Raw genomic sequence first — 115,343 nt, 5'->3', positions numbered from 1 at the left:
GCCGTCGCGGGTGGTTTCGCGGTGGTGGTGCAGACGGCGGTCGCCTTCACGGCCTCGCTCTCCCCACCCGGCGAGCGCGGGCGCAACCTCGGTGTGGTGACCTCCGGTGTGGTGGTGGGGATTCTCGGCTCCCGGGTCGTCACCGGGGGCTTGGCGGAGGTGTGGGGCTGGCGCGGCAGCTACCTCGCGCTGGCGATCTTCACCGCCGTCCTCGGGGTGCTCAGCCTCTGCGTGCTGCCGTCGGAGCTCCGCGCGGGCGGCACGCGGTACCACCAGGTACTGCGTTCCTTCGCGGAGCTGTTCGTCCAGCCGGTGTTCCTCAGCCGGGGGTTGATCGCGTTCTTCCTCTTCGCCTCGTTCGGCGCGCTGTGGAGCGGAATGGCGCTGCCCCTGGCCGCCGAGCCGTGGCGGCTGAGCGAAGCGGAGATCGGCCTGTTCGGCCTCGCCGGGCTCGCCGGAGCACTGGGTGCCGCCCGATCCGGCCGGTGGGGCGACGCCGGGCATGCGCGGCGGGTCACCGGCATCGCGCTCACGCTCCTGCTGGCGTCCTGGCTCGCGATCGGCCAGCTGGAGTGGTCCCTGACGTTGCTCGTCGTCGGGGTGGTCGTGCTCGACTTCGCCGTCCAGGCCGTGCACGTGAGCAACCAGCACGTGCTGACCAGCGCCTACGCCGATCGCGCCAGCAGCACGATCGGCGGGTACATGGTGTTCTACTCGCTCGGCTCCGCGTCCGGGGCCGCTGCGACGACCGTGCTGGTCGACTCCGTGGGCTGGACGGGCTCCTCGGTCCTCGGCGCGGCGCTCGCGATGTGCGCGCTGGTTGTCTGGTCGTGCTCGCGGTAGTGCCTGAGCCGCAGGCGCTTGATCATCGGCGTCTCCTTCGTCCGGTCTCCTCGGGGACGAAGCCGCGCCAGGGTTCTCGACGTCGCTCACGAAGAAAGGGCCGAGCCGGGAAACCCCGGCTCGGCCCTCGTGTGACGCGATGACGCGTCAGTAGTTCTTGTAGCCCGCGACGTACCAACCGAGGTGCGGGAAGGGGTTGAGGCAGGCCCAGCCCGGGTCGACCTGCAGCTGCGCCTCCCGGAACCTGCCTTCGCCGATGCAGTTGCTGTAGGTCGGGTAGGGACCCCACTGCTTGAACTCCGCTGCCTGGGCGGTTCCCGCGCTCGCCAGGGAGAACGAGGCCAGGGCGGCCGTGGCCACCCCGAGGGCGCTGGCGCGCCGGATGATGTTACGCATGTATCCCCCGAGTCCTTACTGTAGTGATCTTGATCAGGGCGCGGGCGAGGATAGTGGGCGGCGCGGCTTCGTGCTCAACCGCCTCACTCTCGGGTGAATGTCTACTGTGGAGGAACGGAAGTCCTTGGTGGAGCAGGATCTGGTGCGGGCGCTGGTGCGGGAGCAGCACCCGGACCTCGCGGAGCTGGAACTCCGGGAGGTCGAGGGTGGCTGGGACAACCAGCAGTGGCGCCTCGGCGCGGAGCTGGCGGTTCGCCTGCCGCGCACCGAACGCGCCCCGGCGCTGCTGCGCACCGAGCAGAAGTGGTTGCCGGTGCTGGCCGAACGCCTGCCGTTGCCGACCCCCGTCCCGGTGCGCGTCGGTGAGCCGTCGGCGTTGTTCGGGCACACCTGGACGATCGCGCGCTGGGTCGAGGGCGAGCCAGCGGACCGCGAGCCGATCGCGCGCGCCGACGACGCCGAGGTCCTCGCGGCGTTTCTCAGGGCGTTGCACCGGAATGCCCCTGCGGACGCGCCGATCAATCCCACGCGCAGCGCGCCGCTGGCGGAGATGCGGAGCGCGCCGACCAAGCCGCTGGAGATCATCGCTGACGAGCCGCACGCCGAAGCCGCGCGGGAGGTCCTGGACGAGGCCGTCGCGGCGCCCGCGTGGCACGGGCCGCCGACGTGGTTGCACGGTGATCTGCACCCCGCCAACGTGATCGTGCGCGCGGGCTCGCTCGCCGGGGTGATCGACTTCGGTGAGATGTGCGCGGGCGATCCCGCGACGGACCTGTCAGCCGCGTGGATTCTCCTCCCGGAGGGCTCGGCGCTGCGCTTCTTCGACGCCTACGGCGACGTTGACGAGGCCACCCTCGCGCGTGCTCGCGGCTGGGCGGTCCTGCGAGCACTGGGCCTGATCAGCATCGGGCGCAACGGAAGGCTAGGACTTCCCGGCGGGAAGCCGACGTGGGAACCGGCGGGACGTGTCGCACTGGAACGGGCGGTGTGTCAGTGATCATCAAAGGTGAGATGGCCGTGATGCTGGGCGTGCTCGGGCTCCGGCAGGGAGATGACCGCATCCTCGACGCCATCGCGCTGGTCGGGCCGAAGATGGAGATCGAGGAGTTCGACGACGGCTCGACGTACTACGTCTTCCCCGTGGCCGGGACGGATCTGCTCTTCGAGGACGGCGTGCTCGTCGCGGTGATCGTGGAAGCCCAGGGCTACCCGCGACCGGAAGCGCTGGTGGAAGGCGTTCCCATGACCGCGACGAGGGCCGAAGTCCTTGCCCGCCTGGGAAAACCGGAGCGCACGGGGCCGACCTTCGAGAGGTTCGAGGCGAACGGCCACTACCTGCACTTCGAGTTCGACGGCGGCGGGGGCATCACCAAGGTCTCGGCGCTGCTCGAAGCGGTCTGACGGCCCAGCGCTGCGAGGAGCAGCGTCACGGTGATCGACGCGGCGGCCATCAGCGTGATCGCGGCGGCGGGCGAGGTCAGCTGCGCGAGCGTGCCCGCGAGGACGGCGCCGATGCCCTGGAAGGCGGTCATGCCGGTGGCGTGCAGGCCCAGCGCCTGGCCGGTCAGCTCGTCGGTGGTGAGCGACATCAGGCGCTCCTGGAGCAGGAGGCTCGCGGCGAAGCCGACCGAGGCGACGGTGACGGCGACGACGGACAGCACCACTCCGGGCTGGAGCACGAAGAACAGGTACGGCGCGGCGAGCAGCAGCCGCAGCGGGGTCGCGAGCCGGGGCCGCGTCGCGGGCGGTACCAGGCGGCCCACGGCCATGTCGCCGAGGAACATGCCGAGCGCTCCGAACGCGTACAGGGTGCCCGCCGCCTCGGGAGCGTAGGCGACGTAGAGCGAGTCGCCGCCGACGATCAAACCGTTGGGAACCCACAAACCCAGGTATGCCAACCGGCGCGGGCGCGAGGACCACAGGACGGCGTTGGTGCGCCAGGTCGCCGAGACCGACGGACGGCCGGACGAGCGCGGAGGGCGGGCAGTGAGGCCCAGCCGGGTGGCGAGCGCCGAGAGGACGTACAGCGCGGCCGCGAGGAGCAGGCAGGCGCGCGGGGACAACAGCGTCAGGAGCGCGCCTCCGGCCGCGAAGCCGACCATCTGCGTGACACCCCACAGCATGTTGTAGACCGAGCGCCCCAGGACGTAGCCGTCCCTGGACAGGATCTCGTTGAGCAGGCCGCCGCGCACTCCGCCGCCGAGCGCGGAGACCAAGCCCTGCGCGAGCAGCACAGCGAAGATCGCCCAGACCGGCAGGCCGGGCAGCGCGAGCACCGCCATGGCGACCGCGAAGGCCAGGGAGAGACCGCAGAGCAGCGCTCGCGGGGCGAGGCGGTCTGCGCCCGAGAGCAGGAACGCGCCGCCCAGCACCTGCGCCAGCTGCGGCCCGAACATGCTCACCGCCGACAGCAGCGGGGAACCGGTGGTCCGGAAGACGAGCGTGCCGAGGGCCAGGCCGCCGATCGTCTGGGCCGCCGCGACCGCGGCGAAGGAGAGCAGGAACGGGGTGAACTCCGGCGTGCGGAACAGGGAGCGGTAACTGCGCATGCGTCGGATTCTCGAAGCGACTCCCGGCCGTGTTTACTCTTTCGCGGACGTGCGAAAGGTTGGGGTGGCGTGGGCCTGTGGCAGATCGACATCGACACCCTCGCGCGCAGCCGTTTCGTGCTCTCGCCGTTCGCTGAGGCCTTCGCGAGCCTGCGGCTGCTGTACGCGGGGACCGGCGCTCATCCGGGTGAGGACAGCTGGTTGCGGGCGCACCTGCCCGGCTACCGCGCGCGCCTGGCCGCCGATCCGGTCATCGAGCCGCTCGTGCGCGCAGCGATCGGCACGTCTTGGATCGCGGACTTCTTCTGCCCCACCTCGTGCGAGGGCGAGAGCTTCGAGGGGACCGTGGCGCGCGTGCGCTCGACCGGGTCCGAGCGGGCGCGGGCCAACCTCCGCGTGTCCCTGCGCGGCCCGCTGCCCGCCGTGCTGGACCGGGATGATCTTCCGGAGCGCGCGACCTCGCTGTTGACCTTCGTGTGGGAGCGGACGGTGCGGCCGGACTGGGAACGCCGGCGGCGTGTCATGGAGGCGGACATCGTGTCGCGGACCGCGCGGGTGAACCGGGGCGGCTGGGCGGCCGTGCTCGACTCGCTGAAGCCGGGAACTCGGTGGCTCGGCGAGAGCCAGTTCCAGGTCAACCTCAACGACTACCCGCCACGCGAGGTCGCCGCCGGTGCCGAGCTGTTGTTCATGCCGGTCACGCCGAAGACCAGTTGGGTGTCGTGGGAGGGGCCGGAGCGCTACGCCGTGGTCTACCCGTGCCTCGGAGTGCTCGCCGAGGCGCAGCGGCCCGCACCCGCCGGACTCGGCGCGCTGATCGGCGGCACGCGGGCAGAACTGCTGGTGCTGTTGGGAAATCCGATGAGCACCACACAGCTGGTCGCCGTGACCGGGCAGGCGCTGGGATCGGTCGGGCGGCATCTCCGAGTGCTGCGCGAGGCAGGACTGGTGGAGCGGCGGCGGGCCGGGCAGTCGGTCCTGTACACGCGGACCGCCGCTGGGGAAGTCGTGGTGAACGCCTCTGACAACCCCTAGCCGAGCAGGTGGCGGGATTCCGTTGTGGCGCAGTCGTAGTAGGGATCGTGGCGGCCGATCACCGCGGACGTGTGGCCAGCCGGTGCGGCAGCAGGACGGCCTTGTGGCGTCGCTTCTGTCCATTGAGGACGGACGTTCGGTGGAACACGCGCACAGTGGAGCTGAGTCGTGATGCCGTCCGCATGGGGCGCAAGTGGCATGATCAGCGGCATGGACGCGACAGCCCGGATGTCGGCGCACATCGCCGTCGGGACGAGCTTGTCCCTGCTCAGTGATCGCCGACTCGCGGAGGTCGTGGCCAGCGCGCCGAGCTTGGGCTCCGGCGTCGGGGGCAGATCAGCCGAGATCGACGTCAGCGGGAGGCGCGTCTTCGTCAAGCGGGTCCCGCTGACCGAAGTCGAGCTGCGGCCGGAGCACGCGCGCTCGACGGCCAACCTGTTCCAGCTGCCGCTGTGCTACCAGTACGGGATCGGGTCGGCGGGCTTCGGAGCGTGGCGCGAGCTGGCGGCGCACATCATGACCACCGCGTGGGTGCTCAGTGGCGAGCACGCGGGTTTCCCGTTGCTGCACCACTGGCGCGTCCTGCCCGACAGCGCGCCAACCGGCTTCGCCGACGCGTTCGGTGGCGTTGACGGGACCGTCGCGCACTGGGAGGGCTCAGCGGCTGTGCGTCGTCGGCTGGAGGCGATCGGCCGGTCCAGCTCCAGCCTCGTGCTCTTCCTGGAGCACGTGCCGCAGACCCTCGCCGAGTGGCTGGACGAGCACGAGGACCACGAGCGGGTCGAGCGGGAGCTGCTGGGCACCGCGAACTTCCTGAGCGCGCACGGATTCGTGCACTTCGACGCGCACTTCAGCAACCTGCTCACCGACGGCCGGACCGTGTACTTCGCCGACTTCGGCCTGGCGCTGAGCCGCGAGTTCGAACTCTCCGCCGAGGAGAACGCGTTCCTCACCGATCACCTCGTGTACGACCGCTGCTACGTGACCGCCCACCTGCTGCGCCACCACCTGCCCGACGGCGTCGCTCCTGGTGTTCGTGACCGGCACGCTCGGAGCGCTCTCGTGCTCGACGACTTCCACCACCGGCTGCTCACGCGGAGCAAGCGCACTCCGTTCCCCTCGGCCGAGATCGCGCGGGCGCTCGCCTGGCCGGGGCCACTCTGACCTGTGCGCGGGCTCCGGCAAAGCCGCCCGGCGAGTGCAACGCGTTCGAGGAGCGAACACCGGCCCTTCGGCTGAGCCCGCCTCTGGGCGCTGGTTGTCCCAGCTCGTGGAACGGAGGTCTTCGGCCCTGCCTGAAACACCTTGGTAGTGAGCGCGGTCACTGAAAACTGATGTCGTGCTCGACCGGCCCAAGTGGACGGGCGTCGTGCGGCGGATCTGGCTTCTCCGGACAGGAGAGTGGGCATGACCAGAATGATCACGACGGCGCTCAGCGCTGTGGATGTTGCCCGGCTCAGCGCGGTGAGGACGCTCATCGCGGCCAACGACACCGATTCCGTGCTCGCGGCGGCGATACCGACCTTGGGCAGGGCCGAGCGCGCGGCGCTGGCCAGGCACGCGCCGCTCACCCACGCGGCCGTGCTGATCTTCCCGGAGACGCTGGACGGCCTCGGCGAGGAGTTGGCGAGGCACGGCATCGACGTCGGTCCGGTGACGCCGAGCGTGGTCGTCCGGGAACGACTGAGCCGCCGCTACGCCGTGCCCGCCGAGGAGTTGCAGATCGGCATCCTGCGCGCTCCGGTGACCGACCGCGCGGGCAGGCAGTGCGAGGTGGAGATCTTCGCGATGGCGACGCCGCCGGAGCTGGCGCACATCGCCGCCGACGAGCGCCTGCACGGCAGGGAGAACCACGTCGCGCTGGCCGTGGCGGACTCCGATCCGATTGTGCTGCAAGGACTTCGGACGACGATCACCGCGCGGATGCGGCCGGACGGGGGTGGCTACAACGTCCACGAGGACGCCACGATCCTGTACTTCCGCGATGCCCACCACCCAGACCCGGCGCTGCGCCGCATCGAGCTGTACTGCCCCGGCGAGTTCCCGCGCGTGCTCGCCGAACACCGGCGCGACTCCGAGCCCGGCACCAGCCTGCTGCGCCTGCTGACCGGCGCGTGGGCGACCCAGGCGATCGCCACCGCCGCCGAGCTGCGGCTGGCGGACCACCTCGCCACGACCTCCGACTTACCCGGCCTGGCGGTCGCCACCGGCGCCGACCAGGACAGCCTGGAACGGCTGCTGCGCTATCTGAGCACGCTGGGCGTCGTGCACTCCTCGGTGACGGGTTTCGCGCTCACCGACCTCGGTTCGCTGCTGCGCTCGGACGCCGAGGGCTCGATGCGCCCGCTGGCCCTGATCTACGGCGGCCCGTTCTACCAGTCCTTCGCCGCGCTCACCGACGCCGTCCGCACCGGCGAGGAGTCCTACGCGCGGGTGTTCGGCGCGCACCACTTCGCGCACATGGCCGCCGATCCCGGGCTGGCGGAGCTGTTCCACCAGTCCATGGCGGCCAGCGGTGCCATGTTCACCGAGCTGACCCGCGTCGTCGACTTCTCGGCCGCGCGGACGGTGGTCGACGTGGCCGGGGGCAACGGGGAACTGCTGTCCCAAGTGCTCGTCGCCAACCCCGCGCTGCGCGGCGTCCTCATGGACCGGCCGCACGCGCTGGCCACCGCTCAGCCGACCCTGGCCGCCGTCGCCGACCGCTGCGCCCTGGTTCCCGGTGACTTCACCGAGTCCGTGCCCGACAACGGAGACGTCTACCTCCTGTCCCGCGTCCTGCACGACTGGGACGACACCCAGTGCCACGCGATCCTCAGTACCTGCGCGGCGAACATGCCCGAGCACGCCGAGCTGCTGGTCATCGAGCGCCTGCTCCCGGAGAACCCGGACACCGATTCGCTCGCCGTGCCGTGGGACGTCCACATGCTCTGCAACGTCGGCGGCCGTGAGCGCACCGCCTCCCAGTACCGCGCGCTGTTGACGGCGGCGGGCTTCGAGGTCGTCGGAGGTGAACCGCTCTCGCTGGACGGGCACGTGCTGCGCGCACGCCGCCGCTGAGCGGTTTCAGGTGGATTTCAGTGCTTCTGGTTACCGTCGCGCCGCCGGTCCGGAGCACACCACCGAGGAGATCGCATGCGGCGGATCACCGTCGAGAAGCCGACCGCTTCCGTGGGCGTGCTCGCCGTTGAGCACGACCTCGGCGGTTGGTCGGGCGGCACGTTCGCGCCGAGGAAGTCCCTGTTCGCCAAGCAGTGGGCGGACGCTCGCCTCTACCTCTATCAGCGCGGTGTCGTGGTCGCCGGTCCAGATGGCACCGAGTCCGCGCACGCGTGGCGGACGGCCCGAGTGCTCCAGTACCGCGTCCAGGTCGACGGTGCGCTCGTGGAGGCGCGCTACACCCTGATCGCCCCGGACGGTACCGCGATCGCGATGGGACCCGGTTCGCACAGCCTGACCAAGCGGCACCTGGGCGAACTCGGGATCACCGAGCTGACGGCAGGAGCGCCGTTCCTGCACCCGGGAGCGTGGGGCGGAGCGATCCAGCGCGGCATCACCAGGGCTCAGCTCCCCGAGGTGCTCGTGAAGGTCCAGCGTGGCGAGCCCGTGGTCTTCGGCAGGGTGATCGTTGATCGGAAAGGCTTGACGCACAAGGGCAAAGTCGCCCTGTGGCGAGACATCGCCGACTTCGGGCTGAGCAACGGCACGGTCTACTTCAACGATTCCCGTGCGCGCCAGCTGTTTCCTCCGGAGGCGGTGCACCTCATTCCCAACCTCGACCTGTTCCTCAACCTGTGCCACCGGCAGTGCCACGCGGAGGCCAGCAGAACGTCGTGACCCCCGCTGGACCACCGGCTGCCCGCACGGGCACGCACACGTGCCCTCAGGTGCGCCCCGCGAGCACCGCCCGAGCCACCCGGGCTCGCGTACCAGTTGCCGCATGAGCAGCCCGAACATCTCAAGAGACCAGCTGGTCCAGCAGTTCGCGGCGGCGTTGGCGCACAAGTGGCGGGCGCATCTCGCCGAGCTGACGCCGCAGGCGCGCGCGGAGTTCGAGGCGTTGCCACCGGAGCAGCGCAACTCGGCGCTGCTGGAACTCGTCGCGCCGCAGGGCAGCGAGTGGGGGAGCCTGCGGCAGTTCGAGCGCAAGAACGCGATCCTCCAAGCGGAGCGCGCCAAACTCGCCGACGAGGAAGTGGCGCGCAGCGAACGCGTCGCCGCCGCCCTCGCGCCTGACGAGCTGGCCGACTCGGCGGTACCCGCGGGCAGTGACACCGTCGTCCACCGCGCCGCGGGCAGCGGGCAGGAGCCGTAGGACCTGCTCGGCACCGGATTCGTGCACCGCAGCGGGGTACCGAGTGCCGAGACGGTCAGAGGGTTCCTCCGCCGGGCCCACGACCCAGCTGGCGAGGGCGCGGACAGCATCCTCAGCACCTATCGGATCGTCAACACCAACTCCCTCGGCGCCCCGCTCATCTCGACCGGGCCGGAGAAGGGGGAGCGACAGGGCTCGACCAACGCGATCTGGTCGTACAGCATCCGCGTGTCCGAGCTGGTGGAGGTCACCCGCGACATCGTCCGCGACACCTTTGAGTTCGGCACGTGGCCTTCCACGGCGGCGGGCTCGGCGAGTTCACCTGGTTGACGCCGATCCCGGCGGACTGGATCTTCGCCTGCCTCCGGCTGGAGGGCGCGGCGTGGCTGAAGAAGTGGCGCCCGTTCGAGGCGGGGGCCATCGCCAGGTACCGCACGACGGTCAGCGACGCGGGCTACGTGCCCTGATCGGGGTGCCCCCGATTCTGGGGACGACTGTCGCAAGAGGACTACTGCATATGCCAGGGTGACCCCCGCCAGCAGCCAGAACCGTTGGGGGAGAGCACCAGTGCCCGACACCGAACCCGTTGCCCTCGTCGGTGTCGGTTGCCGCTTCCCCGGTGTTCGTGGCCCGGCGCAGCTGTGGCGGGCGCTGCTGGAGCGGCGGTGCGTCACGGGAGCGCCCCCGCCGGAGCGCCTGCGACTGTGGGGAGCGGCGACGTCCCTGCCGCCCAGCGGTTTCCTACGCGGCGTCGACGAGTTCGACGCCGCGTTCTTCGGCATCTCCCCACGCGAAGCCCTGCACATGGACCCCCAGCAGCGCATGTTGCTGGAGACCGCCTGGGAAGCGTTCGAGGACGCGGGCATCCGCGCGTCCGACCTCGCCGGGAAGCCGGTCGGCGTCTACGTCGGCGCGCAGGCGGCCGAGCACTGGGAGCTGGGGGACGGGCTGCCCCGCAACATCTATTCCGTTGTGGGAAGCGGACTGCGCGCGGGTCTGTCGGGGCGGCTGTCCTACGCCTTCGACCTCCGAGGGCCCGCGTTGACGGTGGACACGGCGTGCGCCTCGTCGATGTCCTCGCTGCACCTGGCTGTGCGCGCGCTGCGCGGCGGTGAGTGCGAGGTCGCGCTGGCGTGCGGCACGAACCTCGCGCTGATCCCGCAGTCCTGGTACAGCATGCAGAACGCGGGGATGCTCAGCGCGGACGGCCTGTGCAAGTTCGGCGATGCCTCAGCTGACGGTTTCGCGCGCAGCGAGGGCGTCGCGGTGGTGGTCCTCAAGGCGCTGTCCCGCGCGCTCGCCGACGGCGACGACATCTACGCGCAGATCTTGGGCAGCGGCGTGAGCAGCGACGGCCAGGCGAGCGGTTATCTGACCGCTCCGGGCGTTGAGGGACAACGGGATGCGCTGCTGGCGGCCTACGCCGACGCCGGGGTGGACCCCGCCGACGTGGACTACGTCGAAGCGCACGGCACGGGCACGGCGATCGGCGATCCCGTGGAGCTGAGGGCGCTCGGCTCCGTGCTGGGCGTCGGGCGGGAATCGGATCGGCCGTGCCTGGTGGGCTCGGTGAAGTCGAACCTGGGCCACACCGAGGGAGCCGCTGGCCTCGCCGGAGTCATCAAGACCGCGCTGTGCTTGAAGAATCGGCACCTGCCCGCGAGCTTGCACGTGCGGCACCTGACCGAAGCCGTTGACTGGCCGGGATTGGGGCTGTCCCTGCACACCGAAGCCGGTCCCTGGCCGCGTGATCGCGAGCGCCTGATCGCCGGAGTCAGCTCGTTCGGCATCGTAGGGACGAACGCGCACGTGGTGATGGCCAGCGCCCCAGCTCCGGCTTCGGCTCCACCGGAGGTCATCGACGCTGCGGACGACACGCACCTGCTGGTGCTGTCGGCCCGCGATCCGCAGGCGCTCCGCGATGTGGCGCAGCGTTACCAGGACTTCCTCGGCGAGGCATCACCAGCCGATGTGTGCTTCAGCGCCGCCGAAAAGCGCACGCACCTCGAGCACCGCGCCGCCGTCGTGGGTTCCAGCCGCGAGGAACTGCGTTCGGGCTTGGCCTCGGTCTCCGAGACGCGGGTCAGCGGGCAGGACCGCCGAGTGGTGTTCGTGTTCCCCGGACAGGGGTCGCAGTGGGACGGCATGGGCAAGGACCTGCTTGCGCGCGAACCGGTTTTCCGGGCGGGCATCGAGGAATGCAGTCGCCTGATCGCCGCCGAGGCCGGTTGGTCGCTGCTGGAGCTGGTGGATCGCGGCGAGCTGACGAAGGCGCCGATGGGGCAGGTCCAGCCCGCCTTGTTCGCGATGCAGGTGGCCTTGGCGCGCACGTGGCAGGCCTTCGGGCTCGAACCCGACACGGTGATCGGTCACAGCATGGGCGAGGTCGCGGCAGCTCACATCGCTGGAGCCCTGTCGCTGGAGGACGCCGTCGCGGTCATCTGCCGACGCAGCGCGCTGCTGGGCCGCATTGCCGGACAGGGCGCGATGGTCCAGGTGGCGCTCGACGAGCAGGCGGCGCACGAGGAGATCGAGGGCTTCACCGACCGGGTCGCGGTGGCGGTGGTGAACGGCCCGTCGGCCACCGTGCTGTCCGGCGAGGTGGCGGCGCTGGAGGAGGTCTGCGCCCGGCTCACCGAGCGAGAGATCGCGTGCCAGTGGATCTCCGTCGAAGTGGCCTCGCACAGCCCGCAGGTCGACGCCGTCTGTGACGAGCTGCTGAAGGAACTCCAAGACCTGCGGCCGAAACCGGCCAGCGTGCCGATGTGGTCCACTGTCCTCAATGGACCGATCGAGGACGTGGACGCGGCCTACTGGGCGCGGAACCTGCGCGAGCCGGTGCGGTTCTGGTCTGCGGTGAACGCGGTCAAGTCCGCCGCCGTCACCTACGTGGAGGTCAGCCCGCATCCCGTTCTGCTCGGCTCGGTCATGGAGGCGCTGGGCGAGGATGACGCCGCGATCCCCACTCTGCGCCGCGACCAGCCCGAGCGGCGCGCTCTGCTGACGGCGGCCGGGCAGCTGTACACCAAGGGGCACAACCTGAACTGGCCCGCGCTCACCGGCTCAGGGGCGCGTTTCGTGCGGCTGCCGACCTATCCCTGGCGCGCTCAGCGACACTGGCACGCGCAGCCGCAGGCAGTCCAGCCCGCGCTCCTGGGAACCCGCCATGACACCGCTGACGGTTGGCAGGTCTGGGAAGGACCCCTCGACCTGAAGCGCAACGCCTACCTGTTCGACCACCAGGTCCAGGGCGAGGCGATCTTCCCCGGCGTCGGCTACCTGGAACTGGCGATGCAGGCCGCGCGGCAGCTGGGCCAAGATCTGCAAACCGTGCTCAGCGATGTCGTGCTGCACCGCGCCTTGTTCCTGAACCATGACGACGAACTGCTGCTGCGACTGCGAATCGGCGCTGCCGACACCGAGCGTCGGCCGTTCGAGGTCAGCAGCCGTCGCGTCGGCGAGGCCACGTGGACGGCGCACGCCAGCGGCTCGCTGTCGTCGAATCCCGGCTCGCCCCCGCCGCCGCAGGAGTTCGACGAAGTGCAGGCGCGCTTCGGCCGGCACGTGACCGGCGCGGAGGTCTACGAGCACTACAAGCAGCTCGGCAACGACTGGAGAACCACCTTCCAAGGCGTCACCGACCTGTGGCGCGGCGACGGCGAAGTGCTGACCCGGGTGTGCAGGCCCAAGGGCGTTTCCGGCGAGGGATTCGTCTGGCACCCAACGCTTCTGGACAGCGTCGGCCACAGCATCGTCGCTCTGGGGCCGAACCCGCCGGGCTCGGTCGGCGGAGACCTTGAGGCGTCGATCGTCGGCGGGGGCTTCGGACGGCTTCGGCTGTACTCCGCGCCGACCGACACGATGTGGTGCCACGCGCGCCTGACCAGCTCAGACGAGACGGGTTTCCGTGGCACGGCCGTCGTGACGGACGAGAACGGCCGAGTCCTGGCTGAGGCCGACGACGCCTACATCCGTTTCCTGACGCCCGCCGTTTCACAGCCTGCCGACGATGGCCGTCTCCAGATCGCGTGGGAGGCCGCCGCGGCTCTGCCGCAGCCCTCCGGCGGGCACTACCTGATCTTCGCCGACGGCGGCGGTGTGGCCGACGACCTCGCGGCGCACCTCGCAGCTCGAGGAGCGCGCTGCACGCTCGCGTACCCCGGCGAGGACGTCAGCGCGCTGCTCAGCGGTTCCGCGTTGCCCACCGACATCGTGCACATGTCCGTGCTGGACGCGAATTCTCTTGTGCAGAGCCGTGATCACCTGGCTCATCTCATCGACGTCCTGCGCTTCCTCTCCCGCAGCACCGCGATCACGGTGGTGACCCGTGGCGCCCAGGCCGCGGACGGGACGTGTCAGAACCCGTCGCGGGCGCTGTTGTGGGGCCTGGGCCGGACGGCGATGGCGGAGTACCCGGCGCTGCACTGCAAGCTCGTCGACCTCGACTCGGGTTCTTCCGTCGAGGCGCTGGCGGCGGAGCTGTCCCGAGCCGACGAGGAGACTCAGGTCGCGCTGCGCGGCGGTCGGCGCTTGGTGCCGCGGCTGCGGCCGCACAACGTCGTGATCCAACCCGTTCCGGACGGTGCCGCCAGGTGCTTGGTCAGCACGGGGAACGGCTTGGGAGCGCTGCATCTCGAAGCTGCGCAGCGCCGAGAGCCCGGTTACGGCGAGGTCGCCATCGACGTCTCGCACGCCGAAGTCAGTTTCCGCGCCGTGCTGCTCGCGGTCGGCCAGTACGACGACCAGCCCTATCCGCGCACGGACCTGGGCTCGGGCTTCGCGGGCCGCGTCCGCGCGGTGGGCTCAGCGGTCACCGGCTTGGCGGTCGGAGACCCGGTGATCGCCTTCGCCTCAGGCCCCATCGCTGATCACATCGTGGTTCCCCAGGTGCTGGTCCAGCGAACCCCGAACCATCTGGGCCCGGCCGAGGCCGCCACGATCCCCGGTACCTTCGCCACCGCCCACTACGCGCTCGACGAGCTGGCGCGGTTGCGGCCGGGGGAGACCGTGCTCATCCACTGCGCGGCGGGCGGCGTCGGCCTGGCGACCGTCCAGCTCGCGCGCCACATGGGCGCCACGGTCATCGCGACCGCGGGCAGCGAGTACAAGCGCTCCCTGCTGCGCCACATGGGGATCGAGTTCGTCGGGGACTCGCGTTCCACCAGCTACACCGACCTCGTCAACGAGGTCACCCGCGGTCGCGGCGTCGACGTCGTCATCAACATGCTTTCCGGAGTCACCCGCGCGGCCGGTTTCGGCGTGCTCGCTCCGCACGGGCGTTGGGTCGAGCTCACCAAGAAGATCGCCCTGGAGGCCGCGTCCGCACCCGAGGTCGCGCCCGTGAGCAGGCCGCTCTCGTTCTTCGCGCTCGACATCCTCGACCTCGCGCTGCGCCAGCCCGAGCGGCTTGAGCGCACCATGCGCGAAATCGCCGACCTCGCTTCACGCGGCAAGCTGCTTCCCCTGCCGCACCACGTCTTCCCCGCGGCTCAGGCCAGTACCGCGTTCGACCTCATCGCTCGCGCACAGCAGGTCGGCCGCCTCATCCTGTCCTTCGAGCCCACCGCGGAGCGGACGTCGGCCCATTCGGTACTCAGTTCAGTTCCTAGTGGCACCGCTTACCTCATCACCGGGGGCCTCGGCGGCATCGGCACCGTGCTCGCGCGCTGGCTGATCGAGCGCGGCGCCCGGCACCTGCTGCTCACCGGCCGCACTCCGCTCGCCGAGCACCCCAGCGCCTCCCAGCTGCGCGAACTCCAGGCGCGCGCGGACGTTCACTACGTCGCCGTCGACGCGGCCGACGAGGCAGGCATGCGCGGAGTGCTCGACCAGTGGGCGCGCGACGGCAAGCCACCCGTGCGTGGCGTCCTGCACGCCGCCGGAGCTGCCGCCTTCAACGCCATCGAGGCGATCGGCACCCCCGACCTCGCCGAAGCGCTCGACGGCAAGGCCGCTGGCGCCGACGTCCTGGACCGGCTCTTCTCGAACGGAGAGCTGGACTTCTTCGTCCTCTTCTCCTCCTTCTCCGCTCTCCTGCCGTCCCCGCTGCTCGGCGCCTACGCCGCCGCCAACGCCTACCTGGACGCTCTCGCCTGGCACCGACGCGGCCGTGGCCAGGCGGCGACGAGCGTCAACTGGGCCTTCTGGGACGAGGTCGGCATCGTCGCGCGGATGGAGGGTTCGCGCGTCCCCCAAGGAATGCGCGGCTTCTCCCCGCGCGAAGCCTTGGCCGCACTCGACTCCTACCTAGCCGCTGATGTGGTGCAGGCCGTGCTCGCCCCCACCGACTGGCCCCGTTGGGCCGTCGCCCATCCCACGACCGCGGGCAACCCGCTGCTGCGTGAACTGCTCCACTCCACGCCACCGCCCATCGCCAGTCCCGCCCCTGAGCCCACACCGCTGCGGTCGGACGCGCGCGACTACCTCCGTGCGTCCATCGGCGAGATCCTGCACCTGTCGGGACTGGATCTCGACCCGGGCGCTCCGCTGAACCGGCAGGGCATGGACTCGCTCATGGCCAGTGAACTCCGCGCCCGCATCCGCGCGGACCTCGGCAAGGACATCCCCGTCGTGAAGTTCCTCGGCAACGCCAGTATCTCCAGCCTCTCCGACATCCTCGACTTGACCTGAAGCGGAGTCGAGGTTCTACGGTCATGAGCACCGGGGAAGGGAGCTCACAGTGATCGTCACCATCGCCAGGGTCGTCGACCCCGCACGGTTCCTGGAGGTCTTCGAGACCGTTGGCGCTCGGAAGCGGCTGGAGCACGGCTGCCGCGGCGCCCGCGCCTACTTCGACCCCGACGACCCGCACCGGGTGTGGTCGGTCTTCGACTGGGACGCGAAGGACTACGAGGGCTTCCTCGCCGACCCCGAGATCCCGGACATCGCACGGGAACTGGGACTCCAGTCGCCACCCGTGCACGCCGTCGCCGCCGCCGAGCTCGACGCCTGACATGGCTCAGGTCCGCGCGTTCAGCTCGGAGCTCGGCGAGAACGCCGTCCGCTTCAACGACCACGTCCTCATCGCGCCCGCCCTCGACGCGGAGACCGGCGGGTCGATGAGCGCCTACACGGCGTTCTTCCGCGCGGGGGCGCGCGCCGACCTCCCGGCTCCCTACGCCGAGGTCTGGGTGGTGCTCAGCGGAGCACTCCGCGTGGGCGCCGCGACCGTGCGCGGAGGCGACTTCGTGCACGTTCCGGAGCAGGCACCGGGCGTTGTGGAAGCCCTTGAGGACACCACGATGGTGTGCGTCTCGGTGCCCGCGCACTGACGGGAGGCGGTCGGGCGCCCTGCTAGCCTGCGAACCCGGGGGAAGATCAAGTTCACCAGGGGGAGCGATGACGCTCGACGTTGTCAGGGCACTGATTTCCGCTTCGGGATCGGACCGGCGGTCCGTGGAAGCCGTCGTGGCCGAGGTCGGGCGCTCGACGTGCGCGGACCTCGTCGTGAGCGAGATCAGCTCCAGATTCACGACGCCGCTCAGCAGCACGGACGAGGACGTCGTCGTCGAGGTGGTTCTCTCCGGCGAGTCGCGATTCCTCCGCGTCACTTCCACCGGCGCCGAAGTCAGCGGACCGGGCGATGTGGATGCCACGATCTCCCAGGACCTGTGCGAGCTGGACGGGCGGCCGGACTTCATCCCGCCGCAGTGGGTGGACCCGGAGCAGAAACCCCTGCGCAACATCAGAGTCGACCCACGACTCTCCGGATAGGAGGAGCGTGCGCTCAGGCGAAGCCGGACTCGCGCTGGCGGTCGGCTCAGCGCGGCATGGACTCGGTCAGTCCACAGTGGACCCTCGCGATCGGCCTACACGCCAGGACCACGACGGCGACCAGCGCGACGCCGACCGCGAAGGAGAGCGGTCCGACGAGCGCGAGCTTGGCGCTGCCGCGCAGGAACGCGAACACATCGTTTTTCATGATCGAAGTCTTCCGCGCGGGCCGGCTAGCACCCCTCGCGCTCACTCGCCGAGCGCGAGGCGGATGAGGTCAGCGGCGTCCATCGTCGCGAGGGAGGTGGGCTCGGCGGGCGGAGCCGGTTCCTCCACAGGGGGAGCCAGCAGCGCTGCCAAGTGGCTGGCGAGGGCCGCCGGTGTGGGGTGGGCGAAGACCGCGGTGCTCGTCAGCCGAACACCGGTCGCGGAGTTGATGCGGTTCCGCAGCTCGACCGCCGCCAGCGAGTCGAAACCCTGATCCTGGAACGAGATGTCCGCCGCGACAGGGCGGCCGAGGGTGATCGCGGCCTGCTCGCGGACGATCTCAAGGAGCTCATCGCCGCCGCGCTGGAGGACTTCGACGACGGGCGTGGGAGGGGCGGTGCCGAGGCGGGCGGGCACGAGCGCGGGGGTGCCATCGGCGAGCGCGAGGTCGAACAGGGCCAAGCCGTGCTCGGGCGGGAACGGCAGGACACCGAGCCGCGCCAGTCGCGCCCGGTCCGCCTCGTCGAGCGCGCCGACCATGCCGGCACCGGTCGCCCACAAACCCCACGCCAGGGACTGGGCGGGCAAGCCGGCGGCGGCGCGGTGCGCGGCGAGCGCGTCCAGGAAGGCGTTGCCCGCGGCGTAGTTCGCCTGCCCCGGCACGCCGAGCACCCCGGAGATCGAGGAGAACAGCACGAACGCGGCAAGATCCCGGTCACGGGTGAGCTGGTGCAGGTGCCACGCCGCATCGATCTTCGGGCGGGTGACGGAGTCGATGCGATCAGGGGTCAGACCGGTGAGCACACCGTCGTCGAGCACGCCAGCGCTGTGGATCACGGCGGTGAGCGGGGCCTCAAGCGAGTCGAGCAGCTGGCGCAGCGCGCGCGGGTCGGCGACGTCGCAGGCGGCGGCGCGCACGTGGGCACCGAGATCCGGTGGGAGCTGGCCGCCGCGGCTGACCAGCAGCACGTTCTCGCAGCCGTGCGCGGTGACCAGGTGCCGGGCGAGGAGCTGCCCGAGCGCGCCCGTTCCGCCGGTGATCAACACCGTGCCCCGGGGATCGAGCCCGCGCGGCACGGTCAGCACGAGCTTGCCGACGTGGCGGGCCTGGCGCAGGTGCTCCAACGCCTCCCGAGCGCGGCCGAGATCCCACACCGCCAGCGGCGGCGGGGCCAACACGCCGGACTCGAAGAGCACCAACAACTCCGTGAACATCTCCCGCACGCGATCCGGGCTCACCTCGCGGAGGTCGAACGCGTGGTACTCCACGTCCAGCTCCTCCGCCGCGCGCAGATCGGTACGGCCGATCTCGACGAACCGGCCGCCGCGCCCGAGCATGCCCAACGACGCGTCGACGAACTCCCGCGCGAGCGAGTTGAGCACCACGTCCACGGTGCCGAACTTCTGCGCGAAGCCGAGATCACGCGAGCTGGCGACCTCGTCGTCGGCGAAGCCGTGCAGCGAGGAGTGCTTCGACGGACTCGCGGTGCCGAGCACGCGGGCGCCGAGGTGCCGGGCGATCTGCGTCGCGGCGACGCCGACCCCGCCCGCCGCGGAGTGCACGAGCACGGACTCGCCGCTGCGCAGCCGTGCGAGGTCGACCAGCGCGTGCCATGCGGTCAGGAAGATCACGGGCACCGACGCGGCGGTCGCGAACGACCAGCCGTCCGGGATCGGCGCGACGAGGCGGTGGTCGGTGCGTACGAGCGGCCCGAAGGCGGCCGTGCACAAGCCCATCACGCGGTCGCCGGGCCGCAGACCGGTCACTCCGGGGCCGATCTCGGTGATCACGCCCGCCGCCTCGACCCCGAGCGGGCCGCCCGCGCCCGCGAGATCGACATCGAGCGCGTTGAGCACGTCGCGGAAGTTCACCCCGGCCGCGCGGACCTCGATCCGCACCTCTCCGTCGGCAAGCACGGAAGCTGCCTCCGGACACGGGATCGGCGCCAGCTCGGCCAACCCGCCGGTGCGCGGTGACTCCAACCGCCACGGGCCGCTGGTGGGGAGCCGCAACGGCGCTGACGCCCGCTTCAGCTCGGGAACGAACGCTTCGCCGTTGCGCAGCACCAGCTCCGGGACGTCCGCCGTGACCGCGGCGCCCAGCATCCCCCGCGACTCCGGTCGGCCGTCCCAGTCGATCAGCGCGAACCGGCCGGGGTGCTCCGAGCGCGCTGACCGGATCAGCCCCCACAACGCGGCCTGCTCCAGGTCAGGCTCGTTGCTGTGCGCCGCGTTGCGCGTCAGGAGCACCAGGCGCCCCTCGGGTTCGCGCAGCCAGCGCTTCGCTAGCTCCAACGTGGAGTGCAGTCGGTGCCTGGCGAGCTCGGGAAGCACAGCATCCACTGTGGACTCAATGCGGAGCACGACGACGTGCGGTGCGGGCTGGGGGATCGTGTCGTGCACCGTCGCCTGAGCGGCTGGTGCGTCGAGCGGGAAGGGCTTCCACGCCACCACGTGCAGATCCTCGTGCGCGCCGAGGGAGTCTGCCGGGCGCAACGTCACCGCGTCGATCTGGGCGACCACGCGACCGAGCTGATCGACCGCCGTGACAGCGAACGTGTCCGCGCCCAGAGGAGTCGCTCGCACTCGCAGGAGCGAGCCGGTCGGGCTGCCCAGCGTGACGCCGGACCAAGCGAACGGCAGCCGAAGCCCGGCTTCCCCGCTGAGCACTCCCGGAGCGACGGCCGCGTGCAGCGCCGTGTCGAGCAGGGCCGGGAACGGGACGTCTTCGCTCACCCGCACCTCGGCGAAGACGTCGTCGCCGTGCCGCCACAACGCTCGCAGCCCCTGGAAAACGGGACCGTACGAGCAGCCCAGCTCCGCGAACCGCTCGTACAAGCCCGCGATGTCGACGGGTTCCGCCTCTGCTGGCCGAGCAGCGGTGGAGGGAGCGAGTTCCACGCCGGACCCGAGCACGCCGCTCGCGTGCACCTCCGACGAAGCGAACGTGAACTCGCGGTTGCCGGAGGCGTCGGCGGCGAGAACCCGCAGCCGCACGGCCGAGGTCTCCGAGAGGACGAGGGGCGTGCTCAGCGTCAGCTCGCCAAGCCGCGGCACGCCGATCCTGGCGCCCGCCGCGACGGCGAGTTCGGCGATCGCCGTGCCGGGCACCACGGTCGAGCCGAGCACCGCGTGCTCGGCGAGCCACGGGTGCGACCGCGTGCTCAGCTCTCCGATGAAGACGAACTCGTCGGTGTCCGGCAGCGCCAGCACACCGCTGATCAGCGGATGGCCTGTGGGCACCACGCCGGACGGCGGGGCGAGGCGGTGCCAGTGGCGCTCGCGCTGGAACGGATAGGTCGGCAGCTTCACGCGACGGGCGTTCAACCCGTCGAACGCCGGAGACCAGTCCACCTGACGTCCGCGCACGTACAGCTCGGCCAGGGACCGGTGGAAGCGCTCGCGCCCACCGTCCCCGCGCCGCAGCGTGCCGACGCAGACGGCATCGATCCCCGTGGCCTCAACGGTTTCCTGCATCGCGGTGGTCAGCACCGGGTGCGCACTGCACTCGATGAGGTACCGGTGCCCCGAGGCGAGCAGTCCACGAACGCCCTCTTCGAAGCGGACGGGTTCGCGCAGGTTGCGGTACCAGTACTCGGCGTCGAGACAGGAGGTGTCGAGCCAGTCGGCGGTGACGGTGGAGTAGAAGCGCACCGCGGACGCGCGAGGCCGGATCGGCGCCAGCTCGCGCAACACCCGGTCGCGAACCTGTTCCACGTGCGGGGAGTGCGAGGCATAGTCGATCAGGACCCGGCGGGCGTGCACCCCTGTCGCCGCGCACTCGGCCTCGAACTCGCGGAGCGCGCCGAGATCACCGGAGACCACAGTGGACAGTGGGCTGCTGTGCACGGCCACGCCGAGCCGCCCGCCGAACGCGGCGATCCGCTCAGCGGCGACTGCCTGCGGCAGGGCGACCGACAGCATCCCGCCTAGGTCGCTGATCTTCCGCAACGCCCGTCCACGCAGCGCCGCCACCCGTGCGGCGTCGTCGAGGTCGAGCGCGCCCGCCACGTGCGCCGCGGCCAGCTCGCCCTGGGAGTGCCCGACCACGGCGGCCGGTTCCACGCCGTGCGCGCGCCAGAGCGCGGCCAGCGAGACCATCACGGCGAACAGCATCGGCTGGACCACGTCGACCCGGTCCAGCTCCTGTGTGCCGCCCACGGCGTCCTGCCACCGCCATTCCACAAAGGGCGCGAAAGCTCCACCGCATTCATCGAAGGCATCCCGGAACACCCGTTCGGAGCAATACAGGGCATGCGCCATTTCGGCCCACTGTGAACCTTGCCCGGGAAAGACGAATGCCGACTCACCTTCAGGCCCGGTTGTTCCCGTGACGATCCCGGGAATGTCCCACGACGTCGGACCGGTGTCGTCCGCGAACACCACGGCTCGGTTCTGGAACGCCGTTCGCGTTGTCAGCAAAGAGAATCCAACGTCGGCGGCGCGTGGCTGCGACCGCTCGGTGAAGGCCGCGAGCCGCTTCACCTGAAGCTGAAGGGTTTCCGTATTCCGGCCGGAAAGAAGCCAGGGGACCGAAACGTTCGGAGAACGGGACACGCTTCTTTCTAGCCTTCCCCGCCGGAGTGTGGCAAGAATGTCCTCCCGTGAACACCGATGACTTCCGCGAAGCCTGGCGGAGCGCGGCCGGTGACGGTCTCGCCGGGCTCTGCGTGCCCAGCCGGTTCGGCGGAGGCGGCCTCGGCGCGTGGGGGACCGCCGAGCGGGTCGAGGCGTTCGGGCGCGAGCACCACGACCTCGGGCTCGTCTTCGGCGTGATGGCGCACCTGCTGGCCTGCGCCATGCCGGTGGCGGAGTTCGCCGACGACGCGCTGCGCGCCGAAGTGCTGCCGAGGCTGTGCTCAGGCGAGTGGATCGCGGGCAACGCGATCACCGAGAAGGACGCGGGCTCCGACACGAGCAAGCTCAGCACGACCGCCGTCCGCTCCGGCGAGCACTACTTGCTCAACGGCGAGAAGTCCTTTGTCAGCAACGCGACAGCGGCCGACGTGTTCGTGGTCTACGCGGTGACCGACCCCGCGCTCGGCTACCTCGGGATCAGCGCGCTGCTGGTCGAGCGGGACAGCGCGGGGGTGACCGTGGGCGAGCCGCTGCCGAAGCTCGGGCTCGCCGGCTGCCCGGCCGCCGTCGTCCGCTTCGACGACTGCCAGGTGCCCGTCACCAGCCTCATCGGCCGTGAAGGCGCTGGGGCGGCGGTGTTCCGCGCCTCAATGCGCTGGGAGCGCACGTGCCTGTTCGCCGCCTACCTCGGCGCGATGGACCGCGTGCTGGGGCGGACCGTGGAGCACGCCCGCACGCGCCGTCAGTTCGGCCGCCCCATTGGCGCGAACCAGGCGGTCTCGCACCGGCTCGCCGACCTCAAGGTCCGGGTCGAAGCCGCCCGCGCCCTGCTGTACCGGGCGTGCGCCGCGATGGACCGCGACGAGGTCAGCGACTTGGACGTGGCCATGGCGAAGCTCGCGGTCAGCGAGGCGGCGGTGGAGGTGGGCCTCGCGGCGGTGCAGATCTTCGGCGCGGCGGGCTACGCCGGGGACGGCGCTGTTGACGCCCTGCTGCGCGACGCGGTCGGCTCGACGATCTTCTCCGGGACCTCGGAGATCCAACGCGAGATCATCGCGAAGGAGCTGGGGTTGTAGTGCTGCACCACTTGGTGATCGACGCGGCGCGGCGCACTCCGGACGTGCTCGCGGTGAACTCGCGGACCTATCGGGACCTCGACCTGCTCAGCACGCAGTTCGCGCACGCCTTGCGCGCGGCCGGTGTCCGCAGGGGTGACCGCGTGGGCATCTGGGCGGAGAAGTCTCCGCGCGTTGTCGCGGTGATGCAGGCGGCGCTGCGACTCGGTGCGTGCTACGTGCCGATCGACCCGGCGGCCCCGGTAGCGCGCGCCGAGCGCATCCTGCGCGACTGCGACGCCCGGCTGGTGGTCAGCGACCGCCCCGGCGCGTCCTTCGACATCAACGCACCCGTGGCGCACCTGTCCGCGGAACCTGTGCCCGAGAACGAGAACGAGATCCACGAGGACGACCTGGCCTACCTGCTTTACACGTCGGGTTCGACTGGGGAGCCGAAGGGCGTACGGATCAGCCACCGCAACGCGCTCGCGTTCATCGACTGGGCGGCGGCGGAGCTGCGCGCGCGACCGGGGGACCGCTTCGGCAACCACGCCCCGTTCCACTTCGACCTGTCGGTGCTGGACCTCTACGTCGCCTTCCGCGCCGGAGCTTCGGTGCACCTGGTTCCACAGGGAACCGCGTACGCACCGCACCAGCTGGTGGAACTCCTCGTCCGCGAACGGCTCACCATCTGGTACTCGGTACCGTCCGCGCTGGTGCTGATGCTCACCAGTGGCGCGCTCACCGAGCGGCAACTGCCCCACCTCAGGGCCGTGCTCTTCGCTGGAGAGGTCTTCCCGCTCGCGCACCTGCGGGCGCTGCGCGCGGCGCTACCGCAGGCACGCCTGCTCAATCTCTACGGGCCGACCGAGACCAACGTCTGCACCTTCCACGAGGTCACCGAGATCCCGGCTGACCGGACCCGCCCGATGCCCATCGGCCGCCCCTGTTCCGGAGCGTCCGCGTGGCTGGACGAGAACACCGGTGAGCTGATCGTCTCCGGGCCGACGGTGATGCGCGGTTACTGGGGGCACCCCGATCAGCGCGGCCCCTACGCGACGGGTGACGTGGTCGTGCTGAACGAGGACGGCGACTACGAATTCGTTGGCAGGCGCGACAACCAGACCAAGCTCCGGGGGTTCCGCGTCGAGCTGGGCGAGGTCGAGGCGGTGCTGTCCGCGCACGAGCGCGTCGACGCCGTCGCGGTGGTGGTGGCCGGTTCGGGGATCTCCGCGCTGCTCGTCGCGTTCGTGGCGGGCGAGCCACCGTCCCTGCTGGAACTGAAGTCCCACTGCGCCGCATCGCTGCCCCGCCACATGATCGTCGACCGGGTGGTCGCGGTGGTGGAACTTCCCCTGACCAGTACAGGCAAGACCGACCGGCGCGCGCTGACCGCCCGTGCCGAACACCTGCTCGCGACGGAGTGACGAGATGGACCACGAGCCGATCATCGTGCTGCTCAAGGACTTCCTGGAGCGCGAGGTGCTGCGCACACCCGACTCCGGGCTGCGCGGCGACACCCCGTTGCTGGAGTGGGGCGTGCTCAACTCGCTGACCATGGTGAAGCTCGTCGCCTTCATCAAGGCGGAGTTCCACGTCGTGGTGCCGCCGGAGCGCATCGTCGGCGCGGACTTCAAGGACCTGGCCAGCATCACCCGGCTCGTCGTGGAGCTGGCCGGATGACGGGTGAGATCGCGATCATCGGCATCGGCTGCCGCTTCCCCGGCGCTGACGGGCCGGACGAGCTGTGGGAGTTGTTGCGGGAGAAGACCGACACGGTCACCGCGATCCCGGCCGAGCGGTGGGACCCGGCCGCCCACGACACGCCGGGGTGGGGCAGCTTCCTCCCCGACGTCGACGCCTTCGACGCGAGGTTCTTCGGCATCCGCCCCGCCGAGGCCGCGCAGATGGACCCGCAGCACCGGGTCCTGCTGGAGGTGACGTGGTCCGCGCTGGAGGACGCGGGCATCCGCCCCGATGACCTGCGCGGCAGCCTCACCGCCGCGTACTTCGGTTTCCTCGGCCAGGACTACGCGCTGGCCGAGGCCGGTGGCCGCGCTCCGATCGGCCCCGGCTACCTGATGAACGGCCTCGATCCGAGCTTCGGGCCCGGCCGCGTCGCCTACCAGCTCGGACTGGAGGGGCCGGCCGTCGCGATCGGCACGGCCTGCTCCTCCTCGCTGGTCGCGATCAGCCAGGCGTGCCACAGCCTGCGCGCCGGTGAGGCCGATCTCGCCGTTGCCGGGGGCGTCAGCCTGATCCTGTCGCCGGAGATCTCCCTGTTCCTGACCAAGGTCGGCGCGCTGGCCGCGGACGGCCGCTGCAAGACCTTCGACGCGCGGGCGGACGGGTTCGTGCGCGGCGAGGGGTGCGGCGTCGTGGTGCTGAAACGGCTCAGCGACGCGCTCGCCGACTCCGACGACGTCGTCGCGGTGATCAAGGGCAGCGGTGTCGGGCACGACGGCTCCAGCGCCGGGTTGACCGTGCCGAGCGCGCAGGCGCAGCAGCGGCTGATCGAGCGCGTCCTGTCGTGGGCGCGGGTGGACCCGGCCGAGGTCGGCTACGTGGAGGCGCACGGGACGGGCACCGCGCTCGGCGACCCGATCGAGATGGCCGCCCTGCTCGGCGCGCTCGGCCCCGGCCGCGACAGCCCGGTGCGCGTCGGCTCGCTGAAGACCAACATCGGCCACACCGACGCCGCCGCGGGGGTCGCCGGGTTGATCAAGGCCGCGCTGGCGCTGCGCAACGGTGAGATCCCGGCGAACCTGCACTTCCAGGAGCCCAACCCGCTGATCCCCTGGGACCGGGCGCCGGTGCACGTGCCCACCGAGCTGACCCCGTGGCCGCGCACGGCACGACCGCGCTACGCGGGCGTGAGCGCCTTCGGGCTCAGCGGCACCAACGCCCACGTCGTGCTGGCCGAAGCGCCCGGTCAGTCGGGTGCGAACGCGGCGACGTAGTCGGGGCCGCCCAGTGGTGAGCGCACCAGCTCCAGTGGAACGTCAAGGGCGGCAACGAGATCGGCGACCCGGGGCAGCAGCCGTGCGCACGTGGCGGTGATCTCCTCGGGCAGCGACCGCGTGCGTTCGGCGCTGAGCACTCCGGCGGAGAGGTACCAGCCGTCGTGCTCGGACAGCTCCAGCAGCTTCAGCAGCCGGTACAGGTCGTCGTCGATCTCCTCCTCCGCCAGCGCCTGGAACAGCAGCCGCGTCGCGTGCGCTTGAGCGAGCTGTTCGGCGAGGTCGAGTTCGGCGGTGAAGCTGCTCTTGGCGACCTTGGAGCGCAGCCGCGAGCGCAGCCACACCTCTCGAATCCACAGTGGACTGTCCTCGGCGGTCTCGGAGCTGTTGTCCGCCAACAGGGTTCTCGCGGCTTCCAGGGAGACCAGCTGGTTGTCCGAGCCCGCCGAGGTGAACGCCAGCGCCAATCCCTGGTAGTCCAGTAATCGGTTGACGGACAGGAAACCGAGTGCGCCGCTGGCCGCTCGGCAGCGCGATACCGCACGCTCGGCGAGCCGGTCGCACAGCACCTTCGTCAGCGACGCCGCGCGCAGCTGGGACCGGCTCGGCTGCTCCGGTCGCCAGCACGGCCCGATCGCCCGCCGCGCCAGCACGGTCGCCGCGGTCGCCTCGGCGAGCGCGGTGAACAACAGTCGCTGCTGGTTGGGGTAGCGGATCACCGGCTGCTCCGCGATCTCCCTTCCCGATGCGATCCGCCGCTGCGCGTGGCCGAGCGCGATCGCGACCGCCGAGCGCGCCACGGCGGCCAGGCCGACCGAGACCGCGCCCCAGGCGAAACGGCCGAAGCTCGTGCTGCGCCCGGTGCGCGCCACCGGGTCCAGCCGGTCGTGGAACTCCCCGGACCCGGAGATCTCCGCCCCGTCGGCCAACCACGCCGACCGAGGCAGGACGACGTCGTCGAAGCGCACCGAGGCGTAGTCCAGCGACAGCAACGATGTCGGTTCCTGCGCCTTGATCACCACGCCCGGGCGCGGGCCGGAGACCTCGCGCAGTCGCACCAGGAACAGCGCCACGCCTCGATCAACGCCCCCGACGATCAGGCGCGCACCCACCACGCCGAGCCGCGCGACCCCGCCAGCCGCCACGTTCGGCGGGAACTTCACCGCTCCAGCACCCGGGCTGCGCAGCACGAACTCGTCGGTGTCCGGTTGGTGCACAGCCTGTGTGCGGATGTTCGCGATGCTGTTGCCGTGTCCCAGTTCGGTCATCAGCACCGCTCCGATCGCCGCGCCGCCGGTCAGTTCCGCCAGGTCGGCGGGTGCAGCGCCGTGCCCGATGGCCGCGCCCATCGTCATGCAGTGGTGCAGGAATAAGACGTGGAAGACGCGGGGATCGACCATCGCCGCCAGCTCCAGCATCTCCTGGAGCCGTTCGGGTTCGTGCAGCAGGGGAGTGGCGAGGCGGAGCTGGTCGTGCACCAGCCGCACGCGGTCGTAGGTGGACGCGGTGCTGTCGAAGTCGAAGATCGGATCAGCGAAGATCTCGGAGAACTTGGGCTCTGTCACCGAAATCGTCCTTCCAGCCAGTCGTGGACGGCCTCAGCGGTGGCGTCGGCCCCGTCCTCCAGCATGGTGAAGTGATCACCGGCGACCGTCACCAGCTCGTGCGGTGACGGCCAGGCGAGCGACGGCTCGTCGGCCATCGCGCGGCCCGCCTCGACCACCAGGGTCGGGGCGGTGACCGCAGAGGGTTTCCAGTCGGCGAAGAGATCGAGGTAGCGGCCCGTGACGGTCAACCGCCAGTCCAGGTCGTCGAACTTCCCGGCCCTGGCCAGCATTTCCCGCAGCACCGCCGTCCGGAATCCCGGCGTGGTCGCGGCGAGCGCGGGACGCGTGTCCAGCAGCACGAGCCCGGCGACGTCCGTGCGAGCGGCCAGCTCGGTGGCCAGCCACCCGCCGGAGGAGTGCCCCAGCAGCACGACCGGTCCTCCCGGCACCGCACCGGCGAGTGCTTCCAGCAGGCTCTCCAGGTCCGTCGGAGGGTGTTCGGCCGGCCCGAAACCCGGGAGCGACAACACTTCCACCGCCCGATCGCCGGGCAACGCGCCGGCGAACCTCGCGTACTGGTAGCCGCTGCTCAGCGCCAGCACGGTGGGAAGGCACACCACCGTCGGTCCCGTCGAGCCCGAGCGCAGCGGAACCAGACGGGCGGCGGACGGCGACGTCTCCGGTAGACACCGCCCCGCCGCGAGCATGAGGTCGAACGCCGCGTCGGCGCTCGCCCGCGCGACGAGGGCGGCGATGCCGTGGAACCCGGCGGTCGGCTTGGCTCGTGCAAGGTGTTCGGCGAGGTGGCGCGGAGTCGGGTACTCCAACACCAGTGTCGGAGGCAGCCGCACTCCGGTCGTCTCCTGGAGTCGCTTGCGCAGATCCAGTGCTGTCAACGAATCGAAGCCCAGCGAGGCGAAGCTTTCCTCCGCGCCCACGCTGTCCGTGCCAAGCGCTGCCGCAGCGTGCTCGCGGACCAGGCGCAGCGGATCGGTGTCCCGTTCGGGCACGGCCGGAGCGGCCACGTCCACCTCGCGCGTTGTGCTGAGCCAGAAGCGTTTGCGCTGGAAGGCGTAGGTCGGCAGCTCGACCGCTTGCGGCTCGTGCGCGGCGAACACCGACGCCCAGTCCGGCCGCGCACCGCGAACGTGGGCCTCAGCGAGGGAGTGCAGGAAACGGTCCAGCCCGCCGTCCTCGCGGCGCAGCGAGCCGATCACCGCCGTGCCGCTGAACCCGGCCGCGTCGATCGTCTCCTGAAGCGACACCGCCAAACCAGGATGCGGACTCGGTTCCACGAACATCCGGAAACCATCCGCCAGCAAAGCCTCCGCTGTCCGTCCGAAGTGGACAGTCTCGCGCAGGTTCCGGTACCAGTACGCGGCGTCCAGCTCCGTCCCCTCGACGACGCGCGCGTGCACCGTGGAGTAGAACGGAACCGTGGACGCCGTCGGCTTCGTCGAAGCCAGCACGTCCAACAGCTGCTCGCGAATCGCTTCCACGGCAACGGAGTGCGAGGCGTAGTCCACCGGAACGCGCCGAGTGCGAACGCCCTGGTCGGTGAGTTCGGTGATGATCCGCTCCACCTCGCCTACGGTGCCGGCCAGCACCACCGAGCTCGGACCGTTCACCGCCGCCACTGACACCCCGCGACCGGTCAGCAATGGCTCCACGCGCTCACGCGGCAGGCCGACCGACACCATCGCGCCACCGCCCGCGATCGCGGTGATCGCCTTGGAACGCAGTGCCACCACGCGCGCAGCGTCCTCAATGGACAGTGCTCCCGCGACGCAGGCCGCCGCGATCTCGCCCTGCGAGTGCCCGACCACCGCGTCGGGCACGATTCCGCAGGAGCGCCACAGCTCGGCGAGCGCGACCATCACCGCCCACGTCAGCGGCTGCACCACATCCACCCGGTCCAGCTCCGATGCTCGCAGTGCGGTCTGCGGCGACCAGTCCACGAACGGTTCCAGCGCGGCGAAGCACTCCGCCAAGCGCTCGGCGAACACCGGTGCGGACTTCGCCAGCTCCAGGCCCATTCCGACCCATTGCGAGCCCTGCCCGGGGAAGACGAACACCGTCCGGCCCGCCACGTCGGCGACCCCGCGCGCCACCCGCGCCGACGGGCGGCCTTCCGCCAGCGCGGCCAAGCCCTCCAGCAGCTCCTCCCGCCGCGACCCGACGACGGCAGCCCGGCGGTCGAAGGCGGTTCGCGTTGTGGCCAAGGAGAGACCGACGTCGGCGGGGGAGAGATCCGGCCGCTCGCGCACCCACCGCGCCAGCCGCTGAGCCTGCTGCCGGAGCGCTTCGCCGCCGCGCCCGCTGAGCACCCACAGCGCTGGCCCGGTCGATGCTTCGCGCTCGCGGTCGAGCCGCAGCGGAGCCTCTTGGACGATCACGTGCGCGTTGGTCCCGCTGATCCCGAACGACGACACACCCGCGCGGCGCGGCCGGTCACCGCAGGTCCAGGGCTCCGCCGCGGTCAGCAACCGGATCTGCCCGGCCGACCAGTCCACGTGCGGGGTCGGCCGGTCCACGTGCAGCGTTCGCGGCAGGCGCTCGTGCTGGAGGGAGAGCACCACCTTGATCAGCCCGGCCACCCCGGCGGCGGCTTGGGCGTGGCCGAGGTTGGACTTCAGCGATCCCAGCCACAGCGGGTGCTCGCGGTCCCGCCCGTAGGTGGCCAGCAGCGCCTCTGCCTCGATCGGGTCACCGAGCCGCGTTCCCGTTCCGTGCGCCTCCACGACGTCCACATCGGACGGTCGCAGGCGCGCCTCCGCCAGTGCCCGGCGGATCACCCGCTCCTGCGCGGGCCCGCTCGGCGCGGTCAGCCCGTTCGACGCGCCGTCCTGGCCGATCGCCGAACCCCGCACCAGCGCGAGCACCCGCCTGCCGTCGCGCTCCGCATCCGAGAGGCGCTGGAGCACCAGCAGCCCCGCGCCCTCCGCCCACGCCGTGCCGTCGGCCCCGGCGGCGAAGGACTTGCACCGCCCGTCCGGCGCCAGCCCGCGCTGCCGGCTGAACTCGATGAACATGCCGGGGTGCGGCATCGCGGTCACCCCGCCGGCCAACGCCAACGAGCACTCGCCCAGCCGCAGCGCGCGGCACGCCTGGTGCACGGCCACCAGCGACGACGAGCACGCGGTGTCGATGCTGACCGCTGGCCCCTGCAACCCGAGCCGGTAGGCGATCCGCCCCGAGGCCACGCTGGTGACCGAGCCCGTCAACGCGAAGCCTTCGAGGTGTTCGGGCACCTGGTCCAGCCGCGGCCCGTACGCCCAGTCCGCGATCCCGACGTAGACCCCGGTGTCGCTGCCCCGCAACGACACCGGGTCGATCCCCGCCCGCTCGAACGCCTCCCACGCCGACTCCAGCAGCAGGCGCTGCTGCGGGTCCATCGCCAGCGCCTCGCGCTCCCCGATCCCGAAGAACCCGGCGTCGAACTCCGCGAGGCCGTCGAGAAACCCGCCGAACCGGGTCATGGAGGTCCCCGGGCGGTCCGGGTCCGGGTCGTGGAGGTGGTCCAGGTCCCAACCCCGGTCCGAGGGCAGCGGGCCGATCGCGTCGCCGTCTCCGTCCAGCAGCCGCCACAGCTCCTCCGGGCTCGCGACCCCTCCGGGCAACCTGCACGCCATCCCCACGACGGCGATCGGCTCCTCGGCGCGGTCGGCCGCCTCCCGCAGGCGCTCGTTCTCCACCAGGGAAGCGCGCAGGGCCTCGACGAGGCGTGCTGAGCTGACGTCGGTCACGGCCGTCAAACAAGCAGACGAATCGCGCCAGGACAAGGCACTTCACAGGTCCTTCGCCGTTCTCCGAACCCGAACGCCGCTCCGGTCCTCAGCTGTGCGGGGTGGGGCGGTAGAGCAGTTCCTGGGTGTGGCCGTCGAGCGTGCGGCTCTCGATCAGTTCCAGATCGAAGTCGGCCGCGCCCAAGAAGATCGGTGCCGCCCCGGTCCGGCCGCTGAGCACGGGGAAGATCGTCAGCTGCACGAAGTCCACCAGCCCGGCCGCCATCAGCGCGCGGTTCATCGAAAGGCTGCCGTGCGAGCGGAGCGGCACCGCCGACTCCTCCTTCAGCCTCGCCACGACGTCGACGGCGTTTCCGCTGATCAGGGTCGCGTCCGGCCAGTCGAGCGGGCCCGTGAGCGAGGTCGAGACCACCGTCGTCGGCATGCTCCGCATCCGGCCGTTCACCGGGTCGATGTCGGACTCGGCGATCGGGCCCAGCATCTCCTGGAACTGCCGGAAGGTGTTGGCACCGAGAACCATTCGCTGCTGCTCGCGGTACTGGGTGAGACGGCGTTCCAGGAACTCCGGGCCGTGCTTGCTCCAGTAGCCGCCCCAGTCGCCCTCCTCGTTGTAGGAGCCGAAGCCGTCGACGGTGGACAGGACGTCGAAGGTGTAGGTCGTGGTCATGGCGTGCTCCTCTGCTCGGTGTCTCTCACCCTGGCTACGAACGGGCTCGACCCGAATCGACACCGCGCCGGAAGTAGGTTCATGCATCGATTCACTACTGAATCGGTGCAGTCGTGCTTCGGCCGTGGTGAAACTGAGATCGGTGAAGGAAGTTCACCGTGGCAGACTGGCCGCCATGACCCTCGATCAGCGGTTGATCGATGTAGCGACGGAGTTGCTCGACCGCCGCTGGCCACTCGCCGACTTCGCCGTGGCCGCCGCCGTGCGCCTGGAGGACGGCGAGATCATCACCAGCGTCGGCCTCGACAACATCAACGCGGGCGCCGGGCTGTGCGCGGAGACCGGCGCGCTGTGCCAGGCGTACACGATGGACAGGCGCGTCACCGCGTCCGCGTGCGTGTGCCGCAACGACGGGGCGGTCGGAATCCTCGCGCCCTGCGGGATCTGCCAGGAACGGCTCGCGCTGTGGGGACCCGACGTCCAGGTCGCCGTCGCCGACCGGACCGCGCCCGGTGGCTGGAGCGCCCGCACGCTGGCCGAGCTCAACCCCTTCTACTGGGCCACCCACTTCACCGACGGGACCGCCTGGCCCGCCACTGCCGACCACGCCTGAGCGCTGGTGCGGTATTTCGGCTGCGCCGCAGCGGGTGGGCGTGGGGAGAATGCCGGGTGGACCTCGTCGAGATCGTTCAGGGTGACATCACCGAGCAGCACGTCGACGTCGTGGTGAACGCGGCCAACTCCTCCCTGCTGGGCGGCGGGGGAGTGGACGGCGCGATCCACCGCAAGGGCGGCCCGGCGATCCTGGAGGACTGCCGCAAGCTGCGCGCCGGGCACTACGGGCGCGGGCTCAAGACGGGGCAGGCGGTGGCGACAACGGCGGGGAGGCTGCCCGCGCGGTGGGTCGTGCACACGGTCGGGCCGGTGTGGTCGGCGACGGAGGACCGCTCGGGACTGCTGGCCGACTGCTACCGCAACTCCATGCTCGTGGCGGCGGAGCTCGGGGCGCGCAGCGTCGCGTTCCCGGCGATCTCCACAGGGATCTACCGCTGGCCCGTCGAGTCCGCCGCGAAGATCGCGCTGAGCGCGCTCGCCGAGGAAGTCCCAGGTATCGCCTCAGTGCGCTTGGTACTGTTCGACAAGAAGACGCTCGATGTGTTCGAAGCCGTGCACCGCGCGAATTCGCAGGACGAAAAATAAGATTGACGCGGCGGGCGCGCGCGGTGATGATGGTGTCAACACAAGCGATACGAGGAGCGGTCATGGCGAGCACGGGGACGCGAGAGGCGCAGTGGCCCTATCAGGCCGCCGCGACCGCCGCGCACGTGTCGCAGGCCGTGTCCTGGCAGGTCCAGGCCTCCTCCGTTGACGCGGACTCCCCGCCGTGAACCCGAACGGGTCATGACGGGGAGCCGCCCATCGGGAAACCGATCCGGGCGGCTTTCTTCATTCGCGTTCTCAAATTCCGGCCGATGAGCTTCGGAAGCGGAACGACCTCCAAAGTCGTTTCCCGGGGGTTCGACTCCCTCCATCGGTGCGCGGTTTCGCAGTTCATTGACATCTGAACACGCATTTCGATTCTTGGTGGAGATGGGGCTGTTGGAGCCCCGCCCGGCTGTAACCCGGGAGCCCGCGCGGCACAGGGGGTTCGACTCCCTCCTCCACCACGGGCCGCGGCGCGCCTCGGGCGCCGCGGCACCCCACGCTCACGCCACCCGGCGGTGACGTGAGCCGATGCTCGTTGGTCCAGTCGGCATGGACACCGCGCTCTGGACGCGGGGACCGAGGTTCGAACCCTCGACGGGCAGCGAGAACGACGATGGAGGGCTGGCCGCGCGCCCTCCGCGCACGACACCACGGCAGCACCGAGGAAGTGTTGCCGCACAAGGAGGATTGGCCGAGTCCGGGATGACAGCCGTCTCGAAAACGGTGGTCGGGCGTGCAGAGCGCCCGCGCAGGTTCGAATCCTGCGTCCTCCGCGGGGAACGCGCCGGGCGCAGACGATCCTTGCACGATCGTCCTGGAGGGTTCGACACCCTCGTTCTCCACCGAGCGCGTGTGGCTCAGCGGCGAGAGCACCCCGTTCACATCGGGGAGATCCCAGGTTCGAGTCCTGGCACGCGCACCGCACGTCCCGTGGCTCAGCCGGTAGAGCGTCCGCTCGACATGCGGAAGGTCCCAGGTTCGAACCCTGGCGGGACGACTGTGACCGAAGCCGAAGGAGTCGAGGCGCCAGATTGTGGATCTGATCCGGTCGGTCACCCCATTCCGCACCACGGTGCCGGATGGCACTGAGTACTCCTCGCAGCGGACGGGGACGAGGTCATCGAGGTGCCGGCCCCCGGGTAGCGGCGGCGAGGATGTTGCGGGCCATGCCGCCGAAGACGATTCCGTGGAAGGGCCACACGGCCCACCAGTAGAGGTGGCCGAGCAGGCCGTGCGGGAGGAAGACGGCGCGCTGCCGGTAGACGGAGCCGCCGGGAGCCTCGGCGACGGACAGCTCCAGCCACGCCTTGCCGGGGACGCGCATCTCGGCGCGCAGCCGGAGCAGGGAGCCGTGTTCGATCTCCTCCACGCGCCACCAGTCGAGCGCTTCGCCGGTGTGCAGGACGCGGGGGTCGCGGCGGCCGCGGCGCAGGCCGACTCCGCCGACGGCGCGGTCGAGCCACCCGCGCACGGCCCAGGCCAAGGGAAAGGAGTACCAGCCGTTCTCGCCGCCGATGCCCTCGATCACCCGCCACACGGCCGGTTGGGCGGCAGCGGAGCGCTGTTCGCGCACGTCGGTGTAGACGGAGCCGCCGGACCACGCGGGGTCGCTGGGCAGCGGTTCGGACGGGGCGCCTGCGGGGGAGGCGTTGGACCACCGGGTCTCCACGGCGCCGTCGCGGATCTTGGCGAGCGCCAGCTCGACGGCGCGCGCGTAGCCGGTGAGCCCGCCAGGGGGCTGGGGGAGATGGGCGTCGATGTCGTGCTCGGAGCGGACGACCTCGTGCACGAGCGAGTCGACCAGCGGCCGCGCGATCGAAGCGGGAACGGGGGTGACCCAGTTGACCCAGTGCGAGGACAGCCGGGGGCTGAGCACGGGAACGGGGATGATCACGCGCTTGGGCAGCCCGGCGATCCGCGCGTAGCGGCGCATCATCTCCACGTAGGTGAGCACGTCGGGGCCGCCGATGTCGAAGGCGCGGTTGACCTCGGCGGGCAGGTCGACGGCGCGGACGAGGTAGTGCAGCACGTCGCGCACGGCGATCGGCTGGATGCGGTTGTGCACCCACTTCGGCGTGATCATCGCGGGCAGGCGCTCGGTCAGGTAGCGCAGCATCTCGAAGCTCGCCGAGCCGGAGCCGATGACCACGGCGGCGCGCAGGACGGCCGTCGGCACGCCGGAGCGCAGGAAGATCTCACCGACCTCGGCGCGCGAGGCGAGGTGGTCCGACAGCTCGTTCCCGGCGGGCGTGATCCCGCCGAGGTAGACCAAGCGCCGCACACCGTTCGAGCGCGCGCAGTCGGCCACAGTCCGGGCAGCACGCTGGTCGATCTTGGCGAAGTCCTTGTGGTTCAACGAGTGCACCAGGTAGTGCACGACGTCGACGTCCTCGGTCGCCGCCCGCACCGAAGCTTCGTCGAGCACGTCGCCGCGCACGACCTCGACCTGCCGCGCCCACGGCACGTCGCGCAGCTTGCCGGGGTCTCGCACCAGGCACCGCACTTCGTGGCCCTCGGCGAGCAGCAGCGGCACGAGTCGTCCGCCGAGGTATCCGGTCGCTCCAGTCGCCAGGCATCGCATGGGCCCAGCCTTGTCGTTGTCGCCCGATCGTGCAGGTTCAGAACTGTTCGCGATCGAGTTCCTGCTCGACAACCGCCTCAATGTCGTCGAGCCGTCGCAGCCCGCTGAGCGCGCGGGTCATCCGGTGGTTGCCGTGCAGTTCGCGCGCGTTGCCGTGCAGCCACGCCCAGTACCCCGCGGTGAACGGGCACGCCTGCTCGCCGAGGCGCTTGCGCGGGTCGTAGGTGCAGGTCGAGCAGTGATCGCTCATGCGGTTCACGTAGGCGCCACCGGACAGGTAGGGCTTCGTGGCCATCAAGCCGCCATCGGCGTGCTGGCTCATGCCGACGACGTTCACCGGCATCACCCACGGGAACCCGTCGACGAAGGACGTGGTGAACCAGTCGCTCAGCTCGGCGGGGTCGTAGCCGCGTTGCAGGCCGTGGTTGCCCAGCACCATCAGCCGCTGGATGTGGTGCACCCAGCCGCGATCGCGCACACCGGTCAACGCGGACTTGAGGCACTTCGCCCGCACAGCACCGGGATCGAGTTCGGCCCACCACTCCGGGAGCCGGACGCGAGCGCGGAAACCGTTGTTGCGCTTGTACTCCGGGCCGAAGTGCCAGTACAGGTGCCACACGTACTCACGCCAGCCCAGGACCTGCCGGACGAAGCCCTCGACGCTGCTCAGCGGCGCGTCACCGACCCGGCGCTCGGCCGCGCGGACGACGTCGAGCGGCTGCAGCAACCCCAGGTTCAGCGGCACGGACAGCAGCGAGTGCGCCATCGCCCAGTCCTCGCCGAGGATCGCGTCCTCGTGCGGCCCGAACGCGGCGAGCCGGTGCCGCAGGAAGTGCTCCAACGCCGTGCTCGCCTCCGCCGAGGTGACCGGGAACAGGCGAGGACCATCCCGGCCGACGGTATCGAGCCCCATCGCGTCGAGGTCGGCGCGGACCCGCTCGTCGACCTCGTCCTCCTCCGGCCACCACGGCGGCTCCACAGGCAGCCTGGAAGCTCCCTTCGGCGGGGGTTCGCGGTTGTCGGCGTCGAAGTTCCACCGTCCGCCCACGGGCTCGCCCGCGTCCATGAGCACGTCGAACCGCTGGCGCTGGTCGCGGTAGAAGTCCTCCATCAGGAAGCGTTCTCGCCCGCGTGCCCACTCGGCGAACTCCTTGCGGGACAAGGCGAATCCTGGTGTCGGCAGCACCTCCGCGACGAGTCCGTCACGTTCGAGCGCCCGCACCAGATCCTCAGCTGCGTGCGAACCGGGCTCGTGCACGGCGACGGGGCGCCCGTACTCCGCCAGCGCCTCGCGGTAGGTGGTGGCGCGGATCAGCGTCGCGCGCTCGCCGAGTTCTTCAGCGAGGTGCCGCATCCCGGACAGCACCAGGTGCAGCTTCTGCCGGTGGTACGGTCGCCGCCGCAGCGCGTTCTCGGACTCGATGAGCAGCACTTCGCGCGCGCCCTGGTGGAAGTGCGCCCCGAGCTGGTCTCCGAACAGCCACAGTGGACGGTCGCTCTCGGTCATCGAGCCATTCTCGCAGTCCAGCGGCAGACCGACACGGTAGTGCGAAACGGGTGCCGGTACGGTTCGCCGATATGTCGTCGAGCGCGCCCGCCCGCGTAGGCCGTCCGGTCATCCTGCTGCTGGTCCTGGCCGCGCTGCCGGTCGCGGCGATGCTGTTCGAAGTGCTGCGCTCGCCGCGCCTGCACTTCCTGGACTACTGGTCGGTCTTCACGAGGGTCACCAACGACGACGGCAGCCTGTACCCGCGCGGCGTGCTGACGTACCAGAACGAGCACCCGATGTTCTTGCCCGGCTTGCTGTTCTGGCTGGAGGCGAAGCTGCTCGGCGGCTACAACCAGGTGCTCGGGCTGATCGATGTGATCATGGTCAGCTCGACCGTGCTCCTGCTGCACCGACTGCTGCCCCGCGAACTGGGCGACACCAAGCGCGCCGCGCTGACGGCCGGGTTCTCGTTCCTGTTGTTCACCACGAGCGGCCTGCACAACTTCTCCTTCGGCTTCAGCGGGATCGGGTGGTTGTCGGCGAACCTGGCCGCGGTGGGCGCGCTCGTGCTCGCGTGGCGGGGCAGGCGGTTCGGCGCGATCGCGGTCGGACTGCTTGGATGTGCTTGCTACGGAACAGCTTTCGCGGTGTGGCCCGCGCTCGCGTTGGTGAACTGGCTGCGGCGGGAGCGCGCGCGGTGGGTGGTCGGTCCGCTCGCGATCGGCGTGGTGGTCGTGCTCGGCTGGGCGATGACCTACGGCCCGAAACCGAGCCTGGACAAGGGCGACCTGCTCGGCCTGGACAGCTACCTGTCGGCGGTGGCGGCGGCGCTGGGCCAGTTGTGGTCGACCAACCAGGACGTGGCGACCGGCGCGGGAGTGCTGACGGGCCTGCTGGTGGCGGGCTTCGCCGGGCTGGCCGTGCGCAGGCGACTCGCGGACGACGTCCAGCACCCGCAGACACCGTGGATCGGCGTGGCGGTGTACGCGGCGGGCGCGGCGGTGATGATCAGTGCGGCGCGCGCAGGAGCTGGCTTGGACATCGCTTCGACCAGCCGTTATGCGTCGATTCCGGCGTTGGCCGCGTGCGCGGCGCTCGCGCTCGTGGTGATCAGCTGGCCGAAGGTCAGCGCCATCCGAGTTGCCGGGGCGGCGGTCGCGGTCGGACTCGTGACCTACGCGATCGGCAGCGTGCAGGCGGGGCACGTGCGCGCGCAGTACGCGAAGCAGGACCTGCTCGCGATCGCCATGCGCACGGATGCGACGACGATGGTCACGCAGCTGCGGGCGAAGGTCGCCGCGTTGCCCGCCGCGCGTGCGTTGGGGCTGTATCCGTTCAACGAGGACTTCAGCCTGGGCTGCGGTGGCCACGAGCTGGGCCAGGTGATCGGAGCGGACGCGCTCACGCCGGTGCGGGGCGTGTCGGCGACCGAGCGCACGGGCGGCAACCTGGACAGCCCCGCGGTCGGCGACTCCTTGATCAACGGGTGGGCGATGGTGGCGGACAAGCGCGTCGACTGCGTGCTGGTGCTGGACGGCGCGGGCACGGTGGTCGGCGGCGGGGTCACCGGCGTGCCGCGGCCGGATGTCGCGCAGACGCTCGGAGCCGCGGACCCGCGCCTGGGCTTCACCGCCATCGCGGGTCCGGGTACAGCGGGGGACCGCGTCGTCGTGTCGGCGGGTGGACGGCTCTACCAGCTGGCGTCGGGATAGATTCCGGCGGTGCGCGAGGACCAGGCGGAGACCGCCACCGTGATGACCGATCGCCGGGACCGCTGGCTGGAGCTGGGGTTGCTGGCCCTCACCGCGGTCCCCGTGATGATCATGGTGGTCGAGGTGCTGCGCTCGCCCATGCTCAACTTCCTTGACTTCTGGTCGATGTTGGGCAACGCCACCAACGACGACGGCTCGCTGCACCCGAGCGGCCTGGTGAACCTGCACAATGAGCACCCCTTCGTCTGGCCGGGCCTGCTGTTCTGGATCGACATCCGCTTCCTCGGCGGCTCGAACCAGGCGCTGGGCATGGCCGTGGTGCTCGCGGCGGTGCTGATGGTGCTGGTGCTGAACCGCATGCTGCCCAAGGACCTCGATCGGGCGAAGCGCGCTGCGCTGACGATGGTCTTCGCGTTCCTGCTGTTGTCGCCGAGCGGTCTTGAGCTGTTCGGCATGAGCATGAACGGCGTGCACGGCCTGTCCGGCTACCTGCCGAGCGTGGTCGCGCTGCTCTTCGCGCACCGGGGCCGGACGGTGCTCGCGGTGATCGCCGCAGTTGTGGGGTGCCTCGGCTACGGCAGCGCGTTCCCGGTGTGGTTCGCGGTCGCTCTGGTGGCGTGGCTGCGGCGTGATCGCGGGTGGCAGATCGTGCTCCCGGCCGGGCTCGGCGTGGCGGTCGGGGTGTCGTGGTTGCTGGTCAAGCGGGCTGAGCACCTGCCGACTCCGGACAAGCCGCTCGGCGCGGAGAGCTACCTGTCGACCTTCGCGGAGACACTGGGTTCCCTGTGGTCCTCCGTCCGCGACGTCGCGGTCTTCGGCGGCGTGCTGACCGGGTTGATCCTGGTGGTGCTCGTGGCCGGAGTGCTGCGGGACCGCGTCGAGGACGGGGCCGTGCGGCGCGCGGCGGGCTGGGCGGGTCTTGGCCTGTACGCGGTGCTCGTCGCCGGGATGGTGAGCCTGTCGCGGATCAACCTCGCCACGCAGCTCGGCTCGACCAGCCGGTACGCGGTGATCCCGGCGCTGGCGATCTCCGCGCTGCTGGTGCTCGCGGTGCTGGCGTGGCAGCCCTCCAGCGGGTCGACGGCGTTCGCGGCCACGGCCGTCGCGCTGCTGACCTTCGCGATGGGCACGAAGGCGGCCGATACCGTGCGCGCGAACTACCCGGACCAGAACCTGCTCGCGATCGCTGTGCGCGTTGAGGCGCCGAGGACCATGGCGGAACTGCGCCTGGAACCGATCAGCGCGCTCAAGCCCGTGCGGGCACTGGGTGCCTACCCGTACTCGGACTCTTTCAGGCTGGGGTGCGGCCAGGAACTGGGTTCCAAAGTCGACCCAGCGCGCGTGCGCCCGATGCCCGATCCCGGCGCGGGGCGACCGACGCAGGGTCACCTGGAATCGGGTCCGCTGAAGGGGGACTCCGCGATCAGGGGGTGGGCGGTGATCGACCACCACCGCCCGGAGTGCGTGCTGGTGGTCGACGCGCAGGGCACGGTGGTCGGCGGCGGGATCGCCGGGCTGCCCCGGCCGGACGTGGCGAAAACCGTTGGCACCAGGGAAACCCGCTCCGGCTGGCGCGCGGTCACCGGCTCCGACGTTCCCGGTGGCAGCGTGCTCCTCGGCGCGGGAGGACAGTTCTACAAGGTCACTCCCGCGCCGTGAGGCTCATTTGAGCAGTGCCGGGGCGGGCTTGCCGCCGGTCATGGACAGCGCGCCCTTGACGCACCTGGCCAGCAGCCACCAGTTGGCGGGCTTCTTCAGGTCCAGCCCGCCGATGAGCTGGCGGAGCAGGGTGAGCGAGTCGAAGTAGATCCGCTCGCAGACCAGCGTCTCGTTCTCGTCGAAGATGAAGTACGCCGTCATCCGGGTGCGGAACGTGCTGCCGGTGGCCGGGATCTTGCCGAGCGGGCCGAGGTGCGTGCCCATCAGCCAGAACTCCACGACGATCGCGTCATCGGTGTGCCGCAGCTTGATGATCTCGTGGTGCTGGTCGGGGAACGCCGTGCGCGTCTCGTTGTAGTACCCGCGCACCGCGGCGTCGCCGTCGTGCAGGGTCATCGTCGCGATGATCTCGTAGCGCGGGTGCGGGAACGTCGACAGCACGTCGTCCCAGCGGTGGTCGACCTCGTCCTGGAAGTGGTCGAGCACGAGCTTCTCGCGGGCGGCGCGGACCTCGTCGGTGAGCATGGTCTTCCTCAGCTGAGCGTCTTGTGGGTGAACGTCGGGGTGGTGCCGGGGTTGGTCCACGCGGCGGTCAGCTCGCTGGACGGGAAGAACTGGAGGAACCGGGGATCGGCCTGGGAGCGGTCCACGATCGACTTCTCCAGGATGATCGAGTTGTACTGGTCCGCCGTGGTCTCCAGGGTGTTCGCGTTGAGCACGACCTCCTGCTGCCACGCGCGCGCCCACTTCGCGATGCCGGGCAGGCGGCTGTGCTCCGGCGTCAGGCACTCGGCGGCGATCACGTTCTCGCTGCTGGCCCAGATGCCGGTGGAGGTGTTGAGCACCAACGTCTGGTTGCCGAAGACGTGCCCTGGGGTACTGAGCACCGCGACGCCGGGACCGAGTACCAGTCCGCCGTCGGCCGCCAGGAACGCCTCCGCTGGCACGTCGTCGAAGGCGCTGACCTGGTACCAAGGGCGCTGCAACGGGTGCAGGTTCGCCATCCCGGCCAGCTCGTCGCGCTGCACGATCACCTTGGCGTTGGGGAAGAACGCCTCGCGCGGGTTCGCCGTGGTGCCGATCCAGCGGCGCAGGTCCTGCGTGTGCAGGTGGTCGAACATCAGGTAGTCGACCTCCTCCGGCCGGATGCCGATGCGGGCCAGGTGGTGCTGGACCGTGCCGTGCCGGGTGACCGCGAGCTTTTCCATGAAGTTCGGCAGCCGCGCCTTGAGCGCCGCGAAGTACGGCGTGTTCTCGCCGCGCTCCACGTCGCTGGGCTCGAACAACAGCGTCCGCTGGCGGCCGTCGCTCTCGTGCCAGCGGATCACCAGCATCCGGTTGGTGATCGACAGGAACGGCGCGATCGCGCGGCTCGCGCGGAACAACCCGAAGCGCGTCGGGTAGGGCAGCGTCACCAGGTCGCACGTGATCACGCTGTCCGGGGTGCCCGTCGCCGAGAACTCCCTGCGGAAGTCCGCCGCGCGGGTGCGCGCCCACGCCAGCTTCGCGCCGAAGCCGCCCGGGACGCCGGGCAGGGCGTCGAACACCTCGACCGCCGCGCCGAGGCTGGGCAGTGCTGCGACGTCGGCGGGATCGAACACGCGGGCCTCCCTGTGTACTTACGCTGTAAGTCACAGCGAAGCACTTACACTGTAAGTCCGTCAACTGGAAGGCGCGTGCGATGGAGCCCCGCGACAAGGTGACTCGCGAGAAGGTGCTGGCAGCGGCCCTGACCCTGGTCGAGGAGAACGGCATCGAGGGCTTGAGCATGCGCAAGCTCGCCGCCGCCGTCGGCGTGGAGGCGATGTCGCTCTACAACCACGTGCCCAACAAGGACGCCGTCATCGACGGCATCGCCGAGCTGGTCATCCAGCGCATGGTCCTGCCCGAACCCACCGGCTCGTGGAAGGCCGACCTGCGCGCCCTCGCCGACGCTTTCCGCGCTGCCGCCACCGGCCACCCGCACGCCGCGCGCCTGCTCCTCACTCGACAACTCGTCTCCGGTGGCAGCCTCGCCGCGTCGAACGCCGCCCTCGCCGCGCTCCGCGCCGCCGGGTTCTCCTCCTCGGAGGCCGTCCACGCCCTGCGCGCCGTCTTGGCGTTCCTCGTCGGCACCGTGCTGCGCGAGGTCGAGTCCACCCCCGCCTTCGACGGCTCCGACGCTTCGGCCGTAGCCCGGCGCGAGGCCGACCTCTCGGCGGGCCCGTTCCCGGCGCTCGCCGAATCCGCGCCTTTCTTGGCGTCGTGCGACCACGAGCGCGAGTACCAGTACGGCCTTGACCTCCTGCTCGTCGCCCTCGAATCCCGCCTGCCCGGCTGAGGTGCTGGCCTGATGCCACCGAGGTTTGTCGGTCTTCAAGACCACCAACCCCCTTGGTGATCATCGTTAACCGCCGCAAACCCTGTACGGCAGAGGGTTTGCGGCGGTTGAAGACCGCGAAGAGCGGGGTTGTGGGTACTTGAAGACCGGCAAACTCCGGCCGTCTCGCTGGAAGCACCCCTGGCTGCCGTAGTGCTAGAGGACGACCGGAGCGCAGAGGGACCACCCCCGCTCGCGCGGGGAAGACTCCGGCTCCGACATGCCTGTGACCGTGAGGCGGGACCACCCCCGCTCGCGCGGGGAAGACACTTGTTGAGCTGGCGGTTTGTCGGCGTGCGGTTGGTCTTTGCATGGGTTTCGGCGGTGGAGATAGATGGTGGACTACGAGCTGCTGGGCTGAAAGGCCCGGGGGCGTTGCGGCGGGGCTTCAGGACTGCCGAACCGCCTTGGTGATCATCGCTGACCGCCCCAAACCCGGCGTCGCAGAGTGCTTGGGTGGTTGAAGACCGGCGAACGCGGTGCGGCCGGACGCGCTCTGGCTGGGGCAATGCGACGGGGGTGGCCCGGGCTGGGCGGCCTGATGTGGCCAGGGGGTGACATCGATGATCCGGAGGGTTGGTGGGACTGCTTGCCCTCCACGCGGAAAGCCGTGCACAGCTGAGTGGGGCGGCCGGGGGCGGGGATGACGGCTGAGCGGCAAAAATCATCAGGCGGATGCCACCTCAGGATGATGTGTGAACAAGTTTCTCAATCTATTGGACTTCGCCGTAGTGGCTTGTGGGATGGTGCGGTTGCCGGGGGCGGAGTGCGAATCGAAGATTCTGATTCCTCTTGCAATGATGCGTAGCCTGAGTCAATGACGTCAGTATTTGTATGTAAATCTAATTGCGCCGAATGGCGGCGGCGGGGTTGGTAGCGTGATGACTAGCCTTTCGGATGGATCTTCGCGTTCTGGGCTTTGGGTGCACTGCCCGAACAGGGATTCACTTGGTTGATGGGCCGTTTACCTGGGGAGGAGCGGCATGTTTCTGGTTGAGCGGGACGATGAGTTGCGGATTCTGCGCGATCTGCTCGCCGAGTGCGCGGACGGGCGCGGCAGGGTCGTCGTCGTCTCGGGCGGGGCCGCGGTGGGCAAGACGGAGCTGGTCAACGCGGTCACCGAGGAGGCCCTCGACGCGGGCGCGGTGGTGCTGGCGGCGACGGGTTCGCGTGCGGAGCGGTGCCTGCCGTTCGGGTTCCTTCACCAACTGCTGCAAGGGATTCCGGCGGACACGGGCGGTATCGCCCGGTTGCTCGCCGCGCACGCGGGCGGGCCGGAGACCGGCGGGGGCGACGTCATCCCGCAGGAGCACGCGCAGATCGCCCACGAGGTGTGCTCACTGCTGTTCGCGGCGGCGCGGCAGCAGCCGGTCATCCTCACCCTCGATGACCTGAATCACGCGGACACCGCTTCGCTGCGGTGCGTTCTCTTTTTGCTGCGGCGACTGCGGTCGGCCCGCGTGATGGTAATTGTCACCGAAGGGGAGAGTTCTACCCCGTCCTATCTGCACTTTCGGGCCGAGTTGTTGCGGCAGCCCTACTGCCAGCGCGTCCGGCTCTTTCCGTTCACGCCCGCCGGGGTCATGCGGCGACTGGCCGCCGAACTGGGAGAAGAGGCAACGAACGAGACCACTCCGACCTATTTCGCGGCCAGTGGCGGAAACCCGCTGCTGCTCAACGCGCTGATCGAAGGATATCGCGCGGCGCGCCGGGAGCTGCCGACGGGGGTGAGTCCGGAACCGGTGGTCGGCGACGGTTATCGGCAGGCGGTGCTGGCCTGCCTCTACCGCTGCGAGCCGCCGGTGGCGGAGGTCGCGGCGGGGCTGGCGGTGCTGCACGAGGCCGCGACGCCGTCGATGCTGCACCGGCTGCTGGACCTGGAGCCCGAAGCGGTCATCCAGGCGATCCAGACGTTGAACATGGCCGGACTGCTGGAGCGCGGACGGCTGCGCCACGCGGCCGCGCGCGCGGCGGTGCTGGAGAACCTGCCCGCGACGGAGCGCACGGAACTGCACGTGCGCGCGGCGTGGCTGCTGCGGGCAGATCAGGGTGAGCCGGTGACGATCGCGCGCCTGCTGCTCGCGGTGGGCTGGGACCAGGACCCGGCCGTGGTGCCGATCCTGGAGGAAGCCGCCGAAGCCGCGCTCGCCGTGGACGATTCGGGGCTGGCGGTGCGCTGCCTGGAGCTGGCGCAGCTGGCGTGCTCGGGGCAGCGCCGTCGCGCGGTCGTGACGCTGCGGCTGGTCGAGGCGCTGTGGCTGGTCGCCCCGGCCGACGCCGCGCGGCACCTGGCGGGCCTGGTCGACCTCGCGGAGCTGGACCTGCTGGAGCAGACCGACCAGCTCTCGCTGCTGTCCTGCCTGCTGTGGTTCGGCCGGGTCGACGAAGCGAACCGGCTGCTGCTGCGCTGGGACGTGTCGGTGCCGGGCCGCGACGGGCAGATCACCCTGGTGCGGCACCAGTTGCTGGCGAGCTTCCCGCAGTTGCTCGCCCGGCTGCCCGCCGCGCCGCGTGTGGCGGAACTCGGTACCTCGCCGAACGGACTGCGCCCGACGCCGTCGGCCGCGGCCGTTCTGGCGAGGGCGCTGGCCAACGGCAACACCGACCAGATCGTGCTCGCGGCGGAGGAGGTCCTGCAGGCCACCCGGCTCAGCGCGGCGAACCTGGAGGCGATCGAGTTCGCGTTGATGGCGCTGGTCTACGCCGACCGGGCCGACCGCGCGGCGCACTACTGCGTGCCGCTGCTCGGCGAGGCGACCAGCCGCGAGGTGCCGACGTGGCGCGCGGTGCTGTCGCTGGTCAGCGCGGAGATCGCATTGCGGCACGGTGACCTGACCGAAGCCGACGAGCACGCGGCCGCGGCGCTGACCCACGTCGGCGTGCAGGGGCTGGGCGTGCGAGCGCGCTCGGCGCAGGGCATCAGGGTGCTGGCGCTGACCGAGATGGGCGAGCACTCCGCCGCCGCCGAGGTGCTGCGCCTTCCGGTGCCCGAGCTGATGTTGCGCTCGCGGTACAGCCTGCCGTACCTGCTCGCGCGCGGGGTGCACTTCCTCGCGACGGATCGGCCGCAGGCGGCCGAAGCGGACTTCCGCAGCTGTGGCTCGCTGATGACGCAGTGGGGCACCGACGCGCCCGCGCTGATCCCGTGGCGCTCCGAACTCGCCCAGGTGCAGGTGCGCCTCGGCGCGCGGGAGCAGGCGCGCGAACTCGCCGAACAGCAGCTCGGACGCTCCGCCGGTCTGCGTCGCGCGCGCGGGATCTCCCTGCGGGTCTTGGCTTCCACGGTGGAGCTGCGTCAGCGACCGGGGTTGCTGCGCCAGGCAGCCGACATCCTCCAAGCGTGCGGGGACCGGCTGGAGTTGGCCAAGACGCTCGCCGAACTCAGCCGCACGCACTACGCGCTCGGCGAGTTCTACCGCGCGAGGATGATGGTGCGCCGTGCCGTGCACCTGGCGCAGCAGTGCCACGCCGAGCGCACGGTCTGCGGCGATCTCCTCTCCCTGGCAAGGGAATCGTTGCCGTCGGACACCAAGAGCGCCACCGAGGTGAAGGGTCTCGCGCAGCTCAGCGAGGCGGAGCGCCGGGTCGCGGCACTCGCCGCGCGCGGGCACACCAACCGCGAAATAGGCCGCAAGCTGTTCATCACGGTCAGCACGGTCGAGCAGCACCTGACACGGGTCTACCGCAAGCTCAAGGTCAACAGCCGCGCGGACCTGCTGGTCTGGGAGAGCACCGAGAAGCCCAAGGCCCGCATCTGCTGAGAACCCCTTGTCAGGCAAGGAGTTCGACCGCCTTGACGATCTGGCCGGCGCCGTCCTCGGAGCGGATCTGCTCGCCGACGGCGTCGGCCACCGCGCTCAAGGACGGCTCGTGCGCCGCGCGGTGGACCAGCTCGCCGAGGCGCTCGGCGGTGAGCTTGCGCAGCGGGACCGAACCCGGGCTCACGCCGAGCTTCTTCAGGCGCGCGGCCCAGAACGGCTGGTCGGCGGTCAACGGCGTTGGCACAGCGGGAACTCCGGCGCGCAGCGCGGCTCCGGTAGTGCCAGCGCCGCCGTGGTGCACGACCGCGGCCATCTGCGGGAAGAGCCATTCGTGCGGCGCTTCGCCGATGGTGAGCACGTCGTCGTTGTCCGCGACCGCGAGGCCCGCCCAGCCCGCCTGCACGATCCCGCGCACCCCGGCCCGGCGCAGCGCGGCTGCGGTGATTTCGGAGAGCCGGTCACCGTCACCGGCGGCCATGCTGCCGAAGCTGACGAAGACCGGGGGCGGGCCGGAGGCGAGGAAGTCGGTCAGCTCGGCCGAGGGCGTCCAGTCCTCCCGCACGGCGGGCCACCAGTAGCCGCTGATCTCCAGGCCGGGCCGCCAGTCGCTCGGGCGGGGCACCACCTGGCGGCTGAAACCGTGGTGCACCGGGTAGTTCTCCTGGTGCATCGCGCGCAGCATCGCGTTGAGCCCCACGGCGGGAAGGCCGAGCCGGGCTTGGAAGTCGGCGAAGAAGCGCACGGTCGGCGCGGTCAGCGTCCGCAGCACGCCGTCGAGGTTGCGGTTGGCCCAGCGGCCCAGGTTCGGCAGCGACGCCTCGGCCGGGGGGAAGTCACCGGTGGGCGCCATCGCGGTGGGGAACAGCTCCAGCGCCATCGTGGGGATGCCGAGCGCCTTGCCGACCGCGTACCCCTGGGGGATGGTGAGGTGGTGCAGCAGGAGGAGATCGGCGTCCTCCGCGACGGTGAGCACGCCGTCGCACAGCTGCCGCATCAGCTCGACGTACTGGCGGGCCCCGGCCAGCGCCGCGCCCGCGCCGGTCTCCTCCCACGCGGAGTGCGAGGAGTCGGCTCCGCGCAGGTGCAGGAAGTCCAGGCCCGCCGCGCGCACCAGCGGTTCGTGGGCCTCGGCGGTCGCGACGGCGACCTCGTGGCCGACCTCGGCGAGCCGCCGACCGAGGCCGGTGAAGGGGACGACGTCCCCGCGCACACCGACCGCGGTGATGACGATCTTCATGATGGTGGTGCTCCCCGTCTGGGTCGGCGCTGCTTCCGCAACCAGGGAAACAGAGCCGACCCAGCGGGCGCGTCAGTCGCTCGACGATTTCACCGGCGCCTGAAGATCATCCTCATGACGGGGTTCAGCCTCGTCCTCGGCGGTGATGTGCCTGGGCATCAGGGCGCACGCGGCCACGGTGACGACCGCGACCAGCGCACCGCCGATGAGCCCGTTGAGCTGGATGCCGTCGATGAACGCCGCCCCGGAATCGGCCAGCAGCCGGGCGGCCAGATCCGGCGGGAGCGTGGCGGCCTCGGCGACCGCGGCGCTGGCGGACTCCCGCGCTGCGTTCATGGTCTGCTCGCTGATACCGGGGATGGAGCGCAGCGAGTCGGCGTACACCGAGAAGGCGATGCCGCCCATCACGGTGATGCCGACGCCGATGCCGAGCTCGTAGGTCGTCTCCTCGGTGGCCGCCGCGCTGCCGACGTGGTCGATGTGCGCGACGGTGAGCACCGCGTCGTTGGCCGCGATCATGGTCAGGCCGATGCCCGCGCCCAGCGCCACCATCATGGCCGCGATCGGCAGGTAGCCGCCCGCCTCCAGCGCGAGCCAGCTGCCGAACAGCGACAGCGAGGTCAGCCCCAGTCCCACGCCGAAGAGCAGGCGGTGGCCCCAGCGCAGCATCAGCATGCCGACGAAGGTGGACAGCACGATCGCCAGCAGCAGCGGCAACAGCGCGAAACCCGCGCGCATCGGGCTGTAGTGCAGCACCGACTGGAACAGCTGCTCCAGCACGAACATCACGCCGGACATGGCAAGCATCGCCACACCCGCCGAACCCACGCCGGTGCTGAAACCCCTGTTGCGGAACATGTTGAGGTCCAGCAGCGGGTGCGGAGCGCGGCGCAGCCACACGATCAGCGCGCCGAGCACCACGATCCCGCCGAGCAGCAGCAGCGCGGCGTTGAGGGTGAAGCCGGAGCTGGTCGCGGTCTTGATGCACAGCACGACGCAGCCGATGCCGAGCACGGAGAGCACCGAGCCGAGGACGTCGATGCCGCCGGGGCCGCTGGCGCGCGACTCCGGGACGAAGCGCAGCACCACCAGGGTCGCGACCGCGATCACCGGCACGTTGATCAGGAACACCGCGTGCCAGGTGAAGTGCTCCAAGAGGAATCCGCCCAGCAGCGGGCCGAGCGCGGCGCCGATGGAGAGCACCGCGCCGAGCACCGCGATGGCCAGCGTCCGCTCCTTGCGGTCGGGGAAGACCACCCTGGTGATCGACATGATCGCCGGCATGATCATCGCCCCGCCGACCGCCGTTCCCGCGCGGGCCGCGATCAGCAGTTCCGGGGTGGGCGCCCACGCCGCGAACAGCGAGTTCACCACGAACATCAGGAAGCCCAGCAGCAGGATCTTCTTGCGCCCGAAGCGATCGCTGACCGAGCCGGAGGTCAGCAGCAGCGCGGCCAGCAGCAACGGGTAGACGTCGTTCATCCACAGCAGCTGCGACAGGCTGGGCCGCAGGTCCTGGGTGATCGACGGGATCGCCAGGCCGAACACGGTGCTGTCGACGGTGACCAGCAGCTCGCTCATGGCCAGCGCGGCCAGGATGCCCCAGCGGGCCTTGCCTAATTTGATCATGTTTCGCGGTCCCCTAAGCGGTGCTCAATCATCTGGTAACTCCACGGGGGCGATCTGGTCGAAGACGTCACCCGGTCCCGGATTGCCCGGCGCGGTCGCGCCGCCCAGGTGGGTGAGCACGCCCCAGACCGCGTTGAGCGCCGTGGTCACCGCGCCCTCGGCGAAGCCCGCGGTCCACGAGATGTCGTCCCCCGCAAGGAAGAACCCCCGATGGCCGGTGGCGAGCCCGTCCTGCTTGAAGTGGGTGTACAACCGGCGCTGGTAACGGTAGTGGCCCGGCAGGTTGGCCTTGAACGCGCCCATGAAGTAGGGCTCGTTCTCCCAGGTGATCGTCACCGGCGGGGCGATCACGTGGGAGCGGATGTCCACCCCGGGGTAGATGGCCGCCAGCGAGCCGAGCACGACCTCCAGCCGCTCGTCGGCGGGCAGCGCGGCGAACTTCAGCGAATCGTCGTTCCAGGTGTAGGACAAGCACATCACGCCTGGTCGGTCGGGTCCGTCGTCGAAGAGGTAGACCCCGCGCGGCATCCGGTCGGTGAGCGTCATGCTCATCAGCTCGCGGCCGGTGGCGGGGTCGGTGTCGCGCCAGAACGGGCGGTCGGTGAGCACGAAGAGCTTGGAGCTGCCCATGTAGTGCGTGCGCTCCACCGCGGTCCACACCGGGCCCGGCAGCAGGGATTCCGAGCAGCGGATCTTCGACAGCAACATCCAGTTCTGCGCGGCGAAGACCGCGGCCGGGTACTCGCGGGCCACGCCTTCCTTGTCGTGCACCAGGAATCCGGTGCCGACGCGGTCGATCGCGGTCACCGCCGGGCGGTGCCGACCACCGTGCAGCGACGCCAGCGAGGTACCGGTGGGCCAGTGCGCCATCCGCTCAGGGGCGTAGTCCCAGAGGCTGAGGGGAAGTTGTTGGCATCCGCCAAGAACGCGCCGGTGGTCCTCGTCCGCGCCGGTGTAGACCACGCGCAGGATCTCCAGCATGGAGTTCGGGAAGTCGGTGTCCCAGCCGCCGGTACCGAAGCCGACCTGGCCGAAGATCTCGCGGTGCCGGAAGGAGGCGAAGGACGGCGATGCCGACAGGAACCCGTAGAAGGAGACGTCGTCGAGCTTGGGCACCAGGCGGTTCCAGATCGCCTTGACGCCGGCGACGTCGCGCCTGCGGATCGCGGCGTCCATCATGGACAGTTCGGCGTGCTCGTGCAGCGCCTTCTCCCAGGCGTCGGCCACCTCCTGGTAGACCGTCGGCAGCTCGGCGGAGGTGCGCGCCCAGTGGCTCACCCCGTTGAGGTCGACCACGGTGCCGGGGGTGAAGGGGGACAACGGGTTCGGGAACGGCGCGGTGGACAGGCCGACGAGGTCCAGGTAGTGCCCGAGCGCGGTCGCCGAGGGCGGGAAGCGCATCGCGCCCATCTCCGCGACCGAGCCGGGGTGGCCCTCGAAGCTCGTGGAGCGCATCCGGCCGCCGAGCTGGTCGGCCTCGTGGACCACCGGGCGCAGGCCGAGCTTCATCAGCTCGTGCGCGGTCACCAGCCCGGAGAGGCCGCCGCCGATCACCGCGACCTCGGTTCCCAGCACGTGCTCCGGCACCCGGCCGAGCCCGGCGGGGTGGGCCAGCCAGTCGTCGTAGGCGAAGGGGAAGTCCGGGCCGAACATGGTCAGCGGGCCGGCGGGCTCGGGCAGGGCGTGCTGGTCGGTCAGCAGCGAGAGCATCGTGTGGTTCCCCCAGGAACGTGGTGGCCGGGCACCGCCGAGCGGAAAATGTTTGCGAAGATCTCGTGGCACTGCTCCTCGCGCACCGGTTCAACCCCGTGAACAACGGACTCCGGCATGCTCGCGACATTGTTGACCGAGGTGACCAGTCTATTCGCGGCGATGTCTCCGCGGTAATGGAGAGAGGCCGTTCGCGTTCCCGTGGATCAAGAACACTAATACGCGCTGCCTGAAGGACCGCAGCGTCCTCGATGGCAGTTGAGCGACGTTGAATCATCCTCAGGTTAGGACTGTGTCGCCGTAGCGACAACCCCTATACCTGCATGTTCGTCCGCGCGACGGGATCGGGTCATGTCGGTGTGAGTCACGTGTTAATGGTTTTTCGATTGTCTGCGATTTTTGCGAGGGCATGCGTGTCCAGCGGATTGGAAAAGCCCACGTTAACCCCGTTGTTATCGTTTCGTGTTCTTCGTGATAGGGGGTGTAAGGGCATCCTAAAGGGTGTCGTCCGTGAGCTGCCCGGACGTAGGTTTGTCGCGCCCGACTCTGTATGTGCAAGCACGCTGTGTGATTACTGGGGTCACCGTTCGACACCATTGTCGAATCGGCTGAAAAGCAGCGGTGTGCGGTTGGTGACGGCGCTCGGGCACGAGGTGGGAAGGAGTTCGATCCGATGACGGCAAAGTTCTTCGCCCTGGACTCGGTGCAGACCTTCGCGGAGTTCGAGCGCAACACCCTGCGAGTGGTGGAAGTGTTGCGCGCCAAGGGGATTCGGCCCGGCGACCGGGTGCTGCTGAAGGCCGGGAACTCCCTGGCCTACGTCGGCACGCTGTTCGCGCTGATGCACCTGGGCGCCTCGATCGTCCTGGTGGACCACCAGGAGCGCGCCGAGGAGACCCGCTTCATCGCCCGGCAGGCCGGCGCGGCGTGGTGCCTGGTGGACGACGACGCCCCGCTGCCGGAGGACGAGGACCGGATCTACCTCTACGAGCTGTTCGTCGCCGCGCTGGACGAGCACATCGCGTGGTCGAACTCCGAGCGGCGGCTGGACTTCGGGCCGTGGGGCGAGCGGGTGGACGGGCTGATCATGTGGTCCTCCGGCTCGACCGGAACGCCCAAGGGCATCGTGAAGTCCGGCGGGAAGTTCCTGCGCAACCTGGTGCGCAACGCCGACCACATGGGCCACCGGCGCGGTGACGTGCTGCTGCCGCTGCTGCCCTTCTCCCACCAGTACGGCCTGTCGATGGTGCTGATCGCGTGGCTGGCCAAGTGCTCGCTGGTGATCGCGCCGTACAAGCGGCTGGACCGCGCGCTGCGGCTGGCCGGGCAGACCGGGGTCACCGTCGTGGACGCCACGCCCGCGACCTACCGCAGCATCCTGAACCTCGCGGAACGCCGTCCCGCGCTGCGCGAGGAGCTGCGCACCGCGCGGATGCTCTGCGTCGGTGCCGCGCCGCTGGACCCGACGCTGGTGCCGCGCGCGGTCGCGACCTTCGGGCTGCCGCTGCTGGACAGCTACGGCAGCACCGAGATGGGCAACGTCGCCTTCGCCACCAACGAGAACCCGGTCGCGACCGGGCAGCCGATGGACGGCATCGACGTGCGCGTGATCAACGAGGACGGCGCCGAGGTGGTGCCCGGTGAGGTCGGCGAGCTGATCGTGCGCACGCCGGACATGATGGAGGGCTACCTCGGCCTGGACGGCGGGGTCGTCGAGGTCGCGCTGGACGACGGCTGGTTCCGCACCAACGACCTCGGGCACGTCGACGACGAGGGCAACGTCTTCGTCATCGGCCGCAAGTTCGCGGTGCAGCGCATGGGGTACGTGCTCTACCCGGAGATCATCGAGCACAAGCTGGCCGCGGCGGGCTGCTCGGTGAAGATCATCGCCATCCCGGACGAGCGCAGGGGCGCGCAGCTGGTCTTCTTCGTCGAGGACGAGCAGGACCGCGACGCCCGGTACTGGCGGGGGATGGTCTCGGCCGTGCTGCCGCCCTTCGAACACCCCAACCAGGTGCGCGTGCTGGAGCGCTTCCCGCTCAACCGCAACGGCAAGCCCGACCGCAAGCAGCTGGAGAAGATGGCACTCGGTGTCGAGACGGCCGGGGTCTCGGCATGAGTACCGCCGACATGATTGTCCCAGTGGAGGCGGCATGAGTACCGCCGTGGTCTTCCCGGGCATGGGGCCGTCGACCTTCGCCGACGTGGGCAAGTTCATGATCGTCAACCCGGTGGCGAAGGCGCGGCTGGCCGAGGCCTCGGAGGCGGTGGGCTACGACGTGCTCACCGCGTTCAGCCGCTCCGAGCACGCCTACACCGAGGTCGCCCAGGTCGCGTTCGTGGTGAACTCGATCGCCGTCGCGGACTGGACCCGGGACCACCTGGGACTGAGTCCTTTGTTGTGCGCGGGGCCCAGCAACGGGTTGCGCGCCGCGACGGCGTTCTCCGGGGCGCTGTCCTTCGCCGACGCGGTGCGGCTGACCGCCGATCTGGCGCGGTGGGAGCGGGAGTACTTCGACCGCGCGGAGAACGCCGACATCGTCACGCACTCCTTCGTCCGCACGCCGGGCGACGCGCTCGCGGAGATGCTGGGCGAGCTCGACGAGCGCGGTGAGTGGGCGGAGATCTCCTCCTACCTGGAGGACGGCTTCTTCAACGTCTCGTTGCGGGAGCACAACCTCGACTGGTTCAAGCAGCGCATCCGCGACGTGGGCGGCTACTCGATGTACACGATGCGCCCGCCCGCGCACAGCTCGCTGTTCGAGCCGCAGCGCGAGCACGCCGCGCGGGAGATCTACCCGGCCTACACCTTCGCGGACCCGGAGCTGCCGCTCGTCGCCGACCACGACGGCGCGCTGGTGACCACCGGGGAGGGGGTCCGCGAGCTGCACCTGGCCAGCATCGTCCAGCCGGTGCGGTGGGACTCGGTTGTGCAGACCCTGCGCCGGCACGGCGTGGAGCAGGTCTGCGTGACCGGCTCGGACAACCTGTTCCGCCGCTTGCGTTCCACGAAGTCCTTCGAGGTCGTCGCGGTCGATCCCGACCGCGCGCTCAAGCACCGCAAGGCGCTAGTCCAGCGCTGACAGCGCAGGTCCTGGGGAGGATCGTTGTTCTCGCACCGTCTCACGGAGTTGTCCGAAGCCGAGCGCGACCGCGTGCTGCTGGAGCTGGTGCGCGCCGAGGCCGCCGCAGCCCTGGAGCTGCCGGGGCCGGAGGCCGTCGCGCCCGACCGGCCGTTGCGGGAGCTGGGGTTGCACTCGCTGGCCGCCGTGGAGCTGCACCGCAGGCTCGCCGCGGCGACCGGGCTCGACCTGCCGGTGACGTTGGCCTTCGACTACCCGACGCCGTTCGCGCTGGCCCAGCACCTGCTCGCCGAGTCGCTGGGCCTCGGTGGCGCGGTGTTCGCGCCCTCGGTCGCGGCGGGCTCCGATGAGCCGATCGCGATCGTGGGCATGGGTTGCCGCTACCCTGGAGACCTGGACAGCCCGGAGAAGCTGTGGGAGTTCCTGCTCGCGGGTGGCGACGCGATCTCGGAGTTCCCCGCCGACCGGGGCTGGGACGTCGACGGCCTCTACGACCCGAAGGGGGAGCGGCCGGGCACGAGCTACACGCGTTCCGGCGGATTCCTCAACCAGGCCACCGAGTTCGACCCCGCGTTCTTCGGCATCAACCCGCGTGAGGCGCAGGCCATGGAGCCGCAGCAGCGGCTGCTGATGGAGACCGCGTGGGAGGCACTGGAGCGCGCGGGGATCAGGCCGAAGTCCCTGCGCGGCAGCCAGACCGGTGTGTTCGTCGGCGCGGAGCCGCAGGACTACGGCCCCCGCCTGCACGAGGCCGAGGAAGGCGCCGAGGCCTACCTGGTGACCGGTGCGACCACCAGCGTCGCGTCGGGGCGGATCTCCTACACCCTGGGCCTTGAAGGGCCTGCGGTCTCAGTGGACACCGCGTGCTCGTCGTCGCTGGTGGCGCTGCACTTGGCCGCGCAGTCGCTGCGCGCGGGGGAGTGCTCGCTGGCGCTCGCCGGTGGTGTCGCGGTGCTGTCCAACCCCGGCTCCTTTGTCGCCTTCAGCACGCAGCGCGCGCTCTCCGCCGACGGCCGCTGCAAGCCCTTTGCCGCCGCCGCTGACGGCACCGCGTGGGGTGAGGGCGCGGGAATGCTCGTGCTGGAGCGGCTTTCCGACGCGCGCCGCAACGGCCACCGGGTGCTCGCGGTGGTGCGGGGCTCGGCGATCAACCAGGACGGCGCCTCCAACGGGCTGACCGCGCCGAACGGTCCCTCGCAGCAGCGGCTGATCTTGCAGTCGCTGGCCAACGCGGGGCTCAAGGCCGACGAGGTCGACGCCGTCGAGGCGCACGGCACCGGCACCACGCTGGGCGATCCCATTGAGGCGCAGGCGGTGCTGGCCACCTACGGCCGCGACCGCGCGCCGGAGAAGCCGCTGCTGCTGGGCTCGGTGAAGTCCAACATCGGCCACACCCAGGCCGCCGCGGGCGTGGCGGGTGTGATCAAGATGGTGCTGGCGCTGCGCAACGGCGTGCTGCCGCGCACGATCAACATCGACGCGCCGAGCCCGCACGTCGACTGGTCCTCCGGCGCGGTGGCGCTGCTGACCGAGGACGTGGAGTGGAAGGCCAACGGTCATCCTCGCCGCGCCGGCGTTTCGTCCTTCGGGATGAGCGGCACCAACGCGCATGTCATCCTGGAGGAGGCGCCGGAGGACGATTCGGCGCCAGCTGAAGAATTCGCGGGCGTGCTGCACTTCGCACTTTCTGGGCGGTCGAAGGAAGCCTTGCGGGCACAGGCTTCGCGGCTGCGCGAGCACCTCGACGCGCACCCGGACATCGCGCTCGGCGACCTCGCGCACTCGCTGACCGCGACGCGTGAGCTGTTCGAGCACCGGGGCGTGGTCGTGGCCGACCGTCCAGAGAGCCTGCTTGCCGGGCTCGACGCCCTCGCCGCGGATCTTCCCGCGCCGGGTGTGGTCAGCGGCGTTGTCGAAGGCTCCTCGCACGTGGTCTTCGTGTTCCCCGGCCAGGGCTCGCAGTGGGCGGGCATGGCTTTGGAGCTGCTGGAGACGGCGCCCGCGTTCCGCGCGGAGATCGAGGCGTGCGCCTCGGCCCTGGAACCGTTCGTGGAGTGGGACTTGCTCGCGGTGCTGCGCGGAGAGCCCGGCGCCGCGTCGCTGGAGCGGGTCGACGTCGTGCAGCCCGTGCTCTTCGCGGTGAACGTGTCACTCGCGGCGCTGTGGCGCTCCTACGGCGTGCAGCCCTCGGCCGTCGTCGGCCACTCGCAGGGTGAGATCGCCGCTGCTTACGTGGCCGGAGCGCTCTCGCTGGAAGACGCGGCGTGGGTGGTCGCGCTGCGCAGCCAGGTCATCGCCGAGGAGCTGGCGGGCAAGGGCGGCATGACCTCGATCGCCCTGCCCATCGAGGACGTGGACCAGCGCATTTCCCGTTGGGGCGGCAGGATTTCCGTCGCGGCCGTCAACGGCCCCGACTCCGTGGTGGTCGCGGGCGAGCCCGACGCGCTGGACGAGCTGTTCGCTCAGCTCGACGGCGAGGGCGTTCGCGTTCGCCGCATCCCGGTGGACTACGCCTCGCACTCCGCTTACGTGGAGGCGATCCACGAGCGGCTGCTGACCGTGCTCGGCCCGATCTCGCCTCGCGCGGCCAAGATCCCGTTCTTCTCCAGCGTGACCGGCGACCTGTACGACACGACGGGCCTCAACGCCGAGTACTGGTACCGCAACCTCCGCCAGACCGTCCACTTCGACCAGACGGTCCGCCGTCTTGTCGAGCTGGGCCACGGCATCTTCGTGGAGTCCAGCGCCCACCCCGTGCTGACCGTCGGCGTTCAAGCGTCCATTGAGGACAGTGGGCGCGACGGCCTCGCGGTCGGTTCGCTGCGCCGCGACGAGGGCGGCCTTGACCGCTTCCTCAGCTCGGTCGCCGGGGCTTTCGTCCGTGGCGCCGAGGTTTCGTGGCTCGATCGTCCACTTCGGACCATCGATCTGCCGACCTACGCGTTCCAGCGCGAGCGCTACTGGCTGGAGACTCCGCTCGCGGTCGGTGACGTCTCGGCGGCCGGTCTGCGCGGCGCGAACCACCCGCTGCTGGGCGCCGAGGTCGGGCTCGCGGTGGACGGCGGGCTGCTGCTCACCGGCAGGCTCTCGCTGCGCACGCATCCGTGGCTGGCGGAGCACGCCGTCATGGGCACGGTTCTGTTGCCCGGCGCGGCTTTCGTGGAGCTGGCGATCAGGGCGGGCGACGTCGCGGGCTGCGATCTGCTCGACGAGCTGACCCTCGAAGCGCCGCTGCTGCTGCCCGAGCGCGACGGCGTTGTCGTGCAGGTTTGGGTCGGCGCTGCGGACGAATCCGGCAAGCGCGCGATCCAGGTGCACTCCTCTCGCGATGACTCGCGGTGGACCCGCCACGCCAGTGGTGTCCTCGCGGTCGGAGCGCCTGCGCCCGACTTCGCCGAGGACGTGTGGCCGCCCGCCGGGGCCACCGCGATCGACCTCGATGGCTTCTACGACAAGCTCGCCGAGGCTGGCTACGATTACGGCCCTGCGTTCCAGGGCGTGCGCGCCGCGTGGAAGCTCGGCTCGGAGATCCTGGCCGATGTGGCGCTCGACCGCGATGTGTCGGGCTTCGGCCTGCATCCAGCGCTGCTCGACGCGGCGCTCCAGGTCGGCGAGCTGGGCTCCAGCGGTTCGGCCAGCCTGCCCTTCGCGTTCAGTGGCGTGTCGTTGCACGCGGTCGGCGCTTCGGCGCTGCGAGTTCGCCTGGCGCGCAACGGTTCCGACGCGATCTCCCTGCGGATCTCCGACACCACCGGAGCGCCGGTCGCGAGCATCGAGTCCCTGGTCTCCATGCCGGTTTCGGCCGACCAGCTCTCCAACACCGGCATGGACTCGCTCTACCGCGTGCAGTGGATTCCGGCCGCTGCGCCTGTTGTCGAGCGCACCAGCGTGGAGATCGGTCCGCACGTCGCTGAGATCGACGCACTGCTCTCAGGTGAGCTGCCCGAGGTCGTTTTCGCCTCCTTCACGGGGAGCAACGGCGGGATGGCGGAGTCCGTGCACACCGCGACGCACCGCGCGCTGACGTTGGTGCAGCGGTGGCTCGCGGAGGAGCGCCTCGCCGACACGCCCTTGGTGATCACCACGCGCGGGGCCACCGCGACGAGGTCCGGCGAGGACGTCACCGACCTGGCGCACTCCGCCGTGTGGGGGCTGCTGCGCTCCGCTCAGGCGGAGAACCCCGGTCGCTTCACCCTGCTCGACCTCGATGCGGACGCGGCGCCGGTCCTGGTGCTCGATGAGCCGCAGATCGCTGTGCGGGGCAAGGAAGTTCTCGTTCCGCGACTCGTGCGCGCCGTGCCTTCGTCCGTTTTGGACAGTGGCGTGACGGCGGCCGAGGCGGGCACCGTGCTGATCACTGGCGGGACCGGGGCGATCGGTGCTCTGGTCGCGCGTCACCTCGTGCTGGGCGGAAGCGTTGACCACCTGCTGCTGACCAGTCGTCGGGGCATGGACGCGCCGGGCGCGGCGGAGTTGGCTGCGGAGCTGACTTCGCTTGGCGCCAACGTGACAGTCGCGGCCTGCGACGCCGCCGACCGCGATGCGCTGGCGCGCGTTCTCGCTGAGGTGCCGAAGGAACACCCCGTCACCACCGTGGTCCACGCGGCGGGCGTCCTCGATGACGCGCTGATCACCTCGCTTACCCCGGAGCGGCTGGACGCGGTGTTGCGGCCGAAGGTCGACGCGGCGTGGAACCTGCACGAGCTGACCAGCGACCTCGAAGCGTTCGTGCTCTTCTCCTCGGCTGCGGGGACCTTCGGGGACGCGGGCCAGGGGAACTACGCCGCAGCCAACGCGTTCCTGGACTCCCTGGCGCAGCACCGCCGCGCCACCGGGCAGGCTGCCACGTCGCTGGCCTGGGGTTTCTGGGAGCAGCGCAGCGGGATGACCGCGCACCTCACCGACGCGGACGTCGAGCGGATGGCGCGCTCCGGGATGCTCCCCGTGCCCTCGGACACCGGGCTCGCGCTGCTGGACGGCGCGCACTTGGTCGATGAGGCCGTGATCGTGCCGCTGCGCCTCGACCTGTCGGCGCTGCGCGGTGCTGCGACCGTTCCGCCCCTGCTGCGCGGATTGGTCCGTGCCACGCCGAAGCGCGCCGTCGCGGGCACCGCACCGACCGGTGGTCTCGCGCAGCGGCTGGCGACTCTGGCTGAGGCCGAGCGCGAGCGCGTGCTGCTCGACCTGGTCCGCACCACCGCGGCGGCCGTCTTGGGCCACAGCGGAACCGACCAGGTCACGGCGACGCGGGCGTTCAAGGAGATGGGTTTCGACTCGCTGACCTCGGTCGAGCTGCGCAACCGGCTCGCCGCGGCGGCAGGGGTGTCGCTGCCCGCCACGCTCGTCTTCGACCACCCGAACCCGGCCGCGATCGTCGCGCTGCTGCTGACCAAGCTCCTGGGCAGCGCCGCTCCGTCCACTGTGGACACGGTCGCGCCGGTCGCGGCCGATGAGCCGATCGCGATCGTCGGCATGGCCTGTCGCTACCCGGGTGGTGTGCGGACTCCCGAGCAGCTGTGGGAGTTGCTGGCCGAGGGCCGCGACGCGGTCGGCGGATTCCCGGCTGACCGTGGTTGGGAGCTGGACAGCCTGTTCCACCCCGATCCCGACCACGTGGGGACGAGCTACACCCGCAACGGCGCGTTCCTGGCCGAGGCGGCGGAGTTCGACCCCGGTTTCTTCGGGATGTCCCCGCGCGAAGCCCTCGCGACCGACCCGCAGCAGCGCATCCTGCTCGAAACCTCGTGGGAGGCCGTGGAGCGCGGCGGCATCGACCCGCGCTCGCTCAAGGGCACGTCCACCGGCGTCTTCGTCGGCGTCATGTACAGCGACTACGCCAGCCGCTTGCAGCCCGCGATCCCGGAGGGCTTCGAGGGCCAGGTCGGCAACGGCAGCGCGCCGAGCGTGGCGTCCGGGCGGATCTCCTACACCTTCGGACTCGAAGGTCCGGCGATCACCGTCGACACCGCCTGCTCGTCGTCCTTGGTGGCCATGCACCTCGCGGCGCAAGCACTTCGCGGTGGCGAGTGCTCGCTGGCGCTGGCTGGCGGTGTCACCGTGATGGCGACGCCGGAGACCTTCATCGAGTTCAGCCGCCAGCGCGGCCTCGCCCCGGACGGCCGCTGCAAGCCCTTCGCCGACGCCGCCGACGGCACCGGCTGGGGCGAGGGCGCGGGAATCCTGTTGCTGGAGCGCCTTTCCGACGCCCGTGCCAATGGCCACCCGGTGCTCGCGGTGATTCGCGGCTCAGCGGTGAACCAGGACGGCGCGTCCAACGGCCTGACCGCGCCGAACGGCCCGTCGCAGCAGCGCGTGATCCGCCAGGCCCTGGTGAACGCCGGTCTGTCCACTTCGGACGTTGACGTCGTCGAAGCGCACGGAACCGGCACCACGCTGGGCGATCCCATTGAGGCGCAAGCACTTCTCGCGACCTATGGGCAGGATCGGGAAGACCCGTTGTGGCTCGGGTCGATCAAGTCCAACATCGGTCACACCCAGGCCGCTGCGGGCGTCGCCGGTGTGATGAAGATGGTCATGGCAATGCGCCACAACACCGTTCCGCGCACGCTGCACGTAGACCAGCCCAGCACCCACGTGGAGTGGAGCGAAGGCAACATCACCCTCGCCACCGAAGCCGTGGAGTGGCCGGAGACCGGGCGTCCGCGCACGGCGGCCGTCTCGTCCTTCGGTGTGAGCGGCACCAACGCGCACCTGATCATCCAGGAAGTTCCCGCCGTCGAAGAGCCGGCCGCTGACGAAGCGCCTGAGGTGCTACCACTGCTGATCTCGGCTTCCACTCGGGAAGGCATTGCGGCGCAGGCACGGAAGCTGCGCGCCGACGCGAGCCTGCTCGACATCGCCCACACCCTGGCTTCTCGGACGCAGCACCGCCACCGCGCGGTCGCCGTGGTCGGGGACCGCGACGAAGCACTGTCTACTTTGGACGCACTGGCCGGTGGTGAAGAGCCGGTCAACGTGGTGCAGGGCCTCGCCGGAGAATCGGGCCGCGTCGCGTTCGTGTTCCCCGGCCAGGGGTCGCAGTGGCTCGGCATGGGCGTGGAGCTCATGCGCACCTCGCCGGTCTTCGCCGACCGCATCCGTGCGTGTGAGGAGGCCCTGGCCCCGTTCGTGGACTTCTCGCTGAGCGAGATCCTGAACGGAGCACCCGGCTTCGAGCGGGTCGACGTGGTGCAGCCCGCCACCTTCGCGGTGATGGTCTCCCTTGCGGCGTTGTGGCGGTCCTACGGCGTTGAGCCCGCAGCGGTGATCGGCCACTCCCAGGGCGAGATCGCTGCCGCGTGCGTCGCGGGCGCACTGTCCCTTGAGGACGCTTGCCGCGTGGTCGCTCTGCGCAGCAAGGCGATCGCCGAGGACCTGGCCGGGCTCGGCGGTATGGGCTCGGTCTCGCTCCCGGTGGAGCAGGTCCGCGAGCGCATCGCGGCCTACCCCGGCCTGTCCGTGGCCGCCGTCAACGGCCCGACGTCCGTCGTGATCTGCGGCGAGGTCGATCCGCTGGCCGCCGTGCTGGAGGAGCTGGCCGCAGACGACGTCCGCGTCCGCCGCATCCCGGTGGACTACGCGTCGCACTCCGCCTACGTGGAGGAGATCCGCGAGCAGGTCATCACCGCGCTGGAGCCGATCCGACCGCGCACCTCGGAGATCCCTTTCTACTCCACAGTGACCGGCGAGCCGATCGATACGGCCGAGCTGACGGCGGAGTACTGGTACCGCAACCTCCGCCAGACCGTCCACTTCGACCAGACCATTCGCAGGCTGCTGGCGGACGGGCACCACGCGCTCGTCGAGTCCAGCCCGCACCCCGGCTTGGCCGTGGCGGTCCAGGAGATCATCGACGAGACCGGCGCTCCGGCGACCGTGGTCGGCTCGCTGCGTCGCGAAGACGGTGGCCTGCGACGGTTCCTGACTTCGCTGGCCGAAGCCCACGTCAACGGTGTCGCCGTTGACTGGGCGCAGGCGACCTCTGGCGGTCGTCGCGTCGACCTGCCGACCTACGCGTTCCAGAACGAGCGCTACTGGTTGCAGATGGAGCCGCGCGCCGAGCAGATCGCCGAAAGTGCTGTCGATTCGGAGTTCTGGCAGGCCGTGGAGCGCGGCGACCTCGGCACGCTCTCCACGACCCTGGCCCTGCCCGCCTTCGAAGCCGTGCTGCCCGCGCTGTCCCAGTGGCGCAAGCAGCAACGCGAAGAGTCCGTTGTGGACAGTTGGCGCTACCGCATCGGTTGGGAGCCCGTCGCCGACACCGCGAACCCCAGCCTGTCGGGCACGTGGCTCGTCATCTCCACCACTGGACTCGACGAGGCAGTGGCCGCGATCGAGCGCCACGGCGGCACGGTCGAGCGAATCGAGCTGGACCCGGCGGCGGTCTCCGACCGGGCCGCGCTTGTCACTCGGCTGAGGGCACTCCCGCCGTTGACTGGCGTGATCTCCGGCCTCGCGCTGGACACCAGCCAGCTCGCCGAGTTCCCGGGCCTCACCGTGGGCCTCGCCGGAACCCTGGAATTGGTGCGGGCGCTTGGTGAAGCCGAGATCGAGGCTCCGCTGTGGTGCCTCACCCGAGGCGCGGTGTCCGTCGCCGTGACCGACGTGGTGAGCAGCCCCGACCAGGCCGCCGTGTGGGGCCTGGGCCGGACCGTCGCGCTGGAGTTCCCGCGCAGGTGGGGCGGCTTGGTCGACCTGCCGGGCACCTCCGACGAGCGGGCGTTGAGCCGCCTCGCGGGCGTGCTTGCGGGAGCCGGTGACGAGGACCAGATCGCGGTGCGGCCGGAAGGTCTCTTCGCGCGCAGGCTCGTTCGATCCTCCTTTGTGGACACTCCGGTCACGCGGGACTGGAAGCCGCGCGGTTCCGTGCTGATCACCGGCGGAACCGGCGTGCTGGCACGGGAACTCGCGCGCTGGCTGGCCGAGAACGGCGCCGAGCACCTGGTGCTCACCAGCAGGCGCGGAGCCGACGCGCCCGGAGCACCCGAGCTGGTGGAGGAGTTGACCGCGCTCGGCGCCCGCGTCACGCTGGCTGTCTGCGACGTCACCGACAAGGCCGCGCTCGCCGCGCTGGTCGAGCGCGTCGCGGCGGAGGGCACGCCGATCCGGAGCGTCATGCACGCGGCGGCGGTGATCGAACTCGGCTTCGTCGCGGACACCACCCTGGAGGAGTTCGCCGAGGTCGTGCACGCGAAGGTCACCGGCGCGCGGTACCTGGACGAGATCTTCGACCACGCCGACCTCGACGCGTTCGTGCTGTTCTCCTCGATCTCCGGGGTGTGGGGCAGCGGCGAGCACGCGGCCTACACCGCCGCGAACACCTACCTCGACGCGCTCGCCGAGCAGCGCAGGGGTCGCGGCCTGCCGGGAACCTCCATCGCGTGGGGGATCTGGGCCGCCCGCAACGCCTTCGACAACAGCGAGCACGCCGCGCGCGAGGCCGAGGTCTCCGAGCGGACCGTGCGCCAGGGCCTGGCGATGCTGGACACCGACCTCGCGCTGAGCGCGCTGCAACGGGTGCTCGACCGGGACGAGACCTTCGTGGCGATGGGCGATGTGACCTGGGACCGCTTCGTCCCGGTGTTCACCTCCGCGCGGCCGAGCACGCTGATCTCCGGCGTGCCCGAGGCGAGGCGGATGCTGACCGAAGCTCCCGTCTTAGAAGAGGAAAAGGACTCCTCGCTGACCGGTCGCCTGGCGCGAGCGTCCACTGTGGAGCGTGCGCAGGCGTTGCTGGAGCTGGTGCGCGCCACGGCCGCCGCGGTGCTGGGCCACTCCGGCTCGGCTGCCGTTGAGGAGGACCGGGCCTTCCGGGAGCTGGGCTTCGACTCGCTCTCCGCCGTGGAACTGCGCAACCGCCTCCGCAAGGCCACCGGGCTCAACCTCGCCGCGGCCGTGGTATTCGACCACCCCAACGCCAAGGCGCTCGCGGACTTCCTACGGGTGGAGCTCTTCGGCGAGGACACCACCTCCGTCTCCGCCGCGCACACCGAGCTGGACCGCCTGGAGGCGACCCTGTCCACGCTCGGCGCGGACGAGCAGGAGAGCGCGGGCATCCGCACCCACCTCCAGGCCCTCCTGGCGAAGTGGGACGAGCGCACGGTTGGTCCGGCGAAGGCGCGCAAGGCCTCCGACGACGACCTCGCCTCGGCCACCGAGGACGACATCTTCGACTTGCTGGACAAGGAAATGGGGTCCTTGTGAGCGAGTCAGACCCGAGTTCGGCAGCGACGGCGAGGAGCAGCGCCCAGATGTCCACCGAAGAGAAGTACCTCGCCTACCTCAAGCGCGTCGGCGCGGACCTGAGGCAGACCAAGCGCCGCCTGCGCGAGGTGGAGGACCGCGCGCAGGAGCCGATCGCCATCGTCGGCATCGGCTGCCGTCTCCCGGGTGGCGCGGACTCACCGGAAGCGTTGTGGCGGCTGCTCTCCGAGGGCACGGACGTGATCTCCGAGCTGCCGGTGAACCGCAACTGGGACGTCGAGGGCAGCTTCGACCTGGACCCCGACCGGCACGGCAAGAACTACGTGCGCGAGGGCGGTTTCCTGCACGACGCGGGCGAGTTCGACCCGGCGTTCTTCGGGATCTCCCCGCGTGAAGCGCTGGCCATGGACCCGCAGCAACGCCTGCTGCTGGAGACCTCGTGGGAGACCATCGAGCGCGCGGGCATCGACCCGCACTCCTTGAAGGGCACCAAGGTCGGCACGTTCGTCGGCTGCAACTACTCCGACTACTGCCCGACCGTGGAGGACGCGCCGGAGGAGCTGGAGGGGCACATCCTCACCGGCACCGTGCCCAGCGTGCTCTCCGGCCGCATCGCCTACACCCTGGGCCTTGAGGGGCCTGCGGTCACCATCGACACCGCGTGCTCCTCGTCGCTGATCGCGCTGCACCTCGCCTGCCACTCGCTGCGGCAGGGCGAGTCCTCGCTGGCGCTGGCCGGTGGTGTCGCGGTGATGGCGAACATGGGCTCCTTCATCGGCTTCAGCCGTCAGCGCGCGCTCGCCGCGGACGGCCGCTGCAAGGCTTTCGACGCTTCGGCCGATGGCATGTCGCTGGCTGAAGGCGTCACGCTCGTGCTGCTGGAGCGCCTTTCCGACGCCCGCAAGAACGGCCACGAGGTGCTGGCCGTGGTGCGCGCGAGCGCGGTCAACCAGGACGGCGCCTCCAACGGCCTCTCCGCGCCCAACGGCATGGCGCAGCAGCGCGTCATCCGCCAGGCGCTCACCACCGCGCGCCTCTCCGCTGGCCAGGTCGACGTGGTGGAGGCGCACGGCACCGGCACCTCGCTGGGCGATCCCATTGAGGCGCAAGCACTTCTGGCCACCTACGGCCAGGGGCGCCCCGCAGACCGCCCGCTGCTGCTGGGCTCGATCAAGTCCAACATCGGTCACGCCCAGGCGGCGTCCGGCATGGCGGGCTTGATCAAGATGGTGCTGGCGATCCAGCACGGCGTGGTGCCCAAGACCCTGCACGTCACCGAGCCGACCCCGCACGTGGACTGGTCGGCGGGCGCGGTGTCGCTGCTGACCGAGACCGTGCCGTGGCCGCAGACCGGGGAACCGCGCCGCGCGGGCGTGTCCTCCTTCGGCATCAGCGGCACCAACGTGCACGTGATCATCGAAGAAGAGCCTCCGGTTGAGGTCTCCTCGGATGAGGAATCCGAGGAGGTCGTTGCGGAGGAGGTGCCCGAGCACCCGGCGATCGATCACCCGATCGCGCCGCTCGTGCTCTCCGGCAAGAGCGAGAACGCTCTGCTGGACCAGGCTTCCCGCCTGCTCGACCACCTCCGCGAGCACCCGTCGATCGCCCTCAAGGACCTTGGCCTGTCGCTGGCCACCACGCGTTCCGCCTTCGAACACCGCGCGGTCGTGCTCGCTGCTTCCGGCCTGGAGTCGTTGGTGCGTGGTGAGGCCGATCCGTCGGTGATCACCGGCACCACGCGCGCCGCTGGCCGGACGGTCTTCGTGTTCCCCGGCCAGGGGTCGCAGTGGCTCGGCATGGCCTTGGAGCTGGCCGACTCCGCGCCGGTCTTCGGTACCCGGCTCGACGAGTGCGCCGCCGCGCTGGCCCCGCACACCGACTGGGACCTTCGCGACGCGCTCTCCGACGAGCAGGCGCTGAACAGGGTCGATGTCGTGCAGCCCGTGCTGTGGGCGGTCATGGTGTCGCTCGCGGCGCTGTGGCGGTCCTTCGGCGTCGAGCCCGCTGCGGTGATCGGCCACTCCCAGGGTGAGATCGCCGCCGCCGCCGTTTCGGGCGCACTGTCCCTTGAGGACGCTGCGGCCGTGGTTGCGCTGCGCAGCAAGGCAATCCTCCAGCTCGCGGGCCGTGGCGGCATGGTGTCCGTCTCGCTGCCGTTGGAGTCGCTGAACGAGCGCATCGCGCGCTGGGACGGCCGGATCTCGGTCGCGGCGGTCAACGGCCCCGCGTCCGTGGTGGTCTCCGGCGACCCCGACGCCTTGGCTGAGCTGGTCGCCGAGTGCGAGGCCGAGGAGATCAGGGCTCGCACGATTCCCGTGGACTACGCCTCGCACTCCGCGCACGTTGAGTCCATTGAGGACGAACTGCTGACGGTGCTCGCCGGGATCACGCCGCGCGAGCCCGAGGTGCCGTTCTTCTCCACCGTGACGGGGGAGTGGCTCGACTCGCCCGTTGACGCCGGGTACTGGTACCGCAACCTGCGGCAGACCGTGCACCTGGAGCAGGCCACGCGCGCGCTGATCGAGCAGGGCTACCGTTCGTTCATCGAGGCCAGCGCGCACCCCGTGCTGACCATGGCGGTCCAGGCGACCGCCGAGGCCGCAGGCGGCGAGGTCGTCGCCGTGGGCTCACTGCGCCGCGACGAGGGTGGGCTCGACCGCTTCGTCACCTCGCTCGCCGAGGCGCACAGCCGAGGTGTCGCGGTGGACTGGCGCCCGTTGTTCGCCGGAGCGAATCGCGTTGGCCTGCCGACCTACGCGTTCCAGCGGCAGAACTTCTGGCTGGAGCTGGTTTCGCGCGAGGCCGCCGTCTCGGAGATGGACGCGGACTTCTGGGCGGCCGTCGAACGCGAGGACCTTGACTCCCTCGCCACGACGCTCGACCTCGCCGATCGGTCCTCTTTGGACACTGTGGTGCCCGCCCTGTCCTCGTGGCTGCGCAAGCGGCGCACTCAGTCCACTGTGGATGGCTGGCGGTACAGATCGACGTGGCAGCCGGTCACCGAGAAGCGCTCGCCCGCGCTGTCCGGCACCTGGCTGCTCGTCGTGCCGCCGACGTCGCATGAGTGGTTCGCCGTGGAGGACGTGCTGCGCGAGCGCGGCGCCGAAGTCGTCCGGGTCACGGTGCCTAGTGGTACCGACCGCGCTTCGCTCGCCGCGCAGCTCGACTCGGGCGCTGCCGGAGTGCTGTCGCTGCTCGCGCTCGACGAGGACATGCTTCCCGTTGGTCTGACCAGGGGGCTGGCCGCCACGGTCATGTTGACGCAGGCCCTCGGGGACGCCGGGATCGACGCTCCGCTGTGGACATTGACCTCCGGCGCGGTCTCGGTCGGCCGGAACGATCCTCTGACCAGTCCCAACCAGGCCGCCGTGCGAGGTCTCGCGCTCGCTGCCGCTGCCGAGATCCCGCAGCGCTGGGGCGGCTTGGTCGACGTACCAGTTGGTTTCGAGTCCCGCGCCGCCTCGCGCCTGTGCGCCGTGCTCGCGGGTACCGATGAGGACCAGCTCGCCGTGCGATCGCAGGGCGCGTACGCGCGCCGCCTGACCCCGGCTCCGCTCGGCGCGGCCACCGCGCCTGAGTGGAAGCCCAGCGGCACCGTGCTGATCACTGGCGGCACCGGCACGCTCGCCGCGCACCTCGGCCGCTGGCTGGCCGGGCGCGGCGCCGAACACCTCCTGCTGACCAGCCGCCGTGGCCCGGACGCGCCCGGAGCTGCTTCTCTTCAGTCTGAACTGAAGGCGCTCGGCGCTGAGGTCACCATCGCCGCGTGCGATGTCTCCGACAGGGCCGCGCTCGCCGCGCTTCTGGCTGACATCCCGGCGGACCGCCCGCTCAGCGCGGTGATCCACGCGGCCGGAGTGGTCGACGACGTGGTGCTGGACCAGCTCACCCCGGAGCGCATCGCCGGAGTGCTGCGGCCGAAGCTCGACGCCGCGCGGCACCTGCACGAGCTGACCGAGAACTCGAAGCTCGACGCGTTCGTGCTGTTCTCCTCGTTCGGCGGCACGCTGCCCGATGTCGGCCAGGGTGCCTACGCGGCGGCCAACGCCTACCTGGACGCGCTCGCCGAGTCCCGCGCCGCCAGTGGCCTGCCCGCGACCTCGCTGGGCTGGGGTTCGTGGGGCAGTGGTGGGCTGGTCAGCGCGGAGCTGGAAGAGCGCATGCGCCAGCAGGGCATGCTGCCGATGGACCCCGCGCTGGCGATCACCGGGCTCGCGCAGGCCGTCGACCACGGCGAGCCCGTGCTGACAGTGGCCGCGATCGAGTGGGACCGCTTCCCGCAGACCACCGCGCACTGCCCGCTCATCAACGACATCCCCGCAGTGGTTCGGGCCCGCGCCTCCGCCACTCCGGAAGAGGCCGACAGCGGCTCGGCGTTCGTGCAGAAGCTCACCGCGGCCTCGCCCACCGAGCGTGAGCGGATCATGGTGGACCTGGTGCGCGCCAACGCCGCCACGGTGCTCGGCCACTCCGACTCCGACGCGGTCGACGAGGGACGGGCGTTCAAGGAGATCGGCTTCGACTCGCTGACCTCCGTCGAGCTGCGCAACCGCGTGGCGGCGGCGACCGGGCTCCAACTGCCCGCGACGCTGGCCTTCGACTTCCCCAACCCCGTCGAGATGGCCCGCCACCTGCTGACCAAGCTCCTCGGCGACACCGCGACCGCCGCTGCCGTCACGGTCGCCGCGGTGACGGACGAGCCGATCGCGATCGTCGGCATGGCCTGCCGCTTCCCCGGCGGGATCGCCGCGCCGGAACAGCTGTGGGAGCTGGTCTCGCAGGGGCGCGACGCGATCACGGAGTTCCCGACCGACCGTGGTTGGGACGTCGCGAACCTCTACCACCCCGACCCCGACCACGCCGGGACCAGCTACACCCGGCACGGCGGGTTCCTGCACGACGCGGCGGGCTTCGACGCGGACTTCTTCGGGATGTCCCCGCGCGAAGCCCTCGCGACCGACCCGCAGCAGCGCCTGCTCCTGGAGACCTCGTGGGAGGCCGTCGAGCGCGCCGGCATCGACCCGCGCGGGCTCAAGGGCAGCGCGACCGGCGTCTTCGTCGGCTCCAACGGCTTCGACTACGCCGCCGCCCCCGAGCAGGTCCCCGACGACCTCCAGGGCTACGTCCTCACCGGCAGCAACTCGGCGGTGATCTCCGGCCGCATCTCCTACACCCTCGGCCTCGAAGGCCCGGCGATCACGGTTGACACCGCGTGCTCGGCCTCCTTGGTCGCCATGCACCTTGCGGCGCAAGCACTTCGTGGTGGCGAGTGCTCGTTGGCGCTGGCCGGTGGCGCGACGGTGCTGTCCACTCCGGGCACGTTCATCTCCTTCAGCCGCCAGCGCGGCCTCGCCCCGGACGGCCGCTGCAAGCCCTTCGCCGACGCCGCCGACGGCACAGGTTGGGGTGAGGGCGCGGGAATGCTCGTGCTGGAACGCCTTTCCGACGCGCGCGAGAACGGCCACCCGGTGCTCGCGGTGATTCGCGGTTCGGCGATCAACCAGGACGGCGCGTCCAACGGGCTCACCGCGCCGAACGGTCCTTCGCAGCAGCGTGTGATCCGCGCGGCGCTCGCGAACGCCGGTCTGTCCACTTCGGACGTGGATGTGGTGGAGGCGCACGGAACCGGTACCACGTTGGGCGATCCCATCGAGGCGCAAGCACTTCTCGCGACCTACGGGCAGGACCGCGACGAGCCGTTGTGGCTCGGCTCGGTGAAGTCCAACATCGGGCACACGCAGGCCGCCGCTGGCGTGGCCGGTGTGATGAAGATGGTCCTCGCGATGGGCAACGGGACGATCCCGCAGACCCTGCACGTCGACCAGCCCAGCACTCAGGTCGAGTGGAGCACCGGCGCGATCTCCCTCGCGACATCATCGCAGCCCTGGCCGGAGACGGGTCGTCCGCGCACGGCGGCGGTCTCGTCCTTCGGCGTGAGCGGCACCAACGCGCACCTGATCATCCAGCACGCACCCGCTTTCGAGGAGGCCGTCGCATCGCCTGCGGACCAGGTCGTGCCGCTGGTGCTGTCCGCGCACTCCGAGCAGGCGTTGCGCGACAAGGCTTCGCAGCTCCGCGCTGTGCTCGGTTCGAGCCGCCCGGTCGACCTCGCGCACGCGCTGCTCACGGCGCGCGCCGTTCAGCGGCACCGTGCCGTGGTCGTGGGTGAGGCCGGTCTCGTCGCTTTGTCGGAAGGGAAGAGCGCGCCGGGCCTGGTGTCGGGGCTCGCGGGCAAGCCGGGGCGGATCGCGTTCGCCTTCCCCGGCCAGGGCTCGCAGCGCGCGGGCATGGGCCAGGAGCTGTACGCGGCATTCCCCGCCTTCGCTGACGCTTTGGACGAGGTCTGCGTGCGGCTCGACGCGCACCTTCCTCGCCCGCTGCGCGAGGTGATCTTCGCTGGCGGTGAAGAGCTGGACCAGACGGAGTTCACGCAGCCCGCGCTCTTCGCGATCGGCGTTGCGCTGTACCGGCTCTTGGCGGCGCACGGTGTCACGCCTGACTACCTGATCGGTCATTCGATCGGCGAGATCGCGGCGGCCCACGTCTCCGGCGTGCTCTCGCTCGAAGACGCCGCGCTGCTGGTCACCACGCGGGCGCGGCTCATGCAGGCGCTGCCTGTCGGCGGCGCGATGCTGGCGATCGCCGCGACGGAGGACGAGGTCCTGCCGCTGCTGACCGATCGCGTCAGCGTCGCGGCGGTCAACGGCCCCACGTCGGTGGTCATCGCCGGTGATGAGGACGCGGTGCTGGAGATCGGCTCGCGGTTCGCTCGTACGCGGCGCCTGCGGGTGAGCCACGCTTTCCACTCGCCGCTGATGGAGCCGATGCTGGCCGCTTTCCGGTCGGTGACTTCGAAGCTCACGCACAACGCGCCGCAGATCCCCGTTGTGTCCACAGTGGATGGTGGATTCGCCGAGTTCAACGCGGAGTACTGGGTGCGGCACGCGCGCCAGGCGGTCCGCTACGCCGACGCCGTCGACACCCTGGTGGCGGAGCGCATCGGAACCTTCGTGGAACTCGGTCCCAACGGCGTGCTGACGGCGATGACCCAGGACTGCCTGCCCGAGGACAGCGCCGCGACGCTCGTGGCGACGCTGCCGAAGAACATCGCCGAGACGACTGCCGTGCTCACGGCCTTGGGGCGACTGCACATCGCGGATGTGCCCGTGGACTGGACGCCGTCCGTGCCGGTGACCGGGCACGTCGACCTGCCGACCTATCCCTTCCAGCACCAGCGCTACTGGCTCACGCCCACGGCCGCCGCCGGTGACCTCGGCTCCGCCGGGCTCAGCGCGGGCGAGCACCCGTTCGTCGGCGCGCTCACCACGCTGGCGGACTCCGGACAGCTGCTGCTGACCGGCCGCCTCAGCCTCAGCGCGCACCCGTGGCTCGCCGACCACGCCGCGCGCGGAACCGTGCTGCTGCCCGGAACCGCGTTCGTCGAGCTGGCGCTCCACGCCGGTGACCAGGTCGGATGCGCCCTGCTGGAGGAGCTGACCCTCTACGCGCCGCTGACCTTCGCCGAGGACAGCGCGGTGAGCTTCCAGCTCCGCGTGGACGCGCCCGATCAGCTGGGCCGCCGCGAACTCACCGTGCACTCGCGTACCGACGAGGACTGGGTCCTGCACGCCAGCGGCTGGCTCGCGCCGGTCGCTCCCGCGGTCGACGCCGACCTCGTGACGTGGCCACCGACCTATGCGGTTCCCGTCGCGCTGGACGGCTTCTACTCGCGCCTCGCCGAGACCGGCTTCGACTACGGCCCGGCGTTCCAGGGGCTTCGTGCGGCGTGGCGTCGCGGTGACGAGGTCTTCGCGGAGGTCGAGCTGCCGGGGGAGGCCGGGGACTTCGGCTTGCACCCGGCGCTGCTCGACGCGGCCGTCCAGACCGTTGGCCTGCGCGAGGCCGATGAGAACAGCACGCAGGGCCTGATGCCGTTCTCCTGGAACGGGGTTTCACTGCACGCGACTGGGGCGACACAGCTTCGCGTGCGGCTCACCTCGGATAAGGGGGACACTGTCTCGCTTGTGGCGGCTGACCGCACCGGCGGGCTCGTCGCGACGGTGGAGTCGCTGACCCTGCGTCCGCTTGCAGTGGACCTGGGCAATCCGCTCTACCGCGTCGACTGGGTGCCGGTACCTACTGCGCCCCAGTCCGTCCCGACCGACTGGGCCGACGTGCGCGGCGCGGACGGACTGCTCGCACTCGCACGGGGACCGGAGAGCCCGGCAACGGTGCTCATCAGCTTTGTTGCCTCGTCGGAGGACGTGGTCGCGTCTACCCACCAGGTGACCACTGAAGCCCTCTCCGCGTTGCAGACCTGGCTCAGCACGGCCAAGTTCGCCGACTCGACGCTGGTCGTGCTCACCAAGGGCGGCCAGGACGGCACCGACCTCGGCCACGCCGCGATCTGGGGCCTGGTCCGCGCCGCGCAGGCGGAGAACCCCGGTCGTTTCGTGCTGCTGGACAACTCCGGGGCGAGCCCGCAGGAGCTCGTGGCGGCGGTCGCGACCGGCGAACCCCAGCTGGCGATCCGCGACGGCGTCACCGCCGCCCCGCGCATGGTGCGGGCGGCGGTCACCACCGAGAGCCGCGGCCTGGACAGCTCGGGAACGGTCCTGCTCACCGGCGCGACCGGCACACTCGGCGCGCTCATGGCGAAGCACCTGATCACCACGCACGGCGTGCGGCACCTGCTGCTCACCAGCCGTCGGGGCATGGCCGCGCCCGGAGCCGAGGAGCTGGCCGCGCTGGGGGCTCAGGTCGTGGCGTGCGACGTCGCGGACAAGGCCGCGCTCTCCGCGCTGCTGGCTGACATCCCGGAGGACCGCCCGCTCACCGCCGTGGTGCATGTGGCTGGCGTGATCGATGACGGCGTGATCGAGTCGCTGACGCCGGAGCAGGTGACGAAGGTACTGCGTCCCAAAGTGGACGCGGCCCTGGCACTGCACGAGTGCACCGCACACCTCGACCTGTCGGCGTTCGTGCTGTTCTCCTCGGCGTCGGGCACGCTCGGTGGCCCCGGGCAGGGCAACTACGCGGCGGGCAACGCCTTCCTGGACGCCTACGCCACGCACCTGCGCGGCATGGGTGTTCCGGCGACGTCGCTGGTGTGGGGCCTGTGGGCCGACGCGAGCGGGATGACCGGGGCGCTGAGCCAGGGCGACCTTGCCCGGATCTCGCGCGGCGGCCTCGCGCCGATGTCGGCTTCGGAGGCGTTGGGCCTCTTCGATGTCGCCGTGCGCGGCGAAGCACCGGTGCTCGCGCCGGTGAAGCTCCACATGCCCGCACTGCGCACCCTGGCCGAGAACGGGGACCTGCCCGCGCTGTTCAAGGACCTGGTCAGAGCCCCAGTTCGCCGAGCCGCACGTGGCGCGGACACATCGGTGTCCTACCAGCAGAGACTGGCCGGGATGTCGGAGTCCGCGCGGGCGAAGGCGGTCCTGGAGCTGGTGTGCGAGTACACGGCGACGGTGCTGGGCCACTCCGGCGGACAGTCGGTCGAACCGGATCGCGCGTTCACCGAGCTGGGCTTCGACTCGCTGACCGCCGTGGAGCTGCGCAACCAGCTCACCACGGCCACCGGGCTGCGGCTGCCCGCGACGCTGGTCTTCGACTTCCCGAGCCCGCAGGCCCTCGCCGAGCACGTGCGCGAGTCGCTGTTCCCCGCTGTCGTTGCTGACACCGACGAGGAACTCCGTCGCATGGTGGCCTCGGTGTCCCTGGAGTCGCTGCGCGAGGCCGGGTTGCTGGAGAGCGTCCTGTCGTTGGCGGGCAAGCAATCCGCCGCGAAGACTCCCGCCGGGTCGGCGACTTCGATCGACGACATGGACATCGACAGCCTTGTCGACCTCGCACTTGAGAACTGACCGGAGCGAAGAGATGAACGCGCAGCAGGACAAGCTCGTCACGGCGCTCCGTGCGTCGCTCAAGGCGAACGAGAAACTACGCCAGGACAACGAAGAACTCGCCGCACGGCAGTCCGAGCCGATCGCGATCGTCGGCATGGCGTGCCGCTACCCGGGCGGTGTCCGGACCCCCGAGCAGCTCTGGGAGTTGCTGGCCGAGGGCCGCGACGCGGTGGGGGAGTTCCCGACCGACCGTGACTGGGACGTCGCGAACCTCTACCACCCCGACCCCGACCACGCCGGGACCAGCTACACCAACCAGGGCGGATTCCTCTACGACGCCGCCGACTTCGACCCGGTGTTCTTCGGGATGTCACCGCGCGAAGCCCTCGCGACCGACCCGCAGCAACGCCTGCTGCTGGAGACCGCGTGGGAGGCCATCGAGCGCGGCGGCCTCAGTCCGCGCTCGCTGAAGGGCAGCTCCACCGGAGTGTTCGTCGGCGTGATGTACAGCGACTACTCCGTGCGCCTGCAACCCTCGCCGGAGGGCTTCGAGGGCCAGCTGGGCAACGGCAGTTCGCCCAGCATCGCCTCGGGCCGTGTCGCGTACACGCTCGGCCTCGAAGGCCCGGCGATCACCGTCGACACCGCGTGCTCGTCCTCGCTGGTCACCGTGCACCTTGCCGCACAAGCACTCCGGCGCGGCGAGTGCTCGTTGGCGCTGGCGGGCGGCGTGACGGTGATGTCCACGCCGGAGACCTTCATCGAGTTCAGCCGCCAGCGCGGCCTCGCCCCGGACGGCCGCTGCAAGCCGTTCGCGGGCGCCGCCGACGGCACCGGCTGGAGCGAAGGCGCCGGAATCCTGTTGCTGGAGAAGCTTTCCGACGCGCGCGCCAACGGGCACCCGGTGCTCGCGGTGATCCCCGGCTCGGCGATCAACCAGGACGGCGCGTCCAACGGCCTGACCGCGCCCAACGGTCCTTCGCAGCGCCGCGTGATCCTCCGCGCGCTGGCCGACGCCGGTGTCAAGGCCGCCGACGTCGATGTCGTGGAGGCGCACGGCACCGGCACCACGCTCGGTGATCCCATTGAGGCGCAAGCGCTTCTCGCGACCTACGGGCAGGACCGCTCGACGCCGTTGTGGCTCGGCTCGGTGAAGTCCAACCTCGGTCACACCCAAGCCGCCGCTGGCGTCGCCGGGATCATCAAGATGGTCCTCGCGATGCGCAACGGCACCCTGCCCAAGACGCTGCACGTCGACGTGCCGACGCCGCACGTGGACTGGGCCGCCGGCAAGGTCTCGTTGCTCACCGAGGCTCTCGCATGGCCGGAGACGGGCCGTCCGCGCACGGCGGCCGTCTCGTCCTTCGGCGTGAGCGGCACCAACGCGCACCTGATCATCCAGGAGGCTCCTGCCACCGAGGAAGCCCTTGCGGCACCTGCGGATCAGGTCGTTCCACTGCTGCTCTCCGCGCACACCGAGCAGGCGTTGCGGGACAAGGCTGCCCAGCTCCTGCCTCTGCTCGATTCGCACCACCCCGTGGAGTTGGCGCGCGCCCTCGCGGTTGGCCGTTCCACGCACCGGCACCGCGCTGTGGTCGTCGCGGGCGACGCCACATCTGCTCTCAACGCCTTGGCTTCCGGTCGGGAATGCGCTGATGTCATCACGGGCGTGGTGGTCCGGCCGGGTCGGATCGCGTTCGCCTTCCCCGGTCAGGGTTCTCAGCGCCCGGGGATGGGCCTTTCGTCGGCCGCCGCGTTCCCCGTCTTCGCTGAGGCCCTGGACGAAGTCTGCGCGCACCTCGACGCCCACCTGCCGCGTCCGCTGCGTGAGGTGATGTTCGCTGGTGAGGAACTGGACCAGACCGAGTTCACGCAGCCCGCGCTCTTCGCGATGGGTGTCGCGCTGTACCGGCTGGTGGAGAGCCTGGGCATCGTCCCGGACTACCTGATCGGCCACTCCATCGGCGAGATCGCGGCGGCCCACGTCTCCGGCGCGCTCTCCCTCGCCGACGCGTCGCTGCTGGTCACCACGCGGGCGCGGCTGATGCAGGCGCTTCCGGCCGGGGGCGCGATGCTGGCGATCGAAGCCACCGAGGCGGATGTGTTGCCGCTGTTGACCTCTCGGGTCGGCATCGCGGCGATCAACGGCCCTCGGTCGGTGGTGATCGCCGGGGACGAGGACGCCGTGGCGGAGATCGGCGAGCGGTTCACGCGGACGCGGCGGCTGCGGGTGAGCCACGCGTTCCACTCGCCGCTGATGGAGCCGATGCTGGCCTCCTTCGGCGCCGCGGTCGCCAAGCTCGCCCACGGCACGCCGCAGGTCCCCGTTGTGTCCACTGTGGATGGTGCGTTCGCGGAGTTCTCCCCGGAGTACTGGGTGCGCCACGTCCGGCAGACCGTGCGCTACGCGGACGGCGTGGACACCCTGGTGGAGGAGGGCGTCGGCACGTTCCTCGAACTCGGCCCCAACGGCGTGCTGACCGCGATGACGCAGGGCTGCCTGCCCGAGGACAGCGCCGCGACGCTCGTGGCGACGCTGCCGAAGAACACCGCCGAGACCACGGCCTTCCTCGGCGCCCTGGCACGGCTGCACTTGGCGGACGTGCCGATCGACTGGGCTTCCTTGACGCCGAAGGCGGCGCACGTCGACCTGCCGACCTACCCCTTCCAGCGTCAGCGCTACTGGCTGGAGAGCACTGTCGGCCTCGGTGACGTCAGCTCGGCGGGCCTGCTGCCGTCCACGCACCCGCTCGTCGGCGCGATCACCCCGCTCGCCGAATCCGGGCAGCTCGTGCTGAGCGGACGTCTCGGGCTCGACCGGCAACCCTGGCTCGCCGACCACGCCGTGCACGGAGTGGTGCTGCTGCCCGGAACCGCCTTCGTCGACCTGGCGATTCACGCGGGTGACCAGGTCGGGTGCGGGCACCTCGAAGAGCTGACGCTGCACGCCCCGCTGACGCTCGTCGAGCCCGTGCAGTACCAGCTCCGCGTCGACTCCGACCAGAACGGCCGTCGGCAGTTCAGCGTGCACTCGCGTGCTTCCGACCAGTGGGTGCTGCACGCGAGCGGTTGGCTCTCACCGTCTGTCGTTGCGCCGCAAGGCGATCTGACCTCGTGGCCGCCTTCGGGCGCGGTGGCGCTCGACCTCGACGGCTTCTACGAGGAGCTGTCCGAGGCCGCCTTCGACTACGGCCCGGCGTTCCAGGGCCTGCGCCGTGCGTGGCGGCACCGCCAGGAGCTCTTCGCCGAGGTCGAGCTCCCGGGGGAGGCCGGGGACTTCGGCGTGCACCCCGCGTTGCTCGACGCCGCCCTGCACGTCGCGGGCGTTCGGTCCGAAGAGGACGGTGGCAGCGCGGCTCCGCGTGTTCCCTTCGCGTGGACCGGGGTGTCGTTGCACGCCACGGGAGCCACCTCGCTGCGTGTTCACGTGAGCCCGCACGCGACGGGCGAAGGCATGTCGGTCCGCATCGCCGACCACACCGGCGCGCCAGTGGCCACTGTGGACTCGCTGATCGCGCGCCCGGTTTCGGCCGACCAGCTCTCCGCCAAGCCCACTTCGAAGTCGCTCTACCGCGTGGAGTGGGCCGCAGTTCCTGCCGGCTCGGGGTCCGCTCAGTGCGTGCTGATCGGCGAGGACCCGTTCGACCTCCCGGTGTCGGACAAGTACGCCGACCTCGCAGCCCTCGCGGAAAGCGGGACATCGTCCCAGTTCGTGCTGGCGTCCTTCCGCAACTCCGCTTCGGGCGTCCCGGCTCTGGCGCACAGCACGGCGGAGCACGCGTTGCGCCTGGTGCAGGAATGGCTGGCTACCCCTTCGTTCGCGGATGCACAGCTCGTGATCGTCACCAGCGGCGCGGTCGCCACTTCCGACACCGAGGACGTCACCGACCTCGCCACCTCCGCCGTGTGGGGCCTCGTGCGCTCGGCGCAGACCGAGAACCCCGGCCGCTTCCGCCTGGTCGACCTCGACGGCTCTTCGGCCCTGCTGCATTCGGCGCTGGCCTCGGCTGCGCCCCAGCTCGCTGTCCGCGACGGGGCTCTGCTGGCGCCTCGTTTGGCCGCGGCTCCAGTGGCAGACGCGCACGCTTGGCGTGCTGACGGCACTGTTCTGATCACCGGAGCGACGGGCACGCTGGGCGCGCTCACAGCTCGACATCTCGTTGTGCAGCAAGGTGTTCGACGGCTCCTGCTCACGAGTCGCCGAGGCATCCTCGCCCCTGGGGCCGCTGAGCTGCGCGCGGAGCTGACCGAGCTCGGCGCCGATGTCGTCGTGGCCGCGTGCGACGCCGCCGACCACGACGCGCTGGCCTCGCTGCTCGCGACGCACCCGGTCACCGCGGTGATCCACACCGCCGGAGTGCTGCACGACGTGATCTTGGAGTCCCTGACCCCCGAGCAGCTGCACTCGGTGTTGCGGCCCAAGGTCGACGCGGCGTGGAACCTGCACGAGCTGACCAGCGACCTCGACGCGTTCGTGCTGTTCTCCTCCGCTTCCGGCGTGTTCGGCTCGGCGGGCCAGGCGAACTACGCCGCCGCCAACGCCTTCCTCGACGCGCTCGCCCACCACCGCCGGGCTTCGGGGCTGGCCGCGAGTTCGCTCGCGTGGGGGCTGTGGGAGCAGGCGTCCGGGATGACCGAGCACCTGACCGGTGAGATCGCCGGGATGCCGCCGCTGCCCAGCGTGGAGGCGTTGGCGCTGCTGGACTCCGCCGTCGCCGACACCGCTCCGCTGCTCGCGCCGATCACCCTCGACAAGGCCGCTCTCCGCTCGGCTCCGGACGCGGACGAGCTACCGCTGATGATCCGCGAGCTGATCGGCCCCGCCCGTCGGGCCGTTTCGACTGAGGCCCCGGCGGCGTCGTCCTCTCCGGCTGACTTGTTGGAGCTGGTGCGCTCGCACGTCGCGGTGGTGCTCGCGTTCTCCGGGCCGGAGGACATCGAGGTCGACCAGGACTTCCTCGAACTCGGCTTCGACTCGCTCATGTCGGTCAACCTGCGCAACCGGCTCGCTTCGGCCACCGGGCTCCGGCTGCCCGCGACGCTGGCGTTCGACCACCCCACAGCCTCCGCGCTGGCCGACTACCTCGCTGGTGCGCTGAGTTCCGGGCCTGCCTCGGCCAAGCCGGCCGAGGAGAAGGAAACGGAGTCCGGCGCGCTGACCGCGCTGTACTTCAAGGCCGTTGAGGAGGGCAGGTTCCCCGACTTCCTGGAACTGCTCGGCGCGATGGCCCGCTTCCGGCCGCAGCTGACCGACGCGGCGAGCTCGTCCGTGCCGACCAGGCTCGCCACGGGCGACGAGCCGTGCCAGGTGTTCTGCTTGACCTCCTACATCGGCCGGTCCGGGCCGCAGGAGTACGCCCGCTTCGCCGCCGCGCTGCGCGGCAAGCGCGACGTGCTCGCTTTCCGCGAACCCGGCTTCACGCGGCACGAACTGCTCCCGTCCACCGCCGAGGTCGTCGCGCACCTGCACGCCAACGCCATCCGGGAGCAGGCTGACGGCAGGCCGTTCGTGCTCGTCGGCTACTCCTCCGGCGGCGTCGTGGCGCACGCCGTCACGCGGTACCTGGAGAGCGTCGGCCTCGCTCCGGCCGGCCTGGTCATGGTCGACACCTACGCGCTGGAGGACAAGGTCGGCCTCAACGCCATGGGGCGCTTCATGAACTCCATGATGGACGACCTGTCCGAGGAGATGACCGCCACCAGCGGTGAGCCCGACATCTGGGGGGAGGCGTGGCTGACCGCGATGGGTCATTACTCCACAATGGACTGGACGCTCAAGCCCTGTGCGACGCCGACCCTGTTGGTGCGCCCGGAGAACCCCGTCACCAGCAAGTGGAACGAGGACTACGACTGGCGTACCAACCCGCCCGTCGCGCACACCCTCGCCGAGGTCCCCGGTGATCACTTCACGATGATGGGCGAGCACTCCGCCAGCGTCGCCGAGACCGTCGACGCCTGGATCGCCACGCTGTGAGTCCTTGCTAGAAGGGAATCGCCCGCCACCCTCTCTTGGGCGGCGGGCGATTTCGTCGTCGGGTCAGCGGCTCGCGGCCAGCTTCTCCAGGTCGAGCACGACGTCGTTGACCGTCGGCCTGCCCAGCATCTCCGCGCGCACCGCCGCCGCACTGTCCACAAAGGACTTGTCTTCCAGCAGGCGCACCAGCCGCTCGCGCAGTGCCTGTGCGGAGAACTCCTCCGGGCGCAACGTCAACGCCGCACCTGCCTTCTCCAGCTCGTGCGCCGCTGTCGCCTCGCCCCACGTGGACCCCGGGATCACCAGCTGCGGCACCCCGTGCACCACCGCGTTGCCGATCGTGCCCGTGCCGCCGTGGTGCACCACCACCGCGCAGCTCGGCAGCAACTCGTTGAGCGGCACGAAGTCCACCAGCCGCACGTTCTCCGGCGCGTTCTCGGTCTGCAACGTCGCGACCACTTCGACGTCCAGGCCGCGCACCGCTTCGAACAGCTCGGCCGCGTCGAATCCGTCATCCTTGTTCGGGATCTCGTTCTCCCGCGCCGACAGGCCCACCGTCACGCACACCCGCGGCTTCGTCGGTTTGTCCCGCAACCACTTCGGCGACTCGCTCGGCCCGTTGTACGGCGTGAAGCGCACCGGCAGCGTCTTCGCGTCCGTCTCGTACCGCGTGCACGCGGGCATCGCGTCGATCGTGAGCTGTCCGAGCACCACGTCCTCGTCGAACTCCAGCCCGAACTCGCCGAGCTTGCCCGTCAGCCAGTCCCGCATCGGATCGCGCTGCTGCTCTTGGAGTGCTTTTCGCATGCGGCCGAAGTTGTCCGAGCCCATCAGCAACCGCGCGTGCGCCGCTCCGCAGGCCTTCGCCGCCACCGGCCCCGCGTAGACCAGCGCGTCCCACACGACGAGATCCGGCTTCCACTCCCGCGCGAACTCCACGAGATCCGCGGTCACGTCCGGCCCCGCCATCGCCTCGCACAACGGCGCCCAGATATCGAAGATCACCTCCGCGTACTCCGGGGTGATCTTCTCCTCGTCGATCTGCGCGATGGGGAATTCGGCGATGAGCGCGAGTTCTTCCTCGGTGTACTCGCCGCCGCCTTCCTCGGTGCGCTGTTCCCAGTTCAGCGGCTTTCCTGCTTGGTGGGCGGAAAGGCCCGCACTGGAAAGTGCATTGGGCTCGGCCGGGTTGGGTTGGGCGGCGATCCGCACCTCGTGGCCCGCGTTGCGCATGGCCCAGATGAGGGGGGCCATGTTGTAGACGTGGGCTTTGGCGGGGAAAGGCGTGAAGAGGACGCGCATTTACTCATTCGATCGTGGCTGTTGGTAGTGGGGCAACCCCTAGTGGCGTATCGGTTTGGCGTGGGGGACGGCTGGGCTTCCGGCTCGCGCCGGTACCAGCGTGGGGTCGGCTTGACCTGGGGCCCCTTGCGCGTGCCCCTGGGCCTTACAGGGGCACGGGATGGAACACCCGGCCCTCGCGCGAGCGTATGGCCCGCGCACCCCAGGTAAAGCCTCGGTTGTGTTGTGCGCCTTGCGTTCCAGCGTGAGGCTTTCGGGCTTTCGGGCGCCTGGGATTTCATCCTTTAGGGCCATGATCGACTATTTAATCGGCGTAGAATAGAAGGCATGGACGAAGCTGACGTAAAAGCAGCGTACGCGGCTATCGCTGAAGCTGTCGCAACGTTCTCCGTGACCCTGGTCGACTATCTAGCCGAGCTGGATTCGCGTGATCGTGAGTTTGCCGATAACTTCATCGCCCCGGTGCTGAAGGTGTCGCCCATCAAAGCGGGTCGGTTGATCGACAGCGCGGTGGAGCTGGTGGAGCGCCACGTGGTCTTTGAGGCGATGGCCGAAGGCCGAATTGACCAGGGCAAGTCACTCATGATCCTCGACCTCCTCCGCGCCCTCCCTGTCACCCAGGCGCTGATCGTGGAGGAAGCCCTCGTCACCCACGCAGCGACCAACACCTACTCCGCGACCCGCCAGTACGGTGTCCGGTTCATCCACCGCCTCGACCCCAAAGCCGCCGAACGCCGCCACGCGGAGAAGCACAAAGCCCGTCTCGTTGAGAAGTTCAACCTCGAAGACGGCATGTCCTCCCTGCGCTTGACCATGACCGCCCACGACGCCGCCCTGTCCTACGACCGCGTCGATCACATCGCCAAAGCCCTGCCCAAAGACCACCGCACCCTCGACCAAAAGCGCTCCGACGTCGCAAGGGACCTCTTGCACGGCAAAGAAACCGCCGCCCCGCAAGGCCAAACCGTGGTCTACCTGACCATGCCCGTCACCTCAGCCCTCGGCCTGACTGACGATCCCGGAATACTCACCGACGACGGCCCCCTCCCCGCACCCTTGGCCCGCGACATCGCCGCCGGTGGCATCTGGAAGCGCATCCTCACCGACCCGGTCACCGGCATGGCTGAAGAAATCAGCGACGTCTACCGCCCCAACGCCAAACAACGCGAACTCATCGCCGCGAGATACCCGACCTGCACCGCCATCGGATGCAGACAACCCGCCCACCGCTGCGACTACGACCACTGCCGCCCCTACAACGGCTCGAACACCACGATCACGAACCTGCGCCCCAAATGCAGGCGTCACCACCGCATGAAAACCCACACCAACTGGCAGTGCGCCAACGGCGAAGACGGCGTCCACACCTGGACCACGCCCAGGGGCCACACCTACGAAACCGCGCCCGAGCCGATCGCCGAACCGGCGCCGTTCTAGGCGCGGGGCTCGTACCGCAGCACCATGACTCCCGAGCCGAACTTGGAGCGGCTCACGAGCTTCAGGTCGACGTGCTGGGACAAGCCCTCGAACAGGGTCGGGCCGTGGCCCGCGATGCGGGGGTGGACGACGAACTCGTACTCGTCGATCAAACCCAGCTCCGCCAACGCCATCGGGAGCCGCACGCCGCCGACGAAGACGCCCTTGCCCGGAGTCTGCTTGAGCCGCCGCACAGCGGTGGCCAGGTCGCCGCGCACGAGCTCCGCGTTCCAGTCGACGTGCTCCAGAGTGCTTGACACGACGTACTTCTTCGCCGCGTCGATGGAGCGGGCGAAGGGGTCATCGTCGTGGGGGCTCGGGGACCGCCACGCGGACTCCATCATCTCGTAGGTGACCCGGCCGAACAGGAGCGCGTCAGCGCGGTCGAGGTTCTCGGCGTGATGACGGTGCAGAGCCTCGTCCGCCGGGATGGCGCGGTGGTCGCAGCACCCGTCCAGCGTGACGTTGATGGAGTACCGAAGCGGCCGCATCGCCGAAGAGTACGCCGAAACCCGGGTGCGGGCGGCCGGACGTTGGTGTGAGATCGCGGGCATGACGATCGTGTTGGACACGCCGGATGTCGATGGGCTGAGCGTGGCCGTCAACGCGCTGCGAGGGTGGCAGCGCGACCGGGCGATGCAACTGCACCCGGGCGACATCGGCTGGTTCTGGCGCTTCGGCGCCGAGACGACCGCCGGCGCTGTCCGGACCTGGAGCCGCGACGGACGGGTGCTGGCGGTGGGGCTGCTGGACGGCTCGACGCTGCTGCGCATCACGATCGCGGCGGACGTGCAGCAGGATGAGGAGCTGGTGCGGCGGCTGGTCGAGGACGTGACCGAGCCGGAGCGCGGTGTGCTGCCGGCGGGCAAGGTCAACATCGAGGCGCCGATGGGCGTGCTGCTGCACAGCCTGCTGGCGGAGCAGGGGTGGCAGACCGACGAGCCGTGGACGCCGTTGTCGCGTGACCTCGCGGAGCCGGTGAAGGCGCCCGACCTGCGGATCGAGATCGCGGGGCAGGAGCAGGCGGAGCTGTGGGCCGAGGTGCTGCGCGCGTCGTTCGAGGGCTCGACGTTCGCGGCCGAGAAGTGGCACGCGATGTCGGCTGGTACTCCGTACGCGGACGCGCGGAGCCTGATCGGCTACGACGAGCAGGACGCGGCGGTCGGCGTGGTCACGGTGTGGTCGGCGGGGCCGGGCCTGCCCGGGCTGATCGAGCCGATGGGCGTGCACAACGACCACCGCGGGCGCGGCCACGGCAGGGCGATCACCGTGGCCGCGGCGGCGGCGCTCCAGGAAATGGGTTCGTCGAGCGCGCTGGTGGCCACGCCGACCTCGAACGTCGGCGCCGTGGCGACCTACGCCTCAGCGGGCTTCGGCAAGCTCGCCGAGGTCCACGACTACTACCGCGAGAACTGAGAGTTCCCGTTTCGCACTCCGGTCAACGCTTCGGGCAGGTCTTGCGGAGGATGGAGCCGGAGGTGCCCGGCAGGCTGACGGAGTTCACGTTCGTCCCGGCCTCGTTGAGGTGGTCGCCGCCCAGGGAGAGCGTGATGGCCTGGCTCTCGGTCGGGTTGGCGTTCACCACGACCGTGCCGCAGGCGAAGTCGCGGCGGTAGACGTTGGTGCCGACGGAGGTGTACGGGCCGGAGGGCTTGCCGAGGTCCCAGTCGTACTCGGGGCGCCACGGCGACGGTTCGCCGTAGCCGTCGGTCTTCTCCATCTCCGCGATCGCCGACTTCGTGCTGCTCGCCGCCATGAAGTAGGAGGCCAGTGCGTAGCGGAAGGGGCGAACGGCGGTCTTGGAGAAGTGCGGCTGCACCAGGGTGATCTTGCCGGCGGCCTCGTTGTCGGCGATCTGCGCGACCTGGCGGCGCCAGCCCTCGGCGTAGTCGGGCAGCTGCTCGGTGTCGGAGAAGGACAGCCACCACTCGTCCCAGCCTCCGTCGAGGTTGGCCATGTAGTTCTTCCAGCCGTCCTTGTGCAGCCTGGCGTTGCTCATGTTCGCCACGGTCTTCAGCCCGGCCGCGGTGAAGGTCGCGCGGGTGTTGGCGAAGAACGAGGAGTACGCGGCCTGGAAGGAGGCGTTGTCGCCGTACTTCGACGGGCACGTGCCGGGGTGGTAGGTGTCGCAGGTCCAGAGCGCGTTGTCGATCAGCACGCCGTCGAAGACGCCCTTCGTCGACGCGACGACGTTCTCCGCCCACTCCGCCTGGTACTTCGGGTCACCGACGTCCATCTGCCAGTGCCCCTTGTACCCGGCGTACTCCAGCCGCTTTCCCTTGGAGTCCTTGAGGAACCACTCCGGCCGGTTCTTCTCCGCGGCGCAGAAACCGACCCCGGTCGGCAGGTGCTCGTCGTCCTTGCCGTCGCGGCAAGCGTAGGAGCGCGTGGAGGACATGTCCTTGTACACCAGCACGGTGACCGTCGGGTTGGCCGCCTTCAGCTTGGGGACGTAGCTTGCCTCCCAGGCGTTGAGCAGGATGTAGTCGCGCTTCTGCGCTTCCTCGGCCAGCATCTCGTCGGTGACCGGCGTCCCGTTCCAGTGCACCCAGTACGACTTGGTACGCCAGTCGCTCGCGGGCGGCGTCGTCGGCTTCGTCGTCGTGGTCGTCGGGGCGGTCGTGGTCGTCGGCGCCACCGAGGTCGTCGGAGTGGCGGACGTGGTCTGCGCCGGCGGGGTGGTCCGCTGCACCGGCGGGATGATGTGCACGGGCGGCGGGGTCGGCGCCGCGACGGCGGGGGCCGCTATCGCGGCGACGAGCAGCGTGGCGACGGACAGGGTGGGAAGTGCCTTCACAGTGATCCTTACGGGGGCGGCAGGGGGTGCCCACCGTAGGGCCTGTGATCGTCCCGACCAGACTGCGTGAAACTCTTCGATGCAGGACCCGCAGGAAGTAGTCCCTCTTTCAAGGCGCACTGAAACCCTTTGCCCGCAACACTCCTCGCCATCAGTTGCCGTCGCGGCAAGTCGATGACGCGGAGCGACGACAGCGGTGCACGCTCAGTGATCAGCTACCCCGCCGAAGTGCTGATGAGGTTCTGTGCCAGAGTGTTGGCGGCGTACGCGTTCACCCCGAACCGCCCCGACGAGTACGTGGAGTCGGTCGCGTCGATGACCGGTGCGGCGCTGCGGTCGAGCCAGACCCGAATCCGCGAGCCGACCGCCTCGACCTTCACGTGATACGAGCGGCCTTCGGCTATCGGCGTCGCGCGCACGGCGATGTCCTTGCCAGGACGCCACAACTTCACCACACCGCTCGTGTCGATGGTCGCGGTGTAGCCGGAGCCGGACGCGTCCGCGCGGAAGGTCAGGCCCGCGCCGACGCCGTTGACCACGGAGAGATCGCCCTCGAACGCGAAGTCGGTTCCAGTGCGGTCGCTGAGGTAGAAGGCATCGGCGGCGGTGCTGGCGTGCAGCCCGCGCGGCGAGACTGTCCACATGCCGCCGCGCGGCGCCCACGGCCCGGAGGAGATCGTCGCGAAGCCGCCAGAGCCGACGTTGAGGTTCTGCACCGTCGCCGCGCCCCGGAAAACGTTGGCGCCAAAGCGTCCTGAGCTGTACGCGGTGTCGGTCGCGTCGATCACCGGCGCGGAGCCGTTGTCCAGCCACACTCGGATGCGCGAGCCGGTGGTCTGCACCTTGAGGTGGTGGGCGCGGCCAGCGGTGACCGGTACCGCGTGGGTCGCGATGTCCCTTCCCGGGCGCCAGAGCTTGACGAGCCCGGCGCGGTCGACGCTCGCGGTGTACCCGGCTCCGTCGGCGTTCGCGCGGAAGGTCAGCCCGGCGGCCTGCGCGGTGCCGAGCACGACGTCCCCCTGGTAGACGGAGTCCCTTTCGGTACCCGCACCCAGGTAGAAGCCGTCGTTCTGCGCCTGGCCGAGCTTGCCGCGCGCGGCGTCGGTCCACGAGCCGCCCGAGGCGTGCCACGGCCCGGCGACATTGCTGTCCACAGTGGACTCGGCAGTGCCCCACGTGGTGCCGAGCCGGGTGAAGCTCGCGCTGTCCAGGCGGACCTCGCCGCCGGTCGCGAACAACCGGATGCCCTGGCTGACCGCGGCGGAGTCGAAGTTCACGTTGTCGGACAACGAGAACCGGCCGCCATCGGCGAAGATCGCGAGCTGGCCCCGGTCCACGAGCAGGCGCATCGACACCTTGCCGTCGCGGGGTTGGAGCGCTTTCCCGTCCAGCGTGCCCGTCTTGCGGTCGTAGACCACAGCGCGGTCCGCTGAGCCGTCCGGCCGCGTGTGCAGGTGGAAGCCGAACTGCTCGGCGGTCGCGTCGCGCACGTCGAACTGCGCGGTGACCTCGTAGGTGTCGGCCTTGATGCCTTGGAAGAGGTTGCCGCCGCCGACGACCTGGTTCCGCCAGGTCCTGGTGTCCGCGCGGATCGAGTCCAACTCGGCAACCGGTGTCCTGGTGATCTGAGGTCCGTTCGGGCCGGTGACCAGTCCCAGTGCGGCGGGTAAGGTGGCGTTGCCGGTCCACGTGCTCCCGCGATTGCCGCCCTGCCAAGCCATCTGCACGACGCGCTTGTCCGGCAGGTCGCTGAAGGTCATGGCCGCGTAGAAGGTACCGCCGGCGAACGCGGTACCGAGGTCCATCCGCTTGGGCTCGGGTCGATCGGCGCGGAAGGTGGTGCCGTCGAAGGAACCGACGACGTAGTCGCTCGACGCCGAGGTCAGCACCCACCGCTGATCGTCGGCGCGGCCGTCCAGCGGCAGCGGGAACAGGTCGGGGCACTCGAAGAGCCACGGCGCGGCGTAGCGGCTGGCAAAGGTCCAGTCCAGCAGGTTCGGCGAGGTGTAGATGTCGGCGCCGTTGCCGTCGCGCTGGGACCAGACGACCATGACCCACCGCTTGCGCGCGGCGTCCCACAGCACCTTCGGATCGCGGCTCTCCACCGGGATCTCGATCTGCTTGCGGCCCTTGTCGTAGGACTGGAAGGTCCTGCCGTTGTCGTTGCTGTAGAAGATGCTCACGCCGTCGGTGTTGGAGAACACCACGATCGGCTCCAGCGCCCCGGTCTTCAGCCCCGACGTGTTGTGCCGGTCGACGACCCCACCGCCGGAGAACAGCGTCCCCGCGTGCACGCCCGGCTCCAGCGCGATCGGCTTCTGCGTCCAGTGCACGAGATCGGGGCTCGTCGCGTGCCCCCAGTGCATGGTGTCCCACTCCAGGCCGTGCGGATTGTGCTGGTAGAAGAAGTGGTACTCGCCGTTGGCGTGCACGAGCCCGTTCGGGTCGTTCATCCAACCGGTACGCGAGCTGAAGTGGAACTGCCCGCGCTGCGGCTCGTGGTAGGTCGTCGGTTGGTAGCCGAACTCCGGGTAGTCCCAGGTCGTCCCCGCCCGCGCGAGCGGCGCGGAGGACAGCGTCAGCAGCAGCGCGACCAGGGAAGCGACCAGAGCTCTGGCCATGCCGACCACCCCTTCGGAGCCGGTGAGAGCGCTCTCAACCGGATCGCCAAGCTAACAGGGGGCCTTCGCGGCGAACAAGCAGAACTACCCGCGCAGCCCAGCGACGAGGAGTCCGACCAGCTTCCGCGCGTCGTAGCGGCGGTTCGTGCCCGCGCCCGCGCACAGGCCCCCGACCCCGCGCATCAGCTCGTAGGCGTCCACGCCCGGCTTGATCTCGCCGGAGCTCGTCGCGGCTGCGAGCAGTTCGGTGCACACGGGTACGAGTCGTTCGAGGAAGTAGGAGTGCAGCGGGTCGTAGCAGGGGTCGTCGGACTGGAGCACGGACGGGAGCCCCTGCTTGGTGATCACGAAGTCCACGAAGAGCTCGATCCACCGCCCCAGCGCGGCGTACGGGCTGGAGCCGTGCTCCAGCAGCGTCGGACCCGCTTCGGCGAGGTTCTCCACCTGGTGCCGGTAGACCGCGACGATGAGGTCGGCGCGGGTGGGGAAGTGGCGGTAGATCGTGGCCGTGCCGACGCCCGCGCGCGCCGCGATGTCGCGGATCGGCGCCTCCACGCCGGAGCTGACGAAGACCTCGGCCGCGGCGTCGAGCAGGGTCTGCTTGTTGCGCCGCGCGTCCGCGCGCTGAGGTCGCACAGAATCCGCCCTTCACTAAGCGGGACACTGTCCCGTATCGTCAACCGGGACAGTGTCCCGTCTCTGCATGATGCCAGGAAGTGGGCGGCCATGGCGACATATCTGCTGGTGCACGGCGCGTGGCACAGCGCGCGCTGCTGGGATCGGGTGATCCCGCTGCTGGAGGCGGCCGGGCACCGCGTGCTCGCGCCGACGCTGACCGGCTACGGCGACAAGATCCACCTCGCCGGGCCGGAGGTCGGGCTCGACACCCACGTGGCGGACGTGCTCGGGCTGATCACCGAGCAGGACCTGGCCGAGGTCGTGCTGGTCGGGCACAGCTACGCCGGGCTGGTGATCTCCTCGGTGGCGAACGCGGTGCCGGAACGGATCGCGCACCTGGTCCACCTCGACGCGATGGTCCCGGAGCACGGAGAGGCGGCGGTCGACGTCATGCCCGTGAGCCGTCAGCTGGTCGAGCTCGCGCTGAACTCCGACAGCGGCTGGCGCATCCCACCGCCCGGCACGTTCGGCGTGACCGACCCGGACGACGTGGCGTGGCTGCGCACGATGCTCTCCGACCAGCCGGTGCGCTGCCTCCTGGAGCCCGTGCGCCTGGACAACCCCGCCGTGAAGGCCGTTCCGCGAACCCACATCCACTCCACGGTGGTGCCCGAGGGCTTCGAGCGGCGCGCCGCGCCCCCGGGGGAGCGCGTGCTGGAACTGCCGACCGGGCACGACTGCATGATCACGATGCCGCGCGAGCTGACCGACCTGCTCGTCAAGATCGGCTGAGTTCACCCTTGCGGAGGCCGTGAACTGGGTACTTCTCCTTCAGGGGAAGCGATCAGCCGCCTTGGAGGGGACGATGCCCAGCAGCGCCGACCGTGCGTCCCGGCTCGACATCACGGTGCTCGACCCCGGCGGTGGCGAACCGGAACGGGCCGTTCCCCGGACGCTGTCCGTGCTGCGCCTGGTCGGCCTGTGCCTCGTCGCCGGACTGTTGGTGGCGGCGGTGTGCTTCCCCGTCGTGGGCGCCGCCGGACTGCTCTCCAACGAGACCAGCGACGCGACGGCGGGCAGCGCGAAAGCCGTGCTGGGCAAGGAACCTCCGGTGCTGACCACGCTCGCCGACACCTCCGGCCAGCCGTTGGCGGTGGTCTACGACCAGTACCGGTTCCACGTGCCGGCCGAGCGGATCTCCCAGGCGGTGAAGGACGCGGTGGTGGCCATCGAGGACCAGCGCTTCTACGAGCACGCGGGCGTGGACCTGCTGGCGATCGGCCGCGCGCTGCTGACCAACAGCGTCAGCGGCAAGGTCTCCCAGGGCGGCTCGACGCTGACCCAGCAGTACGTGAAGAACCACCTCCTGCACGTGGCCGCGACGACGGAAGCGGAGCGCGACAAGGCTTCCGAGCAATCCGCCGCGCGCAAGCTCCGCGAACTCCGCACCGCCATGCAGGTCGAGCAGGAGCTGTCCAAGGAGGAGATCCTCGGCCGCTACCTCAACACCGTCCCCTTCGGACACAACTCCTACGGCATCGGGGCCGCCGCGCGCACGTACTTCGACATCCCGCAGGAGCGGCTGAGCGTGGCGCAGGCGGCGCTGCTGGCCGGGATCGTGAACGAGCCGACCGCGCTCAACCCCTTCCGCTACCCCGACCGCGCGCTCGCCAGGCGCAACGTGGTCATCGACGAGATGGCCAGGCAGAAGCGGATTCCCGCCGAGCTGGCCGAGGCGCAGAAGCGCGAACCGCTCGGGCTGGCGCCGGAGGTGGCCCGCCCGCCCAACGGCTGCGTCGGCGTTGGCGACGCGGGCTACTTCTGCGACTACGTGCTGACCTACCTCGCGAAGGCCGGAGTGTCCAAAGAGGACATTCAGCGCGGTGGGCTGACCATCAGGACCACGCTCGACAAGGACGCGCTGACCAAGGCCAAGTCCGCGGTCGACGCCCAGGTGCCGCCGGACACCGAGCACGTCGCGAACGCGATGGCGATCGTCAAGCCCGGCAAGGACAAGCACCGCGTCGTCGCGCTCGCCGCCAACCGCACCTACGGGTTGGACCGCGCCAAGAACGAGAGCACCCTCGGGCTGCCCTTCGAGCCGCAGAACCTCGGCGCCGGGTCGATCTACAAGCTCTTCACGGCCGCCGCCGCGCTGGAGCAGGGCATGGCGATCACCGACTCCGTCACCGCCCCGCCCACGTTCACCTCCAGCACCTTCGCCGGTGGCGCGGCGAGCTGCCCGGCAGGGGAAGGCGGTGTGCGCAGGTACTGCGTCCGCAACAACGAGGGCAGCGACTACCCGCCGCGCATGAGCCTGCAGGACGCGCTGGCCACCTCGCCGAACACCACCTTCGTGCAGCTGCTGGAAAAGGTCGGCGTCGGCGCGGCGGTGGACATGGCGCAGCGCCTCGGGTTGCGCTCCCTCGCCACCACGATCGCCACCGAGGACAAGAAGAAGCGCACGGTCGGGAAGTTCTTCACCGAGCAGAACTTCGGCTCGTTCACCCTCGGCCCGACACCCACGAGCACGCTGGAGCTGGCCAACGTCGGCGCGACCCTGGCCAGCGCGGGCACGTGGTGTCCGCCGAGCCCCGTCGAGGAGGTGCTGGACCGCCAGGGCCGACGCGTGCCGCTGCGCGAGGAGCCCTGCGCCCAGGTCGTCGACCCGGAGCTGGCCGACGCGATGACGGTCGGCATGAGCAAGGACGCCATCTCCGGCACCGCCACCACCGCCGCGAAGGAGTACGGCTGGGACCGGCCGATGGCGGGCAAGACCGGCACCACCCAGGAGCACAAGTCCGCCGGGTTCCTCGGCTACACACCGCAGCTCGCGGGAGCCGTCTTCACCTTCGACGACACCTCGACGCCCACGACGCTGTGCGATCCCGGTGGCTCCGCCCCGCCGAAGCCGTGCACGGACGGCCGCTTCATCTACGGCGGCAAGTCACCCGCGCGCACGTGGTTCCAGGCCATGAACGGCGCCGGGGACGAGCCCGGCATCATCACCCCCATGGACCGCGCCGAACTCCCGTCCGTCGAAGGCCCCTACGGCGGTTAGTCAGCGGGTGAGGGCGAGGGTGTCACCGGCGACGCGTTGGACCTGCTCGCTGACGTAGCGGATGCGCGAGCTGTTCGCCTCGGTCCACAGCACGTTTCCCAGGCGCAGCAAGGGGACCGCGAGTTCGTGCAGCACGGTCTCCGCGTCCCAGCGGTGGGTCACCGGCGGAGCCGGAGTGCGCGCGCCCCACGAGGTGAACAGTTCGCACAACGTGATCTCCAGCAGGCACAGCGCCGTGCGCGTGACGTTCACCAGGTCGCCAACGGCCGTGGTGCACTTGCACTCGAACAGCTCCTCGGCGGCGTCGGCGCACGTGCGCAGGGCGGAGCGCGCCGCGAGCAGGCGTTGGGTCTGCGCGGGTGGTCCGACGGCGGCGATCGCGTGGTGCATCTCGGCGATGCTGTGCGCGGCCTCGTCGTTGAGCGATGCCCTGCCGTAGACGCCCGCCGTGCTGCTCATCTTCGCCTCCACCGACTCCGCCGAATTCCCCCTACAGCTGCGTGTAGCCCCGCGTTCACCGTCCAACCGCGACAGAAAACGAATTCACTCGAAGCGGTTTCGCAGGTCAGGATGGGGGCATGCTGGTCGACCACTTCCCGCTCCTCGGGCTCCGGCTGGGCACGCCGCGCCTGGAACTGCGCCTGCCCGCGCCGGAGGAGCTGGCCGCGCTGGCGGAGCTGGCCGCCGAAGGCATCCACGACCCGGAGGTCATGCCCTTCGCCGCCGCGTGGACCGACCAGCCGCCCGCCGACGTGGCGCGCGGAGTCGTGCAGCACCACTGGGCGCAGCTCGGTGCGTGGGCCCCGGACATGTGGGAGCTGAACCTGGCGGTGTTCCGCGACGGCGTCGTGGTGGGCCAGCAGAGCATCGGCGCGCGGGACTTCGCGATCACCCGCGAGGTGCACACGGGCTCTTGGCTGGGCAAGCGGTTCCACGGCCAGGGCATCGGCACCGAGATGCGCGCGGCCGTGCTGCACCTGGCCTTCGAAGGACTCGGCGCGGCCGAGGCGTCCTCCAGCGCGTTCGTCGACAACAGGGCCTCGCTGGCGGTGTCGCGCAAGCTCGGCTACGAGGAGGTCGGCACCTCGCGCCAGGTGATCCGCGGCGCGCTCGCTTTCGAGCACCGCCTGCGGATCACCGAGGACGCTTGGCGGAGCCGTCGCGCGACGGAGGTCACCGTGCGCGGCCTCGCGGCGTGCCTGCCGCTGCTCGGCGCTGCCTCCTAGGATTCCCCTGGCGTGGGGGAGGTGCGTTCTGTCCGGGTGGGTCGCTGAGCTGGTGTCCGTCGCCGTGCTGCTCGTGGTGTTGATCGTCGCGGTGATGCGGCCGAGGGGCCTGCCGGAGGCGGTGGTCGCCGTTCCCGCCGCCGGGCTCGTGCTGGCGGTCGGAGCGATCCCCGTGCCCGAGGCGTGGGCCGAGATCACCCGCCTGGCGCCGGTGGTCGGTTTCCTCGCGGCGGTGCTGGTGCTCGGACGGCTGTGCGAGGAGGAAGGTCTCTTCCAGTACGCCGGAGCGCTGATGGCCCGCGTGAGCGACGGTCGCCCGCGCCGGTTGCTGCTGGCGGTGTTCGCGGTCGCGGCGGTGATCACGGTGGTGCTGAGCCTGGACGCGACGGTCGTGCTCCTGACACCGGTGGTGTTCGCGACCGCCGCTCGGCTCGGCATCCGGTCGAAGCCGCACGTCTACGCCTGCGCGCACCTCGCGAACTCGGCGTCCCTGCTGCTGCCCGTGTCCAATCTGACCAACCTGCTCGCTGTCGCGGCGACCGGGATCTCCTTCCTGCACTTCACCGCTCTGATGGCGTTGCCTTCGGTGATCGCGGTCGCCACCGAGTACGTGGTGTTCCGCCGGTTCTTCGCCGCAGACCTCAACGCCGCGCTTCGTGCGCGCGAGTCCGCTCCGCCCGTGCCGACGCCGACCTTCGCGCTCGTCGTGCTCGGGCTGACCCTCGCGGGTTTCGCGGCCACGTCCCTGGTCGGCCTCAGCCCGGGATGGGTCGCTTCGGCCGGAGCGCTCGCTCTTGCGCTTCGCGCGCTTCAGCGTCGGCGCACCACCGCGTTCGCCATCGTGCGCGCGGCGAACGTGCCCTTCCTGGCGTTCGTGCTGGCGTTGGCCGTGGTGGTCCGCGCCGTGGTGGACAACGGCCTCGCCGCCGCCCTCGGCCACCTGATGCCCACGGGTTCCTCGCTGCTCGCCCTGCTGCTCGCGGCCACCATCGCCGCAGTCGTGGCCAATCTGATCAACAACCTGCCCGCTGTGCTGGTGCTCCTGCCGCTGGCCGCCGCTGCCGGGACCCCCGTGGTGCTCGCCGTGCTGATCGGCGTGAACCTCGGCCCCAACCTCACCTACGTCGGCTCGCTGGCGACGCTGCTGTGGCGGCGGATCGTGCACCAGCACGACACCCAGCCCGACCTCGGCGAGTTCACCCGGCTCGGCCTGCTCACCGTGCCGCTGTCGATCGTCCTCGCCGTACTGGGCCTGTGGCTCGGCGTGCTCATGTTCGGCGGCTGACCAACGCCTCCAAGCGGTCCACGACCTTCTCCAGCGGAGCGGAGGCATCGACTTCGAGCGTCGCGGACGCGCGCAGCAGGGGCTCGACGAGGGCCAGGTTCTCCAGGACGGCGGCGCGCTCGGAATCGCTTTTGCCGTAGGGGTTGTCGGTGCGCGCGGCGATGCGGGCGAGCAGCACCGGGGCGGGCGCGCTGAGCAGGACGACGTGGTCGAACAGCGGGTAGAAGTCGACCTGGTTGGTCTTGCAGCCGGCCACGAAGAGAGCGCCGTCGCGGTGTTCGGTCAGCAGCGCGGTCATGGCGTCCTCGCGCCACACCCAGTCGGGCTCGGACGTCCACCGGCTCCACTCGTCGGTGTCGGTGTCGACGGTTCGGTGTCCCCTCGCGGCCAGCGCCCGCAGCGCGGAGGACTTCCCGGTGCCGGACATGCCGGTGATCAAGATCTTCGCCACGCGGAGAGGCTATGCGGCCCGCGCGGGCGTCGTGCCTCGCATCGACGTTCGTGAAACCAGCGGGACAGTGTCCCGGATTCGGGTGACCCGGGGTGCCGAACGGTACTGTCGCCGCCGTGCCAACCTTTGTCGAACTCCAGGACGAGGCAGCCCTGCTGTCGCTCGAACACCAGCTGCACCTGGCCGATGTGGTCGGCATCCCGCCGTGGACGGTCGACTTCACCGTGCCCCGCTTCGCGTTCACCGGCGACAAGCCCTTGACCGTGTCGGCGCTACACCTGCTCGGCAGCGCCGCACCGGGACCGCGGTCCTGGTTGTGGTCGTGGGCGAGCCGCCCGGACGACTACCGGCCCGAGGTGACCTCGCTGGCCGAGCGGCTGCGCGAGTACGGCGAGGAGCACGGGATCTCCGAGCTGACCGAGGCGGAGATCCCCTTCGACGCCCTCCCCGGCGCGCCGACCGAGCCCTCCGTGGTCGCGTCGCAGATGATGGAGGCCGCGAAGGCCGTGCTGGGGCGGTGGACCGGCTACCAGGCGATGGTCGGTCGCGGTACGCGGTTCGGCATGCTCATCGAGCACCCGTCGTTCGCCCTGCCCGAGCCGGACTTCTCGCGAGTGTCCCGTGTGCTGCATATGAGCTTGGCGGAGCTGCGCCTCTACGACCAGCGCCGCGCTTTCCGCTCCTACGCCATCAACCGGGGTCTTCGCGTGCAGGAGAACGACACGCAGATGCGCATCGAAGGGCCGGGTGTCGGGGCGACCGTGGGGTTCACCGAGAACAACCTGGTGTCAGCGATGAGCATCGGCGTCGACTGACGGAACGTGCTTCAGGAACGCGATGCCGTCGGTGTCCCCGAGGTGTCGCGTGTCGAACGGGAAGTAGCCCTGGTGGGTCGCTTCGTCCTTGCGCAGCACCAAGTTCTGCCCATCGAGCGCTGCGGCGAGCTGCCGCGAGCTGAACAGGTACTCATCGCCGGGCAGCTCGGACAGCACGCCCTCGAAGGTGTCCGGTTGCGGCGCGGGGAGGCCGCAGTGCGGCGCGGAACCCAGTGCCAGGGCGATGAACGCGTACTCGTCGCCGAGCTGTGGTGACATGATCGCCCCGGCGCCCCACCACTCCAAGCGCTGTCCCGCCAGCACCCACACGCTCGGTTGGCGCTGGAGGTGGCTGTTCTGCGCGAAGACGAGCGTGCGGTGCGTGAGCGCGGCCAGGTTCTCCGCCATCATCGCCTCCCGCAGGCCGAGCATCCGGGAGATGCGCTGCGGCGACGTGTCCGCCGCCGCAGCGTGGTAGCGCAGCAGGCCGGTCGCGGTGCGCGCGTGCAGGGCGGCCCGCCGCCACGACTCCAGCGAGGTCGTGGAGATCAACCTGGGAGACTCGGTCAGCAACAGCGCTTGCAGCTCGTCGGCGATCAGCCGCAGTTCCTTCACCTCCGCCGAGCCGCCGAGCGACTTCGCCGGGTCCATCATCGCCTCGGTCGACGTCCACGCGGCGTCGTCACCGATGAGCTGGTCGATCCTCTCCGCTGTGCAAGGAAGATCGGTGCCGGCGAGGTAGGCGTGGACTGCGAGGAGCGCCTGCCGGGGGCTCGCGGCGGAGATCATCTCCAATGGTGCGTCGAAGCCCGCGAAGCGCACGCGGTCGGCGAACGGGCGGCCCTCGTTGAAGCCGCGCATCCAGGTGATCAGCTCGCGGGTCGCCGCGTACTCGCCGACCTGGTGGCTGAAACCCTGTCGCAGCACGGTTTCGAGCGAGCCGACGCCCTCGGTCACGTAGTCGTCGACGATCAGCCCGGAGAGGCAGTCGCTCTCGATCGCCACGCAGCGGTAGCCCTCGTGCTCGACGAGGTGCTGGAAGATCCTGTTGCGCAGCCTGGGAAAGGCTTCCTCCAGGTGCATGGGTTCGCCGAGCCCGAGCAGTCGGGGACGCGTGGGGAAGGAGTCGAGGAGGTTCGTGAGCGCGGTGCCGAGGTCGTCACACGCCCAGCCGGAGTCCTGCACAGTCATACCTCAACCGTATCGTTGAAGTACCCGTTGGCGGTTTTACTCGATCTTCCCTGATGGATGCTCCAAAAGCTTCAAACTGGGAAGCAGGAGTGGCGTGGCCAGCAGTAGCACTCCGGCGACGGTGATCGCGGCTCGGGCGCCGATGAGTCCGCCCAGTACACCCCACAGACCGGTGAACAGCGCCGTGGCGGCTTTGCTCGTGATCGACCACGCCGACAGCACGCGCACGACGCGGTCCTTCGGCACGCGCTCCAACCGATAGGTGGCGAAAACCGGGTTGAACACACCCATGCACAGGATCAGCACCAGCTCCACGCCGATGACCAGGAGCAGGCCGCCGACTCCCGGGTGCACGAAGCCCAACCCGACCGGCCAGCAAGTGCGCAGCACGCCAGCGGTGATCATGACCCGGTCCCGGCCGAACCGCGCCACGAGCGGGTGGACCACGCGCGAGCCGATCAGCCCGCCGAGGCACGCCACGCCGAACGCGAAGCCGTACTGCCACGGCGCGAAGCCCAGTTCGCCCAGCATGAGCACCGCGAACGGCGGCGACGTCGCCATGATCAAGCCGTTCACCAGCAGCGTGTTCGCGAAGAACCGGCGCAGCACCGGGTCGGCCAGCACGTGCCGCCACCCCTCGACCAGGTCCGCGCGGCTGAACCGGTGCGCCTTGGCGGGCGGAGGTGGCTCAGCGCCGACCTTCCGCAGCGCCAACGCCGACAGCAGGTAGCTGATCCCGTTGGCCACCACCGTGATCACCGGCCCGAACACGCCGAGCGCCGCAGCACCCAACGGCGGGCCGAGCGCGGAGGCGGTCCACATCGTCGCCTCGAACCGCCCGTTCACGCGCAGCAGCTGCTCCGGCGGAGCGAGGGCCTTGACCAGCGCTCCGCTGGCCGCCGTGAACGTGATGTCGGCCGCGATCACCACCACCGAGACGAGCAGGAGCTGGGCGAAGCCGAGCCAGCCGAGCGCGAACGCCACCGGCACGCTCAGCACCGCCGCGCACCGCACGAGGTCCATCGCGATCATCACCGGGCGCTTGCTCCGGACCTCCACCCACGGCCCGAGCGGGACCGCCAGCACCGCGCCCACCGCGAGACCTGCCGCCGCCAGCGCCGAGACCTCCGCCGGGCCCGCGTCCAGCACCAGGATCGCGATCATCGGGAACGCGTCGAAGGCGAGCCAGGTGCCCGCCGTGCTCACCGCGTACGCCGTCCAGAGCCACCACACAGCCGAAGATCAAGCCACCCCCGCACCCCGCCAGGCAAACAACCACCCGCACAACCCGTGGTTGTCACGCGCTCAACGTCGGCCAAGCCCCACTCCCGTTTCGTACCGGTATCGGGGAAAAGAGCGCTCCCATTTCCCGCTTTCGGTACGAAACGGGAGTCGTCCAGACCACCTCGGCGCGTGATGAGGCGGGGCGAAGGGGGGAGTGCGTGGGGCTGGGGTCATGTGGAGGGTTGGCCGAGGCCGGCTTCGTGGGCGAGGATCGCGGCCTGCACGCGGTTGGCGCACTCCAGCTTGCCGAGCACCTTGGTCATGTAGCTCTTCACGGTGGCCTCGCTGGTGAACAACCGCCCGGCGATGTCGGCGTTGGACATGCCCTGCGCGAGCAGTTCGAGCACTTCCCGCTCCCGCTCGCTCAGCGTCGCCACCCGGCGCTGGGCGTCGGCGCCGCGAGAGCTGGTGCTCCCGCCGCGACCGATCACCCACTTCGTCACCGAGGGGGACAGGTAGGCGTCCCCCGCCGCGATCGCCCGCACCGCGCCGATCAGCTCCTCGGCTGCGCGGTCCTTGAGCAGGAAGCCGACCGCGCCCGCGTCCAACGCCCGCGCGATGTTGCCGCTCTCGCCGAAGGTGGTCAGCATGACGACCTTCGACCTCGGCACGAGCCTGCGGATCTCCGCGAGCGCGTCGAGCCCGTCCAGTCGCGGCATCCTGATGTCCAGCAACACCACGTCGGCCGGGTGCGCCACCGCCGCGGTCACGGCGGTCCTGCCATCGGCGGCCTCGGCGACCACCTCGATGTCCGGCGCGGAGAAGAGCACCAGCTTGATGCCCGCGCGCACGAGCTGTTCGTCGTCGGCGACGATCACCCGGATCACTGCTGTGCCTCTCCGTTCAGAACGGTCGCGTGAGCACGACGCGCTGCTTGTCGATCAGCTTGCCGTCGGCGAAGCAGAACCGGAACGCCTCGGCCCCGCCGGACAGGAAGAGATCACCGTAGTAGTAGGTGCAGCGCGCGTTCGGGGGCTCGGCGCCGACCTGTGCGGCCAGCGTCGGCTGGAGCCGGGGGTGCGGGATCTGCATGCCGTTGACCACCTCGCGCTCGGACTGTCCGATGTGGACTCTGTCGAACTCGGCCGCGCCGAGCAGCGGTGCGTTGCGGACCAGCATGAACGCGATCGTCAGCGCCAGCACCGCCAGACCGGTGACCGCGACTCCCGCCACGGTGAGGCCGAGTGCGACCGGGCGGGCGCGGAGCCGTTCGACGATGGTGCTGGTCGCCTTGTCCGCCAACGGGTGCACGGGCTCTTCGGGCTCCGGCGAGTCCGCGGCCATGACGCCCTCGTGCGGCAGCACCGCGGCCAATCGGAACCCACCGTCCACTGTGGACGCGTAGTGCAGCACGCCGCCGACCAGCCGGACCCGCTCCCGCAGGCCGGTCAAGCCCTGACCGCAGCCGAGCCCACCTTCCGGCTCCCGCGCGGGCGCTCCGTTCAGCACCTCCACGATCACGCCGTCGGGGTCGTGGTTCAGCCGCACCACGATCTCGGCGCCGGGGGAGTGCCGCGTGGCGTTGGTCAGCCCCTCCTGCACCACGCGGTAGATCGCGTTCTCGGTCGAGCGAGGAACCTCCACGGCCGCACCGGTCTCGGCGTAGTCGATCACCGCACCGCTTGCCCGCGCGGCCGACAGCAGCTCCGGCAGGTGCTCCAGCACGCGCGCGTGCTCCGGCTGCCCGCCCAGCACGCCGATGATGTCGCGCAGTTCCTCCATGGCGCGCTGCGCGGTGTCGGAGACCAGCGACGCGGACTCGGCCTGCGCCGTGCCGGGGTCGGAGGTCAGCCTCATCCCGCCCGCCTGCAAGGAGATCAGCGTCAGCTGGTGGCCGAGGTTGTCGTGCATGTCCACGGCGATGCGGGAGCGCTCGCGCACCCTCGCCTGCTCCACGACTGAGCGGCGCTCGCGCTCCAGGTGCACCGCGCGGTCGTGCAGCACCTCGACCAGCATCGCGCGCCGCATCGCGTTCCTGCCGAACAGGATCGGCACGATCACCTGGAACGCCTCGCCGCTGGCGACGATCATCAGCGTGGTGGGCAGCGAGGTCCACTCCCCGAAGGCCAGCGGCACCGCCGCGCTGACCACCACGTCACCGGCGACCGCCGCGATCAGCACCGGCAGCCGGGTGATCCGCCTGCCCGCGTTGTAGGCGAGCACGATCGCGGCGAACCAGACGGTGAAGCCGCCGATCACCAATGCCAGAGCGGGAAACCGGTGCCGCAGCGCTACCGCCACGACGGCCATGACCATCGAGGTGATCAGGAACGGCACCGACTCCCCGCCCATGAGAGCGGCGGAGAGAACGGTTCCTGCGTAGATCCCGATCTCGTGGGACCTCTTGGGGCGCTGCGGCACCGGGGGAGAATAGGACAGCGAATCGGTCATGGCGGCACGTTATGAACTTCTCTCGTGACCGCTCGACTGTCCATGGTCGACGCCCCCGCCGACGAAGGTCTACTCCGGGGTGTAGTCCAGGTTCGGGCGCAGCCAGCGCTCGATCTCGGCCAGCTCCACCCCGCGCCGCCGCGCGTAGTCGGTGACCTGGTCCTTGCCCAGCCTGCCAACGGTGAAGTACCGCGACGAGGGGTGGGCGAAGATCAGCCCGCTGACCGCCGCCGCCGGGGTCATCGCGAAGGACTCGGTCAGCCCGATCTTGAGCGTGTCCGCGTCCAGCAGGTCGAACAGCTCCTGCTTCTGGCTGTGGTCGGGGCTGGCCGGGTAGCCCAGCGCGGGGCGGATGCCGCGGAAGCGCTCGGCGTGCAGGTCGGCCAGCAGCGGCTGGGCGTCCGGCTCGAACCAGTCCCGCCGGGCCTGGAGGTGGATGTGCTCGGCGAAGGCCTCGGCGAGCCGGTCGGCCAGCGCCTTCACCATGATCGCCTTGTAGTCGTCGTGCACGGCCTCGTACTTCGCCGCGAGGTCCTCGGCACCCTGGATCGCCACGGCGAAGCCGCCGAGGTGGTCGCCCTCGGGCGCGATGTAGTCGGCGAGGCAGCGGTTCGGGCGGCCCTCGGGCTTCTTGGTCTGCTGGCGCAGCATCGGGAAGTTCGTCCCGCAGTCGAGCACGATGTCGTCGCCGACCGAGCGCGCGGGCCAGAAGCCGTAGGCGCCCTTCGCCTGGAACGAGCCGTCGGCGATGATCTTGTCCAGCAGCGTGTTGGCGTCGTCGAACAGCTCGCGCGCGACGGGCTGCTCCAGGATCGCCGGGTACTTGCCCTTGAGCTCCCACGCCAGGAACAGGAACTGCCAGTCGACCATCTCGCGCAGCTCGGTGATGCTCGGCTCCACCACGCGCACGCCGGTGAAAGCGGGCGTCGGCAGCCCCTCGAAGTCCACCTTCTCCGCGTTCGCGCGCGCATCGGCGACGGTCAGCAGGGGCAGGCGCTGCTTGGCCGCGTGCTGCTCGCGCAGGCGCTCCTGGTCGGCGCGGTTGGTCGCGTCCAGCTCCTCGGCGCGGTCGGCGTCGAGCAGGTCGGACACCACGCCGACCACGCGCGAGGCGTCCAGCACGTGCACGGTGCTGTGGTCGTAGGCGGGGGCGATGCGCACGGCGGTGTGCTGCTTCGAGGTCGTCGCGCCGCCGACGAGCAGCGGCAGCTTCAGGCCACGGCGCTCCATCTCCGCGGCCACCGACACCATCTCGTCAAGTGAGGGCGTGATCAGCCCGGACAGGCCGATCACGTCAGCGCCCTCGGCGACCGCGGTGTCCAGGATGCGCGCGGCGGGCACCATCACGCCGAGGTCGATCACCTCGTAGTTGTTGCAGCCCAGCACGACCCCGACGATGTTCTTGCCGATGTCGTGCACGTCGCCCTTGACCGTGGCGAGCACGACCTTGCCCTGACCGCGCTCGACCTCGACGCGGCCCTCCAGGCGCGCCTTCTCCTTCTCCGCCTCCATGAACGGCTCCAGGTAGGCCACCGAGCGCTTCATCACGCGTGCGCTCTTGACCACCTGCGGCAGGAACATCTTGCCCGAGCCGAACAGGTCGCCGACGATCTTCATGCCGTCCATCAGCGGACCCTCGATCACGTTGAGGGGCCTGGGGAACTGCTGCCGGGCCTCCTCGGTGTCGTCCTCGATGAAGTCCACGATCCCGTGCACCAGCGCGTGCGAGAGGCGTTCGGCCACCGTGCCCTCGCGCCAGGTCAGGTCGACCGCGCGCTTGGTCCCCTTGCCGTTGACCGTCTCGGCGAAGGAGACCAGCCGATCGGTGGCGTCCTCGCGCCGGTTGAAGATCACGTCCTCGACCAGCTCCAGCAGGTCCGCCGGGATGTCGGCGTAGACCGCGAGCTGACCGGCGTTGACGATGCCCATGTCAAGGCCCGCGCGCACCGCGTGCAGCAGGAACGCGGAGTGCATCGCCTCGCGCACCACGTCGTTGCCCCGGAAGGAGAACGACAGGTTCGAGATGCCGCCGCTGGTCCGCGCGCCAGGGCAGCGCTGCTTGATCAGCGGCAGCGCGTCGATGAACTCCTTGGCGTAGCTGTCGTGCTCGGAGATGCCGGTGGCCACCGCGAGCACGTTCGGGTCGAAGATGATGTCCTCAGCGGGAAAACCCGCCTGCTGCGTCAGCAGGTCGTAGGCCCGCGCGCAGATGTCCACCTTGCGCTGGGTGGTGTCGGCCTGCCCCTGCTCGTCGAAGGCCATCACCACCACGCCCGCGCCGTAGTCGCGGATGCGCCGGGCCTGCGCCAGGAACGGCTCCTCGCCCTCCTTGAGGCTGATCGAGTTCACCACCCCCTTGCCCTGCACGCACTTCAGGCCCGCCTCCAGCACGCTCCAGCGCGAGCTGTCGATCATCACCGGGATGCGGGCGACCTCGGGTTCGGTCGCGATCAGGTTCAGGAAGGTGGTCATCGCCCGCTCGCTGTCGAGCAGGTCGGCGTCCATGTTCACGTCCAGCAGGTTCGCGCCGCCGCGCACCTGCTCCAGCGCCACGTCCACGGCGGCCTGGTGGTTGTCGCTCTCGATCAGCCTGCGGAAGCGCGCCGAGCCGGTCACGTTCGTCCGCTCACCGATCATGATGAAACCGGTGTCGGGCTGGATCTCGAAGGGCTCCAGGCCGCTGAAACGGCTGGTGCGGCGCGGCTGGGCGACCGTGCGCGGCGGGAGGCCCTTGACCACCGACGCGATCTGCTTGATGTGCGCGGGCGAGGTGCCGCAACACCCGCCGACCGCGTTGACCATGCCCTCGTCGGCGAAGTCGCGCAGCAGCGCCGCGGTCTCCTCCGGCGTCTCGTCGTAGCCGCCGAAGGCGTTGGGCAGACCGGCGTTGGGGTGGCAGGCCGTGTAGGTGTCGGCGAAGCGCGCCAGCTCAGCGACGTGCGGGCGCATCTCCTCGGCGCCCAGCGAGCAGTTCACGCCCACGACCAGCGGGTCCGCGTGCTCGATCGCGGTCCAGAACCCCTCGACGGTCTGGCCGGAGAGCGTGCGCCCGCTCAGGTCGACGATGGTCACCGAGATCCACAGCGGCAGCTCCGGCGCCACCTCGCGCGCGGCGGCGATCGCGGCCTTGCAGTTGAGCGTGTCGAAGATGGTCTCGATCAGCAGGATGTCGACGCCGCCCTCGGCCAGCGCCTGGATCTGCTCCGCGTAGGAGTCCTTGACCTGGTCGAAGGTCACCGCGCGGAAGGCCGGGTCCTCGACCTTGGGGGAGAGTGAGAGCGTCACGTTGAGCGGCCCGATCGACCCGGCGACGAAGCGTCCGCCCACCTCGTCGGCCGCTTGGCGGGCCAGCTCCGCGCCGCGCAGGTTCATCTCCCGCACCCGGGACTCGAGGCCGTAGTCGGCCTGCCCGATTGTCGTCGCGGTGAAGGTGTTGGTGGTGGTGATGTCCGCGCCCGCGGCCAGGTACTGCCGGTGCACGTCCAGGATGACGTCCGGCCGGGTCAGGTTCAGCAGGTCGGGGTCGCCGGTGACGTCGTGGGTGTGGCCGGCGAGCCAGTCCGCCCGGTAGTCCTCCGGGGCGAGCTTGGCGTTCTGCAGCATCGTGCCCCACGCGCCGTCCAGCACGGCGACCCGGCTGTCGAAGAGTTCCCGAAGTTCCTGGACCCTGCTCATGGCCTACCTCCCCGATGGGAGGCGCCCTTGTTGCGGATCGTGCGGGGTCGAGCGTGGCGGGCCTGTGCCCGTTGCAGCGCCTCTCGACCTGGGCGTCGAGTTTACCCGAAGCGCTGTGCCGATCCCCCGAAGAAACTCTGATGTTGATCGTTGTCAACTACCCGGGTGACACCGGACGGCCTCCGCCCGGCGCCCGTTTGGTCCACTGTGGACGGTAGGCGTCGCGTTCTTCCCTGCTAGCGCGGGGGAGTGGCGGTTGCGTGGCGCGTTGGCGGGGCGCCCGCACGTGCGCGCGGACGGCAGCGCAGGGCGTCCCACAGTTCGGACCACCCCCGCTCGCGCGGGGAAGACACTTTGACCTGCTGTTCTGCGGCGCGCGACGCGGATCTGACATGGGTTTGCGATGCCTCATCGTCAAGGCGCAGCCTACGTGCCACGGCCACAGCGCGAGTCGGCCGCCGAAACGAAGCCTTGGCGCGCCAGGCCGTGTCCTGTCAGTCGCGGGGTTTGCCAGTCTTCAAGTACGCACAATCCCCTCTCCCGAAGTCTTCAACCACCCCAAACCCTCGTGGGCAGAGGTTTTTGGTGGTTAACGATGATCAACAAGGGGGTTTGGGGGTCTTGAAGACACCCCAACCTCGGCGACGTCGTGCGGGGCGGTCCGGGTGCGATCACCTCGGCGAACTGTCGCGAATGACATTTCTCATTCTCTTCGACGTTCTTTTCGCGACTTTTTGGCGTCGGCCGAAGAAATTGCATTCGGAGCGCAGATGCGTACGGTTGCCGCGAATTGGCGTGTTCTTTTGTTGAGAGGTATTCATGATCAAGCGTTTCGTGCTCGCTGCCGTGCTCGTGGCGGGCGTCGTCCCGGCCCTCGCGGGGTCGGCCTCCGCCGCCGACAACGGGTGCGGCACCGAGGTGGGAGGCCTGCGCGCGTGCCTGGTGCTCCAGGGCGGGCACCTCATCGCCACCGGCCACGCCGCGACCGAGGCGGCCAAGAAGAACGTGCAGATCGAGATCTGTCGCCGGTACGAGGCGTGCACTCCGATGACGCCCGGCCTGAAGCTCAAGGGCTGGCCGGACGCCAAGGGCCACAAGGGTTCCTTCGAGGCAGTGGTGTTCAACGGCAGGCACTCCGCGCAGAGCAGGGTCCTCGTGCTGCGCTGACCAGCGGTACTCCGCCAGCGGCGCTGGCGGAGTACAGCCGAACTACCGCGCCGACCAGAAGGCGCACTTGTGGCTGGCGGAGACGTCGACCGGCTTCACATCACCCGGGGCCAGGCGCTGCGCCTGCTTGCCGTCCGTGGTCGCGGGCCAGCGAGGAGCACCGTCGTGGTTGGGGTCGCCGGTGTGCGCGAACCGCGTCCAGTAGCCGACCATCGTGCGGCCCAATGCGCGCTGCGGCTCTTCGCGCAGCAGGTCGACGCCGTTGAGCTCGAACAGCGACGGCAGTTCGGTCGCGTGCGTCGGGCCCATGGGCAGGCCGGGCACGGTGATCTGGTTGACGTTGGGCGCGTTGTCGTCGGCGAACTCGAAGGCGAACACCTTGGTGTGCCTGGCCAGCAGGCGGTGCCCCTCCTGCGCCTGGCACGCCCACGACTGGTCGCTGTTCACAGTCGCCCACGCGAGCCCGGCGGAGCCGTACTTGGCGATCGGGTACTCCTTCGCCACGGCCTCCGCGCGAGTGCCGAAAGCCTTGGACAGCAACGTCGGGTAGGTCTTCTCGGTGATCAGCTCGGGGTTGTACATGATCGCGCCGCCGATGAAGGAGCGCGCCTCGTCCCTGGCGCCGCCGGACATCACCGGGATCTTCGCGAAGTCACCGTCGCGCAACGCCTTCTTCGGGTCCTTGGGCAACAGCTCGGTGCCGTAGGCGAGGTGGTCGGCGAACGGCTGCATGATCGGCATCAGCTGCTCAACGGTCTTGCCGCGCAAGCACTCCAGCGCCGAACCCGGCGAGCAACCCAGTTTCTCCGCCGCGGAGACGCCGTCGGCGACGCCCTGGGCGAGCGGGATGTACGGGGTGTGCCCGGGAGCGCCGGGGAAGAGGCCGCCGGTCGGCCAGTCCAGCTCGCAGGAGCCGGAGGAGATGATCGCCTTGTCGATCAGCCCGCGCGCCTTGGGTGAGGTGATCATCGCGCAGGTGGACATGCCGCCCGCCGACTGGCCGAACACGGTGACGTTGCCGGGGTCTCCGCCGAACGCGGCGGCGTTGCGGTCGGCCCACTCCACGGCGGCGAACTGGTCGGCGAGGCCGAAGTTGCCCGATCCGGCGAGCCCCGGCAGGCCGAGGTAGCCGAGCACGCCGAGCCGGTAGTTGGCCGTCACGACGATCACGCCGCCCTGGTCGGCCATCCGCTGCGCGTCGTACATGTTGCCGCTGTCCCTGGTGAAACCGCCGCCGTGCAGCCACACCATGACCGGCAGCTTCCGGTCGGGGCGCTGCGCGCGCGGCGTCGTCACGTTGAGGACCAGGCAGTCCTCGGTCGGCACTGGCTTGCCGCCGGGCGCGGCCTGCGGGCACATGGGGCCCATCCGGCTCGCGTCGCGGACGCCGTCCCACTTCTCGGGCGGTTGCGGCAGCTGCCAGCGCAGCGCGCCCACGGGCGGCTTGGCGAAGGGGATGCCGAGGAACTGGCGGCTCTTCGCGGTCGCGATCCCGCGCAGCTCGCCGCTGTCCACGCGGACGGTCAGCGGTGCCGACTCGGGTTCCTGCGCCTGTCCCTGGGGCGCGCAGCCGGTCAGCAGGACGGCCGCCAGCGCGGTCGCGAGGCGGGCCTTCGTGGAATGCATGTCTGTCTCACTCCGGGCCTGGGAGATGTTCATGTCGGTCCAAAATTTAGCAGGTCTGTTTAATCTGCGGGCGCGCGTCGGCGAAGACGCTTGTGAACTGCGGTTACGCGCGCGTTGCCGCGTCGAAGATCGCCAGCAGCTCGGCTGCGTACGGCTCGACCTCGCCGCCCGCGAGCACGTGGCTCAGCGCGCCGTCGAGCGCCCCCCGGACGCTGCGGCACATGACGTTCACGTCGAAGTCGCGGAACTGCCCCTGCTCCTGCCCGGCGACCAGGATGCGCGAGAGGTCGGAGACCTCCTGCTGGTGCCGCTGGTCCTCGGCGCGCTCGGTGCGGCTGGCCGCGAAGATCTCGGTCAGCGCCAGCATGGCGCGGGGGTGCGCGGCGTAGAGCTCCACGCTGCCCCGGATGAAGGTCAGCAGCGCCTCGCGCGGCGAGCGCGCCGCGACCATCTTCGGGCCGATCAGCTCGGCACCGAGGACGTACACGTGCTGCACGACCTGCTCGATCAGCTCCGCGCGGTCGCGGAAGTGGTAGGTCAGCACACCGCGGCTCACGCCAGCCCGCTCGGCGATGCGCACGGTGGAGGCGTTGGCCAGCCCCAGCTCGGCGATCACCTCGACGGCGCAGCCGATCAACTGCTTGCGGCGCGCCTGGTGGATGAACGTGTCGTCAGCGGTTCTCGTCATGGTGTCTCGAACGGTAGTAGCGCTGGTCAGAGGTGTGCAAGAAGGCCGCCGCCCGCAGTTGATCACGGACGGCGGCCTTCCAGGTGGAGCACGCTCAGCGGGTCGGCGTCAGCTCCGTGCCCAGCGCCTGCCAGTCCAGCTGCCGCCCGGCGAAGTCGCTGATCGAGGCGAGCAGACCGAGCCGCGCGGCACGCACGTCGGGGTCCTCGGCCATCACCATGACGTCGTCGAAGAAGGTGTTGATCGGCGCGGTCAGCACCTCGGCCACGTCGACGAAGACGCTCAGCGGCGCCTCGGCGGGCAGCGCGTCGCGGGCGTCGTCCAGCGCGTCGAGCACGGCGCGCTCGGCGGGCTCCTTCAGGTGCTCGGTGTTCAGCGACGGCGCGGTGTCGGCGGGCACGATGCGGCGCACCCGCTGCAACGCCGCGACCAGCTCGCCGAAGGAGGCGTCACCCGCGCGCCGGGTCAGCTCGGCCAGCGAACGGTCGGCCGCCGCCGGGCTGTCCGCGAGCGGGAGCACCGCGCCGACGAACTGGTGCGGGTTGCCCGCGTCGATCAGGTGCAGCTCGAACCGCCGGAGCACGAACTCCCGCGCGTCGGTCAGCGCCTGCTCGGGGATGTCCACGCCCTGCGCGCGGAACTGCTCCGCCGCCAGCTCCAGCGCCGCGCCGAGCTTGACGCCGTTGAGCGCGGGAATCCCCCGCAGCACACCGATCGCGCCGAGCGCGGCGCGCCGCAGGCCGAACGGGTCGGAGCTGCCCGTGGGGTTGGCGCCCACGCCGAACAGGCCGACGAGCAGGTCGAGGCGGTCGGCCAGCGACAGCACCGCGCCGGGCACGGTGGACGGCAGCGTGCCGCCCGCGGTCCTGGGCAGCTCCATCTCGAACAGCGCCGTCGCCACGGCCGGGGTCTCGCCCGCGCGCAGCGCGTACTCGCGCGCCATCACGCCCGCGAGGCTGGTCAGCTCGACGACCATCTGCGAGGCGAGGTCGAACTTCGCCAGCTCCGCAGCGCGCGCCAGCGTCTCACCGTCCTCAGTGGACAGTTCGGCGCCGAGCGCGAGCGCGATGCCCGCGATCCGCTTGGCGCGGTCGGCCATCGAACCCAGCCGCTCCTCGAAGGCGAGCTTGTCCAGCCCGGCCTTCATGTCCTGCGGGCTGACCTCGAGGTCTGCGCGCCAGAAGAACGCGGCGTCCTCGTAGCGCGCCCGCAGCACGGCCTCGTTGCCCGCGCGCACCACGTCCGGGTCGCAGTCCCCGTTTGCGACGGCGACGAACTTCGGCCGCAGCGAGCCGTCCGCCGCGCGCACCGGCAGGTACCGCTGGTGCTTGCGCATCACGGTGGTCAGGATCTCCGAGGGCAGCTCCAGGTAGCTCTCCTCGAAGGAGCCCAGCAGCGCGTTCGGCTGCTCCACCAGGTTGGTGATCTCCTCCAGCAGCGCGTCCTCGCCCTCCACGACACCATCCACGGAGGCGGCCAGCTCGGCGGCAGCGGCGACGATCTGCTCGCGCCGAGCCACCGGGTCGGCCACGATCCCGTGCTGCGCAAGGAAATCGAGGTAGCCGTCCGCGCCGGGCACGCGCACGGTCGGCGCGGCGGCGGTGCGGTGCACGCGGGTTTCACGGCCGCTGGCCAGCGACGAGACGGCGACCGGGATCTCCACGTCGCCGAGCAGCGCGACGAGCCAGCGGACGGGGCGGGTGAACGACAGCTTCGGGTCGTTCCACCGCATGTTCTTGTCCGCGCGCAGCTCCCCGACGACCTGCGCCAGCTGCTCGCTGAGCACCTCGACGGCGGTGCGGCCGATCTCGGTCTTGATCACACCGACGTGCTCGACGCCGTTGACGTCGATCTTCTGCAGCTCGCTCGGGTCGATGCCCTGGCCGCGCGCGAAGCCCTGCGCCGCCTTGGTCGGGTTGCCGTCGGCGTCGAAGGCGGCGGAGGCGCGCGGCCCCTTCACCGTCTTCTCCGCGTCGGCCTCGCGCGGCGCCACCGCGTCCACGGTGATCACGACGCGGCGCGGCGTCGCGTGCGCGCGGACCTCGCCGTGCTCCAGGCGCGTGCCGCCGAGCCGGGTGGTGATCGACTGGCGCACGGCCTCGGCGGTCTTCGTGACCTCGGCGGCGGGCAGTTCCTCGGTGCCGATCTCGAACAGCAGCGTCGCGGGCTCGTCCGTGGTCGGCAGCGTCGACGGCAGGGCCGTGGCGGCGGGCAGTTCGGCGAGGCCGAGCGGGTGGCCCAGCTCCTCGCGCCGCTCCGCCCACAGCTTCGCCACGCGCCGCGCCAGGCCGCGCATCCGCCCGAACGCCTTGGCGCGCTCGGTGGTGGACACCGCGCCGCGCGAGTCGAGCACGTTGAAGGTGTGCGAGCACTTGAGCACGAAGTAGTGCGCGGGCACCGGCAGGCGCTGCTCCAGCTGGCGCTCGGCCTCGGCCGCGTAGTCCTCGAACAGCCTGCGGTTGGTCGCAACGTCGGCGTCGTCGAGGTAGTAGCGGCTCATCTCGTACTCGGCCTGGCCGAAGGCCTCGCCGTAGGAGATGCCGGGCGCGTAGGCGATGTCCTTGAAGTGGTCGACGCCCTGCAACGCCATCATGATCCGCTCGACGCCGTAGGTGATCTCCACCGACACGGGGTCCAGCGTCATGCCGCCCGCCTGCTGGAAGTAGGTGAACTGGGTGATCTCCAGCCCGTTCAGCCACACCTCCCAGCCGAGGCCCCACGCGCCGAGCGCGGGGGAGGCCCAGTTGTCCTCCACGAAGCGCACGTCGTTGGCCTCGACGTCGATGCCGAGCGCCTTGAGGCTGCCCAGGTAGAGCTCCTGCGGGTTGCCGGGGTCCGGCTTGAGGATCACCTGGAACTGGGTGTGGGTCTGCAACCGGTTCGGGTTCTGGCCGTAGCGCGCGTCGTCGGGCCGGACGCTGGGCTCGACGTAGGCGACCCGCCACGGCTCGGGGCCGAGCACCCGCAGCACCGTCGCCGGGTTCAGCGTGCCCGCCCCGACCTCGGTGTTGAACGGCTGCACCATCATGCAGCCGCGGTCGGTCCAGTACTTCGTCAGCGCGAGCAACGCTTCCTGCATCGTGAGCACGGTGTGTTTCCTCGGTCGGGTCGGTGGGTTCTGGGTGAACGCTACGGTGGTCCCATGATTGACTTCCAGAAGGCGTCCGTTTTCAAGCTGTCCCCCTGTCGGGTGGAAGACGTCCTCGGGTCCATCAGCCCCCTGATCATCCCTGGTGAGGAAGTCGTCGCCGCGTTCAAGTCCGTCCGCGACTTCGTGGCCTTCACCACCAAGCGGCTGATCGCGGTGAACGTCCAGGGGATCACGGGCAAGAAGCGCGACTTCACCTCCCTGCCGTACGCCAAGGTCCAGGCGTTCTCCGTGGAGACCGCGGGCACCTTCGACCTCGACGCCGAGCTGGAGCTGTGGTTCAGCGGCCTCGGCAAGGTCCGGCTGGAGTTCAAGGGCAGCTCCGACGTCACCGAGCTGAGCCGGATGATCGCCCACTACGCGCTCTGAAAAGTTCTGCGACCCTCGTGTCGATTTGCGCCTCCGGCGTTCGTGTAGAGGGTGTAAACGCCCGAACGAGCCCCTGGAGGCACTCGTGAAGCAGTACATGCTCAGCATCTACCAGCCCGATGGCCCGGCGCCCGCGCCCGAGGTGCTCGACCCGATCATGCGCGAGCTCGACGCGCTCAACGCGGACATGCGGGCCAAGGGCGCGTGGGTCTTCGCGGGCGGCATGCACGAGCCGAGCACCGCGACCGTGCTGCGCGTCAAGGGTGAGGAAGTGCTGGTCACCGACGGTCCGTTCACCGAGGGCCGCGAGCACTTGGGCGGCTTCACGATCATCCAGGCCGCCGATCTCGACGAGGCCCTGGAATGGGGTCGGCGCCTGGCGAAGGTGATCACGCTGCCCATCGAGGTGCGGCCGATGCAGGACGGCAGTTCCTGCTAGTGGACATCTCGCGCGTCTTCACCGAGGAGTACGGGCGCGCGGTGTCCGTCCTGGTCCGCGTCTTCGGCGATATCGACATCGCCGAGGAGGCGGTCCAGGAGGCGTTCGCCGTTGCCGTGCGGAAGTGGCCGTCCGACGGGCTTCCGCCCAGTCCGGCCGGGTGGATCATCACCACCGCCCGCAACCGCGCCGTGGACCGCCTGCGCCGTGAGGCCACGCGCGACCAGCGGCACGCCGAGGCCGCGCTGCTGCACGTGTCGGAGCCGGTCGTCGAGGGGCCTGTGCAGGACGACCGCCTCCGGTTGATCTTCACCTGCTGTCACCCCGCGCTGGCTCCCGCGGCGCGGGTCGCGCTCACATTGCGGCTGCTCGGCGGCCTGTCCACGGCGGAGATCGCCCGCGCGTTCCTGGTGCCAGAAGCGACGATGGCCCAGCGCTTGGTGCGCGCGAAGGGCAAGATCCGCGACGCGCGCATCCCGTACCGCGTGCCCGGCGACGCCGACCTGCCGGAGCGGCTGCGCGCGGTGCTCGCCGTGGTCTACCTGATCTTCACCGAGGGCTATGGCGCCGGGCGCGACGCGCTGTGCGGCGAGGCGATCCGGCTCGGCAGGCAGCTCGCCGCGCTGATGCCGGAGGAGCCCGAGGCGGCCGGTCTGCTCGCCCTGATGCTGCTCATCGAGTCCCGCCGCGCGGCGCGGGTCACGGCGTCGGGGGAGTTGGTGCTGCTGGCCGACCAGGACCGCCGGTTGTGGGACTCCGCGCTCATCGCCGAGGGGCAGGCCCTGGTGCGGGAGTGCTTGCGCCGCAACCAACCCGGCCCCTACCAGGTCCAGGCCGCGATCAACGCCGTGCACAGCGAGCCGCCAACGGACTGGCGTCAGGTGGCGCAGCTCTACGACCAGCTTCTCGCGCTCACGCCGACCCCTGTCGTCGCGCTCAACCGCGCGGTCGCGATCGCCGAGGTCTCGGGCCCCGCGGCCGGGTTGGAGCTGGTCGAGGCACTGGATCTGCAGCGCTACCACCTGTTCCACGCCGTGCGCGCCGACCTGTTGCAGCGCCTCGGCCGCACCGCGGACGCCGCCAGCGCCTACGACGCAGCGATTGAGCTGGCCGAGAACGTGGCCGAACGCGACCTGATGAGGCGGAAGCGGCCCGGCTAGTTGCAGAACCGGCTTTGCAAAGGCTAGTTTGTAACCATGGCCGAGCCGAGGGAGATCACCGATCCGGACGCGCTGCGGACGCTCGCGCACCCGCTGCGGCAGAGCATCCTGCGGTTGCTGGCCGAGCACGGCCCGGCGAACTCGACGTCGCTGGCCAAGGCGCTCGGCGAGAACACCGGCGCGACCAGCTACCACCTGCGCCAGCTCGCCGAGCACGGGTTCATCGAGGAGGCCCCCGAGCTGGCCAAGGGGCGCGAGCGGTGGTGGCGGTCGCCGCCCAAGGACCTCCGCTTCCCCCGGCGCAGCGCGCAAACGCCCGAGGCGGGCGCGGTCTTCGACGAGCTGCAGGAGCAGCTGTTCGCCGCCGATCTGGAGCTGTACGCGCGGTTCCAGGCCCAGCGGGACTCCCTGGGCGAGTGGGCCGACGCCGTGCCGTTCTCGCGCGGGTCCATCCGGGTCACCGGCGAGCAGCTGATGGAGTTCTTCGAGGAGTACATCGCGCTGATGAAGCGCTTCCAACCGTCCGAGAACGACACTGCGGACGCGACCGGGGCACGCCTCGTCCTGACGAGGTTCGTCGCCTTTCCGGCTCCGCAGCCGGAAGAGTCGCTGTAAGGGCCGGGACACCGAGTTGCCGCTCGGTGCCCCGGCGAGTGGAAATCCGCACGATCACGCCTGAGGTACGCACTTCCACGGAAAGGAGAGCACCTCGTGCTGCTCCAATGCAAACGCGCCGCCCTGATCGGGTTGGCCGCCCTGTTCCTGTTCTCGCTGTCGCTGTTTCCGGCAGCTGCCAACGCGGCCGATTCCACGGCACGTGACCTCACCCTCGACCTCGGTGACGTCTCCACGCCGGTCACGATCGTCGCCCCTGCTTCTGGTGGTGGAGCTCGCCTTCCGGGCATCGTGCTGGTGCACGGCTCCGGTCCCGGCAAGCGCGAGCAGTACCGCCACTTCGCCGAGGCGTTCGCGCAGCAGGGCATCGTCTCGCTGCTCTACGACAAGCGCACGGTCGGCTATTCCCTGTCACAGCGCGACTATTCGCAGCTCGCCGGTGATGCGCTCCGCGCTCTCCAGCTGCTCCGCGCGCAACCCGAGGTCGACCCCGCACGCGTCGGCCTCTGGGGCTTGTCCGAGGGTGGATGGACCGCTCCGCTCGCCGCGTCCCGCTCCGACGACGCCGCGTTCCTGATCACCGTCGCCGCCAACGGTGTCACTCCTAGCCGTCAGCAGGCCTGGGCGATCCGCGAACGCCTCGTGCACGCGGGCGTGTCCGGCTCCATGGTCTCCGCTGTGGCTGAGGATGTGACGCGCCAGCTTGTCTACAATGGACTCTTTCCGGAGCCCTTCTACGACCCGATTCCCGTTCTGCGATCGTTGAAACAGCCCACGCTCGGCATCTGGGGTGCCAAGGACCGGCTCACTCCGCCTGCCGAGGGCCTGCGAGCTTTCCAGGACAACGTGCGCCACCACACCCTCCGCGTCCTCCCCGACGCCGAGCACGCCGCGCACCGCTCCGTCACCGGCTACGAACGCCTGCCCGAACTCGACCCCGCCTACGCTCCGCTCGTCGGCTCCTGGGTGCGTTCCCTGCCCACCTCGAACACCGCAGATCCCTTGCCGCGTCAGGATGTGCCCAGCAGGCCCCTCGCGCCGCTCGCCGGGTGGGAGTCCGGGTTCGCTCAGCTCGCCGTTCTGGCCGTCCTCGTCCTGGCCTTCCTCGGCTATGCGCTGAGCGGCTTCGTCCGCCGCTGGCGTCCTGCTTCCGGCAGCCGCTCGCCCTGGCTCGCTTCGGCGGCCCTCGCTGTGGTCGTCGGTTGGGTGACCTACATGTTCTTGTTGATGAGCAACGGGAAGCAGCCTCTGGGGCCGCTGGTGTTCGGGCGTACCCTGCCGTGGCTCTTGATGCAGATTCTGTCCGTGGCTGTTGTTGCTCTGCTTGCTGTGACTGTGTTTCGGGGCCGTCGCGAACTGGCTACGGCTGGCGTGGGGGCTCGGGTGCGGCGTGGTGTGCTGTTGGCCGGGGGAGCGCTCTTCGTGCCTTGGGCGCTGTACTGGGGCTTGCTGCTGCCGTGAGGCTTTGGCTTCATTCCAGCGTTTTCAGGCTTGAGGCGCCCCGGCTCGTTGTGGGCTGGGGCGTCCTGGCATTCGCTGAAACCGTTGGTACGCTTGGGAATTCACTCTTCGAGGCCATGATCGTCTATTTTCTTGAGGGTAGAATCGGGTTATGCCCCCTGATGATCCCGATGAACTCCTGCATGCGGCCTACGCCGCGATCGGTAAGGCGGTAGCCGACTTCTCCACTGTCTTGATGGGTTACGTGTCTGATCTTGATGCGTGTGATCGCGAGTTCGCCGAAGGCTTGCTCATGCCGCTGCTGCGGGTGACTCGTGCGAAGGCCAACCGTCTGCTGGACCGCGCTTCTGATCTGACTGCGCGCCCTGCGGTGTTGCGGGCGTTGGCTTCGGGTCGGGTTGATGAGGGCAAGGCC

At 70.4% G+C, this 115,343-nt stretch carries 71 protein-coding genes, 6 tRNA genes, 3 pseudogenes and 1 riboswitch (1 of these 81 running past the window's edge); of the genes and pseudogenes, 50 read left to right on the top strand and 30 right to left on the bottom strand.

Annotated features, from left to right (window positions below; all coding sequences use genetic code 11):
• Positions 1-843, top strand: the 3' portion of a protein-coding gene (locus tag CCN37_RS16155) for an MFS transporter (protein WP_086821595.1). 297 nt of this gene lie to the left of the window's left edge; 843 of the gene's 1,140 nt are visible here — the last part of the coding sequence; its start codon lies off the left edge, out of view; it ends in the stop codon at positions 841-843.
• Positions 844-990: 147 nt separating this feature from the next.
• Here the strand turns inward: CCN37_RS16155 and CCN37_RS16150 are convergent, their stop codons facing one another.
• Positions 991-1,239, bottom strand: coding sequence for a hypothetical protein (locus CCN37_RS16150; RefSeq protein WP_086821594.1), 249 nt, complete (start codon positions 1,237-1,239; stop codon positions 991-993).
• 97 nt (positions 1,240-1,336) lie between these two features.
• On the opposite strand from CCN37_RS16150, the gene CCN37_RS16145 reads away from it, so the two are divergent.
• Both CCN37_RS16145 and CCN37_RS16140 read left to right on the top strand, forming a co-directional pair.
• Complete coding sequence (locus CCN37_RS16145; RefSeq protein ID WP_086821593.1) at positions 1,337-2,236, top strand: aminoglycoside phosphotransferase family protein; 900 nt, start codon at positions 1,337-1,339, stop codon at positions 2,234-2,236.
• Positions 2,233-2,640 carry a hypothetical protein gene (locus CCN37_RS16140; RefSeq protein ID WP_086821592.1) on the top strand — a complete coding sequence of 136 codons (408 nt, stop codon included), beginning with the start codon at positions 2,233-2,235 and terminating at the stop codon, positions 2,638-2,640. The genes CCN37_RS16145 and CCN37_RS16140 overlap by 4 nt, the downstream gene beginning before the upstream one ends.
• Here the strand turns inward: CCN37_RS16140 and CCN37_RS16135 are convergent.
• Positions 2,571-3,788 carry an MFS transporter gene (locus CCN37_RS16135; RefSeq protein WP_086821591.1) on the bottom strand — a complete coding sequence of 406 codons (1,218 nt, stop codon included), beginning with the start codon at positions 3,786-3,788 and terminating at the stop codon, positions 2,571-2,573. The genes CCN37_RS16140 and CCN37_RS16135 overlap by 70 nt on opposite strands.
• A gap of 69 nt (positions 3,789-3,857) precedes the next feature.
• On the opposite strand from CCN37_RS16135, the gene CCN37_RS16130 reads away from it, so the two are divergent.
• From CCN37_RS16130 to CCN37_RS16110, 5 genes are all read left to right on the top strand, one after another.
• Complete coding sequence (locus CCN37_RS16130) at positions 3,858-4,823, top strand: helix-turn-helix transcriptional regulator (RefSeq protein WP_086821590.1); 966 nt, start codon at positions 3,858-3,860, stop codon at positions 4,821-4,823.
• 210 nt (positions 4,824-5,033) lie between these two features.
• Positions 5,034-5,987, top strand: coding sequence for a hypothetical protein (locus tag CCN37_RS16125; RefSeq protein WP_246843078.1), 954 nt, complete (start codon positions 5,034-5,036; stop codon positions 5,985-5,987).
• Between the two features lie 243 nt (positions 5,988-6,230).
• Positions 6,231-7,883 carry a methyltransferase gene (locus tag CCN37_RS16120; protein ID WP_210408054.1) on the top strand — a complete coding sequence of 551 codons (1,653 nt, stop codon included), beginning with the start codon at positions 6,231-6,233 and terminating at the stop codon, positions 7,881-7,883.
• A gap of 75 nt (positions 7,884-7,958) precedes the next feature.
• Complete coding sequence (locus CCN37_RS16115; protein ID WP_086821587.1) at positions 7,959-8,660, top strand: DUF6585 family protein; 702 nt, start codon at positions 7,959-7,961, stop codon at positions 8,658-8,660.
• Between the two features lie 103 nt (positions 8,661-8,763).
• Complete coding sequence (locus CCN37_RS16110) at positions 8,764-9,138, top strand: hypothetical protein (protein ID WP_086821586.1); 375 nt, start codon at positions 8,764-8,766, stop codon at positions 9,136-9,138.
• A 119-nt stretch (positions 9,139-9,257) separates the two neighbouring features.
• Here the strand turns inward: CCN37_RS16110 and CCN37_RS42035 are convergent, their stop codons facing one another.
• Positions 9,258-9,389, bottom strand: a complete 132-nt coding sequence (locus CCN37_RS42035) for a hypothetical protein (protein ID WP_256388048.1) — start codon at positions 9,387-9,389, stop codon at positions 9,258-9,260.
• A gap of 36 nt (positions 9,390-9,425) precedes the next feature.
• Between CCN37_RS42035 and CCN37_RS16105 the strand changes: the two genes are divergently transcribed.
• The 5 genes from CCN37_RS16105 to CCN37_RS16085 all read left to right on the top strand — a co-directional run bounded on the left by CCN37_RS16105 (position 9,426) and on the right by CCN37_RS16085 (position 16,851).
• Positions 9,426-9,605, top strand: a complete 180-nt coding sequence (locus CCN37_RS16105; protein ID WP_086821585.1) for a hypothetical protein — start codon at positions 9,426-9,428, stop codon at positions 9,603-9,605.
• A gap of 100 nt (positions 9,606-9,705) precedes the next feature.
• Positions 9,706-15,768 carry a type I polyketide synthase gene (locus CCN37_RS16100; protein WP_168200691.1) on the top strand — a complete coding sequence of 2,021 codons (6,063 nt, stop codon included), beginning with the start codon at positions 9,706-9,708 and terminating at the stop codon, positions 15,766-15,768.
• Between the two features lie 49 nt (positions 15,769-15,817).
• Positions 15,818-16,090, top strand: coding sequence for a hypothetical protein (locus tag CCN37_RS16095; RefSeq protein ID WP_086821583.1), 273 nt, complete (start codon positions 15,818-15,820; stop codon positions 16,088-16,090).
• A 1-nt stretch (position 16,091) separates the two neighbouring features.
• Positions 16,092-16,409 (top strand): cupin, encoded by a 318-nt coding sequence (locus CCN37_RS16090; protein WP_086821582.1) that lies wholly within the window; start codon positions 16,092-16,094, stop codon positions 16,407-16,409.
• Positions 16,410-16,476: 67 nt separating this feature from the next.
• Positions 16,477-16,851 carry a hypothetical protein gene (locus CCN37_RS16085; protein ID WP_086821581.1) on the top strand — a complete coding sequence of 125 codons (375 nt, stop codon included), beginning with the start codon at positions 16,477-16,479 and terminating at the stop codon, positions 16,849-16,851.
• Positions 16,852-16,897: 46 nt separating this feature from the next.
• Here the strand turns inward: CCN37_RS16085 and CCN37_RS39915 are convergent, their stop codons facing one another.
• Both CCN37_RS39915 and CCN37_RS16080 read right to left on the bottom strand, forming a co-directional pair.
• Positions 16,898-17,059, bottom strand: coding sequence for a hypothetical protein (locus CCN37_RS39915; protein ID WP_168200690.1), 162 nt, complete (start codon positions 17,057-17,059; stop codon positions 16,898-16,900).
• Positions 17,060-17,100: 41 nt separating this feature from the next.
• The gene (locus tag CCN37_RS16080) at positions 17,101-21,441 is read right to left on the bottom strand and encodes an SDR family NAD(P)-dependent oxidoreductase (protein ID WP_256388051.1); all 4,341 of its coding nucleotides are present in this window, start codon (positions 21,439-21,441) and stop codon (positions 17,101-17,103) included.
• A 221-nt stretch (positions 21,442-21,662) separates the two neighbouring features.
• Between CCN37_RS16080 and CCN37_RS16075 the strand changes: the two genes are divergently transcribed.
• The 4 genes from CCN37_RS16075 to CCN37_RS16060 are packed head-to-tail and all read left to right on the top strand — an operon-like array spanning position 21,663 to position 25,651.
• Positions 21,663-22,712: an acyl-CoA dehydrogenase family protein gene (locus CCN37_RS16075; protein ID WP_086821579.1), complete on the top strand. Its 1,050-nt coding sequence runs from the start codon at positions 21,663-21,665 to the stop codon at positions 22,710-22,712.
• Positions 22,712-24,118: an amino acid adenylation domain-containing protein gene (locus CCN37_RS16070; protein ID WP_086821578.1), complete on the top strand. Its 1,407-nt coding sequence runs from the start codon at positions 22,712-22,714 to the stop codon at positions 24,116-24,118. The genes CCN37_RS16075 and CCN37_RS16070 overlap by 1 nt, the downstream gene beginning before the upstream one ends.
• Positions 24,119-24,122: 4 nt before the next feature.
• Complete coding sequence (locus tag CCN37_RS16065) at positions 24,123-24,374, top strand: acyl carrier protein (protein ID WP_210408053.1); 252 nt, start codon at positions 24,123-24,125, stop codon at positions 24,372-24,374.
• A complete protein-coding gene (locus tag CCN37_RS16060; protein ID WP_086821577.1) occupies positions 24,371-25,651 on the top strand; it encodes a polyketide synthase in 1,281 nt (426 codons plus the stop codon). The genes CCN37_RS16065 and CCN37_RS16060 overlap by 4 nt, the downstream gene beginning before the upstream one ends.
• Here the strand turns inward: CCN37_RS16060 and CCN37_RS16055 are convergent.
• The 3 genes and pseudogenes from CCN37_RS16055 to CCN37_RS16045 form a co-directional block, all read right to left on the bottom strand.
• Positions 25,624-27,216: an acyl-CoA dehydrogenase family protein gene (locus CCN37_RS16055; protein WP_086821576.1), complete on the bottom strand. Its 1,593-nt coding sequence runs from the start codon at positions 27,214-27,216 to the stop codon at positions 25,624-25,626. The two genes, CCN37_RS16060 and CCN37_RS16055, sit on opposite strands and share 28 nt — an antisense overlap.
• A pseudogene (locus CCN37_RS16050) lies at positions 27,213-30,944 on the bottom strand (type I polyketide synthase); the annotation flags it as partial. The gene CCN37_RS16055 and the pseudogene CCN37_RS16050, both read right to left, overlap by 4 nt.
• A gap of 88 nt (positions 30,945-31,032) precedes the next feature.
• Positions 31,033-31,611, bottom strand: coding sequence for a dihydrofolate reductase family protein (locus CCN37_RS16045; protein WP_086821574.1), 579 nt, complete (start codon positions 31,609-31,611; stop codon positions 31,033-31,035).
• A 175-nt stretch (positions 31,612-31,786) separates the two neighbouring features.
• Here CCN37_RS16045 and CCN37_RS16040 point away from each other — a divergent pair, with 175 nt between their 5' ends.
• From CCN37_RS16040 to CCN37_RS16015, 9 genes are all read left to right on the top strand, one after another.
• The gene (locus tag CCN37_RS16040; RefSeq protein ID WP_086821573.1) at positions 31,787-32,224 is read left to right on the top strand and encodes a cytidine deaminase; all 438 of its coding nucleotides are present in this window, start codon (positions 31,787-31,789) and stop codon (positions 32,222-32,224) included.
• 56 nt (positions 32,225-32,280) lie between these two features.
• Positions 32,281-32,811 (top strand): O-acetyl-ADP-ribose deacetylase, encoded by a 531-nt coding sequence (locus tag CCN37_RS16035; RefSeq protein ID WP_168200689.1) that lies wholly within the window; start codon positions 32,281-32,283, stop codon positions 32,809-32,811.
• Between the two features lie 62 nt (positions 32,812-32,873).
• Positions 32,874-32,999 (top strand): hypothetical protein, encoded by a 126-nt coding sequence (locus tag CCN37_RS42030; RefSeq protein ID WP_256388047.1) that lies wholly within the window; start codon positions 32,874-32,876, stop codon positions 32,997-32,999.
• An 80-nt stretch (positions 33,000-33,079) separates the two neighbouring features.
• Positions 33,080-33,148 (top strand) — tRNA-Trp (locus CCN37_RS39910).
• A 46-nt stretch (positions 33,149-33,194) separates the two neighbouring features.
• A tRNA-Tyr gene (locus CCN37_RS39905) sits at positions 33,195-33,278 on the top strand.
• Positions 33,279-33,346: 68 nt separating this feature from the next.
• Positions 33,347-33,419 (top strand) — tRNA-Gln (locus tag CCN37_RS16030).
• A gap of 79 nt (positions 33,420-33,498) precedes the next feature.
• Positions 33,499-33,590: transfer RNA gene (locus tag CCN37_RS16025), tRNA-Ser, on the top strand.
• Positions 33,591-33,663: 73 nt separating this feature from the next.
• Positions 33,664-33,736, top strand: a tRNA-Val gene (locus CCN37_RS16020).
• 5 nt (positions 33,737-33,741) lie between these two features.
• Positions 33,742-33,814, top strand: a tRNA-Val gene (locus CCN37_RS16015).
• 120 nt (positions 33,815-33,934) lie between these two features.
• Here CCN37_RS16015 and CCN37_RS16010 read toward each other — a convergent pair.
• Entirely contained in the window at positions 33,935-35,398 is a 1,464-nt protein-coding gene (locus CCN37_RS16010) for an SDR family oxidoreductase (RefSeq protein WP_086821572.1), read from the bottom strand.
• Positions 35,399-35,435: 37 nt separating this feature from the next.
• A complete protein-coding gene (locus CCN37_RS16005; RefSeq protein ID WP_086821571.1) occupies positions 35,436-36,905 on the bottom strand; it encodes a cryptochrome/photolyase family protein in 1,470 nt (489 codons plus the stop codon).
• 71 nt (positions 36,906-36,976) lie between these two features.
• On the opposite strand from CCN37_RS16005, the gene CCN37_RS16000 reads away from it, so the two are divergent.
• Together CCN37_RS16000 and CCN37_RS15995 are read left to right on the top strand one after the other, a co-directional pair.
• Positions 36,977-38,599, top strand: a complete 1,623-nt coding sequence (locus tag CCN37_RS16000; RefSeq protein ID WP_086821570.1) for a hypothetical protein — start codon at positions 36,977-36,979, stop codon at positions 38,597-38,599.
• Between the two features lie 9 nt (positions 38,600-38,608).
• Positions 38,609-40,258, top strand: a complete 1,650-nt coding sequence (locus CCN37_RS15995) for a hypothetical protein (RefSeq protein WP_086821569.1) — start codon at positions 38,609-38,611, stop codon at positions 40,256-40,258.
• A 3-nt stretch (positions 40,259-40,261) separates the two neighbouring features.
• On the opposite strand, the gene CCN37_RS15990 is transcribed toward CCN37_RS15995, so the two are convergent.
• Positions 40,262-40,783, bottom strand: coding sequence for an ester cyclase (locus tag CCN37_RS15990; RefSeq protein ID WP_086821568.1), 522 nt, complete (start codon positions 40,781-40,783; stop codon positions 40,262-40,264).
• An 8-nt stretch (positions 40,784-40,791) separates the two neighbouring features.
• Entirely contained in the window at positions 40,792-41,859 is a 1,068-nt protein-coding gene (locus CCN37_RS15985; RefSeq protein ID WP_086821567.1) for a hypothetical protein, read from the bottom strand.
• A gap of 80 nt (positions 41,860-41,939) precedes the next feature.
• On the opposite strand from CCN37_RS15985, the gene CCN37_RS15980 reads away from it, so the two are divergent.
• Positions 41,940-42,578, top strand: a complete 639-nt coding sequence (locus CCN37_RS15980) for a TetR/AcrR family transcriptional regulator C-terminal domain-containing protein (protein WP_246843077.1) — start codon at positions 41,940-41,942, stop codon at positions 42,576-42,578.
• Between the two features lie 1,022 nt (positions 42,579-43,600).
• Positions 43,601-46,378 carry a LuxR family transcriptional regulator gene (locus tag CCN37_RS15975; protein WP_086821566.1) on the top strand — a complete coding sequence of 926 codons (2,778 nt, stop codon included), beginning with the start codon at positions 43,601-43,603 and terminating at the stop codon, positions 46,376-46,378.
• Positions 46,379-46,388: 10 nt separating this feature from the next.
• On the opposite strand, the gene CCN37_RS15970 is transcribed toward CCN37_RS15975, so the two are convergent.
• The 3 genes from CCN37_RS15970 to CCN37_RS15960 form a co-directional block, all read right to left on the bottom strand.
• The gene (locus CCN37_RS15970) at positions 46,389-47,615 is read right to left on the bottom strand and encodes a glycosyltransferase (RefSeq protein ID WP_086821565.1); all 1,227 of its coding nucleotides are present in this window, start codon (positions 47,613-47,615) and stop codon (positions 46,389-46,391) included.
• 72 nt (positions 47,616-47,687) lie between these two features.
• The gene (locus tag CCN37_RS15965; protein ID WP_086821564.1) at positions 47,688-49,244 is read right to left on the bottom strand and encodes an MFS transporter; all 1,557 of its coding nucleotides are present in this window, start codon (positions 49,242-49,244) and stop codon (positions 47,688-47,690) included.
• Between the two features lie 24 nt (positions 49,245-49,268).
• Positions 49,269-50,954 carry an NAD(P)/FAD-dependent oxidoreductase gene (locus CCN37_RS15960; protein ID WP_210408052.1) on the bottom strand — a complete coding sequence of 562 codons (1,686 nt, stop codon included), beginning with the start codon at positions 50,952-50,954 and terminating at the stop codon, positions 49,269-49,271.
• 673 nt (positions 50,955-51,627) lie between these two features.
• On the opposite strand from CCN37_RS15960, the gene CCN37_RS15955 reads away from it, so the two are divergent.
• The 6 genes and pseudogenes from CCN37_RS15955 to CCN37_RS42370 all read left to right on the top strand — a co-directional run bounded on the left by CCN37_RS15955 (position 51,628) and on the right by CCN37_RS42370 (position 80,062).
• Positions 51,628-53,073: a class I adenylate-forming enzyme family protein gene (locus CCN37_RS15955; RefSeq protein WP_086821563.1), complete on the top strand. Its 1,446-nt coding sequence runs from the start codon at positions 51,628-51,630 to the stop codon at positions 53,071-53,073.
• A 34-nt stretch (positions 53,074-53,107) separates the two neighbouring features.
• Positions 53,108-54,037, top strand: a complete 930-nt coding sequence (locus tag CCN37_RS15950) for an ACP S-malonyltransferase (RefSeq protein WP_086821562.1) — start codon at positions 53,108-53,110, stop codon at positions 54,035-54,037.
• A 27-nt stretch (positions 54,038-54,064) separates the two neighbouring features.
• Positions 54,065-64,240 (top strand): annotated as a pseudogene (locus CCN37_RS40895) (type I polyketide synthase); the annotation flags it as partial.
• 47 nt (positions 64,241-64,287) lie between these two features.
• Positions 64,288-74,106: a type I polyketide synthase gene (locus CCN37_RS15940; protein WP_086821560.1), complete on the top strand. Its 9,819-nt coding sequence runs from the start codon at positions 64,288-64,290 to the stop codon at positions 74,104-74,106.
• A pseudogene (locus CCN37_RS15935) lies at positions 74,081-79,318 on the top strand (type I polyketide synthase); the annotation flags it as partial. The gene CCN37_RS15940 and the pseudogene CCN37_RS15935, both read left to right, overlap by 26 nt.
• Positions 79,313-80,062, top strand: coding sequence for an alpha/beta fold hydrolase (locus CCN37_RS42370; RefSeq protein WP_371504325.1), 750 nt, complete (start codon positions 79,313-79,315; stop codon positions 80,060-80,062). The pseudogene CCN37_RS15935 and the gene CCN37_RS42370, both read left to right, overlap by 6 nt.
• Positions 80,063-80,125: 63 nt before the next feature.
• On the opposite strand, the gene CCN37_RS15930 is transcribed toward CCN37_RS42370, so the two are convergent.
• On the bottom strand, positions 80,126-81,364 hold the full coding sequence (locus tag CCN37_RS15930; protein WP_086821558.1) for an activator-dependent family glycosyltransferase: 1,239 nt from the start codon (positions 81,362-81,364) through the stop codon (positions 80,126-80,128).
• Between the two features lie 327 nt (positions 81,365-81,691).
• Here CCN37_RS15930 and CCN37_RS15925 point away from each other — a divergent pair, with 327 nt between their 5' ends.
• The gene (locus CCN37_RS15925) at positions 81,692-82,801 is read left to right on the top strand and encodes an HNH endonuclease signature motif containing protein (protein WP_086821557.1); all 1,110 of its coding nucleotides are present in this window, start codon (positions 81,692-81,694) and stop codon (positions 82,799-82,801) included.
• Here the strand turns inward: CCN37_RS15925 and CCN37_RS15920 are convergent.
• Complete coding sequence (locus tag CCN37_RS15920) at positions 82,798-83,331, bottom strand: dihydrofolate reductase family protein (protein WP_086821656.1); 534 nt, start codon at positions 83,329-83,331, stop codon at positions 82,798-82,800. The genes CCN37_RS15925 and CCN37_RS15920 overlap by 4 nt on opposite strands.
• A gap of 61 nt (positions 83,332-83,392) precedes the next feature.
• On the opposite strand from CCN37_RS15920, the gene CCN37_RS15915 reads away from it, so the two are divergent.
• Positions 83,393-84,256, top strand: coding sequence for an N-acetyltransferase (locus CCN37_RS15915; protein WP_086821556.1), 864 nt, complete (start codon positions 83,393-83,395; stop codon positions 84,254-84,256).
• Between the two features lie 22 nt (positions 84,257-84,278).
• Here the strand turns inward: CCN37_RS15915 and CCN37_RS15910 are convergent, their stop codons facing one another.
• From CCN37_RS15910 to CCN37_RS15895, 3 genes are all read right to left on the bottom strand, one after another.
• Complete coding sequence (locus CCN37_RS15910; protein ID WP_143261626.1) at positions 84,279-85,637, bottom strand: putative glycoside hydrolase; 1,359 nt, start codon at positions 85,635-85,637, stop codon at positions 84,279-84,281.
• 215 nt (positions 85,638-85,852) lie between these two features.
• The gene (locus tag CCN37_RS15900) at positions 85,853-88,258 is read right to left on the bottom strand and encodes a glycoside hydrolase family 32 protein (protein WP_086821655.1); all 2,406 of its coding nucleotides are present in this window, start codon (positions 88,256-88,258) and stop codon (positions 85,853-85,855) included.
• Between the two features lie 84 nt (positions 88,259-88,342).
• Positions 88,343-88,894, bottom strand: coding sequence for a TetR/AcrR family transcriptional regulator (locus tag CCN37_RS15895; protein ID WP_086821553.1), 552 nt, complete (start codon positions 88,892-88,894; stop codon positions 88,343-88,345).
• Between the two features lie 90 nt (positions 88,895-88,984).
• Between CCN37_RS15895 and CCN37_RS15890 the strand changes: the two genes are divergently transcribed.
• Together CCN37_RS15890 and CCN37_RS15885 are read left to right on the top strand one after the other, a co-directional pair.
• Entirely contained in the window at positions 88,985-89,668 is a 684-nt protein-coding gene (locus CCN37_RS15890; protein ID WP_086821552.1) for an alpha/beta fold hydrolase, read from the top strand.
• A 73-nt stretch (positions 89,669-89,741) separates the two neighbouring features.
• Positions 89,742-91,937: a transglycosylase domain-containing protein gene (locus CCN37_RS15885; protein ID WP_086821551.1), complete on the top strand. Its 2,196-nt coding sequence runs from the start codon at positions 89,742-89,744 to the stop codon at positions 91,935-91,937.
• On the opposite strand, the gene CCN37_RS15880 is transcribed toward CCN37_RS15885, so the two are convergent.
• Positions 91,938-92,396, bottom strand: a complete 459-nt coding sequence (locus CCN37_RS15880; protein WP_143261625.1) for a hypothetical protein — start codon at positions 92,394-92,396, stop codon at positions 91,938-91,940.
• Positions 92,397-92,515: 119 nt separating this feature from the next.
• Here CCN37_RS15880 and CCN37_RS15875 point away from each other — a divergent pair, with 119 nt between their 5' ends.
• Both CCN37_RS15875 and CCN37_RS15870 read left to right on the top strand, forming a co-directional pair.
• Complete coding sequence (locus tag CCN37_RS15875) at positions 92,516-93,163, top strand: GNAT family N-acetyltransferase (RefSeq protein ID WP_086821549.1); 648 nt, start codon at positions 92,516-92,518, stop codon at positions 93,161-93,163.
• Between the two features lie 49 nt (positions 93,164-93,212).
• The gene (locus CCN37_RS15870; protein ID WP_210408061.1) at positions 93,213-94,448 is read left to right on the top strand and encodes an SLC13 family permease; all 1,236 of its coding nucleotides are present in this window, start codon (positions 93,213-93,215) and stop codon (positions 94,446-94,448) included.
• Here CCN37_RS15870 and CCN37_RS15865 read toward each other — a convergent pair.
• Positions 94,432-94,899 carry an AAA family ATPase gene (locus CCN37_RS15865; protein WP_086821547.1) on the bottom strand — a complete coding sequence of 156 codons (468 nt, stop codon included), beginning with the start codon at positions 94,897-94,899 and terminating at the stop codon, positions 94,432-94,434. The genes CCN37_RS15870 and CCN37_RS15865 overlap by 17 nt on opposite strands.
• A gap of 116 nt (positions 94,900-95,015) precedes the next feature.
• On the opposite strand from CCN37_RS15865, the gene CCN37_RS15860 reads away from it, so the two are divergent.
• Entirely contained in the window at positions 95,016-95,714 is a 699-nt protein-coding gene (locus CCN37_RS15860; RefSeq protein ID WP_210408051.1) for a DUF6882 domain-containing protein, read from the top strand.
• Here the strand turns inward: CCN37_RS15860 and CCN37_RS15855 are convergent.
• From CCN37_RS15855 to metH, 5 genes are all read right to left on the bottom strand, one after another.
• Positions 95,688-96,905 carry an erythromycin esterase family protein gene (locus CCN37_RS15855; RefSeq protein ID WP_086821545.1) on the bottom strand — a complete coding sequence of 406 codons (1,218 nt, stop codon included), beginning with the start codon at positions 96,903-96,905 and terminating at the stop codon, positions 95,688-95,690. The two genes, CCN37_RS15860 and CCN37_RS15855, sit on opposite strands and share 27 nt — an antisense overlap.
• A gap of 36 nt (positions 96,906-96,941) precedes the next feature.
• Positions 96,942-98,138 (bottom strand): MFS transporter, encoded by a 1,197-nt coding sequence (locus CCN37_RS15850; protein ID WP_086821544.1) that lies wholly within the window; start codon positions 98,136-98,138, stop codon positions 96,942-96,944.
• Between the two features lie 221 nt (positions 98,139-98,359).
• Entirely contained in the window at positions 98,360-99,016 is a 657-nt protein-coding gene (locus CCN37_RS15845; RefSeq protein ID WP_086821543.1) for a response regulator transcription factor, read from the bottom strand.
• A gap of 16 nt (positions 99,017-99,032) precedes the next feature.
• Complete coding sequence (locus CCN37_RS15840; RefSeq protein ID WP_086821542.1) at positions 99,033-100,580, bottom strand: sensor histidine kinase; 1,548 nt, start codon at positions 100,578-100,580, stop codon at positions 99,033-99,035.
• A gap of 69 nt (positions 100,581-100,649) precedes the next feature.
• Positions 100,650-104,255 (bottom strand): methionine synthase, encoded by a 3,606-nt coding sequence (gene metH / locus CCN37_RS15835; RefSeq protein WP_086821541.1) that lies wholly within the window; start codon positions 104,253-104,255, stop codon positions 100,650-100,652.
• 12 nt (positions 104,256-104,267) lie between these two features.
• Positions 104,268-104,346: riboswitch (S-adenosyl-L-homocysteine riboswitch) on the bottom strand.
• 728 nt (positions 104,347-105,074) lie between these two features.
• Here metH and CCN37_RS15830 point away from each other — a divergent pair.
• Positions 105,075-105,422 (top strand): hypothetical protein, encoded by a 348-nt coding sequence (locus CCN37_RS15830; RefSeq protein WP_086821540.1) that lies wholly within the window; start codon positions 105,075-105,077, stop codon positions 105,420-105,422.
• A 42-nt stretch (positions 105,423-105,464) separates the two neighbouring features.
• Here the strand turns inward: CCN37_RS15830 and CCN37_RS15825 are convergent, their stop codons facing one another.
• From CCN37_RS15825 to CCN37_RS15815, 3 genes are all read right to left on the bottom strand, one after another.
• Positions 105,465-107,048, bottom strand: coding sequence for a carboxylesterase/lipase family protein (locus tag CCN37_RS15825; RefSeq protein WP_168200688.1), 1,584 nt, complete (start codon positions 107,046-107,048; stop codon positions 105,465-105,467).
• Between the two features lie 103 nt (positions 107,049-107,151).
• Positions 107,152-107,736: a TetR/AcrR family transcriptional regulator gene (locus tag CCN37_RS15820; protein WP_086821538.1), complete on the bottom strand. Its 585-nt coding sequence runs from the start codon at positions 107,734-107,736 to the stop codon at positions 107,152-107,154.
• 94 nt (positions 107,737-107,830) lie between these two features.
• Positions 107,831-110,815, bottom strand: coding sequence for a glycine--tRNA ligase (locus CCN37_RS15815; RefSeq protein WP_086821654.1), 2,985 nt, complete (start codon positions 110,813-110,815; stop codon positions 107,831-107,833).
• Between the two features lie 63 nt (positions 110,816-110,878).
• Here CCN37_RS15815 and CCN37_RS15810 point away from each other — a divergent pair, with 63 nt between their 5' ends.
• The 6 genes from CCN37_RS15810 to CCN37_RS15785 all read left to right on the top strand — a co-directional run.
• Positions 110,879-111,253, top strand: a complete 375-nt coding sequence (locus CCN37_RS15810; RefSeq protein WP_086821537.1) for a PH domain-containing protein — start codon at positions 110,879-110,881, stop codon at positions 111,251-111,253.
• Positions 111,254-111,338: 85 nt separating this feature from the next.
• The gene (locus CCN37_RS15805) at positions 111,339-111,692 is read left to right on the top strand and encodes a YciI family protein (RefSeq protein ID WP_086821536.1); all 354 of its coding nucleotides are present in this window, start codon (positions 111,339-111,341) and stop codon (positions 111,690-111,692) included.
• Positions 111,692-112,852, top strand: a complete 1,161-nt coding sequence (locus CCN37_RS15800; RefSeq protein WP_371504279.1) for an RNA polymerase sigma factor — start codon at positions 111,692-111,694, stop codon at positions 112,850-112,852. Before CCN37_RS15805 ends, CCN37_RS15800 begins: the two co-directional genes overlap by 1 nt.
• A 36-nt stretch (positions 112,853-112,888) precedes the next feature.
• The gene (locus tag CCN37_RS15795; RefSeq protein ID WP_086821534.1) at positions 112,889-113,467 is read left to right on the top strand and encodes a transcriptional regulator; all 579 of its coding nucleotides are present in this window, start codon (positions 112,889-112,891) and stop codon (positions 113,465-113,467) included.
• A gap of 96 nt (positions 113,468-113,563) precedes the next feature.
• On the top strand, positions 113,564-114,928 hold the full coding sequence (locus CCN37_RS15790) for a S9 family peptidase (protein WP_246843076.1): 1,365 nt from the start codon (positions 113,564-113,566) through the stop codon (positions 114,926-114,928).
• 151 nt (positions 114,929-115,079) lie between these two features.
• The coding region (locus tag CCN37_RS15785; RefSeq protein WP_143261624.1) for a hypothetical protein at positions 115,080-115,343 on the top strand (264 nt) is incomplete at its 3' end.

It is taken from the genome of Allokutzneria sp. NRRL B-24872, assembly GCF_002155965.1.
Taxonomy (GTDB): Bacteria; Actinomycetota; Actinomycetes; order Mycobacteriales; family Pseudonocardiaceae; genus Allokutzneria.
Note: the sequence above shows the minus strand (reverse complement) of the source record. Positions and strands in the feature narration are given on the sequence as shown.

What these genes read in the sequence shown, in the direction of transcription:
- metH (WP_086821541.1), bottom strand. Translation starts at nt 104,255, where the DNA reads ATGAGCAGGGTCCAGGAACTTCGGGAACTCTTCGACAGCCGGGTCGCC.
- CCN37_RS16145 (WP_086821593.1), top strand. Translation starts at nt 1,337, where the DNA reads ATGTCTACTGTGGAGGAACGGAAGTCCTTGGTGGAGCAGGATCTGGTG.
- CCN37_RS15875 (WP_086821549.1), top strand. Translation starts at nt 92,516, where the DNA reads ATGCTGGTCGACCACTTCCCGCTCCTCGGGCTCCGGCTGGGCACGCCG.
- CCN37_RS42030 (WP_256388047.1), top strand. Translation starts at nt 32,874, where the DNA reads ATGGCGAGCACGGGGACGCGAGAGGCGCAGTGGCCCTATCAGGCCGCC.
- CCN37_RS16090 (WP_086821582.1), top strand. Translation starts at nt 16,092, where the DNA reads ATGGCTCAGGTCCGCGCGTTCAGCTCGGAGCTCGGCGAGAACGCCGTC.
- CCN37_RS16005 (WP_086821571.1), bottom strand. Translation starts at nt 36,905, where the DNA reads ATGACCGAGAGCGACCGTCCACTGTGGCTGTTCGGAGACCAGCTCGGG.
- CCN37_RS15960 (WP_210408052.1), bottom strand. Translation starts at nt 50,954, where the DNA reads ATGCTCTCGCTGCTGACCGACCAGCACGCCCTGCCCGAGCCCGCCGGC.
- CCN37_RS15855 (WP_086821545.1), bottom strand. Translation starts at nt 96,905, where the DNA reads ATGACTGTGCAGGACTCCGGCTGGGCGTGTGACGACCTCGGCACCGCG.
- CCN37_RS16135 (WP_086821591.1), bottom strand. Translation starts at nt 3,788, where the DNA reads ATGCGCAGTTACCGCTCCCTGTTCCGCACGCCGGAGTTCACCCCGTTC.
- CCN37_RS16115 (WP_086821587.1), top strand. Translation starts at nt 7,959, where the DNA reads ATGCGGCGGATCACCGTCGAGAAGCCGACCGCTTCCGTGGGCGTGCTC.
- CCN37_RS39915 (WP_168200690.1), bottom strand. Translation starts at nt 17,059, where the DNA reads ATGAAAAACGATGTGTTCGCGTTCCTGCGCGGCAGCGCCAAGCTCGCG.
- CCN37_RS15975 (WP_086821566.1), top strand. Translation starts at nt 43,601, where the DNA reads ATGTTTCTGGTTGAGCGGGACGATGAGTTGCGGATTCTGCGCGATCTG.
- CCN37_RS16045 (WP_086821574.1), bottom strand. Translation starts at nt 31,611, where the DNA reads ATGACCACGACCTACACCTTCGACGTCCTGTCCACCGTCGACGGCTTC.
- CCN37_RS15950 (WP_086821562.1), top strand. Translation starts at nt 53,108, where the DNA reads ATGAGTACCGCCGTGGTCTTCCCGGGCATGGGGCCGTCGACCTTCGCC.
- CCN37_RS16065 (WP_210408053.1), top strand. Translation starts at nt 24,123, where the DNA reads ATGGACCACGAGCCGATCATCGTGCTGCTCAAGGACTTCCTGGAGCGC.
- CCN37_RS16120 (WP_210408054.1), top strand. Translation starts at nt 6,231, where the DNA reads ATGACCAGAATGATCACGACGGCGCTCAGCGCTGTGGATGTTGCCCGG.
- CCN37_RS15830 (WP_086821540.1), top strand. Translation starts at nt 105,075, where the DNA reads ATGATCAAGCGTTTCGTGCTCGCTGCCGTGCTCGTGGCGGGCGTCGTC.
- CCN37_RS15980 (WP_246843077.1), top strand. Translation starts at nt 41,940, where the DNA reads ATGGAGCCCCGCGACAAGGTGACTCGCGAGAAGGTGCTGGCAGCGGCC.
- CCN37_RS15820 (WP_086821538.1), bottom strand. Translation starts at nt 107,736, where the DNA reads ATGACGAGAACCGCTGACGACACGTTCATCCACCAGGCGCGCCGCAAG.
- CCN37_RS15825 (WP_168200688.1), bottom strand. Translation starts at nt 107,048, where the DNA reads ATGCATTCCACGAAGGCCCGCCTCGCGACCGCGCTGGCGGCCGTCCTG.
- CCN37_RS15965 (WP_086821564.1), bottom strand. Translation starts at nt 49,244, where the DNA reads ATGATCAAATTAGGCAAGGCCCGCTGGGGCATCCTGGCCGCGCTGGCC.
- CCN37_RS15885 (WP_086821551.1), top strand. Translation starts at nt 89,742, where the DNA reads ATGCCCAGCAGCGCCGACCGTGCGTCCCGGCTCGACATCACGGTGCTC.
- CCN37_RS15900 (WP_086821655.1), bottom strand. Translation starts at nt 88,258, where the DNA reads ATGGCCAGAGCTCTGGTCGCTTCCCTGGTCGCGCTGCTGCTGACGCTG.
- CCN37_RS16125 (WP_246843078.1), top strand. Translation starts at nt 5,034, where the DNA reads ATGGACGCGACAGCCCGGATGTCGGCGCACATCGCCGTCGGGACGAGC.
- CCN37_RS16010 (WP_086821572.1), bottom strand. Translation starts at nt 35,398, where the DNA reads ATGCGATGCCTGGCGACTGGAGCGACCGGATACCTCGGCGGACGACTC.
- CCN37_RS15795 (WP_086821534.1), top strand. Translation starts at nt 112,889, where the DNA reads ATGGCCGAGCCGAGGGAGATCACCGATCCGGACGCGCTGCGGACGCTC.
- CCN37_RS15880 (WP_143261625.1), bottom strand. Translation starts at nt 92,396, where the DNA reads ATGAGCAGCACGGCGGGCGTCTACGGCAGGGCATCGCTCAACGACGAG.
- CCN37_RS15930 (WP_086821558.1), bottom strand. Translation starts at nt 81,364, where the DNA reads ATGCGCGTCCTCTTCACGCCTTTCCCCGCCAAAGCCCACGTCTACAAC.
- CCN37_RS15890 (WP_086821552.1), top strand. Translation starts at nt 88,985, where the DNA reads ATGGCGACATATCTGCTGGTGCACGGCGCGTGGCACAGCGCGCGCTGC.
- CCN37_RS16085 (WP_086821581.1), top strand. Translation starts at nt 16,477, where the DNA reads ATGACGCTCGACGTTGTCAGGGCACTGATTTCCGCTTCGGGATCGGAC.
- CCN37_RS16150 (WP_086821594.1), bottom strand. Translation starts at nt 1,239, where the DNA reads ATGCGTAACATCATCCGGCGCGCCAGCGCCCTCGGGGTGGCCACGGCC.
- CCN37_RS15815 (WP_086821654.1), bottom strand. Translation starts at nt 110,815, where the DNA reads ATGCAGGAAGCGTTGCTCGCGCTGACGAAGTACTGGACCGACCGCGGC.
- CCN37_RS15970 (WP_086821565.1), bottom strand. Translation starts at nt 47,615, where the DNA reads ATGAAGATCGTCATCACCGCGGTCGGTGTGCGCGGGGACGTCGTCCCC.
- CCN37_RS15920 (WP_086821656.1), bottom strand. Translation starts at nt 83,331, where the DNA reads ATGCGGCCGCTTCGGTACTCCATCAACGTCACGCTGGACGGGTGCTGC.
- CCN37_RS16000 (WP_086821570.1), top strand. Translation starts at nt 36,977, where the DNA reads ATGTCGTCGAGCGCGCCCGCCCGCGTAGGCCGTCCGGTCATCCTGCTG.
- CCN37_RS16060 (WP_086821577.1), top strand. Translation starts at nt 24,371, where the DNA reads ATGACGGGTGAGATCGCGATCATCGGCATCGGCTGCCGCTTCCCCGGC.
- CCN37_RS15955 (WP_086821563.1), top strand. Translation starts at nt 51,628, where the DNA reads ATGACGGCAAAGTTCTTCGCCCTGGACTCGGTGCAGACCTTCGCGGAG.
- CCN37_RS42370 (WP_371504325.1), top strand. Translation starts at nt 79,313, where the DNA reads ATGGCCCGCTTCCGGCCGCAGCTGACCGACGCGGCGAGCTCGTCCGTG.
- CCN37_RS15990 (WP_086821568.1), bottom strand. Translation starts at nt 40,783, where the DNA reads ATGCTCACCGACGAGGTCCGCGCCGCCCGCGAGAAGCTCGTGCTCGAC.
- CCN37_RS15810 (WP_086821537.1), top strand. Translation starts at nt 110,879, where the DNA reads ATGATTGACTTCCAGAAGGCGTCCGTTTTCAAGCTGTCCCCCTGTCGG.
- CCN37_RS16110 (WP_086821586.1), top strand. Translation starts at nt 8,764, where the DNA reads ATGAGCAGCCCGAACATCTCAAGAGACCAGCTGGTCCAGCAGTTCGCG.
- CCN37_RS15915 (WP_086821556.1), top strand. Translation starts at nt 83,393, where the DNA reads ATGACGATCGTGTTGGACACGCCGGATGTCGATGGGCTGAGCGTGGCC.
- CCN37_RS16040 (WP_086821573.1), top strand. Translation starts at nt 31,787, where the DNA reads ATGACCCTCGATCAGCGGTTGATCGATGTAGCGACGGAGTTGCTCGAC.
- CCN37_RS15940 (WP_086821560.1), top strand. Translation starts at nt 64,288, where the DNA reads ATGTCCACCGAAGAGAAGTACCTCGCCTACCTCAAGCGCGTCGGCGCG.
- CCN37_RS15925 (WP_086821557.1), top strand. Translation starts at nt 81,692, where the DNA reads ATGGACGAAGCTGACGTAAAAGCAGCGTACGCGGCTATCGCTGAAGCT.
- CCN37_RS15840 (WP_086821542.1), bottom strand. Translation starts at nt 100,580, where the DNA reads ATGACCGATTCGCTGTCCTATTCTCCCCCGGTGCCGCAGCGCCCCAAG.